Source organism: Magnetospirillum fulvum (assembly GCF_900108475.1).
GTDB classification, from domain to species: Bacteria; Pseudomonadota; Alphaproteobacteria; order Rhodospirillales; family Magnetospirillaceae; genus Phaeospirillum; species Phaeospirillum fulvum_A.
In genome coordinates this window covers 57,468-167,079 of the sequence record NZ_FNWO01000002.1, presented here as the reverse complement: position 1 = coordinate 167,079, position 109,612 = coordinate 57,468, and the positions used below count along the sequence as shown (strand labels likewise).

General features: G+C 65.1%; 118 protein-coding genes and 1 tRNA gene (1 of these 119 running past the window's edge). 63 read left to right on the top strand and 56 right to left on the bottom strand.

Translation table 11 applies throughout. The features are described from left to right. Nucleotides 1-216 precede the first annotated feature (216 nt). The 6 genes from BLW40_RS02975 to recN all read left to right on the top strand — a co-directional run bounded on the left by BLW40_RS02975 (nt 217) and on the right by recN (nt 8,271). Nucleotides 217-1,449 (top strand): LL-diaminopimelate aminotransferase, encoded by a 1,233-nt coding sequence (locus BLW40_RS02975; RefSeq protein ID WP_074765398.1) that lies wholly within the window; start codon nt 217-219, stop codon nt 1,447-1,449. Continuing rightward, nucleotides 1,446-2,747, top strand: a complete 1,302-nt coding sequence (locus tag BLW40_RS02970) for a homoserine dehydrogenase (RefSeq protein ID WP_074765396.1) — start codon at nt 1,446-1,448, stop codon at nt 2,745-2,747. Before BLW40_RS02975 ends, BLW40_RS02970 begins: the two co-directional genes overlap by 4 nt. A 62-nt stretch (nt 2,748-2,809) precedes the next feature. After that, on the top strand, nt 2,810-3,802 hold the full coding sequence (glpX, locus tag BLW40_RS02965) for a class II fructose-bisphosphatase (RefSeq protein ID WP_074765394.1): 993 nt from the start codon (nt 2,810-2,812) through the stop codon (nt 3,800-3,802). Then, nucleotides 3,799-5,577, top strand: a complete 1,779-nt coding sequence (gene recJ / locus BLW40_RS02960; protein ID WP_074765391.1) for a single-stranded-DNA-specific exonuclease RecJ — start codon at nt 3,799-3,801, stop codon at nt 5,575-5,577. Before glpX ends, recJ begins: the two co-directional genes overlap by 4 nt. A gap of 92 nt (nt 5,578-5,669) precedes the next feature. Beyond that, a complete protein-coding gene (locus BLW40_RS02955) occupies nt 5,670-6,596 on the top strand; it encodes an outer membrane protein assembly factor BamD (RefSeq protein ID WP_074765389.1) in 927 nt (308 codons plus the stop codon). A 4-nt stretch (nt 6,597-6,600) separates the two neighbouring features. Beyond that, nucleotides 6,601-8,271 carry a DNA repair protein RecN gene (gene recN, locus BLW40_RS02950; RefSeq protein ID WP_074765387.1) on the top strand — a complete coding sequence of 557 codons (1,671 nt, stop codon included), beginning with the start codon at nt 6,601-6,603 and terminating at the stop codon, nt 8,269-8,271. Nucleotides 8,272-8,293: 22 nt separating this feature from the next. Here recN and BLW40_RS02945 read toward each other — a convergent pair whose 3' ends face one another. After that, nucleotides 8,294-8,725 (bottom strand): response regulator, encoded by a 432-nt coding sequence (locus tag BLW40_RS02945; protein WP_244511030.1) that lies wholly within the window; start codon nt 8,723-8,725, stop codon nt 8,294-8,296. Between the two features lie 176 nt (nt 8,726-8,901). Here BLW40_RS02945 and nadA point away from each other — a divergent pair, with 176 nt between their 5' ends. The 8 genes from nadA to dnaQ all read left to right on the top strand — a co-directional run bounded on the left by nadA (nt 8,902) and on the right by dnaQ (nt 17,205). After that, nucleotides 8,902-9,921, top strand: coding sequence for a quinolinate synthase NadA (gene nadA / locus BLW40_RS02940; RefSeq protein WP_170834514.1), 1,020 nt, complete (start codon nt 8,902-8,904; stop codon nt 9,919-9,921). Then, complete coding sequence (nadC, locus tag BLW40_RS02935) at nt 9,911-10,762, top strand: carboxylating nicotinate-nucleotide diphosphorylase (protein WP_074765385.1); 852 nt, start codon at nt 9,911-9,913, stop codon at nt 10,760-10,762. The genes nadA and nadC overlap by 11 nt, the downstream gene beginning before the upstream one ends. 1 nt (nt 10,763) lies before the next feature. Next, on the top strand, nt 10,764-12,386 hold the full coding sequence (nadB, locus tag BLW40_RS02930; protein WP_074765383.1) for an L-aspartate oxidase: 1,623 nt from the start codon (nt 10,764-10,766) through the stop codon (nt 12,384-12,386). Nucleotides 12,387-12,391: 5 nt separating this feature from the next. Then, nucleotides 12,392-12,778, top strand: a complete 387-nt coding sequence (locus BLW40_RS02925) for a cyclic nucleotide-binding domain-containing protein (RefSeq protein ID WP_074765381.1) — start codon at nt 12,392-12,394, stop codon at nt 12,776-12,778. Between the two features lie 10 nt (nt 12,779-12,788). Beyond that, nucleotides 12,789-13,193, top strand: a complete 405-nt coding sequence (locus BLW40_RS02920; protein ID WP_074765379.1) for a hypothetical protein — start codon at nt 12,789-12,791, stop codon at nt 13,191-13,193. A 320-nt stretch (nt 13,194-13,513) separates the two neighbouring features. Beyond that, nucleotides 13,514-15,220: a sensor domain-containing diguanylate cyclase gene (locus BLW40_RS02915; protein WP_074765377.1), complete on the top strand. Its 1,707-nt coding sequence runs from the start codon at nt 13,514-13,516 to the stop codon at nt 15,218-15,220. Then, nucleotides 15,205-16,485 (top strand): DUF2336 domain-containing protein, encoded by a 1,281-nt coding sequence (locus BLW40_RS02910; RefSeq protein WP_074765376.1) that lies wholly within the window; start codon nt 15,205-15,207, stop codon nt 16,483-16,485. The genes BLW40_RS02915 and BLW40_RS02910 overlap by 16 nt, the downstream gene beginning before the upstream one ends. Nucleotides 16,486-16,518: 33 nt before the next feature. Next, nucleotides 16,519-17,205 carry a DNA polymerase III subunit epsilon gene (gene dnaQ / locus BLW40_RS02905; protein WP_074765374.1) on the top strand — a complete coding sequence of 229 codons (687 nt, stop codon included), beginning with the start codon at nt 16,519-16,521 and terminating at the stop codon, nt 17,203-17,205. Nucleotides 17,206-17,256: 51 nt separating this feature from the next. Here dnaQ and secB read toward each other — a convergent pair whose 3' ends face one another. Then, nucleotides 17,257-17,721 (bottom strand): protein-export chaperone SecB, encoded by a 465-nt coding sequence (gene secB / locus BLW40_RS02900; protein ID WP_074765372.1) that lies wholly within the window; start codon nt 17,719-17,721, stop codon nt 17,257-17,259. Nucleotides 17,722-17,848: 127 nt separating this feature from the next. On the opposite strand from secB, the gene BLW40_RS02895 reads away from it, so the two are divergent. Beyond that, on the top strand, nt 17,849-18,376 hold the full coding sequence (locus tag BLW40_RS02895; RefSeq protein ID WP_083386592.1) for a mismatch-specific DNA-glycosylase: 528 nt from the start codon (nt 17,849-17,851) through the stop codon (nt 18,374-18,376). On the opposite strand, the gene BLW40_RS02890 is transcribed toward BLW40_RS02895, so the two are convergent. Both BLW40_RS02890 and BLW40_RS02885 read right to left on the bottom strand, forming a co-directional pair. Continuing rightward, complete coding sequence (locus BLW40_RS02890; protein WP_074765369.1) at nt 18,373-18,792, bottom strand: hypothetical protein; 420 nt, start codon at nt 18,790-18,792, stop codon at nt 18,373-18,375. The two genes, BLW40_RS02895 and BLW40_RS02890, sit on opposite strands and share 4 nt — an antisense overlap. Then, a complete protein-coding gene (locus BLW40_RS02885; protein ID WP_244511029.1) occupies nt 18,789-19,523 on the bottom strand; it encodes an EI24 domain-containing protein in 735 nt (244 codons plus the stop codon). Before BLW40_RS02885 ends, BLW40_RS02890 begins: the two co-directional genes overlap by 4 nt. Before the next feature lie 87 nt (nt 19,524-19,610). On the opposite strand from BLW40_RS02885, the gene BLW40_RS02880 reads away from it, so the two are divergent. From BLW40_RS02880 to dapB, 3 genes are all read left to right on the top strand, one after another. Further along, nucleotides 19,611-20,357 carry a 3-deoxy-manno-octulosonate cytidylyltransferase gene (locus BLW40_RS02880; protein ID WP_074765786.1) on the top strand — a complete coding sequence of 249 codons (747 nt, stop codon included), beginning with the start codon at nt 19,611-19,613 and terminating at the stop codon, nt 20,355-20,357. Nucleotides 20,358-20,368: 11 nt separating this feature from the next. After that, on the top strand, nt 20,369-21,238 hold the full coding sequence (locus tag BLW40_RS02875; RefSeq protein WP_139305468.1) for a prephenate dehydratase: 870 nt from the start codon (nt 20,369-20,371) through the stop codon (nt 21,236-21,238). Nucleotides 21,239-21,333: 95 nt separating this feature from the next. After that, entirely contained in the window at nt 21,334-22,131 is a 798-nt protein-coding gene (gene dapB / locus BLW40_RS02870; protein WP_074765367.1) for a 4-hydroxy-tetrahydrodipicolinate reductase, read from the top strand. A gap of 39 nt (nt 22,132-22,170) precedes the next feature. Here the strand turns inward: dapB and BLW40_RS02865 are convergent, their stop codons facing one another. From BLW40_RS02865 to BLW40_RS02845, 5 genes are all read right to left on the bottom strand, one after another. Continuing rightward, complete coding sequence (locus tag BLW40_RS02865; protein ID WP_244511028.1) at nt 22,171-23,043, bottom strand: glucosaminidase domain-containing protein; 873 nt, start codon at nt 23,041-23,043, stop codon at nt 22,171-22,173. A 238-nt stretch (nt 23,044-23,281) separates the two neighbouring features. Next, on the bottom strand, nt 23,282-23,827 hold the full coding sequence (locus BLW40_RS02860; RefSeq protein WP_074765364.1) for a NifU family protein: 546 nt from the start codon (nt 23,825-23,827) through the stop codon (nt 23,282-23,284). 93 nt (nt 23,828-23,920) lie between these two features. Next, nucleotides 23,921-25,699, bottom strand: coding sequence for a patatin-like phospholipase domain-containing protein (locus BLW40_RS02855; RefSeq protein ID WP_074765362.1), 1,779 nt, complete (start codon nt 25,697-25,699; stop codon nt 23,921-23,923). Nucleotides 25,700-25,900: 201 nt separating this feature from the next. Further along, entirely contained in the window at nt 25,901-27,724 is a 1,824-nt protein-coding gene (gene typA, locus BLW40_RS02850) for a translational GTPase TypA (RefSeq protein ID WP_074765360.1), read from the bottom strand. A 47-nt stretch (nt 27,725-27,771) separates the two neighbouring features. Beyond that, on the bottom strand, nt 27,772-28,791 hold the full coding sequence (locus BLW40_RS02845) for an adenosine kinase (protein ID WP_074765358.1): 1,020 nt from the start codon (nt 28,789-28,791) through the stop codon (nt 27,772-27,774). 324 nt (nt 28,792-29,115) lie between these two features. Between BLW40_RS02845 and BLW40_RS02840 the strand changes: the two genes are divergently transcribed. The 3 genes from BLW40_RS02840 to hslU all read left to right on the top strand — a co-directional run bounded on the left by BLW40_RS02840 (nt 29,116) and on the right by hslU (nt 32,114). Beyond that, on the top strand, nt 29,116-30,135 hold the full coding sequence (locus tag BLW40_RS02840) for a DNA/RNA non-specific endonuclease (RefSeq protein ID WP_074765356.1): 1,020 nt from the start codon (nt 29,116-29,118) through the stop codon (nt 30,133-30,135). A 114-nt stretch (nt 30,136-30,249) separates the two neighbouring features. Further along, a complete protein-coding gene (gene hslV / locus BLW40_RS02835) occupies nt 30,250-30,798 on the top strand; it encodes an ATP-dependent protease subunit HslV (RefSeq protein WP_074765354.1) in 549 nt (182 codons plus the stop codon). Next, a complete protein-coding gene (gene hslU, locus BLW40_RS02830; protein ID WP_074765352.1) occupies nt 30,795-32,114 on the top strand; it encodes an ATP-dependent protease ATPase subunit HslU in 1,320 nt (439 codons plus the stop codon). The genes hslV and hslU overlap by 4 nt, the downstream gene beginning before the upstream one ends. Here the strand turns inward: hslU and coaE are convergent. The 4 genes from coaE to BLW40_RS02810 are packed head-to-tail and all read right to left on the bottom strand — an operon-like array spanning nt 32,104 to nt 35,097. Further along, entirely contained in the window at nt 32,104-32,844 is a 741-nt protein-coding gene (gene coaE, locus BLW40_RS02825; RefSeq protein WP_244511027.1) for a dephospho-CoA kinase, read from the bottom strand. The genes hslU and coaE overlap by 11 nt on opposite strands. Continuing rightward, entirely contained in the window at nt 32,841-33,680 is an 840-nt protein-coding gene (locus tag BLW40_RS02820) for a shikimate dehydrogenase (protein ID WP_074765782.1), read from the bottom strand. The genes coaE and BLW40_RS02820 overlap by 4 nt, the downstream gene beginning before the upstream one ends. After that, the gene (locus tag BLW40_RS02815; protein WP_074765350.1) at nt 33,680-34,270 is read right to left on the bottom strand and encodes a Maf family protein; all 591 of its coding nucleotides are present in this window, start codon (nt 34,268-34,270) and stop codon (nt 33,680-33,682) included. The genes BLW40_RS02820 and BLW40_RS02815 overlap by 1 nt, the downstream gene beginning before the upstream one ends. Then, on the bottom strand, nt 34,267-35,097 hold the full coding sequence (locus tag BLW40_RS02810) for a pyruvate, water dikinase regulatory protein (RefSeq protein ID WP_074765349.1): 831 nt from the start codon (nt 35,095-35,097) through the stop codon (nt 34,267-34,269). The genes BLW40_RS02815 and BLW40_RS02810 overlap by 4 nt, the downstream gene beginning before the upstream one ends. A gap of 407 nt (nt 35,098-35,504) precedes the next feature. Between BLW40_RS02810 and hemE the strand changes: the two genes are divergently transcribed. From hemE to rho, 4 genes are all read left to right on the top strand, one after another. After that, nucleotides 35,505-36,545: a uroporphyrinogen decarboxylase gene (gene hemE, locus BLW40_RS02805; RefSeq protein WP_074765347.1), complete on the top strand. Its 1,041-nt coding sequence runs from the start codon at nt 35,505-35,507 to the stop codon at nt 36,543-36,545. Next, on the top strand, nt 36,542-37,573 hold the full coding sequence (gene hemH, locus BLW40_RS02800) for a ferrochelatase (RefSeq protein WP_083386591.1): 1,032 nt from the start codon (nt 36,542-36,544) through the stop codon (nt 37,571-37,573). Before hemE ends, hemH begins: the two co-directional genes overlap by 4 nt. Further along, nucleotides 37,567-38,004, top strand: a complete 438-nt coding sequence (gene hemJ, locus BLW40_RS02795) for a protoporphyrinogen oxidase HemJ (RefSeq protein ID WP_074765345.1) — start codon at nt 37,567-37,569, stop codon at nt 38,002-38,004. The genes hemH and hemJ overlap by 7 nt, the downstream gene beginning before the upstream one ends. 254 nt (nt 38,005-38,258) lie before the next feature. Further along, a complete protein-coding gene (rho, locus tag BLW40_RS02790; RefSeq protein ID WP_074765343.1) occupies nt 38,259-39,515 on the top strand; it encodes a transcription termination factor Rho in 1,257 nt (418 codons plus the stop codon). A gap of 83 nt (nt 39,516-39,598) precedes the next feature. Here the strand turns inward: rho and scpB are convergent, their stop codons facing one another. The 4 genes from scpB to BLW40_RS02770 form a co-directional block, all read right to left on the bottom strand. Next, a complete protein-coding gene (gene scpB, locus BLW40_RS02785) occupies nt 39,599-40,378 on the bottom strand; it encodes a methylmalonyl-CoA decarboxylase (protein WP_074765341.1) in 780 nt (259 codons plus the stop codon). A gap of 315 nt (nt 40,379-40,693) precedes the next feature. Next, nucleotides 40,694-41,095 (bottom strand): hypothetical protein, encoded by a 402-nt coding sequence (locus BLW40_RS02780; RefSeq protein ID WP_244511026.1) that lies wholly within the window; start codon nt 41,093-41,095, stop codon nt 40,694-40,696. Then, nucleotides 41,092-41,547 (bottom strand): methylated-DNA--[protein]-cysteine S-methyltransferase, encoded by a 456-nt coding sequence (locus BLW40_RS02775; protein ID WP_074765337.1) that lies wholly within the window; start codon nt 41,545-41,547, stop codon nt 41,092-41,094. Before BLW40_RS02775 ends, BLW40_RS02780 begins: the two co-directional genes overlap by 4 nt. A gap of 100 nt (nt 41,548-41,647) precedes the next feature. Beyond that, a complete protein-coding gene (locus BLW40_RS02770; RefSeq protein WP_074765335.1) occupies nt 41,648-43,612 on the bottom strand; it encodes a thioredoxin domain-containing protein in 1,965 nt (654 codons plus the stop codon). 165 nt (nt 43,613-43,777) lie between these two features. On the opposite strand from BLW40_RS02770, the gene BLW40_RS02765 reads away from it, so the two are divergent. The 13 genes from BLW40_RS02765 (at nt 43,778) to BLW40_RS02705 (ending at nt 54,382) form a co-directional block, all read left to right on the top strand. Continuing rightward, nucleotides 43,778-44,029, top strand: coding sequence for a DUF6489 family protein (locus tag BLW40_RS02765; RefSeq protein WP_074765333.1), 252 nt, complete (start codon nt 43,778-43,780; stop codon nt 44,027-44,029). Between the two features lie 3 nt (nt 44,030-44,032). Then, nucleotides 44,033-44,389: a (2Fe-2S) ferredoxin domain-containing protein gene (locus BLW40_RS02760; protein ID WP_074765331.1), complete on the top strand. Its 357-nt coding sequence runs from the start codon at nt 44,033-44,035 to the stop codon at nt 44,387-44,389. Between the two features lie 8 nt (nt 44,390-44,397). Next, entirely contained in the window at nt 44,398-45,723 is a 1,326-nt protein-coding gene (mnmE, locus tag BLW40_RS02755) for a tRNA uridine-5-carboxymethylaminomethyl(34) synthesis GTPase MnmE (protein ID WP_074765329.1), read from the top strand. A gap of 25 nt (nt 45,724-45,748) precedes the next feature. Continuing rightward, a complete protein-coding gene (mnmG, locus tag BLW40_RS02750) occupies nt 45,749-47,632 on the top strand; it encodes a tRNA uridine-5-carboxymethylaminomethyl(34) synthesis enzyme MnmG (RefSeq protein WP_074765778.1) in 1,884 nt (627 codons plus the stop codon). Beyond that, nucleotides 47,629-48,249 (top strand): 16S rRNA (guanine(527)-N(7))-methyltransferase RsmG, encoded by a 621-nt coding sequence (rsmG, locus tag BLW40_RS02745; protein WP_074765328.1) that lies wholly within the window; start codon nt 47,629-47,631, stop codon nt 48,247-48,249. The genes mnmG and rsmG overlap by 4 nt, the downstream gene beginning before the upstream one ends. After that, nucleotides 48,230-49,042 (top strand): ParA family protein, encoded by an 813-nt coding sequence (locus tag BLW40_RS02740; RefSeq protein ID WP_139305465.1) that lies wholly within the window; start codon nt 48,230-48,232, stop codon nt 49,040-49,042. The genes rsmG and BLW40_RS02740 overlap by 20 nt, the downstream gene beginning before the upstream one ends. Before the next feature lie 5 nt (nt 49,043-49,047). After that, nucleotides 49,048-50,007 carry a ParB/RepB/Spo0J family partition protein gene (locus BLW40_RS02735; protein WP_074765324.1) on the top strand — a complete coding sequence of 320 codons (960 nt, stop codon included), beginning with the start codon at nt 49,048-49,050 and terminating at the stop codon, nt 50,005-50,007. A 74-nt stretch (nt 50,008-50,081) separates the two neighbouring features. Further along, entirely contained in the window at nt 50,082-50,438 is a 357-nt protein-coding gene (locus tag BLW40_RS02730) for a hypothetical protein (protein WP_074765322.1), read from the top strand. A gap of 7 nt (nt 50,439-50,445) precedes the next feature. After that, nucleotides 50,446-50,934 carry a YchJ family protein gene (locus tag BLW40_RS02725; RefSeq protein ID WP_074765320.1) on the top strand — a complete coding sequence of 163 codons (489 nt, stop codon included), beginning with the start codon at nt 50,446-50,448 and terminating at the stop codon, nt 50,932-50,934. Nucleotides 50,935-51,009: 75 nt separating this feature from the next. Next, complete coding sequence (gene ribA, locus BLW40_RS02720) at nt 51,010-52,125, top strand: GTP cyclohydrolase II (protein WP_074765318.1); 1,116 nt, start codon at nt 51,010-51,012, stop codon at nt 52,123-52,125. A gap of 95 nt (nt 52,126-52,220) precedes the next feature. Further along, nucleotides 52,221-53,420 carry a bifunctional phosphopantothenoylcysteine decarboxylase/phosphopantothenate--cysteine ligase CoaBC gene (gene coaBC / locus BLW40_RS02715; protein ID WP_074765316.1) on the top strand — a complete coding sequence of 400 codons (1,200 nt, stop codon included), beginning with the start codon at nt 52,221-52,223 and terminating at the stop codon, nt 53,418-53,420. Between the two features lie 7 nt (nt 53,421-53,427). Continuing rightward, nucleotides 53,428-53,922: a dUTP diphosphatase gene (gene dut, locus BLW40_RS02710; RefSeq protein WP_074765314.1), complete on the top strand. Its 495-nt coding sequence runs from the start codon at nt 53,428-53,430 to the stop codon at nt 53,920-53,922. 4 nt (nt 53,923-53,926) lie between these two features. Continuing rightward, nucleotides 53,927-54,382, top strand: coding sequence for an RrF2 family transcriptional regulator (locus tag BLW40_RS02705; protein ID WP_074765312.1), 456 nt, complete (start codon nt 53,927-53,929; stop codon nt 54,380-54,382). 165 nt (nt 54,383-54,547) lie between these two features. Here the strand turns inward: BLW40_RS02705 and BLW40_RS02700 are convergent, their stop codons facing one another. The 6 genes from BLW40_RS02700 to irrA all read right to left on the bottom strand — a co-directional run bounded on the left by BLW40_RS02700 (nt 54,548) and on the right by irrA (nt 63,069). Next, nucleotides 54,548-57,364: a DUF748 domain-containing protein gene (locus tag BLW40_RS02700; protein ID WP_074765310.1), complete on the bottom strand. Its 2,817-nt coding sequence runs from the start codon at nt 57,362-57,364 to the stop codon at nt 54,548-54,550. Nucleotides 57,365-57,529: 165 nt separating this feature from the next. Continuing rightward, entirely contained in the window at nt 57,530-58,954 is a 1,425-nt protein-coding gene (locus BLW40_RS02695; protein ID WP_074765308.1) for an NAD(P)H-dependent flavin oxidoreductase, read from the bottom strand. Between the two features lie 78 nt (nt 58,955-59,032). Continuing rightward, nucleotides 59,033-59,752, bottom strand: coding sequence for a glycerophosphodiester phosphodiesterase (gene ugpQ / locus BLW40_RS02690; RefSeq protein ID WP_074765306.1), 720 nt, complete (start codon nt 59,750-59,752; stop codon nt 59,033-59,035). After that, nucleotides 59,749-60,951, bottom strand: coding sequence for a glycosyltransferase family 9 protein (locus BLW40_RS02685; RefSeq protein ID WP_074765304.1), 1,203 nt, complete (start codon nt 60,949-60,951; stop codon nt 59,749-59,751). Before BLW40_RS02685 ends, ugpQ begins: the two co-directional genes overlap by 4 nt. Then, on the bottom strand, nt 60,948-62,501 hold the full coding sequence (locus BLW40_RS02680; protein ID WP_074765302.1) for an ArnT family glycosyltransferase: 1,554 nt from the start codon (nt 62,499-62,501) through the stop codon (nt 60,948-60,950). Before BLW40_RS02680 ends, BLW40_RS02685 begins: the two co-directional genes overlap by 4 nt. 148 nt (nt 62,502-62,649) lie before the next feature. Beyond that, nucleotides 62,650-63,069 (bottom strand): iron response transcriptional regulator IrrA, encoded by a 420-nt coding sequence (gene irrA / locus BLW40_RS02675; RefSeq protein ID WP_074765300.1) that lies wholly within the window; start codon nt 63,067-63,069, stop codon nt 62,650-62,652. A 212-nt stretch (nt 63,070-63,281) separates the two neighbouring features. Here irrA and BLW40_RS02670 point away from each other — a divergent pair, with 212 nt between their 5' ends. Continuing rightward, nucleotides 63,282-63,509 carry a hypothetical protein gene (locus BLW40_RS02670; protein ID WP_074765298.1) on the top strand — a complete coding sequence of 76 codons (228 nt, stop codon included), beginning with the start codon at nt 63,282-63,284 and terminating at the stop codon, nt 63,507-63,509. Between the two features lie 37 nt (nt 63,510-63,546). Here BLW40_RS02670 and BLW40_RS02665 read toward each other — a convergent pair whose 3' ends face one another. From BLW40_RS02665 to BLW40_RS17580, 3 genes are read right to left on the bottom strand one after another with little or no spacing between them, the layout of a single operon-like run. After that, nucleotides 63,547-63,759 (bottom strand): ribbon-helix-helix protein, CopG family, encoded by a 213-nt coding sequence (locus BLW40_RS02665; RefSeq protein WP_074765296.1) that lies wholly within the window; start codon nt 63,757-63,759, stop codon nt 63,547-63,549. A 32-nt stretch (nt 63,760-63,791) separates the two neighbouring features. Continuing rightward, nucleotides 63,792-64,646 (bottom strand): EAL domain-containing protein, encoded by an 855-nt coding sequence (locus BLW40_RS02660; RefSeq protein ID WP_170834513.1) that lies wholly within the window; start codon nt 64,644-64,646, stop codon nt 63,792-63,794. Continuing rightward, the gene (locus BLW40_RS17580) at nt 64,643-64,873 is read right to left on the bottom strand and encodes a hypothetical protein (protein ID WP_074765292.1); all 231 of its coding nucleotides are present in this window, start codon (nt 64,871-64,873) and stop codon (nt 64,643-64,645) included. The genes BLW40_RS02660 and BLW40_RS17580 overlap by 4 nt, the downstream gene beginning before the upstream one ends. A gap of 169 nt (nt 64,874-65,042) precedes the next feature. On the opposite strand from BLW40_RS17580, the gene BLW40_RS02650 reads away from it, so the two are divergent. Further along, complete coding sequence (locus BLW40_RS02650; protein ID WP_074765290.1) at nt 65,043-65,537, top strand: Dps family protein; 495 nt, start codon at nt 65,043-65,045, stop codon at nt 65,535-65,537. A gap of 114 nt (nt 65,538-65,651) precedes the next feature. Here the strand turns inward: BLW40_RS02650 and BLW40_RS02645 are convergent, their stop codons facing one another. From BLW40_RS02645 to BLW40_RS02625, 5 genes are all read right to left on the bottom strand, one after another. Further along, entirely contained in the window at nt 65,652-67,013 is a 1,362-nt protein-coding gene (locus tag BLW40_RS02645) for an ammonium transporter (protein WP_139305464.1), read from the bottom strand. A 335-nt stretch (nt 67,014-67,348) separates the two neighbouring features. Further along, the gene (locus BLW40_RS02640) at nt 67,349-67,687 is read right to left on the bottom strand and encodes a P-II family nitrogen regulator (RefSeq protein WP_074765288.1); all 339 of its coding nucleotides are present in this window, start codon (nt 67,685-67,687) and stop codon (nt 67,349-67,351) included. 287 nt (nt 67,688-67,974) lie between these two features. Next, nucleotides 67,975-68,175 carry a Trm112 family protein gene (locus BLW40_RS02635; RefSeq protein ID WP_074765286.1) on the bottom strand — a complete coding sequence of 67 codons (201 nt, stop codon included), beginning with the start codon at nt 68,173-68,175 and terminating at the stop codon, nt 67,975-67,977. Nucleotides 68,176-68,190: 15 nt separating this feature from the next. Then, on the bottom strand, nt 68,191-68,835 hold the full coding sequence (locus BLW40_RS02630; RefSeq protein ID WP_074765283.1) for an LON peptidase substrate-binding domain-containing protein: 645 nt from the start codon (nt 68,833-68,835) through the stop codon (nt 68,191-68,193). Continuing rightward, on the bottom strand, nt 68,835-69,761 hold the full coding sequence (locus BLW40_RS02625; protein ID WP_074765281.1) for a thioredoxin family protein: 927 nt from the start codon (nt 69,759-69,761) through the stop codon (nt 68,835-68,837). The genes BLW40_RS02630 and BLW40_RS02625 overlap by 1 nt, the downstream gene beginning before the upstream one ends. Before the next feature lie 229 nt (nt 69,762-69,990). On the opposite strand from BLW40_RS02625, the gene BLW40_RS02620 reads away from it, so the two are divergent. From BLW40_RS02620 to BLW40_RS02600, 4 genes are all read left to right on the top strand, one after another. Further along, nucleotides 69,991-70,614, top strand: a complete 624-nt coding sequence (locus tag BLW40_RS02620; protein WP_074765280.1) for a peroxiredoxin — start codon at nt 69,991-69,993, stop codon at nt 70,612-70,614. A 90-nt stretch (nt 70,615-70,704) separates the two neighbouring features. After that, nucleotides 70,705-71,652: a thioredoxin-disulfide reductase gene (gene trxB / locus BLW40_RS02615; protein ID WP_074765278.1), complete on the top strand. Its 948-nt coding sequence runs from the start codon at nt 70,705-70,707 to the stop codon at nt 71,650-71,652. Between the two features lie 201 nt (nt 71,653-71,853). Then, nucleotides 71,854-72,747, top strand: coding sequence for a LysR family transcriptional regulator (locus BLW40_RS02610; protein ID WP_074765276.1), 894 nt, complete (start codon nt 71,854-71,856; stop codon nt 72,745-72,747). Nucleotides 72,748-73,473: 726 nt separating this feature from the next. Then, nucleotides 73,474-74,112 carry a DUF2335 domain-containing protein gene (locus tag BLW40_RS02600; RefSeq protein ID WP_074765272.1) on the top strand — a complete coding sequence of 213 codons (639 nt, stop codon included), beginning with the start codon at nt 73,474-73,476 and terminating at the stop codon, nt 74,110-74,112. Between the two features lie 58 nt (nt 74,113-74,170). Here the strand turns inward: BLW40_RS02600 and ybaK are convergent, their stop codons facing one another. The 5 genes from ybaK to ddpX form a co-directional block, all read right to left on the bottom strand. Next, a complete protein-coding gene (ybaK, locus tag BLW40_RS02595; RefSeq protein WP_074765270.1) occupies nt 74,171-74,647 on the bottom strand; it encodes a Cys-tRNA(Pro) deacylase in 477 nt (158 codons plus the stop codon). 69 nt (nt 74,648-74,716) lie between these two features. Next, nucleotides 74,717-75,406 carry a DUF7168 domain-containing protein gene (locus BLW40_RS02590; protein WP_074765268.1) on the bottom strand — a complete coding sequence of 230 codons (690 nt, stop codon included), beginning with the start codon at nt 75,404-75,406 and terminating at the stop codon, nt 74,717-74,719. 35 nt (nt 75,407-75,441) lie between these two features. Then, nucleotides 75,442-75,921 (bottom strand): Ros/MucR family transcriptional regulator, encoded by a 480-nt coding sequence (locus tag BLW40_RS02585; protein WP_074765266.1) that lies wholly within the window; start codon nt 75,919-75,921, stop codon nt 75,442-75,444. A 306-nt stretch (nt 75,922-76,227) separates the two neighbouring features. Then, a tRNA-Gly gene (locus tag BLW40_RS02580) sits at nt 76,228-76,302 on the bottom strand. 129 nt (nt 76,303-76,431) lie between these two features. After that, nucleotides 76,432-77,001, bottom strand: coding sequence for a D-alanyl-D-alanine dipeptidase (gene ddpX, locus BLW40_RS02575; RefSeq protein WP_074765264.1), 570 nt, complete (start codon nt 76,999-77,001; stop codon nt 76,432-76,434). Between the two features lie 43 nt (nt 77,002-77,044). On the opposite strand from ddpX, the gene tsaB reads away from it, so the two are divergent. Next, nucleotides 77,045-77,704, top strand: coding sequence for a tRNA (adenosine(37)-N6)-threonylcarbamoyltransferase complex dimerization subunit type 1 TsaB (gene tsaB / locus BLW40_RS02570; RefSeq protein WP_074765262.1), 660 nt, complete (start codon nt 77,045-77,047; stop codon nt 77,702-77,704). Further along, entirely contained in the window at nt 77,701-78,210 is a 510-nt protein-coding gene (locus tag BLW40_RS02565; protein WP_074765260.1) for a GNAT family N-acetyltransferase, read from the top strand. Before tsaB ends, BLW40_RS02565 begins: the two co-directional genes overlap by 4 nt. A 1-nt stretch (nt 78,211) precedes the next feature. Here BLW40_RS02565 and BLW40_RS02560 read toward each other — a convergent pair whose 3' ends face one another. Continuing rightward, nucleotides 78,212-78,460: a sulfurtransferase TusA family protein gene (locus BLW40_RS02560; protein WP_074765774.1), complete on the bottom strand. Its 249-nt coding sequence runs from the start codon at nt 78,458-78,460 to the stop codon at nt 78,212-78,214. 99 nt (nt 78,461-78,559) lie between these two features. Between BLW40_RS02560 and BLW40_RS02555 the strand changes: the two genes are divergently transcribed. From BLW40_RS02555 to BLW40_RS02535, 5 genes are all read left to right on the top strand, one after another. Further along, nucleotides 78,560-78,979: a Ros/MucR family transcriptional regulator gene (locus BLW40_RS02555; protein ID WP_074765258.1), complete on the top strand. Its 420-nt coding sequence runs from the start codon at nt 78,560-78,562 to the stop codon at nt 78,977-78,979. Between the two features lie 96 nt (nt 78,980-79,075). Further along, on the top strand, nt 79,076-79,507 hold the full coding sequence (locus tag BLW40_RS02550) for a Fur family transcriptional regulator (RefSeq protein WP_074765256.1): 432 nt from the start codon (nt 79,076-79,078) through the stop codon (nt 79,505-79,507). 43 nt (nt 79,508-79,550) lie between these two features. Continuing rightward, nucleotides 79,551-80,360 (top strand): GNAT family N-acetyltransferase, encoded by an 810-nt coding sequence (locus tag BLW40_RS02545; protein ID WP_074765254.1) that lies wholly within the window; start codon nt 79,551-79,553, stop codon nt 80,358-80,360. Nucleotides 80,361-80,367: 7 nt separating this feature from the next. After that, nucleotides 80,368-81,168 (top strand): lysophospholipid acyltransferase family protein, encoded by an 801-nt coding sequence (locus BLW40_RS02540; protein ID WP_074765252.1) that lies wholly within the window; start codon nt 80,368-80,370, stop codon nt 81,166-81,168. A gap of 99 nt (nt 81,169-81,267) precedes the next feature. Beyond that, the gene (locus BLW40_RS02535) at nt 81,268-83,577 is read left to right on the top strand and encodes a transglycosylase domain-containing protein (RefSeq protein WP_074765250.1); all 2,310 of its coding nucleotides are present in this window, start codon (nt 81,268-81,270) and stop codon (nt 83,575-83,577) included. Nucleotides 83,578-83,612: 35 nt separating this feature from the next. Here BLW40_RS02535 and BLW40_RS02530 read toward each other — a convergent pair whose 3' ends face one another. From BLW40_RS02530 to BLW40_RS02520, 3 genes are all read right to left on the bottom strand, one after another. Then, on the bottom strand, nt 83,613-83,843 hold the full coding sequence (locus BLW40_RS02530; protein ID WP_074765248.1) for a helix-turn-helix domain-containing protein: 231 nt from the start codon (nt 83,841-83,843) through the stop codon (nt 83,613-83,615). A gap of 105 nt (nt 83,844-83,948) precedes the next feature. Beyond that, nucleotides 83,949-85,175 carry a methyl-accepting chemotaxis protein gene (locus tag BLW40_RS02525; protein WP_244511025.1) on the bottom strand — a complete coding sequence of 409 codons (1,227 nt, stop codon included), beginning with the start codon at nt 85,173-85,175 and terminating at the stop codon, nt 83,949-83,951. Between the two features lie 61 nt (nt 85,176-85,236). Beyond that, entirely contained in the window at nt 85,237-85,761 is a 525-nt protein-coding gene (locus BLW40_RS02520) for a PAS domain-containing protein (RefSeq protein WP_074765244.1), read from the bottom strand. A gap of 150 nt (nt 85,762-85,911) precedes the next feature. On the opposite strand from BLW40_RS02520, the gene BLW40_RS02515 reads away from it, so the two are divergent. Beyond that, nucleotides 85,912-86,763 carry a 23S rRNA (adenine(2030)-N(6))-methyltransferase RlmJ gene (locus BLW40_RS02515; protein ID WP_074765242.1) on the top strand — a complete coding sequence of 284 codons (852 nt, stop codon included), beginning with the start codon at nt 85,912-85,914 and terminating at the stop codon, nt 86,761-86,763. Nucleotide 86,764: 1 nt separating this feature from the next. Here BLW40_RS02515 and cobS read toward each other — a convergent pair whose 3' ends face one another. Then, a complete protein-coding gene (gene cobS, locus BLW40_RS02510) occupies nt 86,765-87,550 on the bottom strand; it encodes an adenosylcobinamide-GDP ribazoletransferase (protein WP_074765240.1) in 786 nt (261 codons plus the stop codon). A 56-nt stretch (nt 87,551-87,606) separates the two neighbouring features. Here cobS and cobT point away from each other — a divergent pair, with 56 nt between their 5' ends. The 5 genes from cobT to BLW40_RS02485 all read left to right on the top strand — a co-directional run bounded on the left by cobT (nt 87,607) and on the right by BLW40_RS02485 (nt 91,056). Further along, nucleotides 87,607-88,620, top strand: coding sequence for a nicotinate-nucleotide--dimethylbenzimidazole phosphoribosyltransferase (gene cobT, locus BLW40_RS02505; RefSeq protein ID WP_074765238.1), 1,014 nt, complete (start codon nt 87,607-87,609; stop codon nt 88,618-88,620). Between the two features lie 103 nt (nt 88,621-88,723). Continuing rightward, a complete protein-coding gene (locus BLW40_RS02500; RefSeq protein ID WP_074765236.1) occupies nt 88,724-88,990 on the top strand; it encodes an accessory factor UbiK family protein in 267 nt (88 codons plus the stop codon). 166 nt (nt 88,991-89,156) lie between these two features. After that, nucleotides 89,157-89,663: a type III secretion system chaperone family protein gene (locus BLW40_RS02495; RefSeq protein WP_074765234.1), complete on the top strand. Its 507-nt coding sequence runs from the start codon at nt 89,157-89,159 to the stop codon at nt 89,661-89,663. Nucleotides 89,664-89,684: 21 nt separating this feature from the next. Beyond that, nucleotides 89,685-90,479, top strand: a complete 795-nt coding sequence (gene proC, locus BLW40_RS02490) for a pyrroline-5-carboxylate reductase (protein WP_074765232.1) — start codon at nt 89,685-89,687, stop codon at nt 90,477-90,479. A gap of 136 nt (nt 90,480-90,615) precedes the next feature. Continuing rightward, nucleotides 90,616-91,056, top strand: a complete 441-nt coding sequence (locus tag BLW40_RS02485; protein ID WP_074765772.1) for a phasin family protein — start codon at nt 90,616-90,618, stop codon at nt 91,054-91,056. A gap of 99 nt (nt 91,057-91,155) precedes the next feature. Here the strand turns inward: BLW40_RS02485 and BLW40_RS02480 are convergent, their stop codons facing one another. The 3 genes from BLW40_RS02480 to BLW40_RS02470 all read right to left on the bottom strand — a co-directional run bounded on the left by BLW40_RS02480 (nt 91,156) and on the right by BLW40_RS02470 (nt 93,281). Next, nucleotides 91,156-91,764, bottom strand: coding sequence for a TetR/AcrR family transcriptional regulator (locus tag BLW40_RS02480; RefSeq protein WP_074765231.1), 609 nt, complete (start codon nt 91,762-91,764; stop codon nt 91,156-91,158). Nucleotides 91,765-91,842: 78 nt separating this feature from the next. Beyond that, nucleotides 91,843-92,490: an MlaC/ttg2D family ABC transporter substrate-binding protein gene (locus BLW40_RS02475; protein WP_074765229.1), complete on the bottom strand. Its 648-nt coding sequence runs from the start codon at nt 92,488-92,490 to the stop codon at nt 91,843-91,845. Next, nucleotides 92,487-93,281: an MlaA family lipoprotein gene (locus BLW40_RS02470; RefSeq protein ID WP_074765227.1), complete on the bottom strand. Its 795-nt coding sequence runs from the start codon at nt 93,279-93,281 to the stop codon at nt 92,487-92,489. The genes BLW40_RS02475 and BLW40_RS02470 overlap by 4 nt, the downstream gene beginning before the upstream one ends. Before the next feature lie 205 nt (nt 93,282-93,486). Here BLW40_RS02470 and BLW40_RS02465 point away from each other — a divergent pair, with 205 nt between their 5' ends. After that, nucleotides 93,487-93,963: a bacteriohemerythrin gene (locus tag BLW40_RS02465; RefSeq protein ID WP_074765225.1), complete on the top strand. Its 477-nt coding sequence runs from the start codon at nt 93,487-93,489 to the stop codon at nt 93,961-93,963. On the opposite strand, the gene ccmB is transcribed toward BLW40_RS02465, so the two are convergent. Both ccmB and ccmA read right to left on the bottom strand, forming a co-directional pair. Continuing rightward, on the bottom strand, nt 93,964-94,629 hold the full coding sequence (gene ccmB / locus BLW40_RS02460; protein ID WP_074765223.1) for a heme exporter protein CcmB: 666 nt from the start codon (nt 94,627-94,629) through the stop codon (nt 93,964-93,966). It lies immediately after the preceding gene. Further along, nucleotides 94,626-95,303, bottom strand: a complete 678-nt coding sequence (ccmA, locus tag BLW40_RS02455; protein WP_074765222.1) for a heme ABC exporter ATP-binding protein CcmA — start codon at nt 95,301-95,303, stop codon at nt 94,626-94,628. Before ccmA ends, ccmB begins: the two co-directional genes overlap by 4 nt. Before the next feature lie 146 nt (nt 95,304-95,449). Between ccmA and BLW40_RS02450 the strand changes: the two genes are divergently transcribed. Continuing rightward, nucleotides 95,450-95,749, top strand: a complete 300-nt coding sequence (locus BLW40_RS02450) for a hypothetical protein (RefSeq protein ID WP_074765220.1) — start codon at nt 95,450-95,452, stop codon at nt 95,747-95,749. A 39-nt stretch (nt 95,750-95,788) separates the two neighbouring features. Here BLW40_RS02450 and BLW40_RS02445 read toward each other — a convergent pair whose 3' ends face one another. Together BLW40_RS02445 and BLW40_RS02440 are read right to left on the bottom strand one after the other, a co-directional pair. Further along, nucleotides 95,789-96,289: a bactofilin family protein gene (locus BLW40_RS02445; RefSeq protein WP_074765218.1), complete on the bottom strand. Its 501-nt coding sequence runs from the start codon at nt 96,287-96,289 to the stop codon at nt 95,789-95,791. Further along, nucleotides 96,270-97,460: a M23 family metallopeptidase gene (locus BLW40_RS02440; RefSeq protein ID WP_074765216.1), complete on the bottom strand. Its 1,191-nt coding sequence runs from the start codon at nt 97,458-97,460 to the stop codon at nt 96,270-96,272. The genes BLW40_RS02445 and BLW40_RS02440 overlap by 20 nt, the downstream gene beginning before the upstream one ends. A 263-nt stretch (nt 97,461-97,723) precedes the next feature. On the opposite strand from BLW40_RS02440, the gene BLW40_RS02435 reads away from it, so the two are divergent. From BLW40_RS02435 to gmhB, 4 genes are all read left to right on the top strand, one after another. Then, the gene (locus BLW40_RS02435) at nt 97,724-99,307 is read left to right on the top strand and encodes a lysine--tRNA ligase (RefSeq protein WP_074765214.1); all 1,584 of its coding nucleotides are present in this window, start codon (nt 97,724-97,726) and stop codon (nt 99,305-99,307) included. Between the two features lie 92 nt (nt 99,308-99,399). Next, a complete protein-coding gene (locus tag BLW40_RS02430; RefSeq protein WP_074765212.1) occupies nt 99,400-100,974 on the top strand; it encodes a hypothetical protein in 1,575 nt (524 codons plus the stop codon). Between the two features lie 3 nt (nt 100,975-100,977). Then, on the top strand, nt 100,978-102,264 hold the full coding sequence (locus BLW40_RS02425) for an RsmB/NOP family class I SAM-dependent RNA methyltransferase (protein ID WP_074765210.1): 1,287 nt from the start codon (nt 100,978-100,980) through the stop codon (nt 102,262-102,264). Between the two features lie 4 nt (nt 102,265-102,268). Further along, on the top strand, nt 102,269-102,841 hold the full coding sequence (gene gmhB / locus BLW40_RS02420) for a D-glycero-beta-D-manno-heptose 1,7-bisphosphate 7-phosphatase (protein ID WP_074765208.1): 573 nt from the start codon (nt 102,269-102,271) through the stop codon (nt 102,839-102,841). Here the strand turns inward: gmhB and BLW40_RS02415 are convergent. The 8 genes from BLW40_RS02415 to BLW40_RS02380 form a co-directional block, all read right to left on the bottom strand. Then, complete coding sequence (locus BLW40_RS02415) at nt 102,821-103,444, bottom strand: hypothetical protein (RefSeq protein WP_074765206.1); 624 nt, start codon at nt 103,442-103,444, stop codon at nt 102,821-102,823. The genes gmhB and BLW40_RS02415 overlap by 21 nt on opposite strands. After that, nucleotides 103,441-104,043, bottom strand: coding sequence for an NMCC_0638 family (lipo)protein (locus BLW40_RS02410; protein ID WP_074765204.1), 603 nt, complete (start codon nt 104,041-104,043; stop codon nt 103,441-103,443). Before BLW40_RS02410 ends, BLW40_RS02415 begins: the two co-directional genes overlap by 4 nt. Before the next feature lie 133 nt (nt 104,044-104,176). Further along, complete coding sequence (gene atpC, locus BLW40_RS02405; protein ID WP_074765202.1) at nt 104,177-104,578, bottom strand: ATP synthase F1 subunit epsilon; 402 nt, start codon at nt 104,576-104,578, stop codon at nt 104,177-104,179. Nucleotides 104,579-104,595: 17 nt separating this feature from the next. Next, nucleotides 104,596-106,020 (bottom strand): F0F1 ATP synthase subunit beta, encoded by a 1,425-nt coding sequence (atpD, locus tag BLW40_RS02400; RefSeq protein ID WP_074765770.1) that lies wholly within the window; start codon nt 106,018-106,020, stop codon nt 104,596-104,598. A 20-nt stretch (nt 106,021-106,040) separates the two neighbouring features. Next, a complete protein-coding gene (locus BLW40_RS02395; RefSeq protein ID WP_074765201.1) occupies nt 106,041-106,925 on the bottom strand; it encodes a F0F1 ATP synthase subunit gamma in 885 nt (294 codons plus the stop codon). 148 nt (nt 106,926-107,073) lie between these two features. Further along, nucleotides 107,074-108,603, bottom strand: a complete 1,530-nt coding sequence (atpA, locus tag BLW40_RS02390) for a F0F1 ATP synthase subunit alpha (RefSeq protein ID WP_074765199.1) — start codon at nt 108,601-108,603, stop codon at nt 107,074-107,076. Beyond that, nucleotides 108,603-109,157, bottom strand: a complete 555-nt coding sequence (locus BLW40_RS02385; protein WP_074765197.1) for a F0F1 ATP synthase subunit delta — start codon at nt 109,155-109,157, stop codon at nt 108,603-108,605. Before BLW40_RS02385 ends, atpA begins: the two co-directional genes overlap by 1 nt. Nucleotides 109,158-109,338: 181 nt before the next feature. Beyond that, nucleotides 109,339-109,612, bottom strand: the final stretch of a protein-coding gene (locus BLW40_RS02380) for a primosomal protein N' (protein ID WP_074765195.1). The gene runs 1,934 nt beyond the window's last position; 274 of the gene's 2,208 nt are visible here — the last part of the coding sequence; its start codon lies beyond the right edge, outside the window; the stop codon is at nt 109,339-109,341.

Below are 109,612 nucleotides of genomic sequence, written 5' to 3'. Positions count from 1 at the left end.
CCATCCTGATGAGCCTAGGCCGAACGGCTGGGTCGAGCAAGCCCGTTGCCGGTCGAATTCGGACGCGACCGGGGCAAGATCGCGGCGGTGGAACTGGGCGGTAACTGAGCCCACGGCCTAGAAAGCAGTCGATTCTTCGCCCGCGCCGCGCTAAACATGACCCCTTTCCCGAGGCCAGACGCGCCCCGCCCCCGTCCGCTACCCGCAGGTTCGGCCATGAGCATCGAGCAGGATTTCCATCGGATCAAACGTCTTCCGCCCTATGTGTTCGCGGAGGTCAATGCGATGAAGGCCCGAGCTCGAGCCGCCGGAGAGGACATCATCGATTTCGGGATGGGCAATCCCGACCAGCCGACGCCGCCGCACATCGTCGAAAAGCTGATCGAGGCGGCGCGCAATCCCCGCGCCCACCGTTATTCGATGTCGCGCGGGATTCCGGGCCTCCGAAAGGCGCTGTCGGGCTATTACCAGCGCCGCTTCAACGTCGATATCGACCCCGAATCCGAGGCGATCGTCACCCTGGGCTCGAAGGAAGGGCTGGCCAACCTCGCCAACGCGATCACCAGCCCCGGCGATATCGTGCTGGTGCCCAATCCCAGCTATCCGATCCACCCCTACGGCTTCATCATCGCCGGCGGGTCGTGTCGCTATGTGCCGGTGACGCCCGACGCCGAGTTCCTGCGCGCGCTCGACCGCGCCGTCCGCCATTCGGTGCCCAAGCCGATCGCGCTGGTGCTGAACTATCCCAGCAACCCCACCGCTTTGCTGGCCGACCTCGATTTCTATGGTCAGGTGGTCGAGTTCTGCCGCTTCCATAAAATCTGGGTTCTGTCCGATCTGGCCTATTCCGAGATCTATTTCGACGTCGCCCCCCCGCCGTCGATCCTTCAGATTCCGGGCGCCAAGGACATCGCGGTCGAGTTCACCTCGATGAGCAAGACCTACAACATGCCGGGCTGGCGGATCGGCTTTGCCGCCGGGAACAAAACGCTGGTTTCCGCGCTGGCGCGGATCAAATCCTATCTCGATTACGGCGCGTTCACCCCGATCCAGGTCGCGGCCAGTGCGGCGCTGAACGGGCCGCAGGACTGCGTCGATGAGATCCGGGCGATGTACAAGGATCGCCGCGACGTGCTGATCGAAGGATTGGCCGCCGCCGGGTGGGACGTCCCCAGCCCCCAGGCGACGATGTTCGCTTGGGCCCCGATCCCGCCCGCCTTTGCCCATCTCGGCTCGCTTGAATTCTCGAAGCTGCTGATGAGCCACGCGCAGGTCGCGGTGGCGCCCGGCATCGGCTTCGGCGAATATGGCGACAGCTTCGTCCGGATCGGACTGGTCGAAAACCGTCACCGCACCCGCCAGGCGGTCCGCAACATCAAGACTTTCCTCGCCAGCGCCGACACGCTGATCGAGTCCTCGGAAAAACAGCGCGCAGGAACCGACCGATGACGTCCACCCCCCTGAAGATCGCGATCGCGGGCCTTGGCACCGTTGGCGGCGGCACCGTCGAACTGCTGACCGAGCAGGCCGATCTGCTGGCCGGACGCGCCGGACGGCGGCTGGAGATCGTCGCCGCCTCGGCGCTGGAGCGCCCGGCCGGGCTGGCGCTCGACGGCGTGCAGTTCTTCACCGACGCCCGCGTGCTGGCCCGCGAGGCCGAGTATGACGTGCTGGTCGAACTGATCGGCGGCGCCAGCGGGGTTGCCCTCGACGTCGTCCGCGCCGCGCTGGAACGCGGCAAGAGCGTCGTCACCGCCAACAAGGCGATGATCGCCCATCACGGCGTCGAACTGGCCCGTCTGGCCGAGCAGACCGGAGCCAATATCGGCTTCGAAGCCTCGGTCGGCGGCGGCATCCCGATCATCAAATCCCTGCGCGAGGGACTGGCGGGCAACCGCGTCACCAAGGTGATGGGCATCCTCAACGGCACCTGCAACTTTATCTTGTCGACGATGCAAGATACCGGGCGCGACTTCGCCGACGTCCTGGCCGAGGCCCAGGCGCTGGGCTATGCCGAAGCCGATCCCACCTTCGACATCGACGGAATCGACACCGCCCACAAGCTGGCGATCCTGGCCAGCCTCGCCTTTGCGATGCCGGTTTCGATCGACGCGGTCACCTGCGAGGGGATTCGCCACGTCAGCGCGCTCGACATTCGCTATGCCCAGGAACTGGGCTATCGGATCAAGCTGCTGGGCGTCGCCACCATCAGCGACATCAACGGCGAGATGGCGGTAGAGTGCCGGGTCTATCCGGCGATGGTGCCGCTCAGCTTCCCGCTGGCCCATGTCGGCGGCCCGTTCAACGCGATCGTCACCGAGGGTGATTTCGTCGGCCGCACCGTGCTGGAAGGCCGGGGTGCCGGAGCGCGTCCGACCGCCTCGGCGGTGGTCGCCGATTTGATGGACCTCGCCACCGGCCGCGTCGGCCCCACCTTTGGCGTTCCGGTCGATCGGCTGGAGCCACGCCCGACCGCGCCGCGCGGCACCGGCCGCAGCGCCTGGTACATCCGCCTGATGGTCAGGGACGAGCCCGGCGTGTTCGCCGACATCGCCGCCGCCTTGCGCGACGAGAAGGTGTCGATGGAACAGATCATCCAGCGCGGCCGCGCCCCCAACCAGACGGTGCCGGTGGTGATGACGGTCCACGAGACCGACGAGGCGGCGATGTTGCGCGCGGTGGCGCGGATCAACGGCCTGTCCTCGGTGGCCGAGCCGCCGCGCCTGATCCGCATCGAGAGCCTGTAACCGCCGTTCCCCACCGGCCCGGCGGCCCCGGGCCAGCGATATTCCGGGAGAGCACGACCGACATGTCCGTCCACACCCAATTTACCCCGGTGTTGGACCGCAACCTCGCCCTCGAGGTGGTCCGCGTCACCGAAGCCAGTGCCCTCGCCGCCGCCCGCAGGACCGGACGCGGCGACGAGAAAGCCGCCGACGAAGCCGCCTGCGGCGCGATGCGCCGTGCCCTCAACGGGGTGTCGATGACCGGCGTCATCGTCAATGGCGAAGGCGAGGACGAGACCCAGCCGCTCCATACCGGCGAGCGGGTCGGCACCGGCAAGGGACCGAAGATCGACATCGTCCTGACCGCGCTGGAAGGACGCTCGATCTGCGCCCGAGGCGCCAGCAACGCGCTGTCGGTGGTGGCGATGACCGAAGAGGGCTCGTTCCTCAAGGTGCCGCAGCACACCTATATGGAAAAGCTGGCGGTCGGCCCCGGTCTGCCGCCCGGCGTGATCGACCTCGATTCGACGCCTGAAGAGAATCTGGCCCGGATCGCCGCCGCCCGGAAGGTCGAAATCGCCGATCTCACCGTCAGCATTCTCGACCGTCCCCGCCATGTCGATCTGATCGACCGGGTGCTGGTCGCCGGGGCACGGGTGATGCTGTTCGACGATGGCGACGTCTCGGGCGCGCTGGCGACCGGCCTGCCCGACACTGGGATCGACATTTATATGGGATCGGGCGGCGCGGCTCAGGGCGTTCTCGCCGCCGCCGGGCTGAAATGCCTGGGCGGGCAGATGCAATGCCGCCTGCTGATGCGCTCGGAAGCCGACCATGCCCAGGCCCGCCGCGCCGGAATCGTCGATTCCCGCCGCAAATGGGACATCGACGACATGGTCAAGGGCGAGGTGATGTTCGCCGCCACCGGGATCACCGACGGCCATGTTCTGAAGGGGGCGCGGTTGCTCCCCGGCAACCGGGCGATCAGCCATTCGCTGGTGATGCGCTCGCTGTCGGGCACGATCCGCTATCTGACGGTGCAGCACGACCTGAACCGAGGTCTGATCGCGTTATGAGCGTGGCCCCGGGCGACGCCTTTCTTGGCGTCGAGCGCTCCCTGACCGGGCGGCGCTGGCAGTCCCGCCCCGGCGATGCCCGCGTCGCTCAGGCTTTGTCCCAGCGTCTGGCTCTGCCCGAACTGGTCGGCCGCGTCCTGGCGGCGCGCGGCATCGGCCTTGACGAGGCGGCAGCCTTCCTCTCTCCCACCCTACGCGACCTGCTGCCCGATCCCGGCCATCTCCGCGATATGGACAAGGCGGTCGCCCGGCTGGCCCAGGCGGTGCAGACCGGCGAGACGATCGGCATCTTCGGCGATTACGACGTCGATGGCGCCACCTCGACCGCCGTCCTCACCCTGTATCTCGAAGCGGCGGGAGCGCGGGTACTGACCCACATTCCCGACCGGGTGGTCGAGGGCTATGGCCCCAACGCCCCAGCGCTGGCGCGGATGCAGGCCGAGGGCGCCCGGCTGGTGATCACCGTCGATTGCGGCACCACCGCCTTTGCCGCGCTGGAAGCCGCCGCCGCCGCCGGGCAGGAGGTGATCGTCGTCGATCACCATGTCGCCGAATCCAGCCTGCCCCCCGCTTTGGCGGTGATCAATCCCAACCGACTGGACGAAGACAGCCCGCACCGCCACCTTGCCGCCGTCGGCGTCTCGTTCCTGCTGGCGGTGGGGCTGAACCGCGCCCTCAAACAAGCGGGCTGGTTTACGAACCGGCCCGCACCCGATCTGCTGCGCTGGCTCGATCTGGTCGCGCTCGGCACCGTCTGCGACGTCGTGCCGCTGGTCGGCGTCAACCGCGCCCTGGTCGCCCAGGGGCTGAAGGTGATGGGACGGCGCAGCAATCCCGGTCTGGCCGCCCTGGCCGACGTGGCCGGGGTGAAGGAACGCCCCGACGCCTATCATCTCGGCTATGTGCTGGGGCCACGGGTCAATGCCGGGGGCCGGGTCGGCGAGGCCGGGCTGGGGGCACGGCTGATGACCACCGCCGACCCGATCGAGGCGGGCGACATCGCCCGCCGTCTCGACGGCTATAACAAGGATCGCCAGGAAATCGAGGCGGCGGTGCTGGCCGAGGCGATCGAGCAGGTCGAAACCCGCCCCGATGACGGTCTGCCCCTGCTGCTGGCGGCGGGCGAGGGCTGGCATCAGGGCGTGATCGGCATCGTTGCCGGACGGCTGAAGGAACGCTATGGCCGTCCCGCCTGCGTCATCGCGCTCGACGGCGACACCGGCAAGGGCTCGGGCCGCTCGGTGATCGGGCTCGATCTGGGGGCGGCGATCATCGCGGCGCGTCAGGCCGGTCTGCTGGTCGCAGGCGGCGGCCACGCGATGGCGGCGGGCTTCACCCTGGAGCGGGACAAGCTGGCCGATCTGCACGCTTTCATCGCCGACCGGCTCCAGGCCCAATTGAGCGGGGAACTGGTGCCCCTGCTCGACCTCGACGGGGCGCTGGACGCCGGAGCCGCCTCGGTCGAGCTGATCGAAACCTTGGCCGGAATCGGCCCGTTCGGATCGGGCAACCCCGAGCCGGTGTTCGCCGTCACCAACGCCCGCATCGTCCGTGCCGATGTGGTGGGATCGGGCCATGTCCGGCTGATCCTGACCGGAGCCGGGGGCAAGCGGTTGAAAGCGATCGCCTTCCGCGCCGCGGATTCCGAAATGGGCATGACCTTGCTGGCCTCGGCCGGGGCGTCGTTCCATCTGGCCGGAACCCTGCGGGTCGATAACTGGCAGGGCGCCAGCACCGCGCAATTGGTGGTGACCGACGCGGCGCTAGCCCGCTAAAGCAACCCCGCTCTTCCCCCCCGGCTATGGCGTGGTATAGTTTCGCCGCCAGCGGCCTTGACGACCGCCCCCTCGCATCCGAACGAGCCCCCATGAGCCTTGCTGTCCTTTCCCAGCGTTTCGCATGCCGCCGCATCCGGCTGGCCCAGGCGATGGGCTTCGGCCTGCTGATCGCCCTGTCCGCCTGCGCCGACAAAAAAGAGGACTATGTCGAGAAGCCGGTCGAGGAGCTGTATAACGGCGCCATGGACCTGATGGACAAGAACGAGTACCAGCGGGCCGCCAAGCAGTTCGAGGAAGTCGAACGCCAGCATCCTTATTCGGCCTGGGCGACCAAGGCGCAGTTGATGTCGTCTTATGCGCTGTACGAGCGCAACAAGTACGACGAGGCGCTGATCGGCCTTGACCGCTTCATCCAGCTCCATCCCGGCAACAAAGACGCCGCCTATGCCTATTACCTGAAGGGACTCTGCTATTACGAGCAGATTTCCGACGTCGGCCGCGATCAGAAAATGACCGAGCAGGCGCTGAAAAGCCTTCAGGAAGTGGTTGATCGCTTCCCCGCCAGCCCCTATGCCCGCGACGCCCGGCTCAAGATCGACCTGTCGCGCGACCACATGGCGGGCAAGGAAATGTCGGTCGGCCGCTATTATCTCAGCACCAAGCAATATCTGGCCGCGCTCAACCGCTTCAAGATCGTCAGCGAGCAGTTCCAGACCACCAGCCACGTCCCCGAGGCGCTGCACCGGATGGTTGAGATTTACACCATCCTCGGCCTCGAAGACGAGGCGCGGCGCACCGCCGCCGTGCTTGGCCACAATTTCCCCGGCTCGGACTGGTATCAGGACAGCTACGCGATCTCGGTCGAAGGCGACCACGATCCGTCAAAAAGCCTCCAGCAAACCAGTTGGACCGACTCGCTGGCCTTCTGGTCCGACGGCAAGAAGAAAGCGCCGCCCCCCAGCGAAGACCCGGCCAAGACCAGCGGCGGCTGGTTCAATTGGGCCAAGTTCTGGTAGGCCGATGCTGGCCTCGCTCGCCATCCGCGACATCGTCCTGATCGAACGTCTCGATCTCGGCTTCGATCCCGGATTGTCGGTGTTTACCGGCGAAACCGGCGCGGGCAAGTCGATCCTGCTCGATTCGCTCGGCCTTGCCCTGGGGGCGCGGGCCGAATCCGGGCTGGTCCGCCACGGCGCGGCCCAAGGCAGCGTGATCGCCGAATTCGACCTCGCCGCCGACCATCCCGTCCGCACCCTGCTGGCCGAGCAGGATGTCGATAGCGGCGAAGGCGGCCCGGTGCTGTTGCGCCGGGTGCTGACCGCCGACGGTCGCTCGCGCGCCTATGTCAACGACCAGCCGGTCAGCATCACCCTGCTGCGGCGGATCGGGGCGCAATTGGTCGAAATTCACGGCCAGTTCGAAAGCCACGGCCTGCTTGATGCCTCGACCCATCTGGGCGTACTCGACGCCTTTGCTGGCCTGAACACGCCGCGAAGCGCCGTTGCCGCCGCCTGGGACGCCTGGAGGGCTGCCCGCGCCGCCCGCGCCGAGGCCGAAACCGCCCTGGCCCAGGCCCGCGCCGAAGAGGAAACCCTGCGCGCCACCGTCGAGGATCTGACCTCCCTCGACCCCAAGCCGGGCGAGGAAGCCGAACTGGCCCGCTCCCGCGCGATGCTGATGCAGGGCGAAAAGCTGATCGAGGCGATGAATACCGCCCAGACCGCACTGAACCGCAGCGGCGATGTCGAAGGCAGTCTGCGCAACGCCCGCCGCGCCCTGGAGCGGGTCGCCGACCGCGCCGACGGACGACTGGACCCGGTGATCGCCGCACTTGACCGCGCCGCGATCGAGGCGGCCGAGGCGATTGGCCAACTGGAACGGGTTTCGGCCGGAATCGATCTCGATCCGCGGCGGCTGGAAAAGGTCGAGGAGCGGCTGTTCGCCCTGCGCGCCGCCGCGCGCCGCCACGCCATCGCCGTCGATGATCTGGCCGCGCTTCGCCAGCGCCTGACAAGGCGGCTGGAGCAACTTGACGATGGCGGCGGCGATCTGGCCCGACTGGCCCGCGCCGAAGAGGCCGCCCGCGCCGCCTATGTCGAAGCCGCCCGGACCCTGTCCAAGGCCCGGACCAAGGCCGCCCGCTCGCTTGACAAGGCGGTGGCGGCGGAACTGCCGCCGCTGAAGCTCGACAAGGCGACCTTTCACACCGTGGTCGAGCCGCAAGACGACGCGCAATGGGGGCCGGACGGGCTGGACGCGGTCGGATTCGAGGTCGCCACCAATCCCGGCAGCCCACCAGGGCCGCTCGGCCGCATCGCTTCGGGCGGCGAGCTTGCCCGCTTCATGCTGGCGTTAAAAGTGGTGCTGGCCCGCATCTCGCCGACCGCCACCATCGTGTTCGACGAGGTCGATGCCGGAATCGGCGGTGCGGTCGCGGCGGCGGTGGGGGAGCGGCTGGGCCGTCTCGCCGCCGAATTGCAGGTGCTGGTGGTGACCCATTCTCCCCAGGTCGCGGCGCGCGGTGCCCATCACTACCGCGTCGCCAAGCGCAGTTCCGGCTCCACCACCGTTACCGGTGTCGATACCCTGTCGCCCGAGGCGCGGCGCGAGGAAATCGCCCGGATGCTGGCGGGCGAGACGATCACCGATCAGGCCCGCGCCGCCGCCGACTCGTTGATGACGAACGGGTAGGGGGGAAACGAAGGCGCGCGCGTCAGCTCTTGAACGAACGGGTCAGCAATTCCTGAAGCTGGCGGCCATTGACCGGCTTGTGCAGGATCGGCATCCCCTCGGACGCAGCCAGACGCAGGCGATCGACCGTTACCGTGGTATCGCCGGTCACCACCACGCCGGGAATATCGGGACCGAACGCTTGACGGACCCGCTCGATCGCCTCGGTCCCGGTCTGGCCGTCGCGGAGACGGAAATCGGCCAGGATGAATCCGGGCGGCATCGAGCCAGCCTCCAGCAACCCCAGCGCCTCATCGGCGGATTGGGCGGCGATCACGACATAGCCCCAGCTTTCGAACAGCATCTGGTAACCGGCAAGGACAATTGCCTCGTCCTCTATCACGACCACCAGGCGAACACCGGGGCCAGGACCACCGGGGCCGGCGATTTCATTGCCGAGCGCAGACACCTTCACGGTCTCCCCAGGAGAATTCTATCTCCATCATGTGGGAAAGCAGGGGCCAGAGAAAACATGCCTATGGGCATAGGCCATTCGCATGAGGGTTGCATACCCGACCAAAAATGCCCTTATACTTGCCGCCCTTGACCGCACACGGGGCTAAAATAGCCCCCGGGAGACGCCAACCCGAGATGACCGACACCATCGTCCTGCCGCCCGCCGGGGCGAAGACAGAGCGCGACATTGATCCTTCGCTGGACCTTGTCGCCGAAATCAACCGTTTGCGACGCGAGCGCAACGCGGTCATTCTGGCCCATTATTACCAGGATGGCGAGATTCAGGATTTAGCCGATTTCGTCGGCGATTCGCTTGATCTGTCGCGCAAAGCCGCCGCCACCGATGCCGACGTGATCGTCTTTTGCGGCGTCCGCTTCATGGGCGAGGTAGCGAAGATCCTGTCGCCCACCAAGACGGTGCTGATTCCCGACGCCGATGCCGGTTGTTCGCTGGAAGAATCCTGTCAGCCCGAGACCTTCCGCGCCTTTCGCGAACGCCACCCCGATCACATCGCCGTCACCTATATCAATTGCTCGGCCGCGATCAAGGCACTGTCCGACGTGATCGTCACCTCGTCGAACGCCGAGGCGATCTTGCGCCAGCTTCCCGCCGACCGGCCGATCCTGTTCGCCCCCGACCGCCATCTCGGCAGCTATCTCGCCCGCATCTCGGGACGCGAGATGACGCTGTGGCCGGGCAGTTGCATCATCCATGAGCAATTTTCCGAGCGCGAATTGGTCAAGCTGAAGGTGCGCCACCCCAACGCTTTGGTCGCCGCCCATCCGGAATGCCCCGAGGCGGTGCTGCTCCACGCCGATCATGTCGGCTCGACCCGCGCCATTCTCGAATATGTGCTGGCCAGTGACCGCGACGAGTTCATCATCGCCACCGAGCAGCACATCATTCACCAGATGACCAAGGCCGCGCCGCACAAGACCTTCCTGCCCGCGCCCGGAGCCGATGGCGGCTGTTCCTGCTCAAGCTGTCCGTTCATGGCGCTCAACACGCTGGAAAAGATCTATCTTTGCCTCGTCAACGACGCCCCCGCGATCACGGTGCCCGAACCGTTGCGGCTGGAGGCGCTGAAACCGCTGGAGAAAATGCTGGAGATGAGCCGCTCGGTGCCGATGTCGGGGAACGCCAATGCCTCCTGAAATTGATTGGGATGACGCGCGGCGGGTGATTGATGCCGCCTTGGCCGAGGATACCGGCGCGGATAAGGGCGGCCCCGGTGCCGACGTCACCTCGGCGCTGGTGATCCCGGCCGATTTGCGCTTCAAGGGCGTGATGCAGGCCCGCCACGCGATGGTCGTCGCCGGTCTGCCCGTCGCCGAGGAATCGTTTCGCCGGGTGGTGCCCGACGCCCGCTTCACCGCCCGCGTCGCCGATGGCGACCGGGTCGCGGCCGGAACCGTGCTGGCCGAGATCGAGGGACCGGCGCGCGGGCTGCTGACCGCCGAACGCACCGCCCTTAACCTGCTTCAGCTTCTGTCCGGCATCGCCACCGAGGCGGCGCGCTATGCCGAGCGAATCGCCGGAAGCGGTTGCACCTTGCTCGATACCCGCAAGACCATTCCCGGCCTGCGGCGGTTGTCGAAATACGCCACCCGCTGCGGCGGCGCGACCAACCACCGGATGGGCCTGTTCGACGGCGTCCTGATCAAGGACAATCATATCGCCGTCTGCGGCGGGATCGGCGCGGCGGTGCGGCGGGCCAAGACGGGCGGCGTCACCGTCGAAGCCGAATGCGACACCCTGGAGCAGGTCGCCGAGGCGGTCGAGGCGGGAGCCGATATCGTCTTGCTCGACAACATGCCCCCCGACATCCTGCGTCAGGCGGTGGCGCTGGTGGACGGACGCTGCAAAACCGAAGCGTCGGGCGGCGTGACGCTGGAAACAATCGGCGCGATCGCCGCGACCGGCGTCGATTACGTCTCGGTCGGGCGGATCACTCAATCGGCACCGGCTGTGGATATTGGCCTGGATTGGACCTGACATGAGCGAGTTGGTGACAGCGCCTTTCGACCTTTTGGTGATCGGCTCGGGCGCGGCCGGGATGTCGGTGGCGCTGGGATTGCTGGCACAGCGTCCCACCGCGCGGGTCGGGGTGCTGTCGAAGACCGATCTGTCCGAAGGCAGCACCAAATATGCCCAGGGCGGCATCGCCGCCGTGCTGGACGCCACCGATTCGATCGAGGCCCATATCCGCGACACCCTGATCGCGGGCGGCGGGCTGTGTTACGAACCGGCGGTGCGCGCCGTCGTCGAGGGGGCTCCGGCGGCGATCCGCTGGCTGATCGCCAACGGCGTGATGTTCGACCGTGAGGATGGCGACCTCCACCTCACCCGCGAGGGCGGCCATTCCCACCGCCGTATCGTCCATTCCGCCGACGCCACCGGGCTTGCGGTCCAGACCAGCCTGGAATCCAAGCTGCGCGCCAGCGGTGCCCTGCTGTTCGAAAATCATAACGCTGTCGATCTGATCCGCGAGAAGCTGCCGCAGGGGCGTCAGGGCCGCTGCGTCGGGGCCTATGCGCTCGACCGCCGCGACGGACGGGTCCACCGCTTTCCCGCCCGCTCGGTCCTGCTGGCCAGCGGCGGCGCGTCGAAGGTCTATCTCTATTCCTCCAACCCCGACGGCTCGACCGGCGACGGGATGGCGATGGCATGGCGGGCGGGTTGCCGCGTCGCCAACCTGGAATTCAGCCAGTTTCATCCGACCTGCCTGTACCATCCCCGCGCCAAATCCTTCCTGGTCACCGAAGCGGTGCGGGGCGAGGGCGGGCGGCTGCTGCGCCCCGACGGCACCCGCTTCATGGACGAGTACGACCCGCGCGGCGAACTGGCACCCCGCGACATCGTCGCCCGCGCCATCGACGACGTGATGAAGCGTCTGGGCTGCGAGTGCGTCTATCTCGACATCAGCCACCGCCCGGCCGAGTTCATCACCCACCATTTCCCCACCGTCCATGCCGAGGCGCTGAAGTTCGGCTTTGACATGACCCGCGAGCCGCTGCCGGTGGTTCCGGCGGCGCATTACACCTGCGGCGGGGTGATGACCGATCTGCGCGGCCATACCGACGTCGATAATCTGTATGCGGTGGGCGAAGTGGCCTGCACCGGCCTGCACGGGGCCAACCGGATGGCCTCGAACTCGCTGCTGGAATGTCTGGTGATCGGGTCCGCCGCCGCCCGCGACATCGCCGAGAAGCTGGACGCGATCCCCGCGCCGCCGCCGCTGGCCCCGTGGGACGAAACCTGGGTCACCGATTCCGACGAAGAGGTGGTGGTCGCCCACAATTGGGACGAGCTGCGCCGCTTCATGTGGGACTATGTCGGCATCGTCCGCTCGACCAAGCGGCTGGAGCGGGCGCGTCACCGCGTCAAGCTGCTGCTGAACGAGATCGGCGATTATTACGGCAGCTTCCGCGTCACCAGCGATCTGCTCGAACTGCGCAACCTCGCGATGGTCGCCGACCTGATCATCCGCTCGGCGCTGGCCCGACGCGAGAGCCGGGGCCTGCATTACACCATCGACTACCCCACCCTCGACACCGTGGCCCCGCCGCAAAACACCATCCTGGTCCCCAAGACCTTCGCCGCCCGCCGGGAGGGCTGAGCGCGATGGCCGCCCGCCGCCTTGTCTTCCCCCCCGGCACGGTGATCTTCACCGAGGGTGAGGCCGGCACCACCGCCTTTGTCGTCGAACTCGGCAAGGTGCGGATCTACAAGACCCGCGAGGGCCGCCAGATCGAAATCGGCGAGGTCCGCCGCGGCGGCATTTTCGGCGAGATGGCGCTGATCGACGATCAGCCCCGGATGGCAACAGCCGAGGCGGTCGAGGAAACCACCTGCGTTCTGATCCCCAAGGATCGGTTGGCCGGGCAGCTCGACCTCGCCCCCAAGGGGGTCAAGGTGATCGTCAACGCCCTGCTTGGCAATATCCGCGCCATGGGAGCCGAACTGGCCGAGGCCGCTCTGCTGCTCGCCCAGTACGACAAGAAGCCGTAAAGGAACCGCGATGCACCGCCGAAGCTTCCTCCTCGCCACCCTGGCCACCCTCCTGGCTCCCGTCGCTCTTCGCGCCGAGGAGAAGAAGGAAAAGAAGAACGATCGCCTGCCGGTGCCGGTCAAAGGCGACCGCTATGTCCGCCTCCCCACCATGGCGCTGGAACTCTACGACAAGGCCGGTCAGTACCACATGTCGTCGATCGACCTGATCCTCCAGGTTCCGGAAGAGGCCAAGTTTTCCGAAAAGCACCTGTCCGACAAGATGCGGATGGCCTTCAACGTCATTCCCTATGAGGAATATGCCCGCGCCAACCCGGCCCCGATGGTCAAGTCGCTGGCGCTTGAAATCGCGCGCAAGGAACCGGGGACGGAAATGACCCGCGACGTCCTGATTTCAAAAATGTTGTTCAGGTAAAATAGTATCGGCTCAGACGTATCCATCTGAGCCGATAATACCAGACCCCCGAACGGTGCTCGAATAACGGCCTTTCGACATAGGCGTCGCGCCAGCCCCAGGAGCGGCAACCAAAAAATGCGCACACCCTCCCCAAAGACCCTTACGGCGAAAGAGATCGGACCGACGAAATAATTTAAGGCGGAAAAAACCACCCCCTGTTTTTAATCGTCCGGTTCGGCAAAGGGAACACGCGGCTTCTTCATGGCCAAGGGAGTCGTTTCCCGGACCTGCCTATGGTATGCATTGGGTCTGTCGGGGACTATCCTGGATTTGCTGACATGACGGCACGCGACCACAGATCACGCGGCGGATCGTCACAGGGGGAACAACTCGCTTTGTCCCTGGGAATGGACGGACTGTCCGCTTTCCCCGGGCCAGCGGTCGTGATCGATTCCCAAGGGTCGGTGATCGCCTGCAACGGTCGCGGCGAGGGGCTGGCCGCCGCGGCCGCCCAGGGACGGATCGCCTGTCTGGCCGATCTGCTGTCGATGCCCGGAACCACCTCGCTCGAATGTCTGCCCCTGACCGGCGGCGGCGCGCTGGTGTTCGATCTGGTCGCCCTGCCGGTCGGCGACGGCCGGTCGGTCCTGATCGGGCGCGACGTGACGCTGGAACGCAATCTGCGCGCCGCTTTGGTCGAATCGCGCCAGCGGTACAAGGATCTGGTCGAAATCTCCAGCGACTTCGCCTGGGAGATCGGACCGGACGGCCGCTTCGTCTTCGTCAGCCCCAAAGGGGCGCTGGGCCATGCCGCCGACGAACTGATCGGCCGCCGCCCCGCCGAGTTCGTCGTTCAAGATACCGCCACCCCCGAAGCCAATCCGTTCGAGGCCAACGGCCCGATCGAAGATGTCGAGGTGTGGATGCGCCAGAGCGACGGGGCGCAGGTCTGCGTGCTGATCTCGGCCATGCCGTTGCGTGGCGATGGCGGCGAGTGGCGCGGCACCCGCGGCGTCTGCCGCGATGTTACCCAGGAGCGCCTGCGCGATGCCGCTTTGTCGCGCGCCAACGCCCGCGAACGCCTGCTGAGCTATATCGTCCGCACCATTCGCGACGAAGTCGAGCCGTCCGGAATGTTGCAGGCCGCCGCCGAAGCCACCGCCCGCGCTCTGGGGGCGTCCGGCTGTCAGATCTTCCGCCTGCGGCCCGAAGATGGCGGCTTTGCACTGGCGGCGGCGTTCGGCGAGGCGGGAGCGGGAGAGGACGTGCTCGATTCCCTGGCTGATTCCGATCATTTCGACAGCGATTATAAATCCTGGCGCGTGCTGGCGACAGTGTGCCGCTATCGCCACTCGGTCAACGGCGCGGTTCTGCTGTGGCGCTCGGCCGAACGCGCCGCCTGGGGCGACGACGACCGCCTGCTGATCGACGACGTCGCCAATCAGGTCGGGCTGGCCGCCGAGCAGATCGCCAACCACGAACGGGTACTGAAATTGTCGCGCACCGACGGGCTGACCGGCCTGTTCAACCGCCGCGCTTTTTTCGAGGAAATCGCCCGCCGCTTCCAGCGCCTGCTGCGTGAGGGACGCCCGGCGGCGCTGATCTACGTCGATCTCGACAATTTCAAGGCGGTCAACGACGTCCACGGCCACCAGACCGGCGACCGCGCCTTGCTGGCGGTGCGCGATCTGATGGTCCAGCACACCCGGCCGACCGACCTGATCGCCCGGTTGGGCGGCGACGAATTCGCGATCTGGCTGGAAGCGGCCGAGGAAAAGATCGCGGTGCGCCGCTGCGAGGAATTGCTGACGGCGGGAGCGCAATTAACCTGTTATTCCGGCAGCCCGGACAAGCCGCTGCTGTTCTCGCTGGGGGTCGCGGTCCATTCCGGCGGCGAAGCCGAAACGATCGAGGCCCTGATCGCCCGCGCCGACAAGGCGATGTATGAGGTCAAACGTGGTGGCAAGGGAGCCTGGCGACTGGCCCCGCAATTGTCAGGCCAGCCCAGGCCGGGGGAGAGCGAGCCATCGTGGCGGGATTCCTGAAACGGCTGTTCGGCGGCAACAAGGAACCGATTGATTACGATCGGGCCAAGGATCTGGCCGCCCATCCCGATTCCAAAATCCGCACCGATCTGGCCCGGCGCGACGACATCCGCCCTGAAATCCTCTATTTCCTTGCCGAGGATGCCGACCCCGCCGTCCGCCGCTCGGTTGCCGCCAACGATGCCGCCCCGCCCCAGGCCAATCTGCTGCTGGCCGCCGATTGCGACGATTCGGTGCGGGGCGACCTCGCCGCCAAGATCGCCCGGCTGGCCCCCGGCCTGTCCGCCCACGACCAGGACCGGCTGCGCCGCCTGACCTTCGAAGCGCTGGAGATCGTCGCCCGCGATCAGGTCACCCGCATCCGCCAGATTCTGTCCGAGGCATTGAAAGACGTCGCCAACGCCCCCCCCGACGTGATCCGCCGCCTGGCCCACGATGCCGAACTGGTGGTCGCTGGACCGATCCTGCGCTTTTCCCCCGTCCTCACCGACGAGGATCTGCTGGAAATCATCGGGGCGGAACCGATCCCCGGCGCGCTGGCGGCAATCTCGCGCCGCGCCGGGATCAATACCCAGGTGTGCGACGCCATCGCCGCCACCGACGATACCGAGGCGATCGCCGTCTTGCTCGGCAATCCGCTGGCGCAAATCCGCGAAGAGACGCTGGACCGTCTGGTCCACCGCGCCGCCGACATCGAAGCCTGGCACCGTCCCTTCGTCGAGCGGCCCAAACTTCCGGCGCGGGTGGCCCAGCGTCTGGCCCGCTTCGTCGCCGCCGACCTGTTGCGCTCGCTGGCCGAACGCGACGATCTTGGTCCCGAGGCCGCCTCGCTGGTGGCGCTGGCGGTGGAAAAGCGGATCGCCGAAGCCGCCCTCTCGCCCGAGGCGAAGGCTTCGACCCGTCTTGCCGCCGATCGCAGCGAGGCCGAAGCCCGCGCCCGTGCCCTGATGGATTGCGGCCAACTGACCGAAACCACGATCGACACCGCGCTGGCTTCGGGCGATCTCGCCTTCGTCACCGCCGCGCTGATCTTGCTGGCCCATCTGCCCGCCAAAAGCGTGGTCAAGGCGATCGACACCCAAAGCGCCAAGGGAATCATCGCGATAAGCTGGAAGGCCGGGCTGTCTCCCGGTTTGGCGTTGCAGCTTCAGACCCGGCTGTTGCGCCTGCCCGCCGCCCGGGTGATCCCGCCCAGCGGCGGAGATTTCCCACTGACCACCCGGGAAATGGAGTGGCAACTCGAATTTTTCGGCGCGGCCGAGTAGGGTTCCTCTCCCGCCGCCCCAGGAGCGCCCCCGATGCGAGAAATTGTTCTCGATACCGAAACGACCGGCTTCGATCCGCTGTCCGGCCACCGTCTGGTCGAAATCGGCTGCGTCGAGTTGCTCAACCACCTGCCCACCGGCGAGGTGTTCCACCGCTATGTCAATCCCGAGCGCGACATGCCGGAGGAGGCGTTCAAGGTCCACGGCCTGTCGGCGACGTTTCTGGCCGACAAGCCGCTGTTCTCCGACATCGCCCAGTCCTTCCTCGACTTCATCGCCGATTCGACGCTGGTGATTCACAATGCCGAGTTCGACATGCGCTTCCTCAATGCCGAACTGGCCCGGATCGGGCGGCCGACCCTGCCGATGGCGCGGGCGATCGACACGGTGGCGATGGCACGCAAGCGCTTTCCCGGTGCCCAGGCCAACCTCGACGCGCTGTGCCGCCGCTTCGACATCGACAACACCCACCGCACCCAGCACGGCGCGCTGCTCGATTCGGAATTGCTGGCCGAGGTCTATCTTCAGCTGATTGGCGGACGCCAGCCCGGTCTGGAACTGGGAACGCTCGACCGCCAGGGAGCATCCCGCGCCACCCCGGTGGTGCGAATTGCCCGACCGGCGCGGCCGCACGCCGTGCTCGAGGCCGAAGCCGAGGCCCATTCCGCCTTCATCGCCAAGCTGAAAAACCCGATCTGGACACGGGACGGCGCGGACTAACCATCGAACGTCTCTCTCCCGTTTTGGGAGAGAGACGAGTCCCGGGCCGGATCAGGCGGTGCCAGCGGCAGCCTGTTCCTCAAGACGGGTCCGATAGAGCGTGACGAAATCGAGCGGCTGGAGCACCAGCGGCGGGAAGCCGCCGTCGCGGGTCACATCGGCAATGATGGCGCGGGCGAACGGGAACAGCAGGCGCGGGCATTCGATCAGCAGATAGGGGCCGATCTGTTCCTCGGGCAGGTTCAGCGCGAACAGCCCGGCATAATCAAGCTCGGCGATGAACAGGGTCTTGCCGCTGACCCGCGCTTCGACGCGCAGACGCAGAACGACCTCGTACAGATCCTGCCCGACGCCCGCGGCGCTGACATCGACATGGATCGGAATTTCCGGAGCCTCGCCCTGCATTTCCAGAAACACCTGGGGGGCATTCGGAATTTCGAACGAAAGATCCTTGATGTACTGGCCGTGAATCTTCAGCGCCGGAGCATTCTCCGTCGGGGTTTGGGAATCGGTCATCTGCTTCTCCTGCGGACTGTGCGGGCCGACGCAGCCGGCACAGTTCGGGTAGCACGGATCGCGTTCCGGTACAACACGAGGTATGTCCTCATGTTACACTGTCTCTGTTCTGTCCCAATCGGTCGCGATGATTATTCCGGATTTGCTTGAAGAGGGTCTGGCCCTCGTTCTGTGTGGGACCGCCCCCAGCCGGGCCTCGAAGGAGGCTGCGGCCTATTACGCCCACCCCGGCAACCTGTTCTGGACGATTTTGCACACGGTCGGTCTGACCCCGGTTCGGCTTGAGCCCGCGCATTATCCGGCGCTGCTTGGCTTCGGCATCGGGCTCACCGACCTCAACAAAATCGAATGGGGGGCGGATTCCGATCTCAGCCGCGCCGGGTTCGACGTTCCCGGCTTTGCCGCCAAGATGCGACGCTTCCGCCCCGGCCTGATCGCCTTCGACAGCAAATTCGCCGCCTCAACTTATTTCGGCAAGAAAACGATCTCCTACGGTCTCCAGGCCGAAAGCCTGGACGGAATCCCGCTGCTGGTCGTTCCCTCGACCTCGGGCCGGGCGCGGGGCTATTTCGATCCCGCCCCCTGGCACGACCTCGCCCACCGCGTCCGCGCCGTTCAAGACGCCGCCCCCGGGCTGGATCGACCTCGGCTCTAATTCTCCCCGGCGCGGGCGGACTGCACCGCCTTCAGGCACTCGGGCTCACCCACCGGCGCGCCGGTCGGGCCGCGCACGGCGGCATGCGACACCGTCACGCTTTTGTTGGGCTGGCGGTAGAGAAACAGGTCGAGCGAACAGAGCCGGGTACGGTATTGCCACATTTCGGCGGGCGGATCGGCACGGCGAAAGGCGGGGGGACCGAACCGCCGCTCGATCTCGGCGGTGCTGAGACCTTTCAATTGCTCCAGCACGGACGAGGTCGGCCGCCCCGCCGCCCCGCTTTCGGGGACGGTGGTGGAGCGGTCGAGCCGACCGTCGCCACCACCACCGCTCGGGCGCGACGGCCCCTCGGCGCAGGCGGACACCAGCAGGGCCAGTCCGGCCAGCGCGGCGTGGCGCAGCAGCCTGCTCATACCGGCACCCGCTCGGGCGGTGGCGCGGGCGGCAGTGATTGCTCGACATGGACCATGAAGGCGGTGGCCAGCACCGGCGCGGCCAGATTGAGCAGCGGGATCTGGAACAGGAAGTTGATCACCGCGCCGCACAGCCACAGCCGGGTGAAATGGAGGTGAAGCTGGGCCCGGACCTGATCGGGCGTGAGGCGACGGCTGGCGACCAGTTCGTAATATTCGCGGCCGAGCAGATAGCCGTTGACCAGATAATTGAGGATCAGTCCCAGCCCGAAGAACAGCAGGGCGAGATAGACCGGGGCGGCCAGGAGCGTCACCGCGACCATCACCACCAGGAAGCGGGTCGAGGCGACCAGCGTCTCGCGCCATGGCACCCGCCGCGACGGAGCAAGGCCGGGATAATGGCGGGATTCAACCACGGCGGCGATGTCTTCGAGAAAGAAGCTCATCACGAAGGTCGCCAGCGCCGAGAAGAACAGCACCGGCACCACCACCGCCACCAGGCCGAGGGCCAGACCGGTCCCGGCATCGGCCCAGGATTGGTCGAAGAAATGGGTGTGCTTCACCGCCACCGAGGCGATCACCGCCAGCGCGGCCCAACAGGCCAGGGCGGACAGGATGCCGATGCGCAGCACCCGCCTCAGGCGGGGGTCGCTCAGTTGGGCGAATGCCTTGAACAGGGCGGAAATCACGACAGAGGCCTTTCGGTTAGGGTCGAACTGCAATTCAATCATGATCGTCCCGGTCGGCCAAGCCTGTCGCAAAGCCAATCCGGTGAGGGTATGGTCTGGGCCATCGCTCCCGCCATCCGGACTTTCGCCATGACCGCCTCCGCTCCCCTGATCGTGATTCCCGCCCGCCTGCATGCGACGCGTCTGCCGGGCAAGCCGCTGGCCGACATCCACGGCGTGCCGATGATCGTTCACGTCTGGCGCCGCGCCGTCGAGGCCGGTCTGGGGCCGGTTCTGGTCGCGGCGGGCGAGCCGGAAATCGCCGACGCGGTGCGCGCTCATGGCGGCGAGGCGGTGCTGACCGATCCCGACCATCCCTCCGGCTCCGACCGGGTGTGGGAAGCGGTCCAGCGCTTCGACCCCACCGGACGTCACGGCGCGATCGTCAATCTCCAGGGCGACCTGCCCACCCTCGACCCGGCCCTGGTCGGCGCGGTGCTGGCCCCTCTGGCTGATCCCGCGGTCGATCTCGCCACCCTGGTGGTCGAGATCGTCCGGCCCGAGGAACGGACCGATCCCAACGTCGTCAAAGCGGTTCTCGGCCTCGCGCCCGGCCAGAAAATCGGCCGCGCCCTCTATTTCAGCCGCGCCACCGTGCCCGCCAATGACGGGCCGCTTTATCACCATCTCGGTATCTATGCCTATCGCCGCGAGGCGCTAGCCCGCTTCGTCGCCTTGCCTCCGGCGATTCTCGAACGACGGGAAAAGCTGGAACAGCTCCGCGCCCTGGAAAACGGCATGAGAATCGATGCCGCCCTGGTTGACACGGTTCCTCTCGGTGTCGATACTCCGGCCGATCTTGAGCGGGCGCGAGCCCTGCTCGCCGCGCGCTCGTGAAAGCGGTGACGATGAACGACATTCCCGATCCCGGCAGCGCCATCGCCTTTCAGGGCGAGCCCGGCGCCTATTCGCATCTCTCTTGCCGCAACGCCTATCCGGGAATGGCTCCGCTTCCCTGCCGCACCTTCGAGGACGCCTTCGCCGCCGTCCGCGAGGGGCGCGCCCGCTATGCGATGATTCCGATCGAGAACTCGCTGGCCGGACGGGTCGCCGACGTCCACCACCTGATTCCCTATGCCGGGCTCCACATCATCGCCGAGCATTACGAGCGGATCAGCCACCACCTGCTGGGCGTGCCCGGCGCGACCCTGGCCGACGTCCGCACCGTCAAAAGCCACGTTCACGCTTTGGGGCAATGCCGCAATCTGGTCCGCGAACTGGGCCTGACCGCGATCGTCGGCGCCGACACCGCCGGAGCCGCCGCCGAAGTCGCCGCCCGCAACGACCCCTCCTTCGCCGCGATCGCCTCGGAACTCGCCGCCGAAATCCACGGTCTGGTGTCGCTGCGCGCCCATATCGAGGATGCCGAGCACAACACCACCCGCTTCGTCGTGCTGGCCCGCGAAGCCCGCGAACCCAATCCCAACCTGCCCTGCGTCACCACGTTTGTGTTCCGGGTGCGTAACGTCGCCGCCGCGTTATACAAGGCGCTGGGCGGCTTCGCCACCAACGGGATCAATATGACCCGGCTGGAAAGCTATATGGTCGGCGGCGAATTCGTCGCCACCCAGTTCTATGCCGACGTCGAAGGCCATCCCGCCTCGCACGCCCTGCGCGCTGCCCTCGAAGAACTCGATTTCTTCAGCCACGAAGTCCGCATCCTCGGCGTCTATCCCCAGCACCCCTTCCGCATCCACAAACGCTTTTCATTCGAATAATCCGCCGGTCCCACCTCGGGCCTGATCCCCTCTTCACGGCGGCGGGGATGTGATCTAAACCTGTCCGACAGGGCACTTTTCCAGACGAGGATGACATGAAGATCGGGATCTGCGGCTGCGCCGGACGGATGGGCCGGATGCTGATGGAATCGGTTCTCGACACCGACGGCAGCACGCTTTCGGGTGGATCCGAGCGGAGCGGAGCGGCCGCGCTCGGAACCGATCTGGGCACATTGATCGGACGCGAGGCCCTTGGCGTCTTTGCGACCGACGATATCGCCGCTTTGTTCGCCGCGTCGGACGCCGTGATCGACTTCACCGCTCCGGCAGCGACGGTGGCCCATGCCGCCCTGGCCGCCGAACACGGCAAGATTCTCGTCGTCGGCACCACCGGCCTGACCCCGGAAGACGAACAGGCGCTGGCCGCCGCCGCAGGGCGCACCGCAATCGTCCACGCGCCCAATTACAGCGTCGGCGTTACCCTGCTGACCGCGCTGACCGAGCGCGCCGCGCACATCCTCGGTGATGATTTCGACATCGAAATTGTCGAGATGCACCACCGCCATAAGGTCGATGCTCCCAGCGGAACCGCTTTAGGCTTGGGCCGTGCCGCCGCCGCGGGGCGCTCTGTCGCGCTCGATCAGGTCTGGTGCAAAAGCCGCGACGGCCATACCGGGGCGCGGACGCGGGGCGAAATCGGCTTTGCCACCCTGCGCGGCGGCGACGTCGTCGGCGATCACAGCGTGATCTTCGCCGCCGAGGGCGAACGGGTCGAGCTGACCCACAAGGCGTCGAGCCGGGTGGTCTTCGCCCGGGGCGCGGTGCGGGCCGCGTTGTGGGCGAAGGGACGCGCGCCCGGCCTTTACACGATGCGCGACGTCCTCGATTTGTAGCAGGCCGGGCGGGGGCGCGGCGGCCCCCGCCTGCGACCGCTATCGCGCGAAGCCCGCCGAGGCAAGCCGCACCGGCAGCACCCGACCCAACCGGGCATTGTCGAGGGCGACAAGATCGTTGCGGCGGATCAGCGAGCGGATCGTGCCGACATAGGCCTCGCCGCGTTCGGAATAGGCCTTGAGCGCATCGGCCAATTGGTGCCCATCGACCGGATGGCCTTTTGTGCGGGCCTTCATCCGAGCCCGGCGCAGTCCGTCATAGGCGCGGTGGGTGTTGAGATTGAGCAGATAGGCCCGCACCGCGTCCTGCAACGATCCGAACTGACGCATGCCGGTTTCGTCGCTGGCGGAATCGGCGGTGTGGCCGAACAGGTTGCGGCTGCGCCGCACCAGCCGCGAGGTGCCCCACCCGGTTTCCTCGGCCGCCTGCGCCAACGCCAGCGACGGCGGCACGATATCGACCCGGGCCAGCAGACGGCTCATATCGCCGTCCTCGACCTCGTAGCGCTCGGCCAACGCCTTCAGCCACACCTGATCGGGATGAGTCAGCGACTGACGCGAGGCCTTGCGGGCCAGCAGGGCCTGAAGCCGGGCCCGGTCCTCGGCGATCTCTTCGTTGGCGGCCAGCACCAGCGGCAACATCACCCGCAGAAACAGCTCCTTGCGGCTGTCCGAATCGGGCATGTCATCGATGTCGTGCGGAACCTGGGTCAGAAACAGCGGCGGCACCTCGGCGCTGCCGACCCGAATCGCGTCGAGTTGATACCCCATCCGGCGGAACGCCCGATCCAGTCGGGCGGCGGTGGCGACATCCTCGCCGCTCAGACCCACCGGCACTTCGGCAACGGGAGCGGTCGGGCGGACGGCAACATCGACAACTGGTCGTGATCCCTGCAAAACCGTGGCGTACATCCCAACGGTTCCGCCAATCACGACGGCAAGACAGAGTACAGAAAACAGTTTTGAACCGTGTGAACCGGTGGCCATGCCGGCGGCGCCCCCTTCATGTTGCACTGCAATATTAAGGTGTATATTAACGGCGTGTTTACAAAAGTGCAACCTAACCAAACGGACGAGGGGCCCGAACGCACAACGGGCCCCGGTCTGGAGAGACCGGAGCCCGTAGAAAAACCTGGAAAAGTGGCAGAAGCTAGGCGACTGCCTGCACCGCCTGCACCTCGGGGACATAATACTTTAGCATGTTCTCGATACCATGCTTCAGGGTGGCACTGGCACTCGGGCAACCCGAGCACGCCCCTTGCAAACGCAGATAGACGATGCCGTCGCGGAAGCCCCGGAAGGTGATGTCGCCACCATCCTGCGCGACCGCCGGACGCACCCGAGTCTCGATCAATTCCTTGATCTGAGCGACCAGGGCATCGTCCTCGCCCGCCTCGGCGGCGTCGGCCGCCCCTTCGATCACCGGCTGGCCCGAGGCGAAATGCTCCATGATCGCCGCCAGAACCTGCGGCTTGATCACCTGCCACTCGGCCTCGTCGGCCTTGGCGACCGAGATGAAATCGGCGGCCAGAAACACCCCGGCGACACCGTCGATGGCGAACAGGCGCGTGGCCAGCGGCGACGACGCGGCGGACTCGGCACTGTCGAAATCAGCGGTTCCGCTCGGCATCACGTCGGTGCCGGGCAGGAACTTCAGCGTGGAGGGATTGGGGGTCGGTTCGGTCTGGATGAACATGGCGATCCTTCGCGGTCGAGCATGAATTGTTTGTAGATGGTCCTTGGCGCGGCCCAAGTCAAGCCGGGTCAGGCCGAACCGTCCCCTCTCGTCTCAATATCGCGGCGTGATCCGCAGCAGGCCGGGCCGCCTGGGCAAAAGTTTGTTTTTGGGATCGTTCAGCGGCGGCTGCCAGCCTTTCACCAAGGTCATCAGATCGTCGATCCGTTTGAACGCCGCCTGCCGGTTGGCCAAGCTCGAACTGCCATAGGACGCCGGGTTGTTCAGATAGGCCTCGATGAAGTTGCTGTAGGTTCCGGGCGTCCCGGCGTTGCCCCAACTGGCCTGGGCCTGAAGCAACGCTTCCTCCAGCGCGCCATAGGCGCTGAGGAACCGCCGCCACCGGTGGTCATCGAAATCGAACGGGTAACGGTCCTGGTCCTGGGTGGCAAGGGCGGCGGTCGCGGGGTCGGTCGGTGTCGTTGCGGTCATCAAATGACCGGCCCGCAACCCCAGATCCAGTAGAGTGTCGATCCGTTCGGGCGGCATGTTGAGGTTGAGCCCGCCTTCGTCATCCTTCAAATAAACGTGGGCGACCCGCTCGCGATAGCCGGGCAGAACGGTGCGAAGCTGGTCCTGCCAATCCTTCGCCGCATTGACCAGCGCCATCACGAACGACGCCACCCCGGGAATTTTCCCAATCGAAAGATCCCTTTCCGTCCCGCCGCTTGCCTTCATCGGCAGGTAGACCCGGCGGGTCGGCTTGGCGTCGTCGAACTCTTCGAGGCTGATGCCAAAGGTGGGACGGGTAGGGAACAGAGCATCGAAGAAATGGATCGGGAAGTTGCTCGACAGCCCACCGTCGCTGAACAGCACCCGCCGGATCGGCGGATTGGCCGGGATCGTGTAATCGACCCGGTAGAGCGGCACCGCCGCAATCAGGAAGGGAAAGCTGAGGCTCATCCGCGCCGTCACCACCACCGGCAGATCGTCGGCGAGCGGGAAGGGGATCAGATCCTCGTCGCCATCGCGGCGCAGCTTCTCGTCGTCATCGCGCTTGGCGTTGACCATCTGATCAACCACCCTTTGGGGAAAGATGCGCCGAAATTCGCTCGCTTTAAAATAGTAATTACGGTCGTTCATATTGGGCAGGGTATAGGGACGGCGCATGTTGAGGTTGGTGGTCACCGTGCGCAGGTCGATCGCCGGATGCAGCGAATCTCCTGTCCGCCCCTCTGGCCCGCCCGCGACCAGATCGCGGATCAGCAGCGGACCGCGCTTGGCCGAATCCAGTCCGGCAATCGTGTCGATTGCTGTGGTCAGCCAGTCGGACAGCGGCGGGAACGAGGTATCCTCGCTGTTTTCCGCTCGCGATCCTGGGCACAAGCCGTAATCGAGCACCGGCAGGAGGTTGCGCAGCTTGAACACCAGCGCCACCAGCGCGAACAGTAAGCCGAGGAATATTGCAGCGACCAGACCGGTCAGCCAAGCCCCGACCCCGCCGATCAGAATGGCAGGGATCAATCCCACCACCGCGCCGAGGATGGTCCAGGGCAGACTGACCCGGGCGACCCGCAGCAGGGCGGTGACGTATTTCTTGTCGAGCGCCGCCCTGAACACGTCGTACACGGATTGGGCGCGGGGATCAGGCTGGAAGAGATTGATCAGATTGGTTTTGAGCTCGGCGGTAATGTGGTCCAGCCGCTGATACCCGCCGCTGTGGCGTCCATATTCCGCCGCCGCCGTCACCACCGCGACCACCGCCCCGGCCGAGGTGCCGCCGATGCAGCGGAAAATATAGGATTCGCTGAGGGTTTTAATCGCCTTGGGATAGACCAACCCCGAGGTGATTCCCCCCTTCATGATGATGTCGCACTCTTTCAACGCGCTCATCCGACCCTCCGCAACCGATACGGAACAAGATCGGCGATTATTGCGCCTCCTCGGTTTGAAATACCACTGTCGAGCCCGTGCCTCGATCAAATTTAGGGGGGCAAAACGACACAGGGGGCGGACCCGCGTCGGCGGCCGCCCCCTGTCGTTGCTGCAATGGCGGGACCGGGTCTTGCTCCCGATTCCGCCAATGCCTTGATCTTAATCGCTGTTCTTCGAGGCGCGGTCGGCCTTCTTGCGCTCGTTGGGATCGAGCAGGCGCTTGCGCAGACGGATCGATTTCGGCGTCACTTCGACCAGTTCGTCGTCCTCGATATAGGCGATCGCCTGCTCCAGGCTCAACCGGCGATGCGGGGTCAGCTTCACCGCTTCGTCCTTGCCGGCGGCGCGGATGTTGGTGAGCTGCTTGGCCTTCAGCGCGTTGACCTCGAGGTCGTTGCCACGCGTGTGCTCGCCGATGATCATGCCTTCATAGATGCGGACACCACCGGGGATGAACATCGTGCCGCGATCTTCGAGGTTCCACAGCGCATAGGTCACCGCCTCGCCAGTGCCGTTCGAGATCAGCACGCCATTGCGGCGGCCCTCGATCGGACCCTTGTAGGGGGCGTAGCCGTGGAAGACGCGGTTCATCAGGCCGGTGCCGCGGGTATCGGTGAGGAACTCGCCGTGATAGCCGATCAGGCCGCGCGACGGAGCCAGGAAGGTGACGCGGGTCTTGCCGCCGCCCGACGGACGCATCCCGGTCAGTTCGGCCTTACGCAGGCTCATCTTTTCGACGACGACGCCGGAATATTCTTCATCGACGTCGATGAAGACCTCTTCGATCGGCTCGAGCCGCTTGCCGTTCTCGTCGGTCTGGAACAGCACGCGGGGGCGCGAAACGCCAAGCTCGAAGCCTTCGCGGCGCATCGTCTCGATCAGCACGCCCAACTGGAGTTCGCCACGACCGGCGACTTCGAACGCGTCCTTGCCCGGAGTCTCGCTGATCCGGATCGCGACGTTGCTTTCGGCTTCACGATAGAGGCGGGCCCCGATCACGCGCGAGGTGACCTTGTCGCCTTCCTGACCGGCCAGCGGGCTGTCATTGACCGAGAAGATCATCGCCAGCGTCGGCGGATCGATCGGCTGAGCGTGCAGGGCTTCGGACTGTTCGGGAGCGCAGATGGTGTCGGCGACGGTGCACTTGGTCATCCCGGCCAGGGCGACGATGTCACCGGCCTCGGCGCTTTCGACCGGCACCCGCTCGATGCCGCGGAAAGCCAGAATCTTCGAGATGCGGAACTGTTCAAGCAGGTCGTTGTCGCGCGACAGGCTCTTCACCGCCATGTTCAGCCGCGCCGTGCCGGAATGAATCCGCCCGGTCAGCACGCGGCCGAGATAGGGGTCGGCTTCCAGCGTCGTCGCCAGCATCGCGAAGGGAGCTTCGAGATCGCGCTTGGGCGGCGGAACGTGGCGAACGATCAGGTCGAACAGCGCCGACAGATCCTTGCGCGGGCCATCGAGCGAATCGTCGGCCCAACCGTCGCGACCGACCGCGAACATGGTGGGGAAATCAAGCTGATCGTCATCGGCGTCCAGCGCCGCGAACAGATCAAAGCATTCATCGTGAACCTGATGCGGCCGGGCGTCGCCACGATCGACCTTGTTGATGACGACGATCGGACGCAGGCCGAGGCCCAGGGCCTTGCCGGTCACGAACTTGGTCTGGGGCATCGGGCCTTCGGCGGCATCGACCAGGACGACGACGCCATCGACCATCGACAAGATGCGTTCGACTTCACCGCCGAAATCGGCGTGGCCGGGGGTATCGACGATGTTGATGCGGATGCCGCTCCATTCGACCGAGGTGCACTTGGCCAGAATGGTGATGCCGCGTTCTTTTTCCAGGTCGTTCGAGTCCATCACCCGATCGGCCACGAGCTGGTTCTCGCGGAAGGTGCCCGACTGTTTCAGCATGGCATCGACCAGGGTGGTCTTGCCGTGGTCAACGTGGGCGATGATGGCGATGTTGCGCAGTTCCATGAACGGGCCTGTGAATGAGGGGGGAAGGGTGAAGCAGCCAGCCGACCTTATTTACGGCGTTCCGCAAGGTAACCGGTGCCCAGTCGGGACTGGGCCAGATCGGCCAGCGGCGCCACCGGGCGGGCGCCAAAATGCGAGATCACTTCGCCAGCGGCGATACCGCCCAGCAAAGCGCAGGTCGTCAGATCGAGCCCCTGGGTGAAACCATAAAGGAACCCGGCGGCATAGAGATCACCAGCCCCGGTGGTATCGACCACCGATTCAACCGGATCGGCGCCGACAACGTGGGTTGCGTCGGCGGTAACGACGACCGAGCCACGCGGGCCACGGGTCACCGCGGCAATCTGAGCGTGGCCACGGACCTGACGCACCGCGTCGTCAAACGAGTCGGTGCGATAGAGCGCACACAGTTCCGCCTCATTTGCGAACAAAACATCAACATGGTTGGCGATCAGATCGAGAAAGGCATCGCGGTGGCGATCGACGCAGAACGGATCGGACAAGGACAGCGAAACCAGACGGCCAGACTCATGAGCGATTTCGGCAGCACGCTGGAAGGCACGCTTCGCCTCGGGCCGGTCGAAAAGATAGCCTTCGAGATAGGTGACGGCGGCTCCGGAAATCACCTCGGCATCGACATCGTCCGGTCCCAGTTCGACGCAGGCACCAAGATAGGTCAGCATCGTCCGCTGGGCATCGGAGGTCACCAGAATTAAGCAGCGCGCGGTGGGCGACCCGCTGGTGGAGTCCTTGGTATTGAACACGATTCCAGCGCTGCGGATGTCATGGCGGAACACCTGACCAAACTGGTCGTTATGTACCTTGCCGATATAGGCGGCGCGTCCGCCCAGGGCGGCGATTCCGGCGATGGTGTTGGCGGCGGACCCGCCCGAACATTCGATCGCGGCGGGCAGGCGGGCGTAAATCGCCTCGGCCTGGTCGGCATCAATCAAGGTCATGACGCCCTTGGTCAGGCCCAATTCGGCCAGCAGGGACTCATCGACCTGGACAAGCACATCGACAATCGCGTTGCCGATACCGGCGACGTGGGTGTGGGTCTCAGCCATCGTCAAAAGGAGCCTTTCGCGCGGTTCGACCGGCTTGCCAGCCGGTCATGCCGCCGGGGTAACGCAGACCCGGGCGGCGACAGTGTCGGCACTCTATAACGCCGGTCGCGACGGGAACAACGAAAAACTGCCGGTCTGCCGCAATGTCGGTGACCGCTCGGCTCCCGCACGATGACCGGTCCGCGCCGCGCTCTACCCTCTTTGAGGGCTATTGCCAACAAAGTGGCAGTCGTAAGGTTGATATCAACCTAACTGATACATACATTCCAGTCTTGATACGCCTATAGCGGTGAAGTCATCGGGGGCGTTACGCGCGATAACGGCATGCCAAAAATTAATCAATTAATTCGTGTTATTGCGATCGTCGCGACGGTGCTGGTTCCCGTTGCCGCACCGGCGCGGGACGAGTTGGCGTGCCGCAGCCAGACCGCCGCGCTCGATCTGCCCTATCAAAGTCAGGTTCCGCCGGGCTGGGAGCACGACCGCTTCGGTACCGAACCGCCGGGCGAACAGCAGATCGTCGCCGGACCGTTCGTCAGCGCCTTTCCCGGCCCCCAAGCCGAGCGCGACGGATCGCCCTATCGCGCCATGCCGCGCTGGGTCGCTTATGAAATGCGGGCGCTGGTCGATGCCGACGGGCACCCTCGGCATCCCCAGGGGGCGCGGCGGCCGTCACGCTGGTACGAATTGCGACAGACCGCGTTCCTGTGGACCGACCGCCCCGACATCGCCCATTCCGGACTGGACCCGTCCTATCGCGGCTTTGCCACGTTATGGAATCGCGGTCATCTCGCCGCCCGCGCCCACGCCAACCGGATCGCCTGGCAGGAAGGCTGCAACAGCCATGTCTTCGTCAACGCTTTGCCGCAACATGCCCGGCTGAACCAAGGCGACTGGCTGGCGCTGGAGAATTATGCGGCGGCGGCGGCCAATCGCTTTGGCCGGGTGTGGACCATCGCCGGGCCAGTCTTCGCCCCCGACCGCCCGGTCGAAACGATCGGCCAACCCGGCACGGTGCCGCTGCCGGTGCCGCACGCTCTATTCAAGATTCTGGCGATCGAAACCGAAGCCGGACTCGAGGCCCGTGCGTTTCTGTTTCCCCAAGCCGACGAGGGCGACCTCGCCGCCTATCGCCGCTGTTCCGGCACCCGCCAGGATTCCTACGATCTCGGCCGCTACGGGATCGCGATCGACCGGCTCGAAGCCCTGACCGGGCTGCGTTTCTTTACCAGGCTTGACGAATCGCACCGCCGCGCCATCTTTTCGGCGTCGGACGCAGAACTCTGGCCGATCCCCCCCAGCTTTTACGACGACCGCTGCGGAGGCCGCGCGGCGGCTCGATAAGCCTTTGGTTTTCCATGGCTCCGCGACCGTCAACCGCCCCCCTACAGGGGATTGCGCCCAGGCGCGGGGTGGGCCATCATTGCTTTTTTCCCCCCCGGAGAATCCATAACGATCATGGCGGATACGTCATTCCCCTCGTGGCACGGCACCACGATCTTGTCGGTTCGCAAGAACGGACGGGTCGTCATCGCCGGCGACGGTCAGGTCAGCCTGGGGCCGACCATCATCAAGGCCAACGCCCGCAAGGTGCGGCGGCTCAGCGGCGATCAGATTCTGGTCGGCTTTGCCGGAGCCACCGCCGACGCTTTCACCCTGCTGGAGCGGCTGGAAGGCAAGCTGGAAAAATATCCGGCCCAATTGACCCGCGCCTGCGTCGAACTGGCCAAGGATTGGCGCACCGACCGCTATCTGCGCAAACTGGAAGCGATGATCGCCGTCGCCGACAAGGACGTCTCGCTGGTTCTCACCGGCCAGGGCGACGTGCTTGAGCCCGAAGACGGGCTGATCGGGATCGGCTCGGGCGGCAATTACGCCCTGTCGGCCGCCCGCGCCCTGATCGACATCGACGGACTCGACGCCGAAGCGATCGCCCGCAAGGCGATGGCGATCGCCGCCGATATCTGCGTCTATACCAACCGCAACTGTATCGTCGAAAGCCTATGAGCTCCGCCTTCAGCCCCCGCGAGATTGTCTCCGAACTCGACCGCTTCATCATCGGCCAGCACGACGCCAAGCGCGCCGTCGCCATCGCGTTGCGCAACCGCTGGCGCCGCCAGCAATTGCCCGATTCGCTGCGCGAGGAGGTTCTGCCCAAGAACATCTTGATGATCGGCCCGACCGGCATCGGCAAGACCGAAATCGCCCGCCGCCTCGCCCGCCTCGCCCAGGCCCCGTTCCTGAAGGTCGAGGCGACCAAATTCACCGAGGTCGGCTATGTCGGCCGCGATGTCGAACAGATCGTCCGCGATCTGGTCGAGGTCGCGATCACGATGACCCGCGAGCGTCTGCGCAAGCAGGTCGTCGCCAAGGCCGAAATCGCCGCCGAGGAACGCCTGCTCGACGCCCTGGTCGGCGAGACTGCCGGTCAGGACACCCGCCAGAAATTCCGCAAGATGCTGCGCGAAGGCTCGCTCGACGACAAGGATGTCGAAATCCAGTCCAGCGATGGAGCCGGGCCGGTTCCCACCTTCGACATTCCCGGCATGCCGGGGTCGCAGATGGGGATGGTCAACATCAACGAAATCCTCAGCAAGGCGCTGGGCAGCCGGACCAAGACCCGCAAGATGCCGGTCAAGGATGCGATGGTGGTGTTGACCGCCGAGGAATCCGACAAGCTTCTCGACCAGGACCGCGTCGTCAAGGACGCGATCTGGGCGGTCGAAAACAACGGAATCGTCTTCATCGACGAGATCGACAAGATCTGCGCCCGCTCGTCCGAACACCATATCGGCGGCGACGTCAGCCGCGAAGGGGTCCAGCGCGATCTGTTGCCGCTGATCGAGGGCACCACCGTCGCCACCAAGCACGGTTCGGTCAAAACCGACCATGTGCTGTTCATCGCCTCGGGCGCGTTCCACCTCGCCAAGCCGTCGGACCTGCTGCCCGAGCTTCAGGGCCGCCTGCCGATCCGGGTCGAGCTAAAGCCGCTCGACCGCGACGATCTGGTCCGCATCCTCACCGAGCCGGAAGCCAGCCTGATCAAGCAATACAAGGCCCTGCTCGCCACCGAGGATATCGAACTCGATTTCGAACCGGATGCGATCACCGCACTCGGCGACCTTGCCGCCGAAATCAACGCGACGGTCGAGAATATCGGGGCGCGGCGGCTGCACACCGTGATGGAACGGCTGTTGGAAGAGATCAGCTTTTCCGCCCCGGATCAGCCTCCCGGAACCCGGATCATCATCACCGCCGAACTGGTGCGCGACCGGGTCGGCGAGCTGTCGAAGCGGACCGATCTCGCCAAGTTCATTTTGTAGCCGGGAAAAAGGGAGCGGGTGCGCGAGTCTCTGCGGGGGCGTTCGCCCCCGCACCCCCAATCGGGAGGCAAGCCTCCCGAACCCTCCCTCTCATGTATTCATAAAAAACGGGGGGTTCGGAGGCCCGAGCCTCCGAACGGGTCTGGGCAGAGCCCCGCAGCAGGCTCCGTTTCAGCAACCGCAGCGCCGGGCCGCGTCCCAACCCGGTTGGAATCACGATATCGGCGCGGCGGATTTTTTCTGCATCAGGCATTTGTCGCGCGCGAATTTGGGCCAGACGCTCGGGACTCATGCCGGGGCGGGCCAGCACCCGCTGCGCCTGAAGAAAACGTGGACAGGTGACGACGACGACGACATCGCAGCGACGCGCCCCGCCGGTTTCGAACAGAAGCGGGATATCGAGGACGACGGCGCGAGAGCGGCGGCGGCGCTGGCGCCTAAGAAAATCCTGTTCGGCAGCACGGACGAGGGGATGAACGATCGCCTCTAGCCGCTTCAGCGCCGCCGCATCGCCAAACACCATCCGCCCCAGGACGGCACGATCGACCGCGCCGTCACCGACCGCGCCGGGAAAGGCGGCGTCAATCGCCGCCACCGCTTTACCACCCCGGCCGAACATCGCATGGACGGTCGCATCGGCATCGTGAACCGGCAGACCGAGCCGGGCCAGCATCCGCGCCGCCGTGCTTTTGCCGGTCCCAATCGACCCGGTCAGGCCGATGATCTTCATCGGTCGGACAGGACAAAGGCGCGCAGGGCGTCGGTGACCTCGGGCTGTTGCCCGAACCAGGCCGAAAAACCCGGCACCGCCTGCCATAACAGCATCCCCAGCCCGTCCACCGTTCGATTGCCGCGTTGCCGCGCTAGCGCCAGCAACGGGGTTTCGAGCGGAACGTAAACGATATCGGTGACGATCGCGGAAACGGGCAGGGCGGCAAGGTCGAGATCGAGCGGCGGCTGGCCCGCCATCCCGAGCGAGGTGGTGTTGACCAGCAGCGCCGCGCCGTCGAGCAGAGCGGCGCGCGAATCCCAATCGCCGACGACAATCGGACCGCCGAGATCCTGCGCCAGCCGCTCGGCGCGGTCGCGGCTGCGGTTGACCAGACGAAGTTCGCCGACCCCGGCATCGCTCAGCGCGGCAATCACGGCGCGGGCCGCACCACCTGCGCCGATCACCACCGCCGGACCCTGGCTCGGCTGCCAAAGCGGCGCGCCCCGGCGCACATTTTCCAAAAAGCCGAACGCATCGGTATTGCGGCCCTCGATCGTCCCATCCTCATTGATAATCAAGGTGTTGACCGCACCGATCCGCGCCGCCAGCGAATCAACCACGTCCAGAAGCGGGATCACCGCTTCCTTATGAGGGATGGTGAGATTGACGCCGCGAAAGCCCAGCTTGGGCAGGGCACGAACCGCCTCGGCTAAATCGTCAGGGGCCACCGCCAGCGGCAGATAGGCTCCGTCGATGCCCATTTTTTCCAGCCAATAGCCATGCAATCGGGGCGAGCGCGAATGCCCCACCGGCCACCCGATCACACCGGCCAGCCGGGCTTTTCCCGTCAGAATCATCTCGGCAATGCTCCGTCGATCCGCAAGAATTCGAGCAGCGGCAACAGCGGCAGCCCGAGGATGGTGAAAAAATCGCCGTCGATGGCGGTAAAGAGCTGCGCGCCCAACCCTTCGAGCTGATAGCCGCCGACCGAGGACAGCGCCGCCGACCCGACGCGGTCGAGATAATCGTCGAGAAAAGCGTCGGAAAAATCGCGCATGGTCAGGCGGGCTTCGGCGACATGCTGCCAGCGGGTCTGGCCGTCTCGAACGACCGCGACCGCGCTGTAGAGACAATGGGTCCGGCCACGCAAGGCCAACAACTGCGACCGGGCCTCGGCCCGGTCGCGCGGCTTGTCGAAATCGGCCCCGTCCAGGTCAAGAGTCTGGTCGGCCCCGATCACCAACGCTCCCGCCATGCGGGCCGAGACGTCGAGCGCCTTTTCCACCGCGAGATGTTCGGCAATCGCGGCGGGATGAGTCCGGCGTTCGCGCAGACTCTGCTTAACCGGGCTTTCATCCAGCCGCGACGGTTCGACCGTAACGGTCACTCCGGCGGCGGCGAGCAGCGCCCGTCGGGCGCTGCTCGCCGAGGCAAGAACGATCATTCCGTTTGCTCGCGCAATTTGGCCAGACGCTGATCGTGCAACTGAATGATCGTCGCCGAGGCTTCCTCGATCGATTTCCGGGTCACATCGACCACCGGCCAGCCGAGACGGGTGAACAAACGCCGCGCGTTCTGAACCTCTTCCTTGACCCGTTCATACTGGGCGTAATCGGCTTCCTCGGTCTGATTGAGCAGCCGCAGCCGGGCTCGACGGATATCGGACAGGCTTTTGGGATCCTTGGTCAGGCCGACCACCAGCGGATTCTTGGCATGTTCCAATTCGTGAGGGATCGGAACGCCGGGAACCAGGGGGTAGTTGGCGCATTTAAGACCGCGATTGGCGATATACATGCTAGTCGGAGTCTTCGAAGTCCGCGACACCCCGACCAGGATCACATCGGCTTCCTCGACCAGTTCGATCAACTGGCCGTCATCGTGGGCCAGGGTGAATTGCATCGCGTCGATGCGGCGGAAATATTCGGCATCAAGCTGATATTGCCGCCCCGGCAGGGCATTGACGGTGGTGCCGAGAAAGGCCGACAGCCCGGCCATCACCGGATCGAGCACCGAAATGCACGGAATCGAGCGACGGCGACAGGCATCCTCGAGCATCACCCGAACGGTACGATCGACCAGGGTGAACAGGACCAGACCGGGTTTTTCCTGAATTCCGGCGATGACGCGCTCGACCTGTCCCTGGGTCCGAACCAGCGACCAATGGTGCAGCACCGGATGCACCGTTTCAAACTGAACCAGACAGGCACGGGCGACCGAGGTGATGGTTTCGCCGGTGGCGTCGGAAACGAGATGGAGATGATAGTCGGCCATGTCAGTGGACAAGTCCCAATCATGGGGATAACCGGGGTCTGGGCGAAACGCGCTGGATTCGCTCCCCGGAGCCTCATATTCCACGCCCCGACTGATGAGTCTGTCCAAAAGTTTCGTACCCGTCGGCGAGAATAACGTGAATCAGCCGGGCGGCCACGGGTTTTCCCCATTATCCCCAGCTTTATCCGCAAGGCGTCGTCCCGCTTGGAATCAAGCACTTGGCTCGGATCGACTCCGAAATGCCCCCGATCCGCGGGTCCGTCGCCGCCCGACCGGACAAGCCTGGGGATAATTTGGGGGCAAGGGCTAATCCCCGTCATCCACAGGCATCCTCTACACACTGCCTTCTTTTCCTTAACTCCTAAAGAAGGTAAGAGAGGGGGACCACTCGAACCAAGGCTGACCCCGTGTCCAACTCAACCAAACCCTTCCTCCGCGCCCTCGCCGGCGAAATCCTCACCCCTCCGCCGTTCTGGCTGATGCGTCAGGCTGGTCGGTACCTTCCGGAATATCGTGCCACCCGCACGCAGGCCGGCAGCTTCCTCGATCTGTGTTACACGCCGGATCTGGCGGTCGAGGTGACGTTGCAGCCGTTGCGCCGCTATGGCTTCGATGCCGCGATCCTGTTCAGCGACATCCTGGTCGTCCCCGACGCGCTCGGACAGAAAGTCTCCTTCAGAGAAGGCGAAGGTCCGGTTCTGCCCCCGATTCGCTCGGCAGCAGACCTTGACCGTCTCAACCTCTCGGGCTTCCACGACCACCTCGCGCCGGTCTACGCCACGATGGCCGGTCTGTCGAAGGCGATCCCCACCACCACCGCTCTGATCGGCTTTGCCGGGGCTCCCTGGACGGTGGCGACCTATATGGTCGAAGGCAGCGGCTCGAAGGACTTCCCCAACGCCAAGGGGATGATGTTTGCCCAGCCGGAACTGTTCGGCCGCCTGATGGCTCTGCTGGTCCAGGCGACCGGCGATTATCTGATCCGTCAGATCGACAACGGCGCCGAAGTCATCCAGATTTTCGACACCTGGGCCGGTGCGCTGCCGGAACTGGAGTTCGACAAATGGGTGATCGCCCCGACCCGTGCGTTGGTCGAGCGCATCCGTGCCGAACGTCCCGGCGTTCCGGTGATCGGCTTCCCGCGTGGGGCCGGTGTTCTCTACAAGCGCTACGTGCTTGAGACCAAGGTCGATGGCGTTTCGATCGATTCGTCGGTCCCGCTGGATTGGGCCGCCGCCGAATTGCAGCCGCATTGCACCGTTCAGGGCAATCTCGACCCGCTGTTGCTGGTCGCGGGCGGCGAAGCGCTTGACGCCGGAATCGATCGGGTTCTCACCAAGCTCGGCAAGGGTCCGTTCATCTTCAATCTCGGGCATGGTATCGTCCCCCCGACCCCGCCGGAAAACGTTGGCCGGTTGGCAGAGCGGGTCAAAAACTGGAAGGGATGATGACCGACGCAGCGGGCAGTAGAACAGCCGTCGTGCTGTTCAACCTCGGTGGTCCTGACAGTCCCGAGGCGGTCGAGCCGTTTTTGTTCAACCTGTTCAACGACAGGGCGATCATCGACGTCCCGGCCCCTCTGCGCTGGCTGATCGCCAAGATGATTTCCAAGCGGCGGGCGCCCGCTGCGCGCGATATCTACGCCAATATCGGTGGGCGATCCCCTTTGGTCGCCCAAACCGAGGCCCAGGCCCGCGAGTTGGAAAACTTGCTTGGGCCTGGCTATCGCTGCTTCATCGCAATGCGGTATTGGCATCCCTTTACCAGCGAAACGGTCGAATCCGTCAAAGCGTGGAAAGCGGATCAGGTCGTTCTTCTGCCCCTGTACCCGCAATTCTCGATGACGACGGCGGGATCGTCGCTGAAGGAATGGCAATCGCAGGCCAAGCGTCTGCGGTTGCGGATTCCATCACGGCTGTCGTGTTGCTATCCGACTCAGCGCTACATGGTCGAAGCCCTGGCCGATCTGGTCCGGCTCGGCTATGACGAGGCCAAGGACAAGGGAAAGCCGCGGATCCTTTTTTCGGCGCACAGTCTGCCCAAAAAGATGATCGACAACGGCGACCCTTATCAGGTCCAGGTTGAGCAAACCACCAAGGCGGTGGCCAAGGCTACCGGCATTCCCGATCTCGATTGGGCGTTGTGCTATCAAAGTCGGGTCGGCTCGATGGAATGGATCGGACCGTCGATCCAAAGCGAACTGGAACGTGCCGGGAAAGATCAGGTTCCCGTCGTCGTCGTTCCGGTCGCCTTTGTCTCCGAACATTCGGAAACGCTGGTCGAACTCGACATCGAATATCGTCAAGAGGCCGAAACGCTGGGAATTCCGGGCTATATCCGGGTACCTGCGCTGGGCTGCCATCCCTTTTTCATCAAAGCCCTGGCCGAAGTCGTGCGCGATCCCAAGGCCGGATCGGGCGAAGGCGGATGCAGTTCCTTGGGCCAAACCTGTTTGGGAGGGGGCTGTCAATGCTGAGTGGTGAATCTTATCTTTGGGTCAAATCGGTTCACGTCATCGCGGTTATTTCGTGGATGGCGGGAATGTTGTATTTGCCCCGTCTGTTCGTCTATCACACTCAGGTTCAGCCTGGGTCCGAGGCGTCGGAAAAGTTCAAGGTGATGGAACGCCGCCTGCTGAAGGCGATCATGACTCCGGCGATGATCGTCAGTTGGGCGCTCGGTCTGTGGATCGCGATCGATTTCGAGATGTTCTCCCAGCCCTGGTTCCACGCCAAGCTGGCCTTCGTCGTCCTGATGACGCTGGCGCACCTGTTCCTGATCCGCTGTAAGAACGATTTCGCCGCCGATCGCAATAAGCGGCCGGAAAAGTTCTTTCGCGTTCTGAACGAAGGTCCGACCCTGCTGATGATCGCAATCGTTATTTTGGTGATCGTTAAGCCGTTCTGATCCTACCGTCCCGGACCCCGCCGTTGGTCCGGGACATTCTCACCAGCGTTAATCCCGTTTGACAGCAGACGAGTGTTTGGCTAAAGGTGAGCGAATATTCCGGGTTTCCCCTCGCCCCGGCTGATTTACCGTCCCGCCCCCTTGCCGGATCGATTCCGACCGGCCTTGCTTTGGCCCGTGGCCCAAGACCGTATCCGGTCAGCGCCCGTCGGACCGATGATCCGCTCCAAGGCATTTGAACGGATACCAGCTCCATGCATCTTCAGGACCTGAAAAAGAAGTCTCCCGCCGAGCTATTGGCATTCGCCGAAGAGCTAGAGGTCGAGAACGCCAGCACGCTCAGAAAGCAGGACATGATGTTCGCGATTCTGAAGCAGCTCGCCGATAACGATACCCCGATCTATGGCGACGGCGTTCTGGAGATCCTTCAGGACGGTTTTGGATTCCTCCGCAGCCCCGAGGCGAACTATCTTCCCGGCCCTGATGACATCTATGTCAGCCCGAGCCAGGTGCGCCGCTTTGGTCTTCGCACCGGTGACACCGTCGAGGGACAGATTCGCGCTCCCAAGGATGGCGAGCGTTATTTTGCCCTGCTGAAGGTCAATTCGATTAATTTCGAGCCGCCGGAAAACGTCCGCCATCGGATTAATTTCGACAATCTGACCCCGCTTTACCCCGATGAAAAGCTGCGGCTTGAGATCGACGATCCGACCAAGAAGGATCTCACCACCCGGGTGATTGATCTGGTGGCGCCGATCGGCAAGGGCCAGCGCGCGCTGATCGTCGCGCCGCCCCGCACCGGTAAGACGGTGATGTTGCAGAACATGGCCCATGCCATTTCCGCCAATCACCCCGAAGTCTATCTGATCGTTCTCCTGATCGACGAGCGCCCCGAAGAAGTCACCGACATGGCGCGCTCGGTGAAGGGCGAAGTGATCAGCTCGACCTTCGACGAACCGGCCTCGCGCCACGTCCAGGTTACCGAAATGGTGCTGGAGAAGGCCAAGCGTCTGGTCGAGCACAAGCGCGACGTCGTGATCCTGCTCGATTCGATCACCCGTCTGGCGCGGGCCTACAACACGGTGGTGCCGAGCTCGGGCAAGGTGCTGACCGGTGGTGTCGATGCCAACGCGCTTCAGCGTCCCAAGCGCTTCTTCGGTGCCGCCCGCAATATCGAAGAGGGTGGGTCGCTGTCGATCATCGCCACCGCCCTGATTGATACCGGGTCGCGCATGGACGAAGTGATCTTTGAAGAGTTCAAGGGCACTGGCAATTCGGAAATCATTCTCGACCGTAAGCTCAGCGATAAGCGGACCTTCCCGGCGATCGACATCACCAAGTCGGGCACCCGTAAGGAAGAATTGCTGGTCGAGAAGGGCACCTTGTCGAAGATGTGGGTGCTTCGTCGCATTCTGATGCCGATGGGCGTTGTCGATGCGATGGAATTCCTGGTCGACAAGCTGAAGCATTCGAAGAACAACGCCGATTTCTTCGATGCGATGAATTCGTAAGATATTTTGAGAATCGGGGGGAAATTCCCCCCGATTTTCTTTTTGACTGGGAATTAAGGAAGCGAGGGGCAAAGCCCTGCTTTTTATTCCCCGGTAAAGACCGGGGCGCGTTTTTCCCGGAACGCCTTTACCCCTTCGACATAATCGTGGCCGTCATAGACCTTGCGGCGCAGGCCCTGAACCCGTTCGAACATCCGGGGCGTGATTGCGTGGGCAGAGGCCAACACCCGCAATTCCTCTTTCATCACCGCAATCGCCAGCGGGGCCAGCTTGGCGATTCCCCGCGCCATTTCGAGGCAGAAATCGGTGATTTTATCGGCCGGTTGCAGGTGATTGATGATGCCCAGGGTTAAAGCGCGGTCGGCCGCGACTGGTTGGGCGCAGAACGCCATTTCCTTGACCGCATGCAGACTGGTGGTGTTGATGAAGGTCAACAGCCCCACGATATTGTAGGGTATTCCCAATTTCGCCGGGGTAATGGCAAAGCAGGATTCCGGGGTTGCCACCAGGATGTCGCAGGCCAGCACCATTTCGAAGGCTCCGCCCCAGACTCCGCCTTCGATCAGGGCAATGATCGGGGCGGGGAATTCCTCTAACGCCCGTATCACTACCCGGAGTGGATCGCTCCAGCCCAGCGGATCGCGGTGGCTGTGGGGCAATTCCGAAATATCATGTCCGGCGGACCACACCCGAACGCCGGGTTCGGCTCGCAAGATCACGGCGCGGGATTTAGCGGCGCGGGCCTGATCCAATCCGGCCAGAATTTCATTGATCATCGCTTCGCTGAGGACGTTACGGCGTTCCTGATTGGTCAGGGTAATCGTCAGCACATGTCCGTTCTGCTCGATTTTGGTCAAGCTCATCGCGGGCGTTCTTTCCTGCCAGATGGGGGGGATTGGCTGGTCTATCTAGTCGTTCGTGAAAAAGTCCTTCGGCCTTTGGCCTCAGTGTACTTTTCCCCGGTTCAAAAAGAATCCCCGTGCTCAATCAAGCTTTCCGCGCGGGGATGGATTTGGTTCCCTCCGAGGCCGATGGGCGACGCCCACGGCTTCGGAGGCTGGTGAAACATACAACACGAAAAATGGGCGCTGGGCCGCCCCTAGCCCATTTTTCTCCTTTTAGTCCAACGGGAAAAAGTACACCGAGCGACAGCGAGGGACTTTTTCACGGGAGACTATCTAATCGTGACGGCTGCTGGTGCGCCGATGATAGCGGCGGCGATAATGGGACGGGCTGGTCCATTCGTCGCCGCCAGCACTGGTGCCGTCGTCATCGTCGCGCCGCCGCCCGGTGAAATTCAAGGCACCGATCAAAAGAAGCGGCGGCAGAACGACAATAACGATCCGACCGATCATGTTGAGGAACGTCATCCGGTCGGTCTCGATGACGATAGTGTTTTTGCAATCGTAGCGTTGCTGAAAGGTTCCCGAACAATCGTTCATCCGTTCCCGTACCGAGAGGGAACTGTGATTTTCAACGTCGCCGGTGGGAATTGTCAGGAACTGGCTCCACACCGCCCACGCCATCCACGCGCCGCAAATGGCGTAGAGACCGATTTGGCGGGCGGAGAATCGGCTCACCTCTGGCCTCCGTTCTCCAACCGCAGCAGGGCCGCCTTGGTCTCGGTTCCGTCGATGCCGGAATAGCCGCCCAGGCTGCCGTTGGCGCCAAGGACGCGATGGCAGGGAACGATGATCGGGATGGGGTTACGCCCGCATGCCCCGCCAACCGCGCGCGGGCTGCTGCCAAGCGCCGTAGCGATCTCTCCATAGGTGCGGGTCTCGCCGAACGGAATCGCCGTCAGCGCGGCCCAGACGCGCTTTTGGAACGCTGTGCCCTCGGCGGCCAGCGGTAGGTCAAAGCCGGTGCGAAGCCGACCGTCGAAATACGCTTCCAATTGGTCGCGGGCGCGCAGCAGCAGCGGTGTTTCTTCCGCTTCGGGCAGCCAGCCCCAATCAAGCGCGACAATCGCGCCGTCCTGTTCGAATAGCGCCAGCGGGCCGACGGGCGAGGTAAACGACAAATGAGCCATATCAACAGAGTAACTCAAACCGGCGTTGCCCCGAAAGACTCCTTTTCGATTGGGTTCCAAGGGCACTGCCCGCGGCGGGTGTGGGCAGAGCCCACAAAATTCAGGATCGCAGGATTTGCTCCAGCGCGGATTCGTCCTCGACCGGGGCAAGACAGACCGGACCCTGGCAAACCAGGGCCTGGGCCGTGCCGTGCCGCCGTTGGCGGATCAGCACCAGCGGGCTCAAGCCCGAGGTCACGGCGCAACGCACCATGCGGGTGCAGGCTTCATCGTCGGCCGGACCGGAAATCGTCACCTTCAGCGGCCGCTCGAGCAGAGCGGCGGCGTCGAGAAACACCGCCATCGACGAACCATGATCGGGCAGGGCGGCGGAGAAGGCCGCCAGCACTGCTTCGGCCCGCTCGCGCCACACCGCTTCGCCGCTGACCAGATGCATCAGCGCCAGGGTTTCGGCCATCGCCCCATTGCCGGAAGGGACGACGGAATCGAAAAAGGGCTTGGCCCGCACCGGCACGTCGGCGGCATCGTCGGCCGAGAGGAAATAGCCGCCGCCAGCCTTGTCCCAATGATGACGATGAGCGCTATCGAGCCAAATCCGCGCCTGATCGAGAAAAGCGACCTCGCCCCCATCGGCATAGAGCGCGATCGCCGCGGCGGCCAGATGGGCGTAATCGTCGATCACCCCGACCGGACCGACCCGACCGGCGCACCAGACATGGGCGAGGCGGCCGCCGGGCAAGGCCGACCGGGCGACAATTGTGGCAAAGGCGGTCCGGGCCGCCTCGCTCCAATCCGGCCGCTCGAAGGCCAGCCCGGCCTCGGCCAGGGCGCGGATCGTCAGTCCGTTCCAGTCGGTCAGAATCTTGTCGTCGCAGGCGGGGCGGGGGCGGGTGGCGCGGTGGGCTAGCAGCAGCGATTTGGCTTCGTCCAGGCCGCTCTCGTCACCGCTGCCGTGGAGGTGGTTGCGGTGAAGGATCGAGCGGCCCTCCCAATTGCCGCCGTGCCTCACGTCGTACAGGGTGAGGAAGCGGGCGGCGAGGGCAGGGGGCAGCGCTTGCTCGATCTCCTCGGCACTCCAGGTATAGAACGCGCCTTCGCTGCCCTCGCTGTCGGCGTCGAGGGCAGCGGTGAACCCGCCGCTCTCGTCGCTCATCTCGCGTCCGAGCCAGCCAATCGCCTCGCTCACCGCGAGGCGATAGAGCGGGCTGCCGGTGCGCCGCCACACTTCGGTCAGCAGCCCGATCAATTGGGCGTTGTCGTACAGCATCTTTTCGAAATGAGGGACGATCCAGGCGGCATCGGTGGCATAGCGCATGAACCCGCCGCCCAGTTGGTCGCAGATCCCGCCCCGGCACAGGCAATCCAGCGTCAGGATCACCTGTTGCCCCAGGCGGGGATCGGCTCCGGCCAGGGACGAGCGCCACAAAAAGCGCAGCAAGGCCGGTTGGGGGAATTTTGGTGCCGAGCCAAAGCCGCCATGGACCGGATCGGCCAGTCGCAACATCGCTTCGGCGATTTCGCGTCCTTGGCCGGAAACGATTCCGTCTCCGCCGGGAGAGAGCGCCAACGGAGCCAGGGCGGCCCGCATCCGCTCGGCCTGAGTGGTAATCGCGCTGTCGTCGCGGCTCCAGGCGGCGGCGATCCCGTCCAGCACCTCGGCGAAGGAGGGGCGGCCATAGCGCCGCTCGGGCGGGAAGTAGGTGCCACCCCAGAACGGCACCGTGTCCGGGGTCAGGAACAGTGTCAGCGGCCATCCCCCCGGCTGACCCATCATCGCCAGGGCATGCTGATAGACCGTGTCGAGATCGGGCCGTTCCTCGCGATCGACCTTGATCGCGACGAAGCAATCGTTGATCCGGGCGGCGATGGCGGGATCGCGAAAGCTCTCGTCGGCCATCACATGGCACCAATGGCAGGCGGAATAGCCGACCGACAGCATGATCGGCCGATTGAGGCGTTTGGCCTCGGTTAGGGCTTCGCTGCCCCAGACCTGCCACGCCACCGGATCGGCGGCATGGTGGAGCAGGTAGGGGCTGGTCTCGTTGGCGAGGCGGTTGACCGGCATGTCCTGCTCTCCTTACACGGCGTCTCTGGTGGCGACGGTCCCGGTTTCCCATCTGGAGATCGCGGGGCCGTGATTGCGCCATTTCGGCACTAGGCTTAGTTTGGGTGCCGGGCCGCTGGCGACAAGAGCGGTCCTCCCCTGCGACCCCGCCAGATCGGAGCCAGCATGAAGATCACCGTCGATTTGGACTGCACCCCGGAAGAATTGCGCAGCTTTCTCGGTCTGCCTGATGTCAGGCCGATGCAGCAGGCGATGATGAGCCAGATTCAAGAGCGGATGGAATCCAGCCTCAACGCCGTCGATCCGGAAACGATGTTCAAGGTCTGGCTTCCGGCCGGGGTTCAGGGGATGGAGCAATTGCAAAAGCTGTTCTGGTCGCATTTTGCCACCTCTGGCGGCCGACCCAAGGAGACCTGATCCGTGACCTCGTCCGTTGATTCCGAGCTTTATTTCCGTCTTCACGTTTTTGTCTGCACCAATCAGCGTCCCCCCGATGCCGCCCGCCCCGGCTGCGGCGCCCACAAATCCGACGCCGCCCGCGATCATTTGAAGACCCGGGCCAAGGCGCTGGGGCTGAAGGACGTCCGGGTCAACAGTGCTGGCTGTCTCGGCCGCTGCGAATTGGGGCCGCTGCTGGTGGTCTATCCCGACGGGGTGTGGTACCGCTTCGACACCCTTGCCGACATCGACGAGATTTTGGAAACCCATCTCGGCCGGGGCGGTCGGGTCGAGCGTCTGCTGCTCCCGCCCGACGCCCACCCCGTCCTGACGGCGTAATCCGCGCGATGGCCGATACGATTTATGCCCTTGCCAGCGGAACCGGACGCGCCGGGATCGCGGTGTGGCGGCTGTCGGGGCAGGGCAGCGCCGACGCTCTTCTCGCCCTGACTGGCCGACCCTTGCCGCCGCCACGCCGTGCCGTCCGGGCGGTGCTGACCGACCGCGATGGCGAGCCGATCGACGACGGTCTGGCCCTGTGGTTTCCCGCCCCGGCCAGTTTTACCGGCGAGGATGTCGTCGAGCTTCATCTTCATGGCGGCCGCGCCGTGGCCCAAGGGCTGGGGCGGGCGCTGTCCGGATTGGGGCTGCGTCCGGCCGAACCGGGCGAGTTCAGTCGCCGCGCCTTTGCCAACGGCAAGATCGACCTGACCCATGCCGAGGCGATTGCCGATCTGGTCGCCGCCGAAACCGCGGCGCAGCGCCGTCAGGCGTTGCGGCAGATGGACGGCGCGCTGGCCGCGCTGATCGAGGAGTGGCGGCGACGGCTGGTGTCGATCCTGGCCCGGCTGGAGGCGGCGATCGACTTCGCCGAGGAAGACCTTCCCCCCTCTCTGATCACGCTAACCCAGACCGAGGCGGCGGCGTTGGCCGCCGACCTTGCCGCCCATCTCGCCGATGATCGCCGGGGCGAAATCCTGCGCGACGGGCTGCATATTACTCTGCTGGGAGCCCCTAACGCCGGGAAGTCCAGTCTGCTCAACCGGCTGGCCGGGCGCGAGGCGGCGATCGTTTCGGCCGAAGCGGGGACGACGCGGGACGTGATCGAGGTTCATCTCGATCTCGGTGGCTGGCCCGCGATCCTGGCCGACACCGCCGGTCTGCGCGAGGCCGAAGGCCAGATCGAGGCGGAGGGGGTGCGCCGTGCCCTGGCCCGGGCCGGAATGGCCGACCTGAAACTGGCGGTGTTTGATGCTGCCCTGGTTCCGGTTCTGGACGAAGCGACCCGCGAGGTGATAGACGATTCGACCCTGGTGGTGCTGAACAAGCGCGATCTTGCTGCCGCCCCTCTCCCCGATCGCGTTGCCGGGCGTCCGGCGGTCGCAGTGTCGGCCAAAACCGGCGACGGTCTTGACCAGCTTGTTGGCTGGATCGAGGGGGAATTGCAGCAGCGATTCGCGGTTGGATCGGCTCCGGTGCTGACCCGAGCCCGGCATCGGGCGGCGGCCGAAGCGGCCTTTGTCGCTCTGTCCGGCTTTGATCCTTCGGTCGATCTTGGCCTTGCCGCCGAATCGCTGCGGGCAGCGGCAACCGCTTTGGGCCGGATCACCGGCCGGGTTGAGACCGATGAGGTGCTGGGCGCGATCTTCGCCGAGTTCTGCATCGGCAAGTAATTTGGATCAGAAAGGTGTGTTTCACGTGAAACAGACGCTCGAACGGGGCCGGGTCGATGTCGTGGTGATCGGCGCCGGTCACGCCGGATGTGAGGCCGCTGCCGCCGCGGCGCGGGTTGGGGCGACAACAATTCTGGTGACCCAGCGTCTCGCCACCATCGGTGAGATGTCGTGCAATCCGGCGATTGGCGGGCTGGCCAAGGGTCAGTTGGTGCGCGAAATCGATGCCCTGGATGGGGTGATGGGACGGGTGATCGACCGCGCCGGGATTCAATTCCGGATGCTCAATCAGGCGAAGGGACCGGCGGTGCGCGGTCCTCGTGCCCAGGCCGACCGTGCCCTGTATCGCAAGGCAATGCGCGCGGTGCTGGACGAGGTCGCCGGGCTGACCCTGCTCGAAGGCTCGGTCGAGGATCTGATCGTCGAGCAGGGCAGGGTGGTCGGGGTCACGCTGGCCGACGGCCAGGACATCGCCTGCGGTGCGGTGGTGATCACCACCGGAACCTTTCTGCGCGGAATGATCCATGTCGGCCCCAAGACCTGGCCCGCTGGTCGCGTCGGCGAGTCTCCCGCACTGGGACTGGCGGCGGCGTTGGAGCGGCTGAAGCTGCCGCTGGGGCGGCTGAAGACCGGGACTCCGGCCCGGCTGGACGGGCGGACGATTGATTGGGCGTCGCTCGAGATGCAGGCGGGAGACACGCCGCCCCGGCCGTTTTCCTTCCTGACCGAGGCGATCACCACCCCGCAGATTAGCTGCGGCATCACCGCGACGACGCCCCAGACCCACGCGATCATCCGCGACAATCTCGACCGCGCCCCGATCTATTCCGGCCAGATCACCGGAACCGGGCCGCGCTATTGCCCCAGTATCGAGGACAAGGTGATCCGCTTTGCCGACCGCGAGCGGCATCAGATTTTCCTCGAACCCGAAGGTCTCGACGACCCGACCATCTATCCCAACGGCATTTCAACCTCACTGCCCGAGGATGTGCAAAAGGCGATGATCGCCAGCATTCCCGGTCTGGAGCGCTGCGTGATGCTGCGCCCCGGTTATGCGATCGAGTACGATTACGTCGATCCCCGCGCGCTGCTCCGTTCGCTGGAACTGCGCGACGTGCCGGGCCTGTATCTGGCCGGACAGATCAACGGCACCACCGGCTATGAGGAGGCGGGGGCGCAGGGGCTGATCGCCGGGATCAATGCCGCCCGCGCCTGCGGCGGGCAGGAACCGCTGATCCTTGACCGCGCCGACGCCTATATCGGGGTGATGATCGACGATCTGGTCAGTCTCGGCACCAGCGAACCCTATCGGATGTTCACCTCGCGGGCCGAATATCGCCTGCTGCTGCGGGCCGACAATGCCGACCAGCGCCTGACCCCCAAGGGTCTCGCGGCAGGCTGCGTCGGCTCGATCCGGGCCGAGGCGTTTGCCGCCCGCTTCAAAGCGCTGGAGCAGGGCAGGGTGCTGTTGAAGGGTCTGTCGGCCTCGCCGACTCTGCTGGCCCGGGCGGGGCTGGAGATCAACCAGGACGGAGTGATCCGCTCGGCCTGGGATCTGCTGGCCTATCCCACTCTCGATCTGGACCGGCTGGCCGGGGTATGGCCCGAACTGGCCGACCTCGATCCTGGGTTGGCCGAAGTGCTGGAATCCGAGGGAACCTATGCCGGTTATGTCGAGCGGCAGGAGGCCGACATCCGGGCCTATCGCCGGGAAGAGGCGATGGAGCTGCCTGCCGACCTTGATTACGATGCGATCGGCTCGCTCTCGACCGAGGTGCGGACCAAGCTGAAAGCGGCCCGGCCCGCCAGTCTGGCGGCGGCGGCGCGGATTTCCGGCGTCACTCCGGCGGCGGTGACGGCGTTGCTGGGTCATGTCAAGCGCCAGACCGCCGAGAGGAAAAGCGCATGAGTGACCCTCGCAAGGCCCTGGCCGGGCTCGGCGTTTCACGTGAAACAATCGGGCGGCTGGAGATTTACGCCGGACTGCTGACCCGCTGGCAGGCACGGATCAATCTGGTCGGGCCGGACACGCTGCCCGATCTGTGGACCCGCCACATTCTCGATTCGGCCCAGCTTTGGCCGCTGTTGCCGCCCGAGGCCCGCCGTCTCGCCGATCTCGGCAGCGGGGCCGGATTCCCCGGTCTGGTGCTGGCCATCCTTGGCGCGCCCGACGTCCATCTGGTCGAGAGCGACGCCCGCAAATGCGCCTTCCTGCGCGAGGCGGCCCGCCTGACCGGAACAACGGTGACGATTCTGAACCGCCGGATCGAGCAGGTGGAGCCGCTGGGCGCCGACATCGTCACCGCCCGCGCCCTGGCTCCGCTGTCGCGATTGCTCGACTGGGCCGCGCCCCACCTCGGCCCCGGCGGGCAATGCCTGTTTCTCAAGGGGCGGGGAGCGGAAGACGAATTGACCGCGACTGCGAAAGAATGGAAGATCGGCCACCGCCGGATTAGGTCGCTGACCGATCCGGAGGGGGTTGTCCTTCAGCTTCGAGAGGTATGCCGTGGCTCAGCCCAGCACTAGCAGCGCCGTCACCCCGACGGCGCGGGTCATCGCCATCGCCAACCAGAAGGGCGGAGTGGGCAAGACCACCACCGCGATCAATCTGGCGACGGCGTTGGCGGCGACACGGCGCAACGTCCTGATTATCGATCTCGATCCCCAGGGAAACGCCAGCACCGGGCTGGGCATCGACCGGGCGTCGCGCGCGACCAACATCTATCACGTCCTGATGGGCGAGGCTTCGCTGAGCGATACCGCGATCACCACCGACATTCCCGGTCTGACCGTGGTGCCGTCGGGGGTCGATCTGTCGGGGGCCGAGATCGAACTGATTGATTTCGACCGGCGCGAACACCGGCTGCGCGACGCGCTGGCCGGATCGCTCGAATCGTTCGATTACGTCCTGATCGATTGCCCGCCCTCGCTGAACCTGCTGACGCTGAACGCCCTGGTCGGGGCCGACGCGGTGCTGGTGCCGCTGCAATGCGAGTTTTTCGCGCTGGAAGGCATCAGCCATCTGGTCAAGACGATTGAGCGGGTGCGTCAGGCGTTCAATCCCGGTCTGGTGCTCCAGGGCATCATCCTGACGATGTTCGACAAACGCAATAATCTGTCCGATCAGGTCGCCGCCGATGTCCGCGACTTTTTCGGCGACAAAGTCTACAACACCGTGATCCCGCGCAATGTCCGGGTGTCCGAGGCTCCCAGCCATGGCAAGCCGGTGCTGCTGTACGATATGAAATGCAGTGGCTCCGAGGCTTATCTGCATCTGGCTTCGGAAGTGTTGAAACGCGAGCGGGATTTGAGGACGTAAGAATCGTGGCCGAGGAAAGAAAAAAGGGTCTGGGGCGCGGTCTGTCCGCTCTGCTGGGGGACAATGCCGCCACCGCCGTCGCCGCGGTCAATACCGCCGTCGCCGCCGGGGCAGAGGTTGCCGCGTCGGCAATCGGTCTGCGCACGATTCCGGTCGAGTGGCTCCAGCCGGGGCGGTTCCAGCCGCGCCGCCATTTCGACGAGGATCAGATTGCCGATCTGGTCGAATCGATCCGCGACAAAGGGATTCTCCAGCCGCTGCTGGTCCGCCCGCTGCCCGACCATCCCGGCCGTTTCGAGATCATCGCCGGTGAGCGGCGTTGGCGCGCCGCCCAGCGGGCGCGGCTGCACGAGGTTCCGGCCATCGTCAGCGAGCTTTCCGACCGCGAGGCGCTGGAAGTCGCCCTGGTCGAGAATTTGCAGCGTCAGGATCTGTCGGCGCTCGAAGAGGCCGACGGCTATCGCCGCCTGATGGAGGAATTCTCCCACACCCAGGAAGAACTGGCCAAGGCGGTCGGCAAAAGCCGCTCGCACGTTGCCAACATGATCCGGCTGCTGGCGCTGCCCGAACCGGTGCGGGCGTTGCTGGAGAAGGGCGAATTGACGGCGGGTCATGCCCGCGCTCTGCTGACCGCCGACGATCCGGTCGGACTGGCGCACGAAGTGGTGTCCAAGGGCTTGAACGTCCGCCAGACCGAAAAACTGGTGGCCAGCCAGAACAAGCCCAAATCCACCGCCGCCGGTCGGCCGGTCGAGGGCGGTAAGGACGCCGATCTGGTCGCGCTGGAACGCGATCTGACCGAAATGTTGGGCTGCCGTGTCGCGATGAAGCCGCTGGGCAAGGGGGGCGAACTGACGATCGCCTATGGCTCGCTCGAACAATTGGACGATCTGCTGTCGCGTCTGGCCCGTCGCCCCGACCGGTCGTGCGAAAGCGAGAGCGAGGGCGAACCGTTCTTTGGTTAAGATCGGTAGCGGGACTGTTCAGACCGGGCCACTCTTTGTAAAATGGTCTGTCCGACCGATGAGGGACAAGTCCGATGAGGCCGAGCGAGAGCACCGCACCGCTTGACGCATTGCTGGCGAACCTGCCCGACGACGTGGTGAAGTCTTTCACCCCGGAGCAGAGGGCCGCGCTGTGGAATGCGGCCAAGCCGATCAGTTGGCGTTATCACCCGATCAACATCCGGCTGTCTTTCCCGTTTTTTGGCGGCCGCCATTTCATCACGATTGTCGGCGGCCACGAACGCCGCGCCCCCGAGCGGGTCAAGCGCGAACGGTCGCGACACCCGATCCGGACGGTGGGCAATCTGCTGTTCATGCTGGGAGTGGGCGGTGCGTTCTATCTGTTCGCCGTTCTCGGCATCTTTCTTTTCTCCAACCTGATCGAGTTTTGAGATTTCCATGACGTCTTGTCCCTGCGGCTCCGGACGGAGCTATGACACCTGCTGCGAGCCCTTCATCACCGGCGCGGCGCTGCCGCCCACTGCCGAAGCGTTGATGCGCTCGCGCTACAGCGCTTTCACGGTCCAGGCGATCGATTATCTGGAACAGACCCTGGCGCCCGACCGTAAAAATCCGTTCAATCGCGCCGAGACCGAGAAATGGGCGCGCGAGTCCGAATGGCAGGGCCTCGATATCCTGGGCACCGAAGCCGGTGGGCCGGACGATCAGGAGGGCAGGGTGGCCTTTCGCGCCCGCTTCCATTTCGACGGCAAGGACGAGGTTCATCTCGAACTGTCGCGGTTCCGCCGGATCGACGGACGCTGGCTCTATGTCGATGGCGACGTCGGCAAGGTGATGCCGGTAACCCGCCATAACGATCTGCCCGGCCGCAACGATCCCTGTTCCTGCGGATCGGGCAAGAAGTTCAAGAAGTGCTGCGGCGCTTGATGGCGGTTTAGTCGGGTCCAAAGCCGTTCTGGTGCGGTCTTTGGAAATTCAGACAGGCAGGCGGACCCCCGTTTCATGAGCCGAACCCTTGATGTTTCTCTCCGGCCTCAATCCGAGGCTCCTCGTCCCGTGATCGCGGTCGATCGCGCCATCGCCGAATTACGGCGGGGCCAGATCGTCACGATCGTCGATCAGGGACGGTCCGTCGCGCTGCTTGCCGCCGAAGCGGTGGCCGAGGACAGTCTGGCCCGGCTGTCGGCGCTATCTGCCACGGCGCCGGTGGTGGTGCTGACCGGCCGCCGCCTTGGCGCGCTGGGGTTGGCGGAATCGGAAACCGGGGTGGCGCGATTGGTCTCCCCAACAGGTTTCGATGCCGAAACGATATCGATCCTGGCCAATCCGTGCGCCGAAATCGAACCGGGAACCAGCCTGGGCGACTTTACCGTCACGCCGGGCGGGGTGGTGGAAGAAGCCTGCATCGCTTTGACGAAACTGGCCAGACTCCTCCCCGCATCGGTGATCGTTTCGCTGTCGCAGCCATTGGGAGACGACGTCGTTTGCGTCGAGTCCGCCGCTATCTTGCGCCACCAGACCGCCGTCGCCCGCTCGCTCAGCCCGGTGGCGGAGGCGCGGGTGCCGCTTGAACAGGCGGAAAACGTCCGGATCATTGCCTTTCGTCCCTCGGACGGCGGAATCGAACACCTCGCCATCGTGATCGGCGAACCCGATCCCGATCAGGCGGTGTTGTGCCGGTTGCATTCCGAATGCTTCACCGGTGATCTGCTGGGATCGTTGCGCTGTGATTGCGGCGACCAGTTGCGCGGCGCGATCGGCGAGATCGCCGCCGCCGGCAGCGGGGTTTTGCTCTATCTCGCCCAGGAGGGGCGGGGGATCGGACTGGTCAACAAGCTGCGCGCCTATCAGCTTCAAGATGCCGGGTTCGACACGCTCGACGCCAATCTTCAGCTCGGCTTCGACGATGACGAGCGGATCTATCTCCCCGCCGCGCAGATGCTCGATCTGCTCGGCATCCACCGGGTCCGGCTGATGACCAACAACCCGGCCAAGGTCGCGGCCCTGGCTCGCCACGGCATCGCCGTCGCCGAGCGTGTTCCGCACATCTTCCCCTCCAACGACCATAATCAGGGCTATCTGCTGACCAAGGCGACCCGCAGCGGGCATCTGTTTTAGCGACGGCGGGCGGGACGAAGTCCGATCTTGCAACGGTTCTGGCCGACCGTTACGCTGACCCCACCGAAATTCGTGTGTTTTATCGAGGTATCACAGTGCTTGAGGGCCAGCGGGTTCTGCTGATCGTCTCGGGCGGCATTGCCGCCTACAAGTCTCTCGACCTGATCCGCCGCCTGAAAGAGCGCGGCGCGCGGGTTCGTTGCGTGCTGACGAAGGGAGCGGAAAACTTCGTCACGCCCCTGTCGGTCGCAGCACTATCGGGCGAGCCGGTTCGGACCGAGATGTTCTCGGCCGCCGACGAAAGCGAGATGGATCATATCCGTCTGACCCGGGAGTCCGATCTGGTGGTGGTGGCTCCGGCCACCGCTCATTTGCTGGCGCGGATGGCGGGTGGTCTCGCCGACGATCTGGCCACCACTCTGCTGCTGGCGACCTCGGTTCCGGTGCTGGTGGCCCCCTCGATGAACACCCGGATGTGGGAGCATCCTGCCACCCAGGCCAATATCGCGACGCTGGAAGCGCGCGGGATCCACCGGATCGGCCCCAATGCGGGCGATCTGGCCTGCGGCGAGACCGGCGGCGGGCGGATGGCCGAGTCGGCCGAGATTCTGGCCCGGATCGAGGCGATTTTAGGCAGCGGTCCGCTGGCCGGACGTCATGCCATCGTCACCTCGGGACCGACGATCGAACCGATCGACCCGGTCCGCTATATCTCCAACCGCTCGTCGGGGCGTCAGGGCCATGCGATCGCCGCCGCCTTGGCCGAATTGGGGGCCGAGGTCACCTTGATCAGCGGTCCGGTCGCCCTGGCTGATCCGGCCGGGTGTCGGGTGGTCCGGGTCGAAAGCGCGATGCAGATGCTGAACGCGGCGCGGTCGGCCCTGCCTGCCGATATCGCCGTCTGCACCGCCGCCGTCGCCGATTGGTCGGTGGTCAATCGCAGCACGGAAAAGCGCAAGAAAAAGATCGGCGAAGCGCCGCCGGTGATCGAACTTGGCCCCAATCCCGACATTCTGGCGACGTTGTCGCGGGCCGAGACCGCGCGGCCGCGTCTGGTGATCGGCTTTGCCGCCGAAACCCAGGCCTTGATCGAAAACGCCCGGGACAAGCGGCAGCGCAAGGGCTGTGACTGGATTGTCGCCAACGACGTGTCGGAGGGAAGCGAATCGTTTGGCGGTGAATCCAACACCGTCTATCTGATCGACGAGACCGGGGTCGAGGACTGGCCCCGGATGAGCAAGCTCGAAATCGCCCGCCGTCTCGCCCGCCGCATCGCCACGGTTTTTGCCAGCTAGGACTCCCATGCCCGCTTCCGTTCTCGTCCCCCGAATCGAGTTGAAGATTCTCGATCCCCGTCTGCACGAATGGGGGATGCCCCGCTATCAGACCGAGATGGCGGCGGCGCTCGATCTGCATGCCTGTGTGGACAATCCGATCATTCTACACCCCCAGGCACCGGCTCAGTTGATCCCTTCCGGAATCGCGGTGTATATTGGTTGCGAGCATATCGCGGCTTTGTTGATGCCGCGGTCGGGGCTGGGCCACAAAAAGGGGCTGGTTCTGGGCAATACGGTCGGACTGATCGATGCGGATTATACCGCCCAGGTGATGATCAGCGCCTGGAACCGCAACCCCGTTGGATCCGACCCGATTGTCGTTTCTCCCGGAGAACGGATCGCGCAATTGATGTTCGTTCCGGTGGTGCGTCCGTGTCTCGACATCGTCGATCACTTTTCGGCGACGACGGAGCGAGGCGAGGGTGGGTTCGGTTCGACCGGGACGGGAAGGGAACCATAGGGCGATGCTGAGGCCGTCCAAGAAGATGCTGTTCGCGATCGAGGCTGTCCTCGATATCGCCTACCACGCTGGCGGCGAGCCGGTGCAGAGCCGCGAAATCACCCGTCGGCAGGGCATTCCCCGCCGTTATCTCGAACAGACCCTTCAGCAATTGGTGCGGGCGGGCATTCTGGTCGGCGTGCGCGGCCCTCGTGGCGGCTACCGGTTGGCCCGCGAGCGGCGGCGGATTTCGGTGGGCGAGATCGTTCGCGTCGTCCGTGCCCTGGAATCCATCGAGGATGCGGCAGAGGAAAGCCCAGCTTCGGCGCTGGGTCGTCAGGTGATCCGCCCGATGTGGGGCGATCTGGGCGAAGAGATCATGTCGAGGCTGGACGGGATCAGCATCGACGAATTGTGCATGCGGGCCTATCGCGACGGCGTGCCCAGCGAAGCGACGCAAAAGCTCGATTTCACCATCTGATACCAACCTGCATTGAGTTGAACTCATGCAGGTTGGTTAGGCCCGAAGGGCCGCGCGCCTCGTGGCGCGAAGCCAAGGGACGCGGAGGCGTCCCGCCCGGCGCATGAGGGGCTCGCGCGGATCGGTTCCGATCAGCGCAGCTTGGTATGACGTTCGTATCAGCGGCTACAGCAGCAGATCGACGCGCGGGCCTTTGTCGTTGTTCTCCTCGATCACACCCCGGCAGGTGAACAGACGATCGGCGGCGATTCCCGCCTGCTCGCTCAGGTAATTCTTGGCGGTCGCGGCACGGCGGTTGGCCAAGCCGATCAGGGCGTCGCGGTCGGCTGGTTCCACTCCCGTAACGGATGGCTCGGAGCCGATCAGTCGTTCAAGGCGGCTGAGCAGCGGCCGCTCCTCGTTGCGGCGCTGCAAGGTCAGCGCCTGCCCTTCATTAATCACCGCTTTGCCGCACAGGGTCAGACGCAGGCTCTCGCGCCCGCGCATCAGGATGGCGACCTGATCAAGGGTCTGGCGCTGCTCGTCGGACAGGGCGGCGCTGCCGGGGGGAAAGCCGAGCGGGGCCAGCGAAAGGTGGTTATCGCCGCCGAGATCGGTGACCAGCGAAATCAGCGCGGTGAAGGGAAAGGCGACCTTGAGCGTCGCCATCACCGTCGAGGACACCGCTCCGGCGACGGCCTGGGCGACGGCGTCGCTGACATCGAAATCAGGCGAATCGAGCCGTCCCCGCACCGGAATCGACAAGCGGATACGGTCGTCGCTGCCGCGGAGCAGGTCCAGCATCGTCTCGACCGGCATTCCGGTCTGGCGCACCAGCGGAGCGTTGGGATCGGGGGCGGCGATGAACAGATTGGACAAGGTCAGCTCGATCTGGCCGTCGAGAGCGCCGTTCGTGGCTCCCCCCCGCACGGTGCCGTCGAAATGGCCGGTGCTGAGATGAACCCCCAGCGCCTCGGCGAGATAGGGCGACAAAGGCGGCAGTTCAAGCGAGGTGATGCGGGCATCGACCCGGCCGCCGGGCGAGTCGGCGAACGGACGCAGCGCGCCGGAGGCAACGACCGTCGCATTGCCGATTGATGCGGACAGATCGAACGGACTGTCGCGGTCGGGATGGGCGCTGTCGAGTTGGGTGACGGTCAAAACAAGCGGGCGCGCCATCAGTCGGACCGGCTCGTTCAGGCTGCGATCCTCGAACCACAGCTTGCTCCCGTCGCCGATGGTCAGCCGGTTGAGCGCAACGGTGAGGGGCGCAGCGGGAGACGACGATTCCTTGCCCGAGGCGGGGAAGGAGAACCCGAGCAGGCCGGTCTCGGTCCGGGTCACCCGCAGGGTCAGTCCGGCGATGTCGGCAGACCCGGCCGAAACGGCGCTCGTTCCGTCGTAAGCGGGGCGGTCGAACCGCAGCGAGCGGGCTTCGACCCGCCAGGGATACCCGGCCGGGCCGCCCCGGCGTAGCGCCGTCAGTCCCTCGACCCCCATTCGGGTTGCGGCCAGCCCGCCCGCCGGACTGAGGGTCAGACCGGCCGCTTCGATCCGGTTCGCCGCCATCCAGTCGCGCGCGCCACGGGTGGCCGAGGCGGCGATCTTGTCGGCGGTCAGCAGCTTCAGATGGGCCCCGATGGGCAAAGCGGCCTTGGCCGGGCCGGTCTCGATCTTCCCTTCGGCGCGGGCCTTGCCCAGCGTGACCGCGAAATCGGACTCGGCTAGCCGTCCGGATTCCAATTCCAGCCGCCCGTCGGCGTTGGCCGAGGCGATGCCGTTGGCCTCGGCCTGCCCGGTCCAGCGGATCGTGGCGGCGGCGATGTCGGGACCGGACCCGGTCAGGGCCAGCCCGGTGGCATTCAGGCCGCCCCGCCAGATCAGATGGTTGCCGTCGAGCCGCGCCGGGGCGGCGTCGAGATGCAGGGCGGCGGCGGCGATGTCTGGGCCCGAACCCTTCACCGCCAGCGTTTCGGCCCCCAGGCTGCCCTGCCAGCTCCATTGGCGACCTTCCCAGCGCAACGGGGTAGCCTCGATCCGCAGCGCGGCGGCCGACACCGTCACCGGGGGGGCGGACATCGTCAGTCCGGACCCGGTCAGATCGGCGGAAAGCTCCAGGCGGGTGCCGTCCCAGACCGCCTGCTTCAGATCGAGGGCGAGATGATCTCCGTTCAGCCCGACCGGTTCGACCAGACGCGGGGCTTTGATGTCGGCCTTGCCCGTTGCGGTCACGGTCGGACCGGTGTCGGTCAGCTTGCCCACGACCGCAGCCTCAAGATCGACGGCCCCTTTGGCACCGCCTAGTCCGATCTCGCCGAGAGCCTCCTGGAACAAGGCAAGATCAAGCCCGCCCGAGGTCAGCGTCAGGGTAAAGGACGGCTCGGGGACAAAGGGCAGAACGGTCCCGGTCATGGTCACCGGTGCGCCGTTCAGGCTGCCCTCAAGGGTGAAGGCGACCGGCAGGTCGGGGTCTTGGCTGTGCAGGTTGGTGACGAGCAGGCGGCGGATCGCGATGTCGGCCTTCAGCGAGCCGCTGGCGAAGAGAAGCCGACTGTCGGTCAGGTCCAGTTCGGCAAGATCGATTCCCCACGCCGTTTTGGCGACAACGACGGGCGGCGCGTCCGCCGTCGGCGGCGGCTCGGTCGATAGGGCCAGCGGAAGGCCGTTAAGGACGAAGACATCGCTGCCGGCTTCGCGGCGCAGGTCGATGGTGACCCCGGTCAGTTCCAGATGGTCGATCGCGAGCCGTTTGCTGAACAACGGCCCCCAGCGGAAACGCAGGGCAATATCGCCGACCCCCAGCGCGGAACTGCCCAAAGGCGCCCGGGCAAGGACGTCCTTGACCTTCAGATGGCCGTCGAACAGTGACAGATTGCTGCCGGCGATGCTGACATCGACCATGCCGAAATCGCGCAAGGTGCGGATCAGGCCCCAGCGCAGCCCGGCATCGGGCAGGACAAGCCAGCCCGCCGTCAGTCCGCCCACCACGATGGCGGCGGCCAACCCCCATTTCCCCCGCCGACTCAGCCGGAAGTTCCGCCAGCTGTACGCCACATCGCCTCCGCATGCATCCGACCCATATCTTATGATCGTGCTGCGGAGAAAAAAGGCAAGCCCGGATCGCGTAGAACGCAACCCGGGCTTGCCCGAAACAGACGATGCAGCGGCTTATTCGCCGGTAATGATCCGCTCCACCAACTGGCGGACGGTGGGAACGAACCCGTTGGCGTAATAAGGATCCTGACCGAACCGATAGGCGTTGTGACCGGCGAACATCAATTCGGTCTCGACGTCGCCACCATGGCCGATGTTCTGAAGCGTCTTCTGGATGCAGAAGCTGCGCGGATCGGCCTTTTTGCCGGTGGTGCCGGATTCGCCCTGAGCCCAGTTCGAGAACTGGCACTGCGACAGGCAGCCCATGCAATCGACTTGGTCGCGGCGGATCGCCTCGGCCCGCTCGGGTCGGACGAAGACCAGGGTCGAGGACGGAGTCCGCAGCCCATCGGAAAAGCCCTGCGCAACCCAACCCAACGCCCGTTCCTTATCGTGCGGGGTGACCCAGACGATCCGGCCGCGCGCCCCGATCGGCAGTTCGGCGACATGATCGCCGACACATTCGGGGGAATAGGGAATCTGGTGGTCGAGCCGCTCGCACAATTCGCCGATAAAGGCGTTCTTGACCGCCGAGGAATAGAACCCGGTCGGGCTGAAATGGTGCAACAGCACGTCACCCGGCTTTAACGTCAGCAGGCGCTTCTTCCAGGCGTCGGAGATCGGGCTTTCCTGGGTCAGCAGCGGCCGGGTTCCGTATTGGAAGGCGACCGGGCCAAGCTCGGGATTGCCGATGAAATCTTCCCATTCCTTCAGCCACCACACGCCACCGGCCATGAAGATCGGCACGTGGGCAAGACCGCATTCGGTCATCACCTGACGGACTTCGCGGACTCGGCCATAGGGCGGCTCGGGAGTCTGGGGATCTTCGCTGTTGGACAGGCCGTTATGACCGCCCGCCAGCCAGGGATCCTCGTACACCACGCCGCCCAGCAGAGCGGGGAACTTGTGGTACGACCGCTTCCACAGGGCGCGGAAGGCGCGGGCCGAGGAAATGATCGGATAATAATAGACGTTGTTGCGGGCGGCGATTTCGGCGACGCGATAGGGCATTCCCGCCCCGCAGGTGACGCCGTGGATCAGGCCCTTGGACCCTTCCAGCACCCCTTCGAGGATCGGTTCGGCACCGCCCATCTCCCATAGCACGTTCATGTGCAGGCGGCCTTTGCCACCGGCAATGTCGTGGGCGATTCGCGCCTGGGAAATGCCGCCCTTGATACCAAAGGCGATCAGTTCCTGATGGCGCTCGGCTCGGGTCTTGCCCAGATAGCGCATGACGACCGGATTGCCGTCTTCGTCGTAATGGTCGGCATTGACGCCCGAAAAGGTGCCGACGGCCCCGGCCGCCGCCCAGGCGCCTGAGCTTTCGCCGGTGGAGATATTGACCCCCTTGCCGCCCTCCACGACGGGAAGGACCTCACGACCGGAAATAATAATGGGATCGAGGGGTTTCAAGGCGACGATCACTCCTTGGCAGGCCATGGCCGCCGTCGCGGCCGGACGAGAGGGGACGACATATATAGAGCCATGGCGGGGGGGATCACCAGTGACATTACGAATTCATGACGAAGAAGGATAGTCGGTGCAGATCGCGGCAATCCCTTCGCGCCACAGCATCCGCATCCTCTCTCGATCGTTGAGGGTATAAACCAGCAAACCCATTCCTGCCGCTCCGATCGCCCCAATCAGCGAGCGATCCAGCTTGGCCTGATCGGCGACCAGAACAGTGCAATCGAGCGCCTGGGTCCGCTCGCGCCAGTCGGGGGGAATCGCGCCGACCAACAGACCACGCGGCCAAGAGGGAACGATCTCGCGCGCCATCGCCAGCGCCTCGGGGGAAAAGCTGGTCACCAGCGGCGGCGGCCGGTCGGCGGGCCACAGCGCCGCCGCAATCGTCAAGGCGATCCGGGCGGTTTCCGCTTCCTGCCCGACCGAGGGCTTCAGTTCGATATCCACCGCCAGCCCGAGGTCCAGGCACAGGCCAAGCGCCTGTTCCAGGGTCGGGATCGGCTCTCCGGCGAAGGCCGGACCGAACCACGATCCGGCGTCGAGCATCGAGAGCGCGGCGCGGGTATGGGCATCGACCGGGCCGCTTCCGTTGCTGGTGCGGGCAAGATCGTCGTCGTGGAACAGCACCGGGCGGCCATCGGCGGAGAGACGGACGTCGAACTCGACCATTTCGGCTCCGGCCCGTGCCGCCGCCCGCAAGGCTGCCAGGGTGTTCTCGGGGGCCAGACCGGCCGCGCCGCGATGCCCGATCTGGAGCGGAACCGCGATCATCGGGCCAAGTGCTCCAGCACCGCCTCGACGGTGATGGCGGTCATGCAGCGGGCTTCGGTACAGGCCGACTTGCGGTGATTGGCCGCCGAGACGCAGGGCGAACAGGCCAGACCGGCAAAGACGAAGCGGGCGTTGGGGTTAAGCGCGCCGTACAGCGCCGGAATCTCCGGCCCGAACAGCACGACGGTCCGCAATCCGGACGGCGCGGCGAAATGGGCCGGGCCGCTATCGTTGGTCACCATTGCCTCGGACAAGCTGTAGAGCAGCGGCAGTTCGGTCAGTTTGGTAAAGCCGCACAGCACCGCGACCCGGGACGAGCCCAATTGGGCGGCGATCGCCTCGGCCTCGGGGCGTTCGGACGCGGTTCCGGTCAGCAGCAGGGCGACACCCTCCTGCGCCAGCAGGCGGCGGGCCAGTTCAAGGTAGCGCTCGACCGGCCAACGCCGCAGCGGCATCAATTCGCTGCTGTTGGGGTTGAGGATGATCCAGCGCGGGTGGCTGGCCAGGATCGGATAGGACTCGACCAGCCGGGCGCGGAATGCAGCCAGTACCGTCGGCTCGGGCACATGCGGCAGCAGACGGATATCGTCGTCGCTGAACACGCTTTTGCTGAAGGGAACGGTGTCGGCAGGCTCGGACAGCGCCTCGACCAGCGCCAGGAAGTTCTTGGCGATGTGGAGGTGGGGGTTATAGGCGACGCGATGGGTCAGCAACTCGCCGCGATAAAGCCCCTCATTGTGGAAACGGTGAAAGCCGACCCGCCGCTCCGCTCCCGACAGGAAGGTCAGCAGCGCGCTATAACGCGAAAACAGTTCGAGATCGATCGCCGCCATCAGGTTGAGGCGCCGCATCGTCCACACCGCCCGCAGCGAATCGAGCGCCAGCGTCACGAAATTGTCGGCGCGGATCGTCAGCACCCGCTCGGGCGGAATGGTGCCGGTGATCTCCAGGCTGGGGCGGTTGGCGGCGAAGATCAGGAAATACAACTGGGCGTCGGGAAACCGGGTCTGGACCCGGCGCATCGCCGGATCGGCCAGGATGGTGCTGCCCATCTCGGACAGTTCGATCAACACGATGTCGCGACCGGACGGCGGCGCGGCCGGGCGAATCCGCCGCCACAGCCACCAGAACGCGGTCAGTAGAGCGCAGAGCGGCACGCCCACCCAGAAATCGATCCGGCGCATCGTGTCGACCTTCACTGCACGTCCCTCCGATCCTTGAACAGACCCGTCTGATAGGATTCCGCCAGCCAGATTTCATAGCGGTCGATGGTGCGGCCGCCCCATTTCCGCTCGATCACATCCAACAGGGTAACCCGCTCGAAATACAGCGAAATATCCTCGATCGCATGACGTCCGGTCCGCGACACAAAGAGTGCGTTGCGACCGGCCAGGGGAACGACGTCGTCACGGCCATAAGACGGAATCCGCGGCACACCATCCGAACCGGTGAGAAAGACTACCGGATGGTCGGGCAGATAATAAGACAGTAGGCCGCTCAATTCATGCTTGGCGACAAAGACAAAGGTATCGGGACGCTCGACCCGATGCGTCTGGACCGCTTCGGCCAGCCGATCCCAGCCGCCCAGACGCCCCAGCGGGTCGAGCTTGGGCGGAATCGGCAGAATCGCCGTCGCCATCTGGAGATAGACCACCGCCAGCAGGATTCCGGCCAGAGCGGGCGCGGCCAGATAAAGACGGCGCAGCATCACCCAGCGCGGCCCCAGCCGCACCGGCCCGCTGATCGCGACCCAGCCCCCGGCGGCGGCGGCGATGCCGCCGATCCAGGCCGGACCGGCCCAATGCGGCTGAACCAATCCGCCCCAGGAATGATGGACGAAAAAAGCGAGAACCGGGGCCGAGGTCGCGCCCAGCAGGAACCATTCGGCGCGGCGGCGGTGCCATCCCGCCCACAGCGCCCACACCATCCCCCACAGACAGAAGCCGAACAGCAGCGGTGTGATCAGCCCGATCTGGGTTCCGGCAAAGGTGGCAAGGCTGAGCAGCGGATCGGAGACCGCGCTGTCGAACGAGTGGGACAATTGCTTGCGGAACGACACCCAATCATGCTGCCAGTTCCACACCAGCACCGGGGCGGTGCAGGCCAGCGCGAGCAGGGTGGCGAGGATCAGATGCTGGGCGCGCGCCCACCAGCGCCAGCCCTGACGGAACAGCACGAACAGGCTGAGAATGCCGGGAACGATCAGCACCATCGTATATTTGCCGGTAAAGCCCAGACCCAGCGCGATCGCCAGGAGATAGAGCCAGACCGCGCGGTCCTCGCGCAGCAACCGGACCGAAGCCCACAGCGCCAGCGCCCAGAACACCAGCAGCGGCGCGTCCGGGGTGGCGATCACCGAGGCGGCGCCGAACAGCAGGGTCAGATTCAGCCACAGCGCGGCGGTCAGACCGGCGGCGGAACTGTCGAAGGCGCGGCGGGTGATATCGTAGATCAGCAGGGTGACGAGCGCCGAGGACAGGATCGAGGGCAGCCGGACCGCCAGTTCGGAGGTGCCGAACAAAGCGGTGGTGCCCGCCAGCCACCAGGCGGCCATGCCGGGATGGTCGAAATAAGAGAGCTGGAGCTCGCGCGACCACAGCCAGTAATAGGCTTCGTCGCCGGAGAGCAGGCCAAGGCCAGCTGTCAGGGTGTGAACCAGCCCCATGACCGCCACCAGGGCGGCCAGAGCGGCGATATGTGTCCAGGGGGCCGCTTTCCGGTCGGAAGCGGTCTTCGTCGCATTGTCCAAATCCTGGCCTCCGGGGCGGTGTGATGCCGGGCGAGGTGAGGCGGGGCAATAACACGAATCAAGGCGCCAATGCCAGGGCAACAACACAAAAACCGCCCGGACACGTGGTATCCGAGCGGTTTTAGCCCGCCGCAAACGAAAAGAAGGATCAGCCGTCGACGCGAACGATCACATCAACCCGGCGAATGGTATGGCCAACGGGGGCGCAAGGGACTTTCGACACCGAAATCATTTCGGCCGGGATATCGCACAAACGACCGGATTTCTCGTAAAAGAAATGATGGTGGTCGGTGGTGTTGGTGTCGAAATAGGATCGGCCGGATTCGACGACGATCTCGCGCAGCAACTCGACTTCGGTGAATTGGTGCAGCGTGTTGTACACGGTGGCGAGCGAAACGCGGATATTGTTCGACAAAGCTTCGGAATGGAGCTGTTCCGCCGAGATATGGCGGTCGCCGCCGTCGAACAGCAGGCGGGCCAGAGCGAGACGCTGGCGGGTCGGACGCAAACCCACGGCGCGAAGGCGGTCGAGGGCTTGGCTATAGGGTCGGACGGTCATCATCGTCATCGGCTGGCACCTTATGCCTGATCGGAGGCTGATCGAAACAGATAATACCTGGAACCGTTCGAAGAAGCCAGCGCTGATGCAGAAATCATTGCCATAAGGATGGACTAGACCTTCGGGTTGGGCCATGTGGCCAGCCACCGACCTGGACGTTCAGGTCGCATTCCGCGACAATCGCGACTGGACTGCCGGATGCGGGATAAGGAACGGAAGAGATGGCAAGATTGGTGCTGGCCGTGGTCGAGGAAGCCGATGTCAACGGACGCGAGATCGTCGGGACCGGCGTGGCGATGTTGGGGCTGGAAGGCGACGACGTCATCTGCGGTCGTTGTGGCCGCGAAATGATGTCGCAGATGCCGATCCGCACGATGCCGAGCGGTCTGCTCTATCGCTGCGAGGTGTGTGGGGCGCTGAACGAAGTCCCGCCCGAAGAGCAGCCCTGAATCGCGGTCGTCGGGGACAAGACGTCCGCTGTTGCCGTCAGGTCGGGCTGTCTCCGTTGACCGCGTTCAAAACGGCGCGGGCTTCGTGCTCGTCGATCTGGTGAACGTCGGTCAGGTGGGTTTCCCACGCCTCGACATATTCGCGAACCGCGACCAGCAGGCATTCCCCAAGGGTCTGCCCGGTTTCCGCCGCCAGCGCGTCCAGACGGGCCTTCAGGTCAGGGGGGAGTGTGACCGCAAGGGTTTCCATCGTCCGTCCTCATTGACAAAGTCGGGCGCACTCTAGCGCCTTTCGTGTGTCCATGCCAGTTCCGACCGGCGCGAGCGGACGATCGGACCGGTGCCGCGGCGATGAGGAGGCTGGGCCGGGGCCGGTTCGGGTTGCCATGTGATGAATTGGGGACGGTAGAGAAAGCCCTGGACCAGATCGGCACCCTGGCTTCTGGCCCAGGCGAGATCGGCTTCGGTCTCGATTCCCTCGAAAATCAGCCGTTTCCCGGTGTCGCGGCCAAACCCGGCCAAGGCGGACAGCAGACGCTGCGCCACCGGATCGTCGCGGCGGTCGAGCCAGTCGCGGGCGATCTTCATATCGTCGATCCCGGCCAGCACGGCGAAGGAAAGCAGGCTTTCGCCGCCGCCGATATCGTCCAGCGCGACGCGGACCCCCAGCACCCGCAAGTGCCGCAGCATCGCAAGGCTGAGGCGCGAATCCGCCACCGAGGAATTCTCGATGATCTCGACCCCGATATCGTTGCGCAGCGACAACAAAGCCATCAGCGGATTGTCGGGCGAGTCGCCGCCGCCCGCGACAAAGGCGTCGGGATCGAGATTGACGAACAGGGGAACTCCTGTCGGCGCATGAGCGATCTGGTCGCGCTTGGCGCGGAACTCGATGTCGTATAGGGCGGGCAGCGACTGGTGCAGCGCCTTGAACACCCGGTCGGGGGGAACCGGTTCGCCCATCCGAGTGCGAAAGCGGCTGAGCGCCTCATACCCGGCGATTTGACCGGTGACGACATCGACCAACGGCTGGTACTCGGCCCCGACCGAGGGTTGCGACAAGATATCGGCGATCACCGCATCCGCGAGCCCCTCGGGCGAAGCGGCAAAGCGGGGCCGTGGCCCCGCCCTGGTCACGGCCGCACCTCTGGGCCGCCCCGAGTCAGCAGCGCGATCGTATGGGCCAGCGTTTCCCGCGACAGGCCCAGCCCGTCTTCGGTGGCCCGCTCGGTCAGATCGTCCAGGCTGGATGCCTTGTCGGTGCCCAGCATGTTGCGGGCGACCCAAAGGCGGGTGTGGGTGGGGATCAGCCCCGCCGCTCGCACCAGAGCGACGGCACCGGTGAATGCGCTATAATCGGTCATTGCAGCCCCCTGGCTTGTCGTCGTGCAATTAATAACCATTATTAATATGGCGTCAAGCCCTGATCGGAACTGACATTTGAACTATCCTAAACAAATGCGTAAACGCCCATATTGAAATGTGAAAAGAGTTAGCGCACAATCCAGCATCATCGAAACCGAGGAGTTCACCATGAGTAAGGACAAGAATCGTGGGACCCACCACATCGATATCGGCATCGACGAGAAGGCGCGCGAGCAGATCGGCGAGGGCCTGTCGCGGATGCTGGCCGACACCTATACGTTGTATCTGAAGACTCATAATTTCCATTGGAACGTCAAAGGGCCGATGTTCAGCACGCTGCATCTGATGTTCGAGACGCAGTATAACGAACTGGCCCTCGCGGTTGACCTGATCGCCGAGCGCATCCGCGCCCTGGGCTTCCCGGCCCCCGGCAGCTATCGCCAGTTCGCCGATCTGACCTCGATTGCCGAAGAAACCACCGTTCCGTCGGCCGAAGACATGATCCGCCAGCTGGTGAAGGATCAGGAAGCGGTGGTCCGTACCGCCCGCTCGATCTTCCCGGTGGTCGATGAGGCTCACGACGAGCCGACCGCCGACCTGCTGACCCAGCGGATGCAGGTTCACGAGAAGACCGCGTGGATGCTGCGCAGCCTGCTCGATTGATGGTGACGGCCTGCGCTGGTCGGACCCCGATCAGCGCAGGCGATAAAAAGAAGGGGCGCCGGGTTTCCCCGGCGCCCCTCACTGTTTTCCGCGCCGCCCGAAGGCGGAAGAGGATCAGTGGACGGTTTCGCCATGCAGAGCGATGTCGAGACCTTCGCGTTCCTCTTCGGGGGTGACGCGCAGACCGATGGTCCAATCGACCAGCTTCAGCAGGATGTAGGTGGCGATCGCGGTATAGCCCGCCGTGATCAGCACGCCCCACAACTGGGTCAGCACCTGGCCGGAATTGCCTTCCAGCGCGCCAGCGGTGCCGCCGATCGCTTCGACCGCGAACACGCCGGTCAGAAGGGCACCGATGATGCCGCCCACGCCGTGGACGCCGAAGGCGTCGAGCGAGTCGTCATACTTCAGGGCATGCTTCAGCGTGGTGGCGGCCCAGTAGCAGCCGATGCCGGCGGCGAAGCCGATCACCAGAGCGCCCTTGGGGCCAACGAAGCCAGAGGCCGGGGTGATGGCGACCAGACCGGCGACGGCACCGGAGATCAGGCCGAGAACCGACGGCTTCTTGCGCAGGATCCATTCCGCGAACACCCAGGACAGGGCGGCGGCGGCGGTCGCGATGTGGGTCACCAGGAAGGCCATGCCGGCACGACCGTCGGCGGCGACGGCGGACCCGGCGTTGAAGCCGAACCAGCCCACCCACAGCAGCGAGGCACCGATGATCGACAGGGTCAGGTTGTGCGGAGCCATGTTATCGACGCCATAGCCCTTGCGCGGGCCAAGCACCAGAGCGGCGACCAGACCGGCGACACCGGCGTTGATGTGGACGACGGTACCGCCCGCGAAGTCGAGCACGCCCATCTTGCCGAGGAAGCCGACGGCGGCGGCGTTGGCGTCAAGCGCCCATACCCAGTGAGCGATCGGCGAATAGACGACGATCGACCACAGGCCGATGAACACCAGCATCGCCGAGAACTTCATACGGTCGGCGAAGGCGCCGGTGATGAGGGCCGGGGTGATGATGGCGAAGGTGCACTGGAAGGCCCAGAACACGGATTCAGGAATCGGGCCGCTGAGCGAGCCCTTCTCGAGACCGTCGAGCAGAACCCGGCTGAACCCGCCGATGTACGGATTTTCGCCGGTGAAGGCGAGGCTGTAACCGATCACGGCCCAGATCACCGTCACCAGGGCGGTGATGGCGAAGCTCTGCGCGGTGATGGCCAGGACGTTCTTCTTGCGGACCATGCCGCCGTAGAACAAGGCGACGCCGGGAATGGTCATCAGCAGCACCAGGGCGCTGGAGACAAGCATCCAGGCGGTGGCGCCGCTATCGAGCGTCGGCGCGGCGGCAGCGACAGTGGCGGCGGCAGCGGCCACCGGCTCGGCGGCCTCTTCTGCCCGGGCGGCGGTGGCAAGCAGGGCCGTGCCCAGCGCCGGGCCCGCGCCCAACAGGAAAGATTTGAAACGGTGAATCATGTTTACCCCCGAAGCGGCTCTGCGAGAGGACGTGCCGACGAGGGTTGGGACTATCCCGTGCTCGGTTCGGCGCGTTTAATTCAGTAACAAGAACCGTGCCAACAGGCGCGGCGGCGAAAAACCCCAATCCCTGGGTCCGTTGCCCCCGACCCTGGACCGGGATCACCCCGGTCCGTGGCGTTCATTTAGGCAACACCCCCGCCCCGTGGCGTAAAATTATGCAGCGGGGTGGATCGGACCTGAGACTCCGGACAGAGACAAGCCCCGGCCGACCCAACGGATGGGTCCGGCTGGGAACAGGATTTCTAATCCGGGGCCAACCATCATGATGACGGTCAGATCGCCTCGGCGTTGGTTTCGCCGGTGCGGATGCGGAACGCCTGCTGGATTTCGGTGACGAAGATCTTGCCGTCGCCGATCTTGCCGGTGCGGGCCGAAGTCTGAATCGCTTCGATCACGCGGTCGGCCAGGTCGTCGTTGACGGCAACCTCGATCTTGACCTTGGGCAGGAAATTAACGACGTATTCGGCGCCACGATAGATCTCGGTTTGACCCTTCTGGCGTCCGAATCCCTTGACCTCGCTCACGGTCAGCCCCTGAACTCCCAGCGGCGTGAGGGCTTCACGCACCTCGTCCAACTTGAAGGGCTTGATGATGGCCATGATCAGCTTCATCGTGTGGTCCCCATGCAAATCCTGTGGACCCGCCGCCCCCGGTGCGGAACCCGCCGCGTGATGCGGCGGTGGGAGGGCGGATCACGGTTGATCGGTCGCAAGCTCGTTTGCGATGTTCCGCACTCTCCCGCCTTTCAAGGAGCGTGCCGAATGGCCCGCCCCCGGCCGCGACAGGGATTTCCGCGGCCTTTTGCTACAACGGAACAAAGACGGCGGAACAGTCTGCCCGATTTGTGGGCTGTCCTCCGCCGCTTTGCCCGTTTTATGCGCGTTGACCCGCAGCGGGTTCAGCCGTTGCTGCCGGACTCGAGCGCGCGGGCTTCGTCGGCCAGCATGATCGGAATGCCGTCGCGGATCGGATAGGCCAGACCGGCCTTGTCGTCGATCAGTTCCTGGCGGCCGGCATCATAGCGCAACGGTGCGTGGGTGCCGGGCGCAACCAGGATTTCCAGCAGCTTGGGATCGAAAGAGGACGAACGATCGGGCATCTTTTGCAACTCCTGTCAGTGAATCGAGGTGCTGACGCACTCGGCCAGCAATTCCTTTTGGATCAACGAGGTCATCAGGCGGCAGCGTTCGGCGTTATCCGCCGCCTCCAGCAGGGCCTGCTTCTCGTCGGGGGTGAACGGGCAGGCCAAAGCCAGACGCACCGTCAGTTCGGTGTCGTCGGCTTTTTCCAGTTCGGCCAGATCGGCCCCCATCCCGTGCCCGGTCAGATAGCGCCGCAGCACCGCCAGCAGGGGCTGGCGGTCGATCGGGGATTCGTCGCGGGCGGTCAGATCAGCCGAAAAGGGGGAATAATCGGCGATCACCCGGCGATACCCCGCGCGCTCGTCGCTTTCGCCGCACAGACGGAAGCGGGCCATCCCAGTAACGGTGACCAGATAGCGGCCGTCGCCGGTCTCGACAAAGGTGGTTACCCGCCCGACGCAGCCGACCGCGTGCAACCCGCTGACCGGCCCGCCGGGTTCGGAGCGGGGCTGGACCATGGCCAGCATCCGTCCCTCGCCCAGGCAATCGTCGATCAGGGCAAGATAGCGCGGCTCGAACACGATCAGCGGCAGCGCGCCACCGGGCAGCAGAATCGTCCCCGGCACCGCGAACACCGGCACGACGGCGGGGAGGGGAGGGTGGCCGCTCCGCGCCATCACGAGAACATCAGCGACGACAGCCGCCGCCGTCCCGCCGACACCGCCGGATGGGCCGAACCGAGGGCTTCGAACAGCTTGACCAACTCGGCGCGGGCGGCACCGTCGTTCCAGGTGCGGTCGCGGCGGAACAGCTCCAGCAGCGACTCAATCGCCGCTTCGGGCTGGTTGGCGGCGAAACAGGCCAGGGCCAGATCGAACCGGGCCTGATGATCGTCGGGATTGGCCTCGACCCGGCTTTGCAAGCCCGCGGTCTCGCCGATCTCGGCGGCGCGACGGGCCAGTTCCAGCGCGGTGGTGACGGCGGCAATGTCGGAATGACGGGCCAGTTCGGGCGACAGAGCGGCGATGATCTCTCCGGCCTCGGCGCTTTCCCCCATCGCGATCAGGCAGCGCAGCAGACCGGCCAGGGCGGCGGGGTGCTCCGGCTCGGCCTCCAGCACCTGCTGGAACAGACCAATCGCGGTATCGGCGTCGCCATCGGTCAGCAAGGTGCGGGCCTCAGCGACGATCTCGTCGAGATTGGGGCCGACCGGGCCGAGATGCGGCTTTAGAAAGGCGCGCAATTCGCTTTCCGGCAGCGCGCCGGTAAAGGCATCAATCGGGCGGCCGTCCTTGAAGGCATAGACCATCGGCACCGACTGGACCCGCAATTGGGCCGCCAATTGCTGGTTGGTATCGACGTTGATCTTGACCAGGCGGGCCGCGCCCTTGGCCTCGCGCACCACCTTTTCCAGCGCCGGGCCAAGCTGTTTGCACGGCCCGCACCAAGGTGCCCAGAAATCGACCAGAACCACCGCCTTCATCGACGCTTCGATGACGTCGGCGCGGAAACCGGCGGTGCTGCCTTCCTTGATGAGATCCTGGCCGTCGGCCGCTCCGCCCCGTCCCGTTTTGGAGCCGCCGGGAGAGAAAAGAAGATCCATGGTTTGTGCTCGTTCCTGCTGCGGCGAAAGACCCGCAATAGATGGACTGTCGTCGCGCGGCTGGCAAGCGTCTCGCGACTCATCAGCGCGGCTCTGCATGGCTCTATCGCCCTGGGGCTGGGGTTGCAGCCTAATCTTGAGTTATAATGATTCTATATTGAATGCGCTCGAAAGACCATATACTCTGCGTGGCATTAGGTTCATTCGCCCAAACGAGGGAGACCCGAGAATGTCTGAAGCGATCGCCGCGCCGTCCGTCCTGGTCGGCCATTCCGCCCCCGATTTCACCGCCGCGGCGGTGCTGCCCGATAACGAGATCGACGAAGCGTTCAATCTGAAGTCGTACCTGAAGGGCTCTTACGGGGTGCTGTTCTTCTACCCGCTCGATTTCACCTTCGTCTGCCCGTCGGAAATCCTCGCCCACGATCACCGCGCCGCCGCGTTTGCCGAGCGCAACACCAAGCTGATCGCGGTCAGCGTCGATTCCCAATTCACCCACCTCGCCTGGCGCAACACCCCGGTGGAAAAGGGCGGCCTGGGGCAGGTCCGCTTCCCGCTGGTAGCCGATCTGACCAAGCAGATCGCCCGCGATTACGGTGTGCTGCTGCCGGGCGGTGTCGCCCTGCGCGGCACCTTCCTGATCGACAAGAACGGGGTGGTGCAGTCCCAGCACGTCAACAACCTGCCGCTTGGCCGCAATGTCGATGAAGCGCTGCGTCTGGTCGATGCCCTTCAGTTCCATGAAGAGCATGGCGAGGTGTGCCCCGCCGGTTGGGTTAAGGGCAAGGCCGGGATGAAGGCCGATTCGAAGGGCGTGGCCGATTATCTCGCCACCCACGGCGCCGAACTCTAATCACGGTGGGGGCGTGCCGCTTGTCGGGGGCGCGCCCTCTTCGTATGCTGACAACTTCAATCGGGATGAAACGGGCGGGAACGGAAGTCCATGGCGCACCATCACAGCAAGGTTCTTATCCTCGGCTCCGGACCGGCGGGATGTACTGCCGCGATCTATGCGGCACGGGCCAATCTCGAACCGATGCTGGTGGCCGGATTGCAGCCGGGCGGCCAGCTCACCATTACCACCGACGTCGAGAACTTCCCCGGCTTTGCCGAGGCGGTTCAGGGTCCGTGGCTGATGGAGCAGATGCAGCAGCAGGCCGAACATGTCGGCACCCGCTTTCTTGACGATCTGATCGTTTCGATCGACCTGACCCAGCGCCCGTTCCAGGCGGTGGGGGATTCCGGCGACACCTATTCCGGCGATACCGTGATCATCTGCACCGGGGCGACCGCCCGCTGGTTGGGGATCGAGAGCGAGAAGAAATTCTCGGGCTTTGGCGTCTCGGCCTGCGCCACCTGTGACGGTTTCTTCTTCCGGGGTCGCGAGGTCGCGGTGATCGGCGGCGGCAATTCGGCGGTGGAAGAGGCGATCTATCTGTCCGGCATCGCCGCGAAGGTGACGCTGATCCACCGTCGCGACAGCCTGCGCGCCGAACGGATCGCCCAGGAACGCCTGTTCGCCAACCCCAAGATCGCGGTGGTGTGGGACAGTGTCGTCGATGAAATCGTCGGCACCGAGCAGCCGACCTCGGTTACCGGGGTCCGGCTCAAGAACGTCAAGACCGGCGTGGTCAGCGATCTCGCGGTCGATGGTGTGTTCGTTGCGATCGGCCACACCCCCAATACCGGCCTGTTCGCCGACGCGTTGACGATGGACGACGAAGGCTATCTCGTTACCGTTCCCGGATCGACCGCGACCAACATCCCCGGCGTGTTCGCGGCGGGCGACGTGCAGGACAAGATCTACCGTCAGGCGGTCACCGCCGCCGGAACCGGCTGCATGGCCGCGCTGGAAGCGGAACGCTTTCTCGCCCTGCATGGACATAATTGATCGGCTACGGCACAGTAGGGAAACGGGGATCGAGCGGAACGGAGGCCGGGGGGCGACCGTTCGCCGCTTGATCGGCCCACAATACCAACGCCCCGCGCCCCAATCCCGTTATCCGTCCCATCCGGGCCGGTCTGCGGGAATGGGGGACGGGGCGCGGGGGCTTTGTCTTAGGCCCCCGCCGGGAGGAGTCGTCGCGTCGCCATGGACTGGGACAAGCTGAGGGTTTTTCATGCCGTCGCCGAAGCCGGTAGCTTCACGCATGCCGGGGAGGTGCTCAACCTGAGCCAGTCCGCCGTCAGCCGACAGATCAGCGCGCTGGAGGAAAGCCTCAATCTGCCGCTGTTTCACCGCCATGCGCGGGGGCTGATCCTGACCGAACAGGGCGAACTGCTCTACAAGACCGCCCGCGACGTCTTTTCAAAACTGGCGATGACCGAGGCGCTGCTGACCGAAAGTCGCGAGCGCGCCCAGGGACCGCTGAAGATCACCACCACCGTCGCCTTCGGCTCGCTATGGCTGACGCCCCGGATCAAGGATTTCCTCGATCTCTATCCCGATATCGCGGTGTCGCTGGTGCTCTATGACGGCGAACTCGATCTGGCGATGCGCGAAGCCGACGTCGCAATCCGGATGATGCCGCCGCGCCAGCCCGATCTGGTCCAACGCCATCTGCTGACGATGAGCTACAGCGTGTTTGCCTCGCCCGAATACATCAACGAATACGGCAAGCCGCAGACTCCCGCCGATCTCGACCACCATCGGATCATCGTGTTCGGCGAGGATGCCCGGGTGTCGGCGCCGGTCGCCAACGTCAATTGGCTGCTGGACGCGGGAATGACCCCGGATCGGCCCCGCCGCCCGGTACTCGAGGTCAACAACATCTACGGCATCTTCCGCGCCGTCAAAAGCGGGCTGGGCTTGGGCGCGATGCCGGATTACATGATCAATCCGGCCGACAATCTGGTCCGGGTGCTGCCCGATCTGGCCGGGCCGAAATTCGATGCGTTTTTCGTCTATCCCGAGGAACTGCGTCATTCCCGACGCATTACCGCATTCCGCGATTTTCTTCTGACCAAGATCGCGGAATCGCACTAAGTTCTCGGCGTTCGATTCATCTTGTGCTTGAGTTATGCGCTGTCTGCATGCCCCGGCCGAGATAATTGGAATGGTTGGCGGCGGCAACTTGCCTTAGATACACAGGATGACTTACTGCATTGCAGTCGGTTTTAGAGTTTCGGTGGTTTTTCCGCCGTCTCGTTCCCGGACCTAGCGTCCGGGTTGGGGGTCCTTGGATCCCTACGTCTCCTAGACGTGAAGCCTCCCTGTTTGACTTTGCCCCCGGGTTCTTACCCGGGGGTTTTTTTTATCAAGGGGTTAGCGGTTTCACGGGCCGCGATCATGATCTGGCCCGAATCCACAAAATGATGATCGTACGAGCATCGCAAATGGGATTTATGCGCTGCGGTGCCTTCCAGTGCCGGAGCTTCTCACCGAGAACCCATCCCGATATGGCTCTCTGTCTTTACGTATAACGCAAACTCCGTTGACAGTGGGCTAGTGAAGCATGATATCAAATCATGCGACTGTTTCTATAATTCGAGCGCAGTATCACACTGTCGGGTAATTTTATGCGTCAGACCAAAGAAACCCACACCAAGACGGTTTTGAAGCTGGGCTTCGGTCAGGGCTTTTGCCTCGGTCTCGGCTCGCTAGCGCTGCTCGCTGTCCCGAATTATATCCCCCCCCGCATTGACGGGAACGGTTTGGCCTCCGACTGGCGGGCTGTGGGCCGCGACATTCGGACGGCGATGCGACGGGCTGATGAGTTCGGAAAAGCAGGCTGAGAAGCTACAGACCGAAATGGTGAAGACGGGGGCGGCCTTGGTTCCTGGGGCAGATCTTCATGTTGTGCTGTCCCCGGATGTCGAGCAGGAGTTGCTCGGTCAACTTCATGAACTGGGTATCGACGCACCTCAATTAGACGGGGTCCTGACTGTCGTTGCGCAGACCATTTCGCGCGAGGTTGTTCATAGTGGACCCCTTCCTCCGCCTCAGCAATTGGCGGCGTATAACGAGGTGGGGGAGGATTTTGCCGAGCGCATCGTCCAAATGGCGGAGCGCGAACAGAATCATCGGCATAACATTGAGCGCCGTGTTGTGACCGCAAGCGTCACAACCCATTGGGCTGGTTTGCTTTGCGGTCTGCTCGTAAGCATGGGTCTGATGACTGGGGCGTATTACAGCGGTGTCCACGGCCAGCCGTGGGTTGCGGCGGCATTTCTCGCTGCGAGCGCTGTCGGCATGGTTTCGGCCTTTGTTAAAGGAAGCCAGATGGGACTCGGAGGAGGGGGGCGAGACGAGTCACCGCCGAGTTCCGCGCCCAAGGGCGAGCGACCGAGTCTTCCCGCTAAGGGTTCACTCCAGGGAAAACCTGCTGGAAAAACAAAGGCGCGCCGGTGATCGTAACCCATCTTAAGGCGGCCTAAAGCCGCCTTTTTCATTTCCAACGGGTGGGGTGTTATTTGCTGGCGATGGCCGCCACGATCGCTCCGGTCGCGTCGATCAGGTCGAGCGGGGCGGCCTTGATCTGAAGGCCGCGCTGGCCGCCATTGACGACGATGAAGGGGAGCAGCAGGGCGCTCTGGTCGAAGATCGTGCGCAGGCGCTTTTTCTGGCCGAGCGGCGAAATGCCGCCGACCTTGAAGCCGGACAGGCGCTCGGCATCGGCGACCGCCATCATCTGCACAGATTTCTTGTCGGTGGCGTGGGCCAGCGCCTTCAGGTTCAATTCGTGGTCAGAGGGAACCACCGCGATCATCGCCTCGTCGCCCGCGGTAACCATCAAGGTCTTGAACACCTGCGACGGCGGTAACCCCAGCGACTGGGCGGCATGGAGGCCGATCGAGGGGGCGTCGGGATCGTAGTGATATTCCAGCAGATCGAACGGCTTTTTGGCCTTGTCCATCGCGGCGGTGGCGGGGGTGCGTTTGCTCATATCGGTGTTTCCCGAAGCGGAGCCGTCGTTGCACTATCGAAACAACAGCCCCAGTGGCGGTTGGTCGCCTCAGTCAGTAATGCCGGGGCGGATCGTCACCGCGTGACCGGCTGCCTGTCCGGCCTCGAAGGCGGCGGCGGCGACCTTCTTGCCCGAGGCGCGACCGCGCCGCAGCGACAGGTCCAGTTTGGCGAATTCGGCTTCGACGATGGCGTGGCGGACGACGACAAGGTCGCGACCGCTGGTGCGGCGGTTGGACTCGTCGCGCTCCGCCTTCATCGCGACCAACTTGTCGGCGATCGAGACCGCCATGCCGAACAGGAACGATCCCCGTTCGTCGTGGCCGTAGCGGATGAAGCGCTGCTGAAGGGCATAGGCTTCCCAGGCGGTCTGCATCGCGGTGGCGATCACGTCATGGACATAGCGGGCCATTTCGAGGCTGGGGCGCAGACCGAAAAAGACATAGCGGATTCGTCCGCTCTCGTCTTTCTCGCGCCAGACCTTGCAATCGCAATAATCGGCGATCGCCGGGATGCAGGCCGAGATCGGCTGGCGCTGCTTGCGGTTGGTCTCCAGCGCGGCCTGCTCGCACTGCTCTTCGCGCAGTTCAAGATCGCTGAGCGACAGATCGTGACGGTCCAGCAGTTCGGCGACTTTCGCCGCCGCCGCCAGCGCCTCGTCCTCGGTGCAGCCGTTGGCGGTGGTTTTCGCCCGCAGCGCCTGAAGTCGCGATTTGAGCTTGTCGAGATCGTCTGCCATGCCGACTCCTTCCGCCTGCGGGGGAGGGCGTTGGTTCAGCCGACCGGTTTCGACCAGCGCGAGGCGGGATAGCGGTGCTGAGGCTGGGAGTCGCTCGTCGCGGCCTCGCTCGCGTCGCTTGGCGCGGGCGTCCGGTCGGGACGGGGCTTGGTGCCCAATCCGATCGACTTGGCCAGTTCCGAGCGGCGGGCGGCATAGGTCGAGGCCACCATCGGATAATCCGACGGCAACGACCATTTGGCGCGATACTCGTCCACCGACAGAGCGTGGGCGGTCTGGAGGTGCCGCTTCAGCATCTTCTGCGGCTTGCCGCACTCAAGACAGTAGACCGCGTCCGGGGTCACCGATTTGCGAACCGGCACGGCGGGCTGCTGCCGTTCCGGCGCTTCGGCGGCGGGGGTGTCGATATTGACCAGAGTGGCATAGGTATTGCGGATCAGGTCGGGCAGATCGGCCGTCGCCACGGCGTTGTTGCGAAGGTAGGCGGCAACGATTTTCGATGTCAGGCGGATCATACAGACAGACTCCAATCAGGCGGTCACGGTGCAGTGATCACCGTGAATGTCGCGGCTGGGCTGACGAGGACGGCATCGGCAGCCAAGTCCGGGCCTCTGCTCCTGCAAGATCAGCGTTCAGCGCGTCAGCGATCGCCGCGTCCGGACCAGTCATGTTCATGACTGATTTCCGATGATAATTACAAGTCTTACCGATGCCATGCGACTCTTGTTGGCATCAAAGCCAGATTTTGGCGACGAGGACAGCAAAAAGGCCGGACCCGAGGATCCAGCCTTTTGATGGTGCTCTCACTCTCGTGAGAGACTTGGAGCGGGCGAAGGGATTCGAACCCTCGACCCCAACCTTGGCAAGGTTGTGCTCTACCCCTGAGCTACGCCCGCTCTGTCTGGCGACCAGGGCCGGGAGGTCCCGGCGTCTGGAGGCCCGCATATTACGAAAAGAATCGACCGGCGCAAGCACTTTTTTCATTTTTTTGGCAACAGGGGCATCGTCTCGCCGGATCGGTGAAATCAGGGCATCATTCTCCGATCCCCAAGCACGGTATCGGACAGCAAAGGATAGAGAGTGCGGGCATCGTGCATTTGATAGTGCCACCATTCGTGGCGATAGAAATCCCATCCGGCGGCAATCATCAGTCCCAGCAAGATGGCGCGGTGGCGTTGGGCTTCGGGGGCGAGGTCGAGGCGGGCGTGGTGCGATTGCGGGGTGAAGGCGTCGAAACCGGTTCCCATGTCGAGCGGCTGGCCGGTGGTGATATCGACCAACTCGACATCGACGGCGACGCCCATCGAGTGGGTCGAGCCCTGATGAGGGTCGGCGAGGAATTCGGGATCGGGGCAGATGCTCCACAGCGCCCATTGCGCCTCGGTGGGGCGAAAGGCGTCGCGGATGCGCAGACGCAATCCCAGCGGATGGGCCAGCGCCGCCGCCCGGGTCAGCAACGGGGCGGCGTCGGCATGAAGCCAGCACTCGGCATCGGGTCGATAGACCGGGCAACCGGTGAAATTGTCGGCGGTGGCATAGGCCAGGGCCAGCTCGATATTGAAGGCGGTCGGGGAAATGGATACCAGAGACGACATCTTAGGCCTTTCCTTGATTGGCCGGGCGCAGTATAGCCGCGTGATGAATGTTCTTGCCATCGACACCTCGACCTCGGCCTGTTCGGCGGCGCTGCTGCGCAACGGGCAGGTCGTCGCCCACCGTCTGACCGTGATGTCGCGCGGTCAGAGCGAAGCACTGATGCCGATGATCAAGGCCGTGTTGGACGAATCCGGTCTGACCGTCGCCGGGCTCGACCTGCTGGCGGTGACGGTCGGTCCGGGTGCCTTTACCGGCCTGCGTATCGGACTGGCCGCCGCGCGCGGCTTTGCCCTTGCCGCCGGTCTGCCGCTGGCCGGGGTGCCGACACCGCTGGCGGTCGCGGCCGCTATTCCGGAGTCGGAACGAGAGGGACGCACTGTGGTGGTCGCGCTCGAGTCGCGGCGCGACGATCCCTGGGTCCAGTTGTTTCGCGCCGATCTGACCCCGCTTAGCGCGGTCGAAGCGCTCAGTCCCGCCGCCCTTGCTCCACGGCTGACCGGCCCGGTGCTGGTCGCGGGCGATGCTGCGGCGCGGATTTTGGCGGCGATTCCCGGGGCGGTGGCAGCCTCGTCGCCGGGTTGGCCCGACGCTGCGATCGTCGCGCGGGTGGGCGAGGATTTGTGGCGCGAGGGGCGAGCGCTCCCGGCCGAGCCGCTTTACCTGCGTGCCCCCGACGTCACCCTGCCCGGACCGCCGTCATGATCGAGTTGATGCCAGCGGCGATGGTTCATGCCGAATTGCTGGCTGGGATGCATGCGGTGTGCTTCGCCGAGCCGTGGAGCGTCCGCTCGATGGCCGAGGTGCTCTTGATGCCCGGCACCAGCGCGCTGATCGCCGTCGATGGGGGGCGGTTGCAGCCCAGCCCGACCGCGCCGGGACCGGCCGGGCTGGTGATGTGGCGGCGAACCTTCGACGAGGCCGAGATTCTGACCCTGGCGGTGTTGCCGCCCTGGCGCGGCCAGGGGGTGGGGGGGCGGCTGCTCGACGCGGCGATGGCCGATTCGGCGGCGCAGGGGGCGACGGCGATGTTTCTGGAAGTTGCCGCCGACAATGTCGCCGGTCAGGCGCTCTATCGCCGCCATGGTTTCGCTCAACTTGGGCGGCGTAAGGGATATTACGGAGGTGTTGACGCCTTGACGATGCGTCGGACACTGGAGCAGCCCCAATTCATCGGTTTGTCGTCTGAGTATCTCGATAAAATTACTTAAACTATTTCTTGCATATCAGAAGGCGATGCGGCCCGAGCGGATCGTTGTCCGAGTGACGCGTCATCGCCAGAATTTCGTGTCCCAGGTCGCGGATGGATCTCGGCACATTTTCAATAGGTTCCCAACCCTTTAGCCATATTTCGGCTGTTTCTCCCGGGGCCATCCGTTCGATCAGCAACTTGGCTTTGACGAAGGTCATCGGACAGACCTCCGCTGTGATGTCAAGGCAGTAGTTCGGATTTTCAGTCATGTGATTCCAGTCGTCTTGCTTTGTCATATTGGTTATTGCTTCCCCCGAATGAAGGAATTATATAGGGCCGATCGTTAGGAAATGGGAGGGGTGCTCTAAATGTCGGAGCGTTCGAGTAACAATGAACTTCTTGCGCTCACCACCGAGATCGTGTCGGCGCATGTCGGCAACAATAGTGTGGCGATCGGAGAACTGCCCCACCTGATCCAGGAGGTCTACCGTACCCTGTCGTCGGTCGGGACCACTCCGGCGATTCCCGAACGGCCCCAGCCCGCCGTCGCGGTGCGCAAGTCGGTGACTCCTGACTACATCATCTGCCTCGAAGACGGCAAGAAACTGAAAATGTTGAAACGGCACCTCAAGACCGCTTACAACATGACCCCGGAAGAGTATCGCGAGCGTTGGGGCTTGCCGCCCGATTACCCGATGGTGGCCCCGAATTATGCTCAGCACCGGTCCAGCCTGGCCAAGAAAATCGGCCTGGGGACCAAGCCGCGGACGCGCAAGCGGGCGGTCTGAGGATAGGTCGCGGAACTCGGGCGCCGACCGATCAAGGTGCGGCGGCGCCCGCTTGTGGGGTAACAGGCGCTCCCGTCGCCGTTCAACGGATGGGCCATGGTTTCGCGCATCGAGCAGCGCTGTATCGACAAAGGGATGAAGATGACCGAGCAGCGGCGGGTGATCGCCCGTGTGCTGTCGGATTCGATCGACCATCCCGATGTCGAGGAAGTCTATCGCCGCTCCACCCACATTGATCCGAATATCAGCATCGCGACGGTCTATCGCACCGTTCGCCTGTTCGAAGAAGCGGCGATCCTGGAGCGCCATGATTTCGGCGACGGCCGTGCCCGCTATGAAGAGGCCGCAGGCGACCATCACGACCACCTGATCGACATGCAATCGGGCGCGGTCATTGAATTTTCCAGCAGCGAAATCGAGGCGTTGCAGCGCGAGATTGCCCGCCGCTATGGCTTTCGGCTGGTAGGCCACCGGTTGGAACTGTACGGAGTTCCGTTGACTTCCGACGACGAACGGGCAGAGAAATAGACAGCGCGGCCGACCCGCGCGTCCCGACGGACTCAGAGGAATCATGCCATCCGCTCTTTCGGCAGATGAACCTACCGACCGCCTCGACGTCAGGCTCGCCGATGGCCCGGAAGAAATTGCCGCCGCCCAGGCCCTGCGCTATCGCGTCTTCTATGAGGAGATGGGGGCCCATCCCACCGATGCGACCCGCGACCGTCGTCGCGACATCGACGATTTCGACGCGGTCTGCGACCATCTCCTGGTGATTGATCGCGCTCGCGGCAGCGGGGCGGCCGGCGTGGTCGGAACCTATCGCCTGATGCCACGCGCGGCGGGCGAAGCGTTCGGCCGCTTCTATACCGCTGGCGAGTACGACATTTCCCCGATTCTGGCTCATGGCTGCCGGTTCATGGAACTGGGGCGGTCCTGCGTCGATGCCGGATATCGCAACGGCGCGACGATGAAGAAGTTATGGGACGGCATCGCCGCCTATGTCTTCGAACACGATATCGAGCTGATGTTCGGGTGTGCCAGCCTGCCCGGAACCGATCCCGGCAGCTTGGCCGGGCATCTCGGCTATTTGTACCATTACCATTTGGCGCCCGAGCATCTGCGTCCGCGCGCCTTGCCCCATCTCTATGTCGATATGGAACTGGCGGCGAAGGACAGCCTCAATCCCCGCCGCGCTCTGGCCGAGCTGCCGCCGCTGATCAAGGGCTATCTGCGTCTGGGTGGTTTTGTCGGCGACGGTGCCGTGATCGACCATCAATTCAACACCACCGACATTTGCGTCCTGGTCAAAACCGACCTGATCACCGACAAGTATCGCAGCCACTACGGACGCAACGTGCGTGACGCCACCTCTGAAGTCTGAGACCGTTATGGTCTCGCCATTCCTCGGCCTGGTCCGGTTCGCCGCCTTCACTGCGTGGACGTTGCTGTTGGTTCCCCCCTATCTGTTGACGCGGATGGTGTCCTGTCGCCGCGCCGGGCAGATTGTGCTGTTCTATTGGCGGGGCGTGATCCGGCTGATCGGCTTTACGGTGGTGGCGCGGGGTGCCCCCGAAGCCGGGGCGGGACCGGCCCTTTACGTGGCCAATCACGCCAGCTATCTCGACATCATCGTGCTGGGCAGCCTGATCCCCGCCTGCTTCATCGCCAAGGCCGAAGTGGCGGGCTGGCCGGGCTTTGGCCTGCTGGCCCGGCTGGCCCGCACCGTGTTCGTCGATCGTCGCCCCACGGCGACGGCGCGCGAGCGCGATAGCGTCCGCCATCGGCTGGAAAACGGCGATTCGTTGATCTTGTTCGCCGAGGGGACCAGCAGCGACGGCAATCGGGTGCTGGCGTTCAAAAGCGCGCTGCTGTCGGTCGCTGAAACCGGCCTGACCGGGGCGGACGGCATCGTCCGCCCGCTGCCGGTCCAGCCGGTGTCGCTGGCCTATACCCGGCTGGACGGGTTGCCGCTGACCCGGGCGATGCGGCCGTTTCTTGCCTGGTACGGCGACATGACACTGGCCGGTCATCTGCTGGGGGCGCTGGGATTGGGTCGGGTCACGGTCGAGGTGACCTTTCATCCGGCCACGTCGCTGGCATCGTTTCCGTCGCGTAAGGATTTGACGGTGCATTGCCACGACCTCGTCGCCAACGGCGTCGCCACCATGCTGGCCGGTCGGGCTGCCTGACGCGCGTGCCCGGCGGGCGTCGCGCGCTGTCCGCGACGGCCGACCGGGAAGACCGCCGGTTCCCTTTTCCCCTGTGTCCGGGACATGTTGTAAACCGCCATGGCCGCTCCCTCCTCTCCCCGCGTTGTGTCAGAGACCGGCCCCCGCGCCGAACCGTCGTCCGCGCCGCTGTCGGTCGATCCGTCCGACCGTCTGCTGTCGAGCGACAGCGCGCCACCGCCCAAAGCCTTTCCCGCCCTGGCGCGCGATCCCAGCCGCGAGCCGCGCTTTTACCGTGAGGCGCAGCACCAGCCCCGCCCGTCGGCTCCACCGCCGCCCGAGCGGCCACGGGGAACCGTGCCTCCGCCGCTGTCGGCGTCGCGGCAGCCCGAGCCCTCGGCCGGGTCCGAACCGCGCCTGTCACGGAGCGCGGCGAAACCGCAGGAGGGACGGCTGCGCCCCGAACCGATGCCGCCCGGCGCGGGCCGACCGCCCAAAGAACCGCGTCGCCGCTCTGGCGGGGGCGGCCGCTGGGGGCGGCGTCTGCTGATCTGGGGGCTGACCCTGGCGATCTGGGTCGGGATCGGCATCGGTGGCGTTGTCGCCTATTACGCCGTCGATCTGCCCGACATCGACAAGATGACGGCGACGACAAGGCGGCCGAGCGTGGTGTTCCAGTCGGTCGAGGGCGAGGTGTTTGCCGCCTTTGGCGATCTGTATGGCGAAGCGCTGACCTTGCCCGAGATTTCGCCCTATCTGGTCCAGGCGGTGCTGGCGACCGAGGATCGCCGCTTCTTTAGCCATTTCGGAATCGATCTGTTCGGTCTGGCCCGAGCCATCTATACCAATCTTCGCGCTGGGCATGTGGTTCAGGGCGGTTCGACCATCACCCAGCAATTGGCTAAGAACCTGTTCCTGACGCCCGACCGCACGATGAAGCGCAAGATGCAGGAAGTGCTGATGGCGCTGTGGCTGGAACGGCGGTTCAGCAAGGAGCAGATCCTCGCGCTCTATCTCAACCGGGTCTATCTCGGCTCGGGGACGTTCGGGGTCGATGCGGCGTCGCGGCGCTATTTCGACGTCTCCGCCCGCAAGATCGGGCTGTATCAGGCGGCGGTGATCGCCGGTCTGTTGAAGGCACCGTCGCGCTATAGCCCGATCAACGATCCCGAAGCGTCGCGGCGGCGCACCGCCGACGTGGTGCAAAACATGGTCGAGGCGGGCTATATCGACCAGAGAACCGCCGATGCCGCCCAAGTCACCGGGGCGGCCGAACTGGTTCACCGCGCGCCCGCCGCCGGACGCTATTTCGCCGACTGGATGATGAGCCATCTCGATCAGTTCGGTGAAGTGGCGGGCCGCGACATCGTGATCCAGACCACGCTCGATCTCGGGCTGCAACGCAAGGTCGAGGCCGATCTGAAGACGCTGCTGAGCGGGCCGGGCGCCAAGGCCAATGTCAGCCAGGGCGCGGTGGTGGTGATGACCCCGGACGGCGCGGTCCGGGCGATGGTCGGTGGTCGCGAGTATGACGACAGCCAGTTCAACCGAGCCGCCCAGGGCTTGCGCCAGCCGGGCTCGTCGTTCAAGCCGTTCGTCTATCTCACCGCGATGGAGCGGGGCTATAGCCCCGACGACACCATCGAGGACGCCCCGATCAAACTGGGCAATTGGAGTCCGGGAAATTATACCGGCCGCTATCTCGGCACCATCACCTTGCGTCAGGCGCTGGCCGAATCGGTCAACACTGTCGCGGTGCGGCTGGTCGAAGCGGTTGGCCCCAACCGGGTGATCGCGACCGCGCGGCGGCTTGGCATCTCGTCCGATCTGCGTCGGGACGCGACCCTGGCGCTCGGCACCAGCGAGGTGACCTTGCTCGAGATGACCAACGCCTATGCCGCCTTCGCCAATGGTGGCCAGGGGGTGACCGCTTATGGCGTCGCCCAGATCACCGATCCGTCCGGCCATGTTCTGTTCAAGCGCCAAGGCGGCGGCTTCGGTCAGGTGATCTCGCCCACGGCCCTGGCCCGGATGCAGGACATGATGACCGCCGTGATCCAGAACGGTTCGGGCAAGGCGGCCCGGCTTGACCGCCCCGCCGCGGGCAAGACCGGCACCACCCAGGATTACCGCGACGCCTGGTTCATGGGCTTTACCGCCGATTACGTCACCGGGGTCTGGCTCGGCAATGACGATTACAGAAACGAAATGAAAAAGGTCACCGGCGGTGGTCTGCCCGCTCAATTATGGAAGCAGGTGATGGTCGCCGCCAACCAGGGGCTGCCGCCCCGTCCGTTGACGCTGCCCGCGATGGAACAGCCCGCGCCGGGCGAAACGTCGGGCGAGTCCGGCGGGTCGGCGACCGAGGAGTCCGGCGGCGGTCTGGGCGACACGATCGACGATTTGCTGAAGGGAATCTTCGGGCGCTGAGGCGGGCGCTGGGTCCGGACGCGGCCTGGACGGCGCTACAGCCGCGCCGCCTTGCGGGTGAGGTCGCTGCGCAGATCGGCGGGAAGGGATTCCAGCAGGCGGAGCAGCGCGCCGATCCCGATCGGAACGCGGGAGCGACCATCGGCCCAGCGCCAGACGGTGGTCGGCGCGGGCTGGCGTTCGCCCAGATCGTCGAGCAGACGGGCGAGAGCGGCCTGGGACAGGCCCAGTCGGGCAAGGGTCTCGGTGAATTCCGGTCCGGTCATGCTTCGGCCCCAGGCCCCAACCAGGGCGCGAATGCGGTCAGACAAAAGGTGCCTGTTCGACAGGGGCGCTGTCAACCTCACGCGCGGGTAACCAAAGCGATCGGGCTATGACTGGCGTAGACCGGAACAGACTCGGGTGACGAAGGCGTCGATATCGTCGTTCATCGAAACGGTACGCGATGCCAGATCGCCCGCGGCAATCAAGACCTGCCCGGCGGCATCGGTGGCGGTACCGGCGGTGTCGGCAACCTGACCGATCGTATCGGCGACGGTTTGGACGTCGCTGGCAACGGTGCGGATTGAGCGACTCATCTCGGCGACGGCGCTGCTTTGCTGTTCGGTCGAGGCGGCGATTCCGGTGGCATCGTCGTTGATCTCGCGGATCTTGCCCGCGATGGTGCGGACGGCGGCGACAGCGGTCTGGGTCGCGTCACGCATGCTGCCGATCTGGGACGAAATCTCCTCGGTCGCCCGCGCCGTCTGGTTGGCGAGGTGCTTGACCTCGTTGGCGACGACGGCAAAGCCTTTGCCTGCCTCACCGGCGCGGGCGGCCTCGATCGTCGCGTTCAGCGCCAGCAGATTGGTCTGGCTGGCGATTTCAGAGATCAGATCGACCACTTCGCCGATTTTCTGGGCGGCTTCGCTCAGGCCGTTGATCGCGGAATCGGTCGAGACGGCGACATGCATCGTCTCTTGGGCCATGTGGGCGGAATGTTGGATGCGGCCAGCGACTTCGCGGATGCCGGACGAAACCTGCTCGGCGGCGGCGGCGACCTGCTCGACATGGACCGAGGCGTTTTCGGCGGCGGCGGCGACCCGGCTCGATTGATCGCTGGTCTGGGTCGCGATCAGCGACATCTGCTGCGCGGTGGCTTCCAGTTCGGTCGCGGTCGAGGCGACGACGCTGGTGACATGCTTGATGGTGTTGCCGACCCCGGTCGCCTCTTGGGTGAATTCGCGCGAGCGGCGCTCCATTTCGCTCAAGGCCCGGTTGATCAGGCGGGCGTGATCGGCGAACTCACCGACCATGCCTTCGGTCAGGATATGGCGGAAATAGCGGCCCTCGGAGGTCAGGACCATCGCGGCGTCGGCTTCCTTGGTAAAGACCTCGGTCAGATCGAGCAGGCGATTGATCGAGCGCTCCAGCGCCCCGATCCGGCCACGTTCGGTGATGTGGATCACCCGGGTGTCGAGACGGCCCGAGGCGGCTTCGTTCAGCACCTCGGTGGCGCGGTTGATCGCCTTGTTGGCGCGCAGCATCAGCAGGATCGCGATCAGGCCGCAGGCCAGGGCGATGGCGGTGACGGCGGCGTCGATGGGCTGGTTGCGCATCAGAGAGAGACCAACCCCAGCGGCGCAGATGACCGAAGCGAGTGCGGCGGCGACCAGCGCCTTAGAGAGTGAAGACGAATTCATCATAGGGAAGTCCCGCCGCTTGCAGTTTGGAGACCATGGCCTGGAAGGCGGCGTCCATTCCGGCCTTGCGGTCGGAATGAGCCTGCTCGATGGCCAGCAACTCGCGATACAGCGCTTCGGCCTTGGCCACCGCCTCGCGTCGGGGCGACCGGCGGTTCGAGTGATAGCTGATGATCTTGCCAGAGCTATCGAAGGTTGGTGTCACGTGGGCTAGAACCCAGTAATGGTCGCCATTCTTGGCGCGGTTAACGACATAGGCGAAAATTTCCTTGCCGGATTCGATCGTGTCCCACAGAAGCTTGAACACGCAGCGCGGCATTTCGGGATGCCGGATGATGCTGTGGGGCGCGCCGAGAATCTCATCTTCAGTATAGCCAGCGATGCTTAGAAATACTTCATTGGCATAGATGATCCGTCCCTTCGGGTCGGTCTTGCTGACGATAATGTCGTCCCGCCCAAACGTACGTTCCACGCCAGTCAGGTGAATATCCTGCTTGCTCATGTCGCTCTCGCGTCAAAAAAGAAGAACGAAGTGGGGGTAATTGTCGCCAAACACGTTCCGGCTGCTCGATGCCCTCTAAACACTATACGAAATATGGCTTTACGGTCTATGACATCGTGCGACAAATTGTACCAAATTCACGGATAAGCCATGAATTATCGCCACGCGTACCACGCCGGCAATTTTGCCGATGTCGTCAAACATGCCGTTTTGGCAATGGTTGTGACCTCATTAAAGCGAAAAGACACGCCGTTCTTCGCGTTAGACACCCATGCCGGGCTCGGGGCTTACAACCTGGAGGCGGATGAGGCACAGCGGACCGGCGAATTCAGAAGCGGGATCGCTCGTTTGCTCGAAGCCTCGGCCCCGCCCGCCGCGCTCGATCCCTATCTCGCCGCAGTTCGCGCCCTCAATCCCGCCGGTGGCTGCACCTGCTACCCCGGATCGCCCGAACTGGTGCGGGGGATGATGCGCGAGACCGACCGGTTGGCCCTGGTCGAACTGCATCCCGAGGACGTCGCGGTGCTGCGCCGCCGCTTTGCCGCCGACCGCCGCGTCGGCATTCATCACATGGACGGCTATGTCGCGGTCAAGGGGCTGCTGCCGCCGCCGGAACGGCGCGGGGTGGTGCTGATCGACCCGCCGTTCGAGGTCAAGGACGAGCACCAGCGCCTGCTGTCGGCGTTGCGCCGGATCCGGCGGCGCTGGGCCAACGCGATCACCCTGGTGTGGTATCCGATCAAGGGGATGGAGCCGGTCGAACGGGTGTACGAGGCTCTGCGGGCCGAGGGCGGGGTCGAGACGCTGGCGGTCGAGCTGATGCTGCGCCCGCCGCTCGATCCGTTCCGGCTGAACGGCAGCGGCCTGATTGTCGTCAATCCGCCATGGGGGCTCGACCGCGATCTGGCGGTGCTGCTGCCGTGGCTGGTGTCGGTGCTGGCCCCGGACGGCGGCTTTCATCGCCTGGAGACGTTGGTCTCCGAGGCCGACCTGCGCGGTTGATTTATCCCGAGATCAGGGCGGCGGCGGCGAGCAAAAAGGCGATTTCCGAGCTTTGGGCCACCGCGCCCAGCACATCGCCGGTATAGCCGCCCAGCCGACGCCGGGCCAGTTCGGCGACGCCCAGTCCGGCCAGACCGGCGCAGGCGATCGCCGGAATAGCCGCCAGCCCCAAACCCAGTCCGGCGAACAGCACGCCGAGCGCGATCGCGGCCAGGGCGCAATCGGCGCCGGGACGTCCGGCCAGTGCCGCCAGCCCGTCGGGGCGGGCGGGGGGAATGCGCCGCATCGCCACCGGGATCAGGGCGCGCGACAGAGCCACGGCGGCGACCAGAGCGCCGATCTTGGCGGCGGCCCCGGTCATCGCGGCGATGGCGGCGGCGCGCAACGCGACCGAGAACACCAGCGCCAACACCCCGAAGGTGCCGTTGCGGGAATCGTGCATCACCTCTAGCCGCCGCTCCGGTCCGCCGCGGGCCCCCAGACCGTCGGCGAAGTCGGCCAGCCCGTCTTCGTGCAGCGCGCCGGTGACCAGCACCAGCGCCAGCACCGCCAGCAGCGCGGCGGCCAGCGGCGGCAACACGGTCACGGCGGCGGCGGCGATCAGCCCGGCGACGAGGCCCAGACCGGCACCCACCAGCGGAAAGCAGCGCATTGCGGCGGCCAGCCCGCCCGACGGCACCGCGCCCGGATCGGGCAGGGGCAGACGGGTTAAAAAGGTGGCGGCAAGATGAAGATCGGCGAGCCAGCCGCGGGGCGGGTTCGCGGGAATGTGGGGTGACTCGGCCATGATGGTTCGGTTATAGGTCGAAGCTGTTTCGACAGCAACCTCCTGGGGGCAAACCCGTGACCCTGACGATTACCGGCCTCGACGACGTTTCCGCCCTGTTGGCGCGACTGCCGGAGGGCGACGAAGCCGCCGCCGCCGCCTGGGCCGCGCGCGAGCCGCGCCTGACCAAGCCGGCCGGGTCGCTCGGTCGTCTCGAGGATCTGTCGGGCTGGCTGTCGACCTGGCAGGGACGCCACCCGCCCCGGCTCGACGCGCCCTACGCCCGGATCTTCGCCGGGAATCACGGCGTCGCCGCCCTGGGCGTCTCGGCCTTTCCGCCCGAGGTGACGGTGCAGATGGTCGCCAACTTCCAACATGGCGGCGCGGCGATCAACCAACTGTGCCGGACCTTCGGCATCGCTCTCGACGTCGTCTCGCTCGACCTCGACCGGCCGACCGCCGATTTCACCCAGGGACCGGCCTTGACCGAGGCCGAATTCGCAAGCGCCTTCCAGGCCGGGATCGACGCGGTGCCAGAGGGCGCCGACCTGCTGGTGCTGGGCGAGATGGGGATCGGCAACACCACTCCGGCGGCGGCGCTGGCTTGCGCGCTGTATGGCGGCGAGGCGTCGGAATGGACCGGACGCGGCACCGGGGTCGAAGGCGGCGCGCTGGCCCGTAAGATCGAGGTGGTTGCCGCCGGGGTCGCCCGTCATCGCGGCCTGCCGCCGCTGGAAATCCTGCGTGCCCTGGGCGGCCGTGAACTGGTGGCGCTGGCCGGGGCGACGGTGGCGGCGCGGTTGCGCCGGGTGCCGGTGCTGCTCGATGGCTATGTCGTCACCGCGGCGGTGGCACCGCTTCAGGCGGCGCGGCCGGGCGCACTCGATCATTGCCGGGTCGCCCATGTCTCGGCCGAGCCGGGCCATCGCCGTCTGCTGGCGGCGCTGGGGGCCGACCCGCTGCTCGACCTCGGCTTGCGGCTGGGCGAAGGCTCGGGCGCGGCGCTGGCGGTCGGCCTGTTGCGGGGCGCGATCGCCTGCCATACCGGGATGGCGACCTTCGACGAAGCGGGTGTCAGCGACAAGGGCTGACATCTCGTTGGGGCAGGGGTGAGGAAACGCACAATCAACAGGCTGGCGCTTCGGGGCCAGTCTGTCCATAATGTCGCCGCAATTTTCCAGCCCAGGAATCATCATGTCCATCCATAATCCGCTTCTCAACGATTTCGGCCGCGTCGCCAATGGCGCCCTGGGAGCGCTGTCGGGTCTGCGCGGCGAGGTCGAGACCCGCCTGCGCGAGCATTTCGAGCGCTTCACCGCTGGCCTTGACATGGTCACCCGTGAAGAGTTCGAGGTGGTCAGCGCCATCGCCCGCAAGGCGCGGCAGGAACAGGAATCGCTGGAGGCCCGCATCCGGGTTCTCGAAGCGCGTCTGGCCGAAGCGAGCGATACCCGACTGTAATCGGTCGGTTATCCACAAAAATTCACAGGCATTGACCGAGGATTGCCTTGCGTCCTCGGAAAGCCTGTGCTTAGGCTATCCTTTGTCGGAAACAGGCTGCCCGGATACAACAAATTGATTCCGGGCGGTTCTGCCGAATGGTGCCATGCCAAGGAGGACTCACGGCATGACGTTGACCGCTGCTTGTCACGACGACGAGCCTCAGGCCAACCCGGTCGATCTGGTCGAACAATTCGTCGCCGCCAACGACTGGGCCTTCGACCGGCGCAGCGACGAGGAATTGGCCGCCGAGGTTCCGGGGAAATGGTGTAATTACTCGCTCTACTTCGCCTGGCGCGAAGATATGGGCGCGATCCACTTCACCTGTGCGTTCGACATGAAGGTGCCCGAGTCCAAACGGACGCCGATCTGCGACCTGCTCGCCATCGTCAATGAAAAGCTCTGGCTGGGCCATTTCGGCCTGTGGGAGGACGAGGCAGTGCCGATGTTCCGCCACACCTCGCTGTTGCGCGGCGGGACCGCTTTGTCGCAGGAACAGGTCGAGGATCTGGTCGATATCGCCGTCAGCGAGTGCGAACGCTTTTATCCCGCCTTTCAATTCGTGATCTGGGGCGGCAAAAGCGCCCGGGACGCCGTCGCGGCGTCGATGCTGGAAACGGCGGGCGAGGCTTAATTATTTCGGGGACGAACTGAAATGACCAAGGTGCTTCTGGTCGGATGCGGCCGGATGGGCTCGGCTTTGTTGTCGGGCTGGCTCGATCGCGGCCTTGCCGCCGCCGATCTGGTGGTGGTCGATCCCACCGGTCCCACGGTCGGGCCGGTGACTGTGGTGACCGAGGCCGAGGCGATCCCCGCCGGTTTCGTGCCCGACGTGATCGTGCTGGCGGTCAAGCCGCAGATGATGGACGCGGCGTTGCCGCCCTATCGCCGCTTCGTCGGCTCCACCTTGTTCCTGTCGATTGCCGCAGGCAAGCCGACCGCCTATTTCCGCCGCGCTCTCGGCGACGATCTGGCGATTGTGCGGGCGATGCCCAACACGCCTGCGGCGGTGCGCCGCGGCATCACGGTCTGTTTTGCTGACGAAACGGTTTCCGCCGATCGTCGGTCCCTGGCGGAATCGTTGCTGGAAGCGGTCGGCGAAGTCGGCTGGGTCGCCGACGAAGCCCAGATTGACGCTGTCACCGCTCTGTCCGGCTCGGGTCCGGCCTATGTCTTCCTGTTGGCCGAAGCGATGGCCGAGGCGGGGGCCGCCCTGGGGCTCGATCCCGCTCTGGCGGTGCGTCTGGCCCGCGCCACCATCTCTGGCTCGGGCGAGCTGCTGCGCCAATCGTCCGATTCGGCGGGCGATCTGCGCCGCGCCGTCACCAGCCCGGGCGGCACCACCGCCGCCGCGCTGGCGGTGCTGATGGACGAAGCCGCCGGGTTCGGCCCCTTGCTGCGTGATGCCCTTGCCGCCGCCGAGCATCGCAGCCGCGAATTGGCCGGTTAAGCGCGGCCATCCCCCGTAATGATTTAAAAAAGAACGGGGAAATGTACGTAGGGGAGTCAGAATTGTTGACTCTGCGATGACGGTTTGGCACTCTTCGCTGCACTGCAACATCGTGCAGAGGATGGAGGGTGTCAGCATGGCCGCGAAGCAGACCGATAACATTTTCGATTTCGACGTCAGCAAGTATCTCGGCGACTTCAAGGTTCCTGGTGTCGATGTCGAAACCATTGTCGCCAGCCAGCGCAAGAACATCGAGGCGCTGACCCAGGCCAACAAGCTGGCTTTCGAAGGGCTTCAGAATGTTGTCAAGCGCCAGGTCGAGATCCTGCGGCAGTCGATCGACGAAGTCACCCACCTGTCCAAGGATATCGTCGAGCCGGGTGCCCCGCATGAGAAGGCGGCCCGTCAGGCCGAGCTGACCAAGGACGCGTTCGAACGTGCCCTGGTCAATGCCCGCGAACTGACCGAACTGATCACCAAGGCCAATGCGGACGCCTTCGATCTGCTCAACAAGCGGTTCAGCCAGAGCCTCGATGAGGCCCGCGAAGCCTTCACCAAGGCGGCGTCCAAGTCGTAGAGCGTCACCCGTTCGCAGCGACCGGCACAGAGCCCGCTTCAGCCTCTCCCGTCTTGGACGGGGGAGGCTTTTTCGTGGATGGAGTGCGCCCGAGTGTCGTTACGGCGCGAACGCCCGCAGCATCGTCTCGACCGCGGCAGAGACCGCTTTATCGACGGTGCCGTCCTCGGGCTGGGGCAGGCCGAGCATCGTCCGCATGAACAGGTCGGTGCGGAGCATCCCGGTGAACAGGTCGGCCATCTGCCAAGCATCCTCGACCGTCAGCAATCCGCGTCGGGACAGGTCGAGAAGCACCTGGGCAATCTGGCCCTTGCCGGTGCCGGGGCCGGATTCATAGAAGGCGCGGGCGAGGTCGGGCTGGCGGTGGGCTTCGGCGGTCACCAGCCGGTACATCGCCAGCGTATCGGGTTGCAGCAGCAGATCCATCAGGCGATGGCCAACCACGGTCAGGGTGGCGCGGGCATCGAGTCCGGGATCGACCGAGGTAAAGGTCAGATTGCGGTCGCAGCGCAAGCGAATGACCGCGCCGAACAAATCGTCCTTGCCGGTGAAATGGGCGTAAATCGTCGCTTTTGACACCCCGGCGCGGGCGGCGACATTGTCCATGCTGGCAGCGGCATAGCCGACTTCCAGAAACACGGCGCGCGCGGCGTCGAGAATGGCGTCGCGTTTGGCCGACGGACGGGGGCAGCGGATCGATTCGGTCATTGTTCCTCCCAACAGAGTCCCTAAACTAAACCATACGGTTCAGTTTAGGGAAGCGGAGAAACCTGACTTCGGCCGCGCTCAGTTGCGCGCGGCCGAAGTGCCGGACTGAAGATCGGAGACCTTGGCGCGCAGGGCCGACAGCAAACCGTCGATCTGGTCGCCCTTGGCCCGGATCACCGAAGCGTATTCGGACTGATAAGTGACGGCCATCGACGAGCCTTCGACGACCAGATCGACGACGCGGAATCCGCCCTCGATCCGCTTCAGTCGCCATTGCAGCATGATCGGCTGCTGACGGTCGCGCTCGACCCGCGAGGAGACGGTCAGACCACGATCGCCGTCATCGACGGTTCCGACGATGGTATGGCGCAAATCGCCGCCGTAATCCTTGAACCGGGTCGACCAGGTCAGGACGACGATGTCTTCGAACAAACGCAGGAATTCCTGCTGCTGCTCCGGCGTGGCGATCCGCCAATAGCGCCCCAGCACGCGGCGACCGATTTCGACCAGATCGACATCGGTGGTGAACAAGGTGCGGAAGCGGGCGGCCCGCTCCTGATCGGGGACACCTTTGCCGACCATCGTCTGCATCGCGGCATCGGCCAGACGGCTGATGAAGGCGGCGGCCGGATCGGCCGGAGCCTCGGCGGCGGCAAGACGCAACGGGGAGACCAGCAACGAGACGCCACCGAGGGCGGCCAGCAAAAACGGGCGACGTGAGATCATCGGGACGCGGCCCCCGCAGAAGAACCGGCGCTGAACGGGGTGCGGTCGTGGCCGTTGGCGATCTCGGAGGTCCGATGCTGACGATAGAGCGAGCGCAACGAGGCGTAGTAATCAAGCGAGGTCCGCTTGACGTCGTCTAAGGTGTCGATCATCCGTTCGCGGCGGTCGAGGCCGGAGATACCGCTCCGGGTCCAAGTCGCCCACTCATAGCCCATGTTGACCAGGACGAGATCGACCGGGTCGCCATACCATTCGACGGCGGTGCCGAAGGCATCGCGCGGGTTGGACGGGCCGAACAGGGGCAACACCAGATACGGACCCTCGTCCAATCCCCACACGGCCAGGGTCTGGCCGAAATCTTCCTCGTGGGCGGGGATACCGGCCTCGGTGGCGATATCGACGAAGCCCAACAGACCGAAGGTGGTATTGAAGGCGGCGCGGAAGAAGGTCTGAACCGCGCGGTCGGTTTCGCCCTGCAACACGTCGTTGGCGAACACCAGCGGCGATTTCAGGTTTTCCAGGGCGTCGTGGATGCGGTCGCGGCCGAATTGCGGCACCACGGTGCGATAGCCCTCGGCGGCGGGGCGGATCGCATAGGTGTCGAGAAAATCGTTGAAGGCGAAGATTTCGCGGTTCATCGGCTCGAGCGGGTCGTTGACCTGGTCCCATTCCGCGCGGGCTTCCGGATCGGATTCAGGCGGCGGGGTGGCACACCCAGCCAGAAGGCCCAAGGCGACAATAGATCCAGCAATGCGGGCGGCGGTGCTCGGGCTGGGGCGGCGCGCGGTCATCGATGGTAAACCCCTAAGATCGTGGCGGAACGGCCGGACGTTCAATGTTGCAGTTAGAATACATATGGAATTCTATTATTTAAACCAAGCACAGTCCAGACGGAAAGGCCCGCATCCCGGCCGCGCCACCATCGGGCTTCCCAGATGCGGGGGTGTCGCGCTATGGTAATGAATTGGGCGTAAACGTATCGGTCGGGAGGGAACGATGGCGATCGCCTGGGACGATTCGTTTGCGATCGGCGATGACGGGATCGATGCCGACCATCGCGCGATGATGGCGTTGATCAGCCGACTGCAAACCCTCACCTCCGGCCTGGGCGACGGCGAAGCCATCGTCTCGGCCATCTCGCAGCTTCGCAATCTCTGTTTCGGCCATTTTATCCGCGAAGAAGCGTTGCAGAATCGCATCGGCTTTCCCGATATCGAGGCTCACCGCCTGGGCCATCAGATGCTGCTGAAGCGGCTTGACGCCGTGCTCAACCATTTCGCCGAGGGCAGCGACCAGATCCGCGTCGGTATCCTGCGGACCTTGGGCGATTCGCTTGCCACCTGGATGGTGTTCCACATCACCCGGGGCGATATCGAGATGCGCCCCTATGTCGAGGCGATCAACCGCAAGCGCCGGGGCAGTCCGTCGCGTCGCCGCTCCGCCACCGATCACCGCCCCCTGCTCGGTGCCTGATTACTCGACCGCCTGACGCAGTGCGGCGGCGGCAACCCAGGGCGACAGCGCCAGAGCGGCGATCAACACGCCGCCCAGGATCAGCAGATGGGGCCCGGCCTCCAGCCCCTGGATCGCGGCATCAATCGCGCCGACCGAAAAAATCAGCACCGGGATATAAAGCGGCAGAATCAGCAGCGACAGCAGCACGCCGCCGCGCCGCGCCCCCAGCACCAGGGCGGCACCGATGCCGCCGATCAGCGACAGCACCGGGGTTCCCAGCGCCATTGCCGCCAGCAAGGGAGCGAAGCCCTCGGCGGGCAGGTGAAGCAGCACGGCAAGAACCGGGGCGACGACGATCAGCGGCAGGCCGGTGGTCAGCCAGTGGGCCAGCATCTTGGCCGCGACCGCTAGTTCCAGCGGCATCGGCGACATTGCCAGCAATTCCAGCGATCCGTCTTCGTAATCGGCCTGGAACAAGCGGTCGAGTGACAGCATCGAGGCCAACAGCGCGGTGACCATCAGCACGCCGGGCGACACCCGTTCCAGCAGATTGGTTTCCGGCCCCAGCCCGAACGGGAACAAAATCACGGTCAGGATGAAGAAGGTCACCACCATCACGCTGTCCGAGCCCTGGCGCAGCGCCAGACGCAGATCGCGGCGGACCACTTCGACGAAACGGCTCATGACAGGCCCTCGGGGGCGGGAGCGAAACGGTCAAGCGACAAGATTTCGGCGTCGGGCAGCACGATGTCGGTATGAGTCGACAGCACCACCATCCCACCTTGGGCGCGATGCTCGGCCAGCACCGTCTCCAGCACCGCGATCGAGGCGCGGTCGAGCGCGGTGGTCGGCTCGTCCATCAGCCACAGCGGGCAGGGCGCGGCCAGCAATCGGGCCAGATTGACCCGCCGTTTCTGTCCCGCCGACAGCATCCGCCCCGGCATGTCGGCAAGAGGCCCAAGGCCGAAGCGCAGGATCGCCGCCTCGGCGGCGCGGTCGGCCTGGGCAAAGTCGGTCCGGTGCAGTCTGGCCCAGAACCGCACCATTTCCGCCACGCTCAGCACCGGCTTGATCGCGTCGTGGTGGCCGAGATAATGGGTCCGGGCGGCGTGGGCCTCGGGGTCTTCGGTCAGAGTCTGGCCGTTCCACTCGAGCACGCCGTCGGACGGACGCAACAGCCCGGCCAGCACCCGCAGCAGGCTCGACTTGCCCGACCCGTTGGGACCGAGCAGCAACAGCGCCCCCCCCGGTTCCAGGGTGAAGCCGAGACGGGAAAACACCATCCGCCCGCCGCGTCGGCAGGACAGATCACACCCGCGAAAAAGAGGGGATTGGGCGGTGCTCATGGGCGGCACCATGGCAAAATTCCGCCGCCTTGGCGAGAGCGGATTGCGCCCGGACATTACGCATACGTAATGCCATGGAAAAAATGTTGAAATTACCGGCGGGTCGGAGCAAACCTCATTAATCAAGATAATATGATTCGTTTGCCCAGGGGGAAATCATGCTCTTCGGACGTGTGACGGGGTGGCTGCTGGTCGGTCTCGCCGTCATCATGGCATCGGCTGACGCGGTCATGGCCTTGGGTCCGGCCGATTATGTCGGGCTGATCACCGCCGATTTCGTTCTTCTGCTTGCCGGACATGCCCCCGATCCCGCCGAAACCGGGCGCACCCTGTTCGATACGGTCCAGGCGATGGTTCTTGACCTCCCGGCCTGGGTCGTGGTCGGAGCCATGGGCGTGACCCTGACTTTGACCTGCCGCCACCGCCCGCGTTGGCGTCGCCCGCTCTTCCGCCGCTAAATCCCGCCGTCCCTACCGATCACGAGCCACCGCCTGGATTCAGGCGGCACCGGGGGCGGGGGACAGATCGCCGTCGGCGGCCTTGTCCTTGTCTTTTTCCTTGCGCGGCGGAGCCAGCCGGGCCGGTTCCGTCGCCGTCGCCAAGGCGGGGGTAGACTCGGCGCCGGTCTGTGCCGATTTGCGGATCAGGCGGCCTTCGAGCCGCGCCCCGGCCTCGATCTCGATACTGTCATGGATGATGTCGCCGGCGATGCGTCCGGCCCGGGCGATCACCACCGCCCCGGCGGTGATCTTGCCGGTCACCTCACCATGGACGCGGGTGGTTTCGGCGGTGACCTCGCCGGTGATGCGCCCGGTTTCGCCGATCAGCAGATGACGGCAGGCGATGTCGCCCTCCAATTGTCCGTCGATCTGAATTTCGCCCTCGGTCGAGATGTTGCCGACGATGCGGACGTCGGCACCGATCAGAGAGAGGGTCTGGCCGCTTGCCGCTTTGCGCGGCGACGACCCGTTGCCGCCCTTACCAAATCTTGAGAGCATGGTCACCTGCCGCGATGAATTTGAGGGGGTCACGGGGGACTTCGGACAGACGGACTTCGTAATGGAGATGGGGGCCGGTCGAGCGGCCGGTATTGCCGAGCAGACCGATCGCGGTCGAGCGGCTGACATGCTGGCCTTCGCGGACCAGGATGCGCGACAGGTGGGCATAGCGGGTGGTGACGCCACCGCCGTGATCAATCTCGACGGCCAGGCCATAGCGGTCCCACGGCCCGGCGAACAGCACCTGCCCCTCGCCGGTGGCGTGGACCGGGGTGCCGAACGGGGCGGTCAGATCGACGCCTTCGTGAATGCCGGTGCGACGGTTGATCGGATCGTTGCGGCGACCAAAGACCGAACTGACCTCGTACTCGGCATGAATCGGATCGCCGAGCGGCATTGTCAGCATCGCCGCCTTGACCCCGCTCCAGCGGTCGAGCCGGTCGAGCAGGCCGTTCAGGCCGGGTTCGGTCGCGGTCGCGTTGATCGGCACGAACGGACCGCCGCGCCCATGTTCGGGGCGGTGCGACTCGATCACCCGCCCGGGATCAATCCCCAGTCGGGCCAGCGAATGTTCGGCGTCGGAAATACGGGCGGCGGCGGCGTCGCTGGTGCTTTGCACCGCCTGGGCATAGGCCAGACGCAGCCGCTCCAGCGAGGTTTCCAGCCGCCGGACCTGATCGCGAACGGCGCGGACCTCGGCATCGGCGGCGGAATCGTCGGGGCGGACCGGCTCGGCGACAGGCAGGGGAGGGGAGGGACGATTCTTTTCGGGGGCGCCCTTGACCAGGGCGGCATTGGATTCGGCCAGAACCATCAAGCTGGATTGGACCAGATCGACTTCGCGGGTGATGTCGGCGACCATCTTCTGCGAGGCAAGCAGCCGCTGCTGGGCGGAATGGGTGGCCGACAGCATCTCTTCCAGGCGCTGCTCGCGCTGGACCAGTTCCTCGGGATGATGCAGCAGCATCAGGGTGGACACGGCGGCCCACAGCGCGCAGCCGAAGATCGCTGCCCCCAACGCGACCAGCCGCCCCCGTCCCAGGGCGACTTGAACCGCAGAGCCATCGGCGCGGCGGATCAAAACCCGGGATTCGGGTACGGCGACGATAAAGGCACGACGAATCGCCTTGAGGCGCCGTTCGGCTGCCCGGATCGTTCGCTGGTCCCTCACCTTATCAGCCCCCCTGTGACAGCCTGGGTCGAAAGCAGCCGGTTGGCGTCATCGATCCTGCTCCGGGTTAGTTCAGTGTAGTCAGCCTTCCGACGCTAACCTATAGGTAAGAACTCCTGATCCGGGCAAGCCGAATGTTGGTCGTGCGGTGTCGAAGGGTGTCCAAATGTGCCGTTTTGGCCGATTTCCGGGCTGACGATTGACGCGCCCGCCCGGCGGGAATATCGTCACCGGCTTTATCCGTCTTCTGGAAGTTCTAGAAAATGCCCGATCTTCGCGACCTTGCCCGTACCGCCGCCGCCTGGCCGTTCCAGGAAGCCCGCGCTCTGTTGGACGGCCGGTTGCAGGGGAAAAAACCGGATAAAGGCTATGTTTTGTTCGAGACGGGCTACGGCCCGTCGGGCCTGCCTCATATCGGCACCTTCGGCGAGGTGGTCCGCACCACGATGGTCCGCCGGGCCTTTTCCCTGCTGGCACCCGAGATCCCGACCCGCCTGTTCGCCTTTTCCGACGATATGGACGGCCTGCGCAAGGTGCCCGACAATATCCCGAACAAGGAAATGGTGCGCGCCCATCTCGGCAAGCCGCTGACCTCGATTCCCGATCCGTTCGGCACCCATGAAAGCTTCGGCCACCACAACAACGCCCGGCTGCGTTCGTTCCTCGACGCGTTCGGCTTCGAGTACGAGTTCCAGTCGGCGACCGACTGGTACACGTCCGGTCGTTACGATCAGGCGCTGCTCGGCGTGCTGCGTCATTATGACGAGGTCATCAACGTCGTCCTGCCGACTTTGGGCGAAGAACGCCGCGCCACCTATTCGCCGTTCCTGCCGGTCTGCCCCAAGACCGGGATCGTGTTGCAGGTGCCGGTGGTCGAGACCCGGCCCGATGACGGCACCATCGTCTATCGCGACACCGACGGCACCCTGGTCGAAACCCCGGTGACCGGCGGGCAGTGCAAGCTGCAATGGAAGGCCGATTGGGGGATGCGCTGGGTCGCGCTCGGCGTCGATTACGAGATGAGCGGCAAGGATCTGATTCCCTCGGTCGAGCTATCGACCCGGATCGCCCGCATTCTCGGCGGCCAGCCGCCGCAGACCCTGACCTACGAACTGTTCCTCGACGACAAGGGGCAGAAGATCTCGAAATCGAAGGGCAACGGCCTCGCCGTTGAGGAATGGCTGAAATACGCCCCGCCGGAAAGCCTTGCCCTGTTCATGTTCCAGAAGCCCAAGGCGGCGAAGCGGCTGTATTTCGACGTCATTCCCCGCGCGGTCGATGATTACCTGACCTTCCTGGCCAAGTTCTCCGCCGAGGACGAGGCCAAGCGGCTGGAAAACCCGGTATGGCACATCCATGCCGGTGAGCCGCCCCGCGAAGAAGCCCACCTGACCTTCGGCATCCTGCTGAACCTCGCCAGCGTCTGCCATTCCGAAGACCCGGCGGTGTTGTGGGGCTTCATCCGCCGCTATGCGCCCGGAGCCAGTCCCGAGACCTCGCCGATCCTCGATTCGCTGGTCGGCTACGCGATCGCCTATTACCGCGATTTCGTCAAACCCTCGCTGCGCTACCGCACCGCGACGGCGGACGAGGCCGAGGCCTTCGCCGCGCTGAAGGCCGGGCTGGAGGCGTTGCCCGCCGATGCCTCGGTCGAGGATCTCCAGTCCCTGGTCTATGAGATCGGCAAGCGTCCCTGCTTTGCCGACCTCAAGGCGTGGTTCAAGGCCTGTTACGAGGTGCTGCTGGGGGCCGAGCAGGGGCCGCGCCTGGGCAGCTTCATCCGTCTCTACGGGATCCCGGAAACCGTCGCCCTGCTCGACAAGGCGATCCGGGGCGAAGCAATCTAAAGCCTCACCGGCGGGGCGGTCGCAGGCGGCGATCGCCCCGTTTCGCGCCGGGCCGGTTGCCCCCATCGCGCCGGTGCCGTATAGGGTACGCCATGGCCAACGAGGATGACGGCGACAAACGGGCGGAACGGCTGAAGCGGGCACGCGCGCTGGCGGGACAGACCGGCGGCGGCACTCCCGTTGCGACCCTGCGCGCCGATGCGGCCAAGCCCGATCCCATTGCCGCGCCGCCGTCTCCCGCTCCCGCTCCCGCTGCGGCGGAACTGACCCGGACCTTGCGGCAAAGCCTGATGGAAATGCTGACCGGCCTGTTGCGGCCCAAGCCGCCGACGCCGCCTCAGCCGGTCCAACCACTGCCCGATCCCCCCGTGCTGACCGTGCTGGTCGCGGCGCTGGGCAACGATGCCGACGGGGCGGCGGCGACCCGGCTCAATCAGGCGCTCTCGGCGCGGACCGCGTTGAAGGTCAAGGCGCTGCCCAAGCTGTTCGCTCTCGACGGACTGGAAGATCCCTCCCAGGTCGCCGCGGTGACGATGAACACCCGCCATGCCGTCGTCGAGGAGGATGCCGACCTGCTGGTGTGGGGGGATCTGACCAAGGACGGCTATCGCCTCCGGGTGGCGACCGCCGCCAGCGACGAAGAGCGATTCGGCCCCACCACGCGGATCGAGGTGCCGCTCGACCTGTCCGAGCCGGTGGTCAATCTGTTGTTCGCCGCCCTGCTGGCGGCGGGCGATCCGGGCAGCGAGCCCCGCCGCTCGGCGCTCCGCCGTCTGCTGCTCCCTGCCGCTACCGCCGCCGAACCGCTGGCTACCAAGCCGCCGGTGCAGATGGCGATGCCGCAGCAGCGGTCGGTGCAGATGCTGTTCGGCCATATCGCCGCCGCCGCTGCCGCGATCGCGCCAGCCGAGCAGGCCGTCACCTGGGCCGACAAGGCGATCAACGCCTATCGCCAGGCCGAGCGGCGGCTGGGACGGACCGATCCCGGCTGGGAAGGCGGATTGATCCATCGCCACATCGCCGCCGCGATCGCCGCCAAGGCTGACCGCTCGAAGGAACCCGCCCCGCTGCTCGAAGAGGCGATCCGCGAATGGCGCGCGGCGGCGGAAACCCTGCCCCGCGCCGTGATGCCGCAGGATTGGGCGGCGACGCAGGTGCGGCTGGGGACGGCGCTGTACCGGCTCGATCTGCTGACCGGCCAGACCGAATTGCTGCGCGAGGCGCTTCAGGCGCTTCAGGCGACGCTTCAGGTCTATTCCCGCACCGAAACCCCCACGCGCTGGGCAGACGTGATGCACACCGTCGCCCAGGTGCTGGAGGTCTATGGCGACCAGTTGCGCAATGTCGAGGTGTTGCAGCGGGCGGTCGATGCCTGCCATTCGGTGCTGGAGATCCGCAGCCGCGAGCGGACCCCGCTGGCCTGGGCGGCGACCCAGAACACCCTGGGCTCGGCCTTATTCCTGCTCGACCGTCATTCCGAGGGCGGCGGCCATCTGATCGAGGCCGAACTCGCCCTCTCCTCCGCGCTGGAGGTGTTCCAGACCCAAGGCGCGAAGCGCCCGGCCAAGGTGGCGGCGCGCAACCTGGCCCATGTCCGCAAACTGGCCGAAAGCCGCAAGACCCGCTCGGTGGTCGAACCGCATTGGCTTGACGATCCACAAAGGTAATCCATGGCGCCCAAGCCGACTCCCCGTGCCCTTGCTCTTGAGCTTTTTTCCGCCATCCTCGACCGCGACCGTCTGCTCGACGACATGCTCGAAGACCGCCGCCTGTCGGCGCTGGACGAGCGCGACCGCGCCTTCGTCCGGATGCTGCTGGCCACCACCCTGCGCCGCCTGGGCCAGATCGACGCTCTGATCGCGCTTTGTCTCGACCGTCCGCTCGGGCCGCGCGCGGTGATGGCCTGTCACGCGTTGCGGCTGGGCGTCTGTCAGTTGCTGTTCCTCGATCTGCCGCCGCATGCGGCGATCTCGACCACCGTCGATCTGGTCAAGCACACCCCGATGGCCGGGTTCACCGGGCTGATCAACGCGGTGTTGCGCCGCCTGTCGCGCGACGGGGCCGAGATGATCGCGGCCCAGGATGCCGCCCGGCTCGATACCCCGGACTGGCTGTGGCGGTCGTGGTCGGCCGCCTATGGCGACGAGGTTGCCCACGCCATCGCCACCGCCCATCTGACCGAGGCGCCGGTCGATATCACCGTCGCGGCCGATCCCGAGGGCTGGGCCGCCCGGCTGGAGGCCGAGATTCTCCCCACCGGCTCGCTTCGGCGCAGCGGCGGCGGGGCGGTGTCGCGGCTGGCTGGATTCGACGAAGGTGGCTGGTGGATTCAAGACGCCGCCGCTGCCCTCCCGGCGCGGCTGTTCGGCGACATCCGGGGCAAGCGCGTCGTCGATCTGTGCGCCGCTCCGGGCGGCAAGGCGCTGCAACTGGCCTCGGCCGGAGCGGTGGTGACCGCGCTCGACCGCTCGGCTCCCCGGCTGGCGCGGCTGTCCGACAATCTGGCCCGGCTGGGGCTGTCGGCCACCATCGTCGCCGCCGATGCCGCCGCCTGGGCTCCGGGCGAGACGTTCGACGCCGTTCTGCTCGACGCGCCTTGTTCCGCCACCGGAACATTGCGCCGCCATCCCGACGTCGCCCGCCACAAAAGCCCGGCCGACGTCACCAAACTGTCCGCCGCCCAGGCCCGGCTGTTCGAGGCGGCGACCGCGTTGCTTGCCCCCGGCGGGACGCTGATTTATTGCGTCTGTTCGCTGGAACCGCAGGAAGGCATCGACCAGATCGAACGCGCCCTGGCCGCCGGAGCGCCGCTGGAGCGGGTGCCGATCCGCCCCGACGAGGTCGGCGGACTGGCCGACCTGATCAATCCGGCGGGCGATCTGCGCACGCTGCCCTGTCACCTGGGGGAGAAGGGGGGCATGGATGCCTTCTTCGCCGCCCGTCTGCGCCGGGTCTAAGCCGATGAGCCGCCGATTCGTTTTGATCGACCGCGACGGGACTCTCAACGTCGAAAAGCATTATTTGTCCGATCCCGACCAGCTTGAATTGTATCCCGGCGCGGGGGAGGCGGTGCGACGGCTGAACCAGCTTGGGCTGGGGGTGGTGGTGGTCACCAACCAGTCGGGCATCGCGCGGGGCTATTTCGATCTCGACCGGCTGGCGGCGATCCATCGCCGTCTTGGCGAATTGCTCGCCCTCGACGGGGCGCATATTGATGGCCTTTACGTCTGCCCGCATGGTCCCGACGAAGAGTGCACCTGCCGCAAGCCGCGCCCCGGCATGATCCTCCAGGCGGTCGCCGACCATCGCTTCGATCCGGCCCAGGCTTTCGTCGTCGGCGATAAAGAGGTCGATGTCGAGTTGGGGCACGGTGTCGGCGCCGTCAGTTTCCTGGTCCGCACCGGCCATGGCGCCAAGGCGGTCGCGACCACACGCGCCGATTATATCGTCGATGATCTTGCCGCGGCGGTGGATGAGATCGAGCGGCTGGTCGGGGAAGTCAGCCCGCGCGGGCTACTTCCCGTCTCGCACTAACCGGACCGACAAAACCGCTTCCATCGCGGAGCGGCCGGGCGGCGAGACCAGGGTCATCATCGCCACCGGAGCGCTCCCGTCGCCGCCAAAGCGTTTGGCGAGGATTTTGGCGAACCACCCGGTCGGGTTGAGGGCATAATCGGTGAGGGTCATTCCCTCGGTTTCGCGGCTGTCGAGCGGCTGCAACAGACCGCCGTCTTTCAGCCCGCCGCGCTCGACCATCGCGACGAGGTAGCGGCGCAGCGCGGCGGGATCGGCGAACTCCGCCAACACCGAGCATTGGCCGTCCTGGGTCACCACCAAGGTGATCGCCCCCAATCCGGCCCGGCGCAGCACCCGGACGCTGCCGCTCCGCTCGCCCAGCAAGGCGGCGGAGACGTCGGCGGGGACGTCGATGAAGCCGAACTCGCCCCCCGGCGCGGCGCTGGCCAGGGTTCCGGCGCTATCGCCGATATTGATCAGGCAGATCTGGCCCAACACCGCCGCCGCCAACCGGCTGGTCTGATCGCGGACGAGAGCGGGATCGAGACCGGGGGCGGTCTGGGCCAAGGCCGGGGCGGCGCACAGCAGCGACAGCAGTGTCAGAACCAGACTCTGTCTCATGGGGACCTCGCGCCAAGGGTGATGATCGCCTGAAGGTCGGGATTGGCCGTCTCCGAGGTGGTGAGGATCACCCGCATCCCCGCCGGTTCGGTCTTGTAGAGCCGGATTAGATCGTCGCGATACGAGCCGGTCGGGGCAAGGTCGATGAAGCGTGACCGCATCGGCCCTTTGCTCTCCTCGCCAGCGGCCCGGACCGAGAAGGACTTGCCCAGACTGGCGCGCAGATCGCCTTCCAGGCGGCGGTACAATCCGTCGGTCGCGACCTTGCGGACGAAGACGATGCAGGTGTCGTCGGCTTTCAGCAAGGCGAGGGTAACCCCGGCGTCAGGTCTGGCCCAGGCCGAGCCCTCGCGGCCCTGAAGGAAGGGGCGGGCTTGGGCGGGGGAGAGTTCAGGGAGAAACATCTCCCGCCCCGGGCGAAGATTATCGCGCAGGCGGGTGTAATCGCCGACATAGGCGACGCAGCCCAGCAGGAAGGTCCGGGTCGCAACCTCGACGCTGTCCGAAGACTCGGCGGCCTCGGCCGGACGCGGCGCAGCAGCCAGGACGAGCGACGCGGCCAGAAGACCGACCGTGGTGGCTTTGTGCAAGATATTCATGGGGGATCAGCAGACCACAGCCCGCCGCCCGGTTCAAGCCCGGGAGAGGGGGGAAGCGGCGGCCCGAAACGCACCGGGGCCGCTCTCGGCAGAGAGCGGCCCCGGGCCGTACTCGATCAAGGTCGGCGGACGGTCAGCGCAGGGCGATGACCATCGCGTCGGCGATCGCCACCTGGCGGGCCGCCCGGCTGCGATCCAGGTCGGTCTGCGCATCGGTGACGGCGAGGTCGGCGGCGGCACGACGTTCGTCCGCGATCTCGCTGGTCAACTCGGTCAGCGGAAAGGCTTCTTCCGCCAGAACGGTGACCCGCTCGCCGGTGACTTCGGCAAAGCCACCGGCGATGAAGATCCGGTTGGTGACCTTGCCGTCGTTATGGATGTCGATGACACCGGGGCGCACGGTGGAAATCAACGGGGCATGGAGGGGGAGGGCGCCGAAATCGCCGTCCTCACCCGGAACCACCACCATTTCCACCGGCTCTGACAACAAGAGCTTTGCCGGCGACACCAATTCGAACTGGATCTTCTCGGCCATGCCGATGTTCCTTTACGTCAGGCGGCTTCGGCGGCCATCTTCTTGGCCTTCTCGATCGCCTCGTCGATGCCGCCGACCATGTAGAAGGCGGATTCGGGCAGGTGATCGTACTCGCCGGCGATGATCGCCTTGAAGCCCTTGATGGTCTCTTCCAGCGACACCAGCTTGCCCGGCGAGCCGGTGAAGACTTCGGCGACGTGGAAGGGCTGCGACAGGAAGCGCTGGATCTTACGAGCGCGGGCGACGATCAGCTTGTCCTCTTCCGACAGTTCATCCATGCCAAGGATGGCGATGATGTCCTGAAGCGACTTGTAGGTCTGGAGGATGCGCTGCACTTCGCGAGCGGTCTCGTAATGCTCCTTGCCGACGACGCGGGGGTCGAGGACGCGCGAGGTCGAGTCGAGCGGATCGACCGCCGGGTAGATACCCAGCTCGGCGATCTGACGCGACAGAACGGTGGTGGCGTCCAAGTGGGCGAACGAGGTGGCCGGAGCCGGATCGGTGAGATCGTCGGCCGGGACGTAAATCGCCTGGACCGAGGTGATCGAACCCTTCTTGGTCGAGGTGATCCGCTCCTGCAACGCGCCCATGTCGGTGGCGAGAGTGGGCTGATAGCCCACCGCCGACGGGATGCGGCCCAGCAGAGCCGACACTTCCGAACCGGCCTGGGTGAAGCGGAAGATGTTATCGACGAAGAACAGCACGTCCTGGGCTTCGACGTCGCGGAAATATTCCGCCACGGTCAGGCCGGACAGGGCGACGCGGGCGCGGGCGCCCGGCGGCTCGTTCATCTGGCCATAGACCAGGGCGACCTTCGAACCGGGGCCGTCCAGCTTAATGACGTTCGACTCGATCATCTCGTGATAGAGATCGTTGCCCTCGCGGGTACGCTCGCCGACACCGGCGAACACCGAGTAACCGCCGTGCGCCTTGGCGATGTTGTTGATCAGTTCCATGATCAGAACGGTCTTGCCGACACCGGCGCCGCCGAACAGGCCGACCTTACCGCCCTTGGCGTAGGGGGCCAGCAGATCGATGACCTTAATGCCGGTGACGAGAATTTCGGTCTCGGTCGACTGCTCGATGAATTCGGGCGCTTCGGCGTGGATCGGCGCGCTCGACTTGGCGTTGATCGGGCCACGCTCGTCGATCGGCTCGCCGATCACGTTCATGATGCGGCCCAGGGTCTCGGGGCCGACCGGAACGCGGATCGCGGTTCCGGTATCGACCGCCTGGGCACCACGGGTCAGACCGTCGGTCGAGTCCATGGCGATGGTCCGCACGGTGGACTCGCCCAGATGCTGGGCGACTTCCAGCACCAGCTTGCGGCCCTGATGTTCCAGCTCGAGCGCGTTCAGAATGGCCGGCAGCGGGCCTTCGAAGCGCACGTCCACGACCGCGCCCAGGACCTGGGTGATCGTGCCGACATTGTTGATTGCCATGGTGTGCTCCTCGTCTTCCGTCACAGCGCTTCGGCGCCGGAGATGATTTCGATCAGTTCCTTGGTGATCTGGGCCTGGCGCGACCGGTTGTACTTGATCGCCAAGGCATTGATCATGTCGCCCGCGTTCCGGGTGGCATTGTCCATCGCGGTCATCCGCGCCCCCTGCTCCGACGCCTGGCTTTCCAGCATCGAGCGGAACAATTGGATGGCGAGATTACGCGGCAGGATCTCGGCCAGGATCTCGGCTTCACCGGGTTCGAACTCGTAGACGGCCCGAGCCGAGGCATCGACCGTTTCGGACTGGGCCGGAACCGGGAACGGGATCAGCTGCTGGCGGGTGACGTTCTGCGAGATCGCCGACACAAAGCGGTTGTAGACGACGGTACAGACATCGAACTCGCCATTGGCGTACATCTGGGTGATGCGGGTGGCGACCTGATCGGCTTCGGGGAAGGTGATCCCCTTGCGGCCGAGATTGTCGAACCCTTCGATCATCAGATGACCGTAATCGCGGCGCAACGCTTCGCGGCCCTTGCGACCGACCGGCATGATGACAACCTTTTTACCCTGCTTCAGCAGGTCGGCGGCCAACAACCGGGTCGCCCGGGTGATGCTCGAATTGAAGCCGCCGCACAGGCCGCGGTCGGCCGTCACCGGGACGATCAGGTGAACCTGATCCGATCCGGTACCGGTCAGCATCGCCGGGGCGCCAGCCTGACCGGCCATCGCGCCCGCCAGGGTGCCCAGCATCCGTTCCATGCGTTCGGCGAAGGGCCGGGCCGCTTCGGCCGCGGTCTGGGCCCGGCGAAGCTTGGAGGCCGCGACCATTTTCATGGCCGAGGTGATCTTGCGCGTCGATTTGACGCTGGTGATCCTCAGCCTTAGGTCCTTGAGGCTCGGCATGAACTCCTACACTCCCTTGCGTGACGGTCCCCCCGGGGCGGCGGGCGCTTGCCTGCTCTCGGAGGGCCGCCCTCGCGACCCTTGGGTGACGAAGCGACGTCCCCGCTCCCGACCGGAAAACCGGTTCGGGAGCGGAACGTCGCGGCGATCAGGCGAAGGTTTTGGTGAAAGCGACGATGGCCGCCTTCAACTTCTCTTCGGTTTCGGCCTTGATCTGCTTGTCGGCGGCGATCGAGGTCAAGATGTCCGGCGACTTCGCCTTGATGTCGGCCAGCAGACCGGCTTCGAAGCGGCCGACCTGACGGACGTCGATCTTGTCGAGATAGCCCTTCACACCGGCATAGACCGACACGACTTCTTCTTCGGTCGACAGCGGCGAGAACTGGGGCTGCTTCAACAGCTCGGTCAGACGGGCACCGCGATTGAGCAGCTTCTGGGTCGCCGGATCGAGATCCGAAGCGAACTGGGCGAAGGCCGCCATTTCACGATACTGCGCCAGTTCCAACTTGATCGAACCGGCAACCTGCTTCATCGCCTTGATCTGCGCGGCGGAACCGACGCGCGAGACCGAGAGGCCGACGTTCACGGCGGGGCGGATGCCCTTATAGAACAGCTCGGTCTCGAGGAAGATCTGACCGTCGGTGATCGAAATCACGTTGGTCGGGATGTAGGCGGAGACGTCGTTGGCCTGGGTCTCGATCACCGGCAGAGCGGTCAACGAGCCGTTACCGGCGGCGTCGCCCATCTTGGCGGCGCGTTCGAGCAGGCGCGAATGGAGATAGAACACGTCGCCGGGATAGGCTTCGCGGCCCGGCGGACGACGGAGCAGCAGCGACATCTGACGATAGGCGACCGCCTGCTTGGACAGATCGTCATAAATGATCAGAGCGTGCATGCCGTTGTCGCGGAAATACTCGCCCATCGCACAGCCGGCATAGGGAGCCAGGAACTGGAGCGGGGCGGGCTCGGACGCGGTGGCGGCGACGACGATGGTGTATTCCATCGCGCCGTAATCGGTCAGCGTCTTGACGATCTGGGCGACGGTCGAGCGCTTCTGGCCGACGGCGACGTAGATGCAGAACAGCTTGGCCGATTCATCGGTGCCGCTGTGCCAGCGCTTCTGATTGATGATGGTGTCGATCAGGATAGCGGTCTTGCCGGTCTGACGGTCACCGATCACCAGTTCGCGCTGACCACGCCCGATCGGGATCAGGGTGTCAATCGCCTTGATGCCGGTCGACATCGGCTCGTGCACCGACTTACGCGGAATGATGCCGGGGGCCTTGACGTCGACTCGCGAGCGGCCGGCTGCCTCGATCGGACCTTTGCCGTCGATCGGGTTGCCGAGCGCGTCGACGACGCGGCCGAGCAGGCCCTTGCCAACCGGCACATCGACGATCGCGCCGGTGCGCTTGACGACATCGCCTTCTTTGATCGAGCGGTCGTTGCCGAAAATCACGATGCCGACATTGTCGACTTCGAGATTCAGCGCCATCCCCTTGATGCCGCCGGGGAATTCGACCATCTCGCCGGCCTGGACCTTATCAAGGCCATGCACGCGGGCGATACCGTCTCCGACCGACAGGACCTGACCGACCTCGGCAACTTCCGCCTCGGTTCCGAAGCTGGCGATCTGTTGCTTGAGGATTGCGGAGATTTCCGCGGCGCGGATTTCCATTATCCAACCCCTTTCATAGCGAGCTTGAGATGCTGCAGCTTCGTCTTGAGCGAGCTGTCAACCATTTGGGAGCCGACCTTGACCACCAGGCCGCCGAGCAGGCCGGGATCGACCTTCACCTCGACGGCGACGGAGCCACCGAAGGTCGTGCGGAGGGCAGAGGACAAGGCGTCTTGCTGGGCCTGCGACAGCGGAACGGCGGAGGCCACTTCGGCCGTCCGTTCTCCCCGACGCGCGGCCAGCCGGCCGAGATAGGAATTGATCGCCGCGTCCATCAGGAACAGTCGGCGGCTTTTGGCCGCCAGTCCCAGGAAGCGGGTGGTGAGGTCGGTGAAGCCGGCGGCCTTGGCCACGGCGATAATCGCCCGGCCCTGTTCGGCCCGGCTCAACACCGGACTATCCACCAAGCGGCGGAGGTCAGCGCTGTCGCGCATCATGGCCTTCAACGTCCGGAGGTCACCGGCGACGTCGTCAAGGCCGTTTTGAGCCTCAGCCAGCTCGAACAGGGCGCCGGCATAGCGGTCGGCGATCACGCCAATAGTTTCGGATGGCACCTGGGCAAGTCCTTAGGGATCGAGGTTCGAAGCGGCGGCCGCAACATGCTGATCAAGCAAAAACATTCCGTCGCCGACAGGGTTGAAGCCCCTTTAAGCGCGCCGGTTAACTAACACATCGAGTGAGGCCTTGCAAGCCCCGAACCTGCCCGTTCGGGGGAGGCGAGGTCAGAAGGCGACCTCATTGGAACCCGGTTGGATCGACATCGACCTGGACCCGGATGCCCCCTGTCGGGACGATCCGCCCCAACCAGTCGCGCAGCCAGGCCTGGAGCGGCACACCGCGCTCGGCCTTGACCAGGAAGCGGCGGCGGTGGCGGCCCCGCAACAGTGCCAGCGGGGCCGGGGCCGGACCCAGCACATCGATCCCCGCCGCGGGTGGGGCGGCGCGTGCCATCTTTCGCGCGAAATCGTCCAAGGGATCGGGTTCGGGACCGGACAGGATCAGCGCCGCC

What these genes read in the sequence shown, in the direction of transcription:
- BLW40_RS02695 (WP_074765308.1), bottom strand. Translation starts at nt 58,954, where the DNA reads ATGGCCTGCCAAGGAGTGATCGTCGCCTTGAAACCCCTCGATCCCATT.
- irrA (WP_074765300.1), bottom strand. Translation starts at nt 63,069, where the DNA reads ATGACGATGATGACCGTCCGACCCTATAGCCAAGCCCTCGACCGCCTT.
- hemH (WP_083386591.1), top strand. Translation starts at nt 36,542, where the DNA reads ATGATGACCGACGCAGCGGGCAGTAGAACAGCCGTCGTGCTGTTCAAC.
- BLW40_RS02410 (WP_074765204.1), bottom strand. Translation starts at nt 104,043, where the DNA reads ATGAATATCTTGCACAAAGCCACCACGGTCGGTCTTCTGGCCGCGTCG.
- BLW40_RS02915 (WP_074765377.1), top strand. Translation starts at nt 13,514, where the DNA reads ATGACGGCACGCGACCACAGATCACGCGGCGGATCGTCACAGGGGGAA.
- ybaK (WP_074765270.1), bottom strand. Translation starts at nt 74,647, where the DNA reads ATGAGCAAACGCACCCCCGCCACCGCCGCGATGGACAAGGCCAAAAAG.
- atpA (WP_074765199.1), bottom strand. Translation starts at nt 108,603, where the DNA reads ATGGAAATCCGCGCCGCGGAAATCTCCGCAATCCTCAAGCAACAGATC.
- rsmG (WP_074765328.1), top strand. Translation starts at nt 47,629, where the DNA reads ATGAGTGACCCTCGCAAGGCCCTGGCCGGGCTCGGCGTTTCACGTGAA.
- BLW40_RS02650 (WP_074765290.1), top strand. Translation starts at nt 65,043, where the DNA reads ATGAGTAAGGACAAGAATCGTGGGACCCACCACATCGATATCGGCATC.
- BLW40_RS02475 (WP_074765229.1), bottom strand. Translation starts at nt 92,490, where the DNA reads ATGATCTCACGTCGCCCGTTTTTGCTGGCCGCCCTCGGTGGCGTCTCG.
- BLW40_RS02630 (WP_074765283.1), bottom strand. Translation starts at nt 68,835, where the DNA reads ATGGCGCGGAGCGGCCACCCTCCCCTCCCCGCCGTCGTGCCGGTGTTC.
- BLW40_RS02855 (WP_074765362.1), bottom strand. Translation starts at nt 25,699, where the DNA reads ATGAGCGCGTTGAAAGAGTGCGACATCATCATGAAGGGGGGAATCACC.
- scpB (WP_074765341.1), bottom strand. Translation starts at nt 40,378, where the DNA reads ATGAGCTTGACCAAAATCGAGCAGAACGGACATGTGCTGACGATTACC.
- BLW40_RS02515 (WP_074765242.1), top strand. Translation starts at nt 85,912, where the DNA reads ATGAATTATCGCCACGCGTACCACGCCGGCAATTTTGCCGATGTCGTC.
- BLW40_RS02430 (WP_074765212.1), top strand. Translation starts at nt 99,400, where the DNA reads ATGGCCAACGAGGATGACGGCGACAAACGGGCGGAACGGCTGAAGCGG.
- hslV (WP_074765354.1), top strand. Translation starts at nt 30,250, where the DNA reads ATGGCGGATACGTCATTCCCCTCGTGGCACGGCACCACGATCTTGTCG.
- BLW40_RS02610 (WP_074765276.1), top strand. Translation starts at nt 71,854, where the DNA reads ATGGACTGGGACAAGCTGAGGGTTTTTCATGCCGTCGCCGAAGCCGGT.
- BLW40_RS02545 (WP_074765254.1), top strand. Translation starts at nt 79,551, where the DNA reads ATGCCATCCGCTCTTTCGGCAGATGAACCTACCGACCGCCTCGACGTC.
- BLW40_RS02770 (WP_074765335.1), bottom strand. Translation starts at nt 43,612, where the DNA reads ATGCCGGTCAACCGCCTCGCCAACGAGACCAGCCCCTACCTGCTCCAC.
- recJ (WP_074765391.1), top strand. Translation starts at nt 3,799, where the DNA reads ATGAGCGTGGCCCCGGGCGACGCCTTTCTTGGCGTCGAGCGCTCCCTG.
- tsaB (WP_074765262.1), top strand. Translation starts at nt 77,045, where the DNA reads ATGAATGTTCTTGCCATCGACACCTCGACCTCGGCCTGTTCGGCGGCG.
- BLW40_RS02495 (WP_074765234.1), top strand. Translation starts at nt 89,157, where the DNA reads ATGACGTTGACCGCTGCTTGTCACGACGACGAGCCTCAGGCCAACCCG.
- BLW40_RS02530 (WP_074765248.1), bottom strand. Translation starts at nt 83,843, where the DNA reads ATGACCGGACCGGAATTCACCGAGACCCTTGCCCGACTGGGCCTGTCC.
- trxB (WP_074765278.1), top strand. Translation starts at nt 70,705, where the DNA reads ATGGCGCACCATCACAGCAAGGTTCTTATCCTCGGCTCCGGACCGGCG.
- ccmA (WP_074765222.1), bottom strand. Translation starts at nt 95,303, where the DNA reads ATGGTGCCGCCCATGAGCACCGCCCAATCCCCTCTTTTTCGCGGGTGT.
- BLW40_RS02555 (WP_074765258.1), top strand. Translation starts at nt 78,560, where the DNA reads ATGTCGGAGCGTTCGAGTAACAATGAACTTCTTGCGCTCACCACCGAG.
- ddpX (WP_074765264.1), bottom strand. Translation starts at nt 77,001, where the DNA reads ATGTCGTCTCTGGTATCCATTTCCCCGACCGCCTTCAATATCGAGCTG.
- gmhB (WP_074765208.1), top strand. Translation starts at nt 102,269, where the DNA reads ATGAGCCGCCGATTCGTTTTGATCGACCGCGACGGGACTCTCAACGTC.
- BLW40_RS02670 (WP_074765298.1), top strand. Translation starts at nt 63,282, where the DNA reads ATGGCAAGATTGGTGCTGGCCGTGGTCGAGGAAGCCGATGTCAACGGA.
- BLW40_RS02640 (WP_074765288.1), bottom strand. Translation starts at nt 67,687, where the DNA reads ATGAAGCTGATCATGGCCATCATCAAGCCCTTCAAGTTGGACGAGGTG.
- BLW40_RS02590 (WP_074765268.1), bottom strand. Translation starts at nt 75,406, where the DNA reads ATGGCAGACGATCTCGACAAGCTCAAATCGCGACTTCAGGCGCTGCGG.
- BLW40_RS02885 (WP_244511029.1), bottom strand. Translation starts at nt 19,523, where the DNA reads ATGATTGAATTGCAGTTCGACCCTAACCGAAAGGCCTCTGTCGTGATT.
- BLW40_RS02705 (WP_074765312.1), top strand. Translation starts at nt 53,927, where the DNA reads ATGCTGAGGCCGTCCAAGAAGATGCTGTTCGCGATCGAGGCTGTCCTC.
- BLW40_RS02860 (WP_074765364.1), bottom strand. Translation starts at nt 23,827, where the DNA reads ATGTTCATCCAGACCGAACCGACCCCCAATCCCTCCACGCTGAAGTTC.
- nadA (WP_170834514.1), top strand. Translation starts at nt 8,902, where the DNA reads ATGACCGACACCATCGTCCTGCCGCCCGCCGGGGCGAAGACAGAGCGC.
- recN (WP_074765387.1), top strand. Translation starts at nt 6,601, where the DNA reads ATGCTGGCCTCGCTCGCCATCCGCGACATCGTCCTGATCGAACGTCTC.
- BLW40_RS02815 (WP_074765350.1), bottom strand. Translation starts at nt 34,270, where the DNA reads ATGATCGTTCTTGCCTCGGCGAGCAGCGCCCGACGGGCGCTGCTCGCC.
- atpD (WP_074765770.1), bottom strand. Translation starts at nt 106,020, where the DNA reads ATGGCAATCAACAATGTCGGCACGATCACCCAGGTCCTGGGCGCGGTC.
- hemJ (WP_074765345.1), top strand. Translation starts at nt 37,567, where the DNA reads ATGCTGAGTGGTGAATCTTATCTTTGGGTCAAATCGGTTCACGTCATC.
- BLW40_RS02500 (WP_074765236.1), top strand. Translation starts at nt 88,724, where the DNA reads ATGTCCATCCATAATCCGCTTCTCAACGATTTCGGCCGCGTCGCCAAT.
- BLW40_RS02525 (WP_244511025.1), bottom strand. Translation starts at nt 85,175, where the DNA reads ATGCGCAACCAGCCCATCGACGCCGCCGTCACCGCCATCGCCCTGGCC.
- BLW40_RS02550 (WP_074765256.1), top strand. Translation starts at nt 79,076, where the DNA reads ATGGTTTCGCGCATCGAGCAGCGCTGTATCGACAAAGGGATGAAGATG.
- BLW40_RS02565 (WP_074765260.1), top strand. Translation starts at nt 77,701, where the DNA reads ATGATCGAGTTGATGCCAGCGGCGATGGTTCATGCCGAATTGCTGGCT.
- dapB (WP_074765367.1), top strand. Translation starts at nt 21,334, where the DNA reads ATGAAGATCGGGATCTGCGGCTGCGCCGGACGGATGGGCCGGATGCTG.
- proC (WP_074765232.1), top strand. Translation starts at nt 89,685, where the DNA reads ATGACCAAGGTGCTTCTGGTCGGATGCGGCCGGATGGGCTCGGCTTTG.
- BLW40_RS02485 (WP_074765772.1), top strand. Translation starts at nt 90,616, where the DNA reads ATGGCCGCGAAGCAGACCGATAACATTTTCGATTTCGACGTCAGCAAG.
- BLW40_RS02480 (WP_074765231.1), bottom strand. Translation starts at nt 91,764, where the DNA reads ATGACCGAATCGATCCGCTGCCCCCGTCCGTCGGCCAAACGCGACGCC.
- ugpQ (WP_074765306.1), bottom strand. Translation starts at nt 59,752, where the DNA reads ATGATCGCGGTTCCGCTCCAGATCGGGCATCGCGGCGCGGCCGGTCTG.
- BLW40_RS02425 (WP_074765210.1), top strand. Translation starts at nt 100,978, where the DNA reads ATGGCGCCCAAGCCGACTCCCCGTGCCCTTGCTCTTGAGCTTTTTTCC.
- BLW40_RS02875 (WP_139305468.1), top strand. Translation starts at nt 20,369, where the DNA reads ATGAACGACATTCCCGATCCCGGCAGCGCCATCGCCTTTCAGGGCGAG.
- secB (WP_074765372.1), bottom strand. Translation starts at nt 17,721, where the DNA reads ATGACCGATTCCCAAACCCCGACGGAGAATGCTCCGGCGCTGAAGATT.
- BLW40_RS02665 (WP_074765296.1), bottom strand. Translation starts at nt 63,759, where the DNA reads ATGGAAACCCTTGCGGTCACACTCCCCCCTGACCTGAAGGCCCGTCTG.
- BLW40_RS02620 (WP_074765280.1), top strand. Translation starts at nt 69,991, where the DNA reads ATGTCTGAAGCGATCGCCGCGCCGTCCGTCCTGGTCGGCCATTCCGCC.
- BLW40_RS02920 (WP_074765379.1), top strand. Translation starts at nt 12,789, where the DNA reads ATGCACCGCCGAAGCTTCCTCCTCGCCACCCTGGCCACCCTCCTGGCT.
- BLW40_RS02470 (WP_074765227.1), bottom strand. Translation starts at nt 93,281, where the DNA reads ATGACCGCGCGCCGCCCCAGCCCGAGCACCGCCGCCCGCATTGCTGGA.
- BLW40_RS02810 (WP_074765349.1), bottom strand. Translation starts at nt 35,097, where the DNA reads ATGGCCGACTATCATCTCCATCTCGTTTCCGACGCCACCGGCGAAACC.
- BLW40_RS02415 (WP_074765206.1), bottom strand. Translation starts at nt 103,444, where the DNA reads ATGAGACAGAGTCTGGTTCTGACACTGCTGTCGCTGCTGTGCGCCGCC.
- BLW40_RS02465 (WP_074765225.1), top strand. Translation starts at nt 93,487, where the DNA reads ATGGCGATCGCCTGGGACGATTCGTTTGCGATCGGCGATGACGGGATC.
- coaE (WP_244511027.1), bottom strand. Translation starts at nt 32,844, where the DNA reads ATGAAGATCATCGGCCTGACCGGGTCGATTGGGACCGGCAAAAGCACG.
- BLW40_RS02970 (WP_074765396.1), top strand. Translation starts at nt 1,446, where the DNA reads ATGACGTCCACCCCCCTGAAGATCGCGATCGCGGGCCTTGGCACCGTT.
- BLW40_RS02635 (WP_074765286.1), bottom strand. Translation starts at nt 68,175, where the DNA reads ATGCCCGATCGTTCGTCCTCTTTCGATCCCAAGCTGCTGGAAATCCTG.
- BLW40_RS02435 (WP_074765214.1), top strand. Translation starts at nt 97,724, where the DNA reads ATGCCCGATCTTCGCGACCTTGCCCGTACCGCCGCCGCCTGGCCGTTC.
- BLW40_RS02520 (WP_074765244.1), bottom strand. Translation starts at nt 85,761, where the DNA reads ATGAGCAAGCAGGATATTCACCTGACTGGCGTGGAACGTACGTTTGGG.
- BLW40_RS02840 (WP_074765356.1), top strand. Translation starts at nt 29,116, where the DNA reads ATGCCAAAAATTAATCAATTAATTCGTGTTATTGCGATCGTCGCGACG.
- BLW40_RS02890 (WP_074765369.1), bottom strand. Translation starts at nt 18,792, where the DNA reads ATGAGCAGGCTGCTGCGCCACGCCGCGCTGGCCGGACTGGCCCTGCTG.
- BLW40_RS02845 (WP_074765358.1), bottom strand. Translation starts at nt 28,791, where the DNA reads ATGGCTGAGACCCACACCCACGTCGCCGGTATCGGCAACGCGATTGTC.
- BLW40_RS02925 (WP_074765381.1), top strand. Translation starts at nt 12,392, where the DNA reads ATGGCCGCCCGCCGCCTTGTCTTCCCCCCCGGCACGGTGATCTTCACC.
- BLW40_RS02895 (WP_083386592.1), top strand. Translation starts at nt 17,849, where the DNA reads ATGATTATTCCGGATTTGCTTGAAGAGGGTCTGGCCCTCGTTCTGTGT.
- BLW40_RS02775 (WP_074765337.1), bottom strand. Translation starts at nt 41,547, where the DNA reads ATGGCTCATTTGTCGTTTACCTCGCCCGTCGGCCCGCTGGCGCTATTC.
- BLW40_RS02445 (WP_074765218.1), bottom strand. Translation starts at nt 96,289, where the DNA reads ATGCTCTCAAGATTTGGTAAGGGCGGCAACGGGTCGTCGCCGCGCAAA.
- rho (WP_074765343.1), top strand. Translation starts at nt 38,259, where the DNA reads ATGCATCTTCAGGACCTGAAAAAGAAGTCTCCCGCCGAGCTATTGGCA.
- BLW40_RS02450 (WP_074765220.1), top strand. Translation starts at nt 95,450, where the DNA reads ATGCTCTTCGGACGTGTGACGGGGTGGCTGCTGGTCGGTCTCGCCGTC.
- BLW40_RS02955 (WP_074765389.1), top strand. Translation starts at nt 5,670, where the DNA reads ATGAGCCTTGCTGTCCTTTCCCAGCGTTTCGCATGCCGCCGCATCCGG.
- BLW40_RS02645 (WP_139305464.1), bottom strand. Translation starts at nt 67,013, where the DNA reads ATGATTCACCGTTTCAAATCTTTCCTGTTGGGCGCGGGCCCGGCGCTG.
- BLW40_RS02535 (WP_074765250.1), top strand. Translation starts at nt 81,268, where the DNA reads ATGGCCGCTCCCTCCTCTCCCCGCGTTGTGTCAGAGACCGGCCCCCGC.
- ccmB (WP_074765223.1), bottom strand. Translation starts at nt 94,629, where the DNA reads ATGAGCCGTTTCGTCGAAGTGGTCCGCCGCGATCTGCGTCTGGCGCTG.
- BLW40_RS02765 (WP_074765333.1), top strand. Translation starts at nt 43,778, where the DNA reads ATGAAGATCACCGTCGATTTGGACTGCACCCCGGAAGAATTGCGCAGC.
- BLW40_RS02625 (WP_074765281.1), bottom strand. Translation starts at nt 69,761, where the DNA reads ATGGATCTTCTTTTCTCTCCCGGCGGCTCCAAAACGGGACGGGGCGGA.
- hslU (WP_074765352.1), top strand. Translation starts at nt 30,795, where the DNA reads ATGAGCTCCGCCTTCAGCCCCCGCGAGATTGTCTCCGAACTCGACCGC.
- BLW40_RS02975 (WP_074765398.1), top strand. Translation starts at nt 217, where the DNA reads ATGAGCATCGAGCAGGATTTCCATCGGATCAAACGTCTTCCGCCCTAT.
- ribA (WP_074765318.1), top strand. Translation starts at nt 51,010, where the DNA reads ATGAGCCGAACCCTTGATGTTTCTCTCCGGCCTCAATCCGAGGCTCCT.
- BLW40_RS02540 (WP_074765252.1), top strand. Translation starts at nt 80,368, where the DNA reads ATGGTCTCGCCATTCCTCGGCCTGGTCCGGTTCGCCGCCTTCACTGCG.
- BLW40_RS02560 (WP_074765774.1), bottom strand. Translation starts at nt 78,460, where the DNA reads ATGACTGAAAATCCGAACTACTGCCTTGACATCACAGCGGAGGTCTGT.
- nadB (WP_074765383.1), top strand. Translation starts at nt 10,764, where the DNA reads ATGAGCGAGTTGGTGACAGCGCCTTTCGACCTTTTGGTGATCGGCTCG.
- glpX (WP_074765394.1), top strand. Translation starts at nt 2,810, where the DNA reads ATGTCCGTCCACACCCAATTTACCCCGGTGTTGGACCGCAACCTCGCC.
- BLW40_RS02730 (WP_074765322.1), top strand. Translation starts at nt 50,082, where the DNA reads ATGAGGCCGAGCGAGAGCACCGCACCGCTTGACGCATTGCTGGCGAAC.
- cobS (WP_074765240.1), bottom strand. Translation starts at nt 87,550, where the DNA reads ATGGCCGAGTCACCCCACATTCCCGCGAACCCGCCCCGCGGCTGGCTC.
- BLW40_RS02600 (WP_074765272.1), top strand. Translation starts at nt 73,474, where the DNA reads ATGAGTTCGGAAAAGCAGGCTGAGAAGCTACAGACCGAAATGGTGAAG.
- dnaQ (WP_074765374.1), top strand. Translation starts at nt 16,519, where the DNA reads ATGCGAGAAATTGTTCTCGATACCGAAACGACCGGCTTCGATCCGCTG.
- mnmE (WP_074765329.1), top strand. Translation starts at nt 44,398, where the DNA reads ATGGCCGATACGATTTATGCCCTTGCCAGCGGAACCGGACGCGCCGGG.
- BLW40_RS02880 (WP_074765786.1), top strand. Translation starts at nt 19,611, where the DNA reads ATGACCGCCTCCGCTCCCCTGATCGTGATTCCCGCCCGCCTGCATGCG.
- BLW40_RS17580 (WP_074765292.1), bottom strand. Translation starts at nt 64,873, where the DNA reads ATGACCGATTATAGCGCATTCACCGGTGCCGTCGCTCTGGTGCGAGCG.
- BLW40_RS02585 (WP_074765266.1), bottom strand. Translation starts at nt 75,921, where the DNA reads ATGATCCGCCTGACATCGAAAATCGTTGCCGCCTACCTTCGCAACAAC.
- nadC (WP_074765385.1), top strand. Translation starts at nt 9,911, where the DNA reads ATGCCTCCTGAAATTGATTGGGATGACGCGCGGCGGGTGATTGATGCC.
- BLW40_RS02395 (WP_074765201.1), bottom strand. Translation starts at nt 106,925, where the DNA reads ATGCCGAGCCTCAAGGACCTAAGGCTGAGGATCACCAGCGTCAAATCG.
- typA (WP_074765360.1), bottom strand. Translation starts at nt 27,724, where the DNA reads ATGGAACTGCGCAACATCGCCATCATCGCCCACGTTGACCACGGCAAG.
- dut (WP_074765314.1), top strand. Translation starts at nt 53,428, where the DNA reads ATGCCCGCTTCCGTTCTCGTCCCCCGAATCGAGTTGAAGATTCTCGAT.
- BLW40_RS02865 (WP_244511028.1), bottom strand. Translation starts at nt 23,043, where the DNA reads ATGTACGCCACGGTTTTGCAGGGATCACGACCAGTTGTCGATGTTGCC.
- atpC (WP_074765202.1), bottom strand. Translation starts at nt 104,578, where the DNA reads ATGGCCGAGAAGATCCAGTTCGAATTGGTGTCGCCGGCAAAGCTCTTG.
- BLW40_RS02725 (WP_074765320.1), top strand. Translation starts at nt 50,446, where the DNA reads ATGACGTCTTGTCCCTGCGGCTCCGGACGGAGCTATGACACCTGCTGC.